Annotated in this window: 127 protein-coding genes, 2 pseudogenes and 3 riboswitches (2 of these 132 running past the window's edge); of the genes and pseudogenes, 38 read left to right on the forward strand and 91 right to left on the reverse strand. The window is 36.4% G+C overall.

Translation table 11 applies throughout. The features are described from left to right. Together ribD and ABNX05_RS09890 are read right to left on the reverse strand one after the other, a co-directional pair. Positions 1–41, reverse strand: partial view of a bifunctional diaminohydroxyphosphoribosylaminopyrimidine deaminase/5-amino-6-(5-phosphoribosylamino)uracil reductase RibD gene (ribD, locus tag ABNX05_RS09885; protein WP_349659572.1) — the 5' end (the start) only. It extends 1,069 nt beyond the left edge of the window; the window shows 41 of its 1,110 coding nt (coding positions 1–41); its start codon is at positions 39–41; its stop codon lies off the left edge, out of view. 14 nt (positions 42–55) lie between these two features. Then, positions 56–787 carry a GTP cyclohydrolase II gene (locus ABNX05_RS09890; protein WP_349659573.1) on the reverse strand — a complete coding sequence of 244 codons (732 nt, stop codon included), beginning with the start codon at positions 785–787 and terminating at the stop codon, positions 56–58. A gap of 272 nt (positions 788–1,059) precedes the next feature. Here ABNX05_RS09890 and ABNX05_RS09895 point away from each other — a divergent pair, with 272 nt between their 5' ends. The 4 genes from ABNX05_RS09895 to ABNX05_RS09910 all read left to right on the forward strand — a co-directional run bounded on the left by ABNX05_RS09895 (position 1,060) and on the right by ABNX05_RS09910 (position 4,987). Continuing rightward, a complete protein-coding gene (locus tag ABNX05_RS09895; RefSeq protein WP_349659574.1) occupies positions 1,060–1,695 on the forward strand; it encodes a GntR family transcriptional regulator in 636 nt (211 codons plus the stop codon). Between the two features lie 283 nt (positions 1,696–1,978). Next, the gene (locus tag ABNX05_RS09900) at positions 1,979–3,178 is read left to right on the forward strand and encodes a quaternary amine ABC transporter ATP-binding protein (RefSeq protein WP_349659575.1); all 1,200 of its coding nucleotides are present in this window, start codon (positions 1,979–1,981) and stop codon (positions 3,176–3,178) included. Continuing rightward, complete coding sequence (locus ABNX05_RS09905) at positions 3,171–4,025, forward strand: ABC transporter permease (RefSeq protein ID WP_349659576.1); 855 nt, start codon at positions 3,171–3,173, stop codon at positions 4,023–4,025. Before ABNX05_RS09900 ends, ABNX05_RS09905 begins: the two co-directional genes overlap by 8 nt. 86 nt (positions 4,026–4,111) lie before the next feature. Then, a complete protein-coding gene (locus ABNX05_RS09910; RefSeq protein WP_349659577.1) occupies positions 4,112–4,987 on the forward strand; it encodes a glycine betaine ABC transporter substrate-binding protein in 876 nt (291 codons plus the stop codon). Positions 4,988–5,298: 311 nt separating this feature from the next. Here the strand turns inward: ABNX05_RS09910 and ABNX05_RS09915 are convergent, their stop codons facing one another. Next, positions 5,299–5,613: a DMT family transporter gene (locus ABNX05_RS09915; protein WP_197144467.1), complete on the reverse strand. Its 315-nt coding sequence runs from the start codon at positions 5,611–5,613 to the stop codon at positions 5,299–5,301. Continuing rightward, positions 5,613–5,954: a DMT family transporter gene (locus ABNX05_RS09920; RefSeq protein WP_349659578.1), complete on the reverse strand. Its 342-nt coding sequence runs from the start codon at positions 5,952–5,954 to the stop codon at positions 5,613–5,615. The genes ABNX05_RS09915 and ABNX05_RS09920 overlap by 1 nt, the downstream gene beginning before the upstream one ends. 167 nt (positions 5,955–6,121) lie before the next feature. Next, positions 6,122–6,219, reverse strand: a riboswitch (guanidine-I (ykkC/yxkD leader). Between the two features lie 140 nt (positions 6,220–6,359). On the opposite strand from ABNX05_RS09920, the gene ABNX05_RS09925 reads away from it, so the two are divergent. Further along, positions 6,360–6,833 (forward strand): YbaK/EbsC family protein, encoded by a 474-nt coding sequence (locus ABNX05_RS09925; RefSeq protein ID WP_349659579.1) that lies wholly within the window; start codon positions 6,360–6,362, stop codon positions 6,831–6,833. Between the two features lie 54 nt (positions 6,834–6,887). Here ABNX05_RS09925 and ABNX05_RS09930 read toward each other — a convergent pair whose 3' ends face one another. The 3 genes from ABNX05_RS09930 to ABNX05_RS09940 form a co-directional block, all read right to left on the reverse strand. After that, complete coding sequence (locus tag ABNX05_RS09930) at positions 6,888–8,147, reverse strand: glutathionylspermidine synthase family protein (protein ID WP_349659580.1); 1,260 nt, start codon at positions 8,145–8,147, stop codon at positions 6,888–6,890. A 14-nt stretch (positions 8,148–8,161) separates the two neighbouring features. Then, positions 8,162–8,851, reverse strand: coding sequence for a hypothetical protein (locus tag ABNX05_RS09935; RefSeq protein ID WP_349659581.1), 690 nt, complete (start codon positions 8,849–8,851; stop codon positions 8,162–8,164). A gap of 146 nt (positions 8,852–8,997) precedes the next feature. Then, positions 8,998–10,044, reverse strand: coding sequence for a DUF418 domain-containing protein (locus tag ABNX05_RS09940; RefSeq protein WP_349659582.1), 1,047 nt, complete (start codon positions 10,042–10,044; stop codon positions 8,998–9,000). A gap of 221 nt (positions 10,045–10,265) precedes the next feature. Between ABNX05_RS09940 and ABNX05_RS09945 the strand changes: the two genes are divergently transcribed. Next, positions 10,266–10,529, forward strand: coding sequence for a Parvovirus coat protein VP1-like protein (locus tag ABNX05_RS09945; RefSeq protein ID WP_349659718.1), 264 nt, complete (start codon positions 10,266–10,268; stop codon positions 10,527–10,529). 26 nt (positions 10,530–10,555) lie between these two features. Here ABNX05_RS09945 and ABNX05_RS09950 read toward each other — a convergent pair whose 3' ends face one another. Beyond that, a complete protein-coding gene (locus tag ABNX05_RS09950) occupies positions 10,556–11,347 on the reverse strand; it encodes a GNAT family N-acetyltransferase (RefSeq protein WP_349659583.1) in 792 nt (263 codons plus the stop codon). 207 nt (positions 11,348–11,554) lie between these two features. After that, complete coding sequence (locus ABNX05_RS09955) at positions 11,555–11,695, reverse strand: hypothetical protein (protein WP_349659584.1); 141 nt, start codon at positions 11,693–11,695, stop codon at positions 11,555–11,557. 67 nt (positions 11,696–11,762) lie between these two features. Between ABNX05_RS09955 and ABNX05_RS09960 the strand changes: the two genes are divergently transcribed. Beyond that, complete coding sequence (locus tag ABNX05_RS09960) at positions 11,763–12,287, forward strand: GNAT family N-acetyltransferase (RefSeq protein WP_349659585.1); 525 nt, start codon at positions 11,763–11,765, stop codon at positions 12,285–12,287. 63 nt (positions 12,288–12,350) lie between these two features. On the opposite strand, the gene ABNX05_RS09965 is transcribed toward ABNX05_RS09960, so the two are convergent. Then, positions 12,351–13,214 (reverse strand): AraC family transcriptional regulator, encoded by an 864-nt coding sequence (locus ABNX05_RS09965; RefSeq protein WP_349659586.1) that lies wholly within the window; start codon positions 13,212–13,214, stop codon positions 12,351–12,353. Positions 13,215–13,514: 300 nt separating this feature from the next. Here ABNX05_RS09965 and ABNX05_RS09970 point away from each other — a divergent pair, with 300 nt between their 5' ends. Then, positions 13,515–13,910, forward strand: coding sequence for an NUDIX hydrolase (locus tag ABNX05_RS09970; RefSeq protein ID WP_432760137.1), 396 nt, complete (start codon positions 13,515–13,517; stop codon positions 13,908–13,910). A gap of 116 nt (positions 13,911–14,026) precedes the next feature. Here ABNX05_RS09970 and ABNX05_RS09975 read toward each other — a convergent pair whose 3' ends face one another. After that, positions 14,027–14,236 (reverse strand): hypothetical protein, encoded by a 210-nt coding sequence (locus ABNX05_RS09975; protein WP_349659588.1) that lies wholly within the window; start codon positions 14,234–14,236, stop codon positions 14,027–14,029. 24 nt (positions 14,237–14,260) lie between these two features. Next, complete coding sequence (locus ABNX05_RS09980) at positions 14,261–14,437, reverse strand: sporulation protein Cse60 (protein WP_349659589.1); 177 nt, start codon at positions 14,435–14,437, stop codon at positions 14,261–14,263. Positions 14,438–14,837: 400 nt separating this feature from the next. Between ABNX05_RS09980 and ABNX05_RS26375 the strand changes: the two are divergent. The 3 genes and pseudogenes from ABNX05_RS26375 to ABNX05_RS09990 form a co-directional block, all read left to right on the forward strand. Further along, positions 14,838–15,038: pseudogene (locus ABNX05_RS26375) on the forward strand (MBL fold metallo-hydrolase); the annotation flags it as partial. A 128-nt stretch (positions 15,039–15,166) separates the two neighbouring features. After that, on the forward strand, positions 15,167–15,451 hold the full coding sequence (locus ABNX05_RS09985; RefSeq protein WP_349659590.1) for a hypothetical protein: 285 nt from the start codon (positions 15,167–15,169) through the stop codon (positions 15,449–15,451). A 141-nt stretch (positions 15,452–15,592) separates the two neighbouring features. Then, the gene (locus ABNX05_RS09990) at positions 15,593–16,669 is read left to right on the forward strand and encodes a hypothetical protein (protein WP_349659591.1); all 1,077 of its coding nucleotides are present in this window, start codon (positions 15,593–15,595) and stop codon (positions 16,667–16,669) included. Between the two features lie 106 nt (positions 16,670–16,775). On the opposite strand, the gene glnA (ABNX05_RS09995) is transcribed toward ABNX05_RS09990, so the two are convergent. From glnA (ABNX05_RS09995) to ABNX05_RS10070, 16 genes are all read right to left on the reverse strand, one after another. Continuing rightward, positions 16,776–18,110 (reverse strand): type I glutamate--ammonia ligase, encoded by a 1,335-nt coding sequence (gene glnA / locus ABNX05_RS09995; protein ID WP_349659592.1) that lies wholly within the window; start codon positions 18,108–18,110, stop codon positions 16,776–16,778. Between the two features lie 300 nt (positions 18,111–18,410). Further along, a complete protein-coding gene (locus tag ABNX05_RS10000; RefSeq protein ID WP_349659593.1) occupies positions 18,411–19,757 on the reverse strand; it encodes a sodium-dependent transporter in 1,347 nt (448 codons plus the stop codon). A 173-nt stretch (positions 19,758–19,930) separates the two neighbouring features. Beyond that, a complete protein-coding gene (locus ABNX05_RS10005; RefSeq protein WP_349659594.1) occupies positions 19,931–20,518 on the reverse strand; it encodes an ECF transporter S component in 588 nt (195 codons plus the stop codon). A gap of 223 nt (positions 20,519–20,741) precedes the next feature. Next, positions 20,742–20,929: riboswitch (FMN riboswitch) on the reverse strand. A 294-nt stretch (positions 20,930–21,223) separates the two neighbouring features. Beyond that, complete coding sequence (locus ABNX05_RS10010) at positions 21,224–22,495, reverse strand: RNA polymerase subunit sigma (protein ID WP_349659595.1); 1,272 nt, start codon at positions 22,493–22,495, stop codon at positions 21,224–21,226. Beyond that, entirely contained in the window at positions 22,495–23,025 is a 531-nt protein-coding gene (gene sigX, locus ABNX05_RS10015; RefSeq protein WP_349659596.1) for an RNA polymerase sigma factor SigX, read from the reverse strand. Before sigX ends, ABNX05_RS10010 begins: the two co-directional genes overlap by 1 nt. Before the next feature lie 286 nt (positions 23,026–23,311). Then, the gene (locus ABNX05_RS10020; RefSeq protein WP_349659597.1) at positions 23,312–25,087 is read right to left on the reverse strand and encodes an ATP-binding protein; all 1,776 of its coding nucleotides are present in this window, start codon (positions 25,085–25,087) and stop codon (positions 23,312–23,314) included. After that, positions 25,080–25,796 carry a response regulator transcription factor gene (locus ABNX05_RS10025; protein WP_049668637.1) on the reverse strand — a complete coding sequence of 239 codons (717 nt, stop codon included), beginning with the start codon at positions 25,794–25,796 and terminating at the stop codon, positions 25,080–25,082. The genes ABNX05_RS10020 and ABNX05_RS10025 overlap by 8 nt, the downstream gene beginning before the upstream one ends. 153 nt (positions 25,797–25,949) lie before the next feature. Next, entirely contained in the window at positions 25,950–27,137 is a 1,188-nt protein-coding gene (gene ccsB, locus ABNX05_RS10030; protein WP_349659598.1) for a c-type cytochrome biogenesis protein CcsB, read from the reverse strand. Beyond that, entirely contained in the window at positions 27,134–28,807 is a 1,674-nt protein-coding gene (resB, locus tag ABNX05_RS10035; RefSeq protein WP_349659599.1) for a cytochrome c biogenesis protein ResB, read from the reverse strand. The genes ccsB and resB overlap by 4 nt, the downstream gene beginning before the upstream one ends. Positions 28,808–28,819: 12 nt before the next feature. Next, positions 28,820–29,353 carry a thiol-disulfide oxidoreductase ResA gene (gene resA, locus ABNX05_RS10040; RefSeq protein WP_197144490.1) on the reverse strand — a complete coding sequence of 178 codons (534 nt, stop codon included), beginning with the start codon at positions 29,351–29,353 and terminating at the stop codon, positions 28,820–28,822. Between the two features lie 352 nt (positions 29,354–29,705). Then, positions 29,706–30,437: a pseudouridine synthase gene (locus ABNX05_RS10045; RefSeq protein ID WP_349659600.1), complete on the reverse strand. Its 732-nt coding sequence runs from the start codon at positions 30,435–30,437 to the stop codon at positions 29,706–29,708. A gap of 577 nt (positions 30,438–31,014) precedes the next feature. After that, positions 31,015–31,293, reverse strand: a complete 279-nt coding sequence (locus ABNX05_RS10050) for a hypothetical protein (protein ID WP_349659601.1) — start codon at positions 31,291–31,293, stop codon at positions 31,015–31,017. A gap of 26 nt (positions 31,294–31,319) precedes the next feature. Then, positions 31,320–31,598: a hypothetical protein gene (locus ABNX05_RS10055; RefSeq protein ID WP_349659602.1), complete on the reverse strand. Its 279-nt coding sequence runs from the start codon at positions 31,596–31,598 to the stop codon at positions 31,320–31,322. A 191-nt stretch (positions 31,599–31,789) separates the two neighbouring features. Further along, a complete protein-coding gene (locus ABNX05_RS10060; RefSeq protein ID WP_349659603.1) occupies positions 31,790–32,857 on the reverse strand; it encodes a D-alanyl-D-alanine carboxypeptidase family protein in 1,068 nt (355 codons plus the stop codon). Positions 32,858–32,948: 91 nt separating this feature from the next. Beyond that, complete coding sequence (gene scpB, locus ABNX05_RS10065) at positions 32,949–33,542, reverse strand: SMC-Scp complex subunit ScpB (protein WP_349659719.1); 594 nt, start codon at positions 33,540–33,542, stop codon at positions 32,949–32,951. Then, the gene (locus tag ABNX05_RS10070) at positions 33,514–34,293 is read right to left on the reverse strand and encodes a segregation/condensation protein A (protein ID WP_349659604.1); all 780 of its coding nucleotides are present in this window, start codon (positions 34,291–34,293) and stop codon (positions 33,514–33,516) included. Before ABNX05_RS10070 ends, scpB begins: the two co-directional genes overlap by 29 nt. A gap of 55 nt (positions 34,294–34,348) precedes the next feature. Here ABNX05_RS10070 and ABNX05_RS10075 point away from each other — a divergent pair, with 55 nt between their 5' ends. Beyond that, positions 34,349–34,855 carry a DUF309 domain-containing protein gene (locus tag ABNX05_RS10075; protein WP_349659605.1) on the forward strand — a complete coding sequence of 169 codons (507 nt, stop codon included), beginning with the start codon at positions 34,349–34,351 and terminating at the stop codon, positions 34,853–34,855. Here the strand turns inward: ABNX05_RS10075 and ABNX05_RS10080 are convergent. The 6 genes from ABNX05_RS10080 to spoIIAA form a co-directional block, all read right to left on the reverse strand. Next, positions 34,849–35,223 (reverse strand): GNAT family N-acetyltransferase, encoded by a 375-nt coding sequence (locus tag ABNX05_RS10080; protein WP_349659606.1) that lies wholly within the window; start codon positions 35,221–35,223, stop codon positions 34,849–34,851. The two genes, ABNX05_RS10075 and ABNX05_RS10080, sit on opposite strands and share 7 nt — an antisense overlap. Before the next feature lie 199 nt (positions 35,224–35,422). Continuing rightward, complete coding sequence (gene lysA / locus ABNX05_RS10085) at positions 35,423–36,742, reverse strand: diaminopimelate decarboxylase (protein ID WP_349659607.1); 1,320 nt, start codon at positions 36,740–36,742, stop codon at positions 35,423–35,425. 236 nt (positions 36,743–36,978) lie between these two features. After that, the gene (locus ABNX05_RS10090) at positions 36,979–38,427 is read right to left on the reverse strand and encodes a spore germination protein (protein ID WP_349659608.1); all 1,449 of its coding nucleotides are present in this window, start codon (positions 38,425–38,427) and stop codon (positions 36,979–36,981) included. 15 nt (positions 38,428–38,442) lie between these two features. Continuing rightward, the gene (gene sigF / locus ABNX05_RS10095) at positions 38,443–39,186 is read right to left on the reverse strand and encodes an RNA polymerase sporulation sigma factor SigF (RefSeq protein ID WP_206700774.1); all 744 of its coding nucleotides are present in this window, start codon (positions 39,184–39,186) and stop codon (positions 38,443–38,445) included. Between the two features lie 58 nt (positions 39,187–39,244). Next, entirely contained in the window at positions 39,245–39,685 is a 441-nt protein-coding gene (spoIIAB, locus tag ABNX05_RS10100; RefSeq protein ID WP_349659609.1) for an anti-sigma F factor, read from the reverse strand. Beyond that, on the reverse strand, positions 39,678–40,031 hold the full coding sequence (gene spoIIAA, locus ABNX05_RS10105; protein ID WP_079560712.1) for an anti-sigma F factor antagonist: 354 nt from the start codon (positions 40,029–40,031) through the stop codon (positions 39,678–39,680). The genes spoIIAB and spoIIAA overlap by 8 nt, the downstream gene beginning before the upstream one ends. Before the next feature lie 268 nt (positions 40,032–40,299). Between spoIIAA and ABNX05_RS10110 the strand changes: the two genes are divergently transcribed. Further along, positions 40,300–40,707 carry a hypothetical protein gene (locus ABNX05_RS10110; protein WP_349659610.1) on the forward strand — a complete coding sequence of 136 codons (408 nt, stop codon included), beginning with the start codon at positions 40,300–40,302 and terminating at the stop codon, positions 40,705–40,707. Between the two features lie 25 nt (positions 40,708–40,732). Here the strand turns inward: ABNX05_RS10110 and ABNX05_RS10115 are convergent, their stop codons facing one another. The 5 genes from ABNX05_RS10115 to ABNX05_RS10135 form a co-directional block, all read right to left on the reverse strand. Continuing rightward, positions 40,733–41,983 (reverse strand): thymidine phosphorylase, encoded by a 1,251-nt coding sequence (locus ABNX05_RS10115; RefSeq protein ID WP_349659611.1) that lies wholly within the window; start codon positions 41,981–41,983, stop codon positions 40,733–40,735. Between the two features lie 14 nt (positions 41,984–41,997). Then, complete coding sequence (deoB, locus tag ABNX05_RS10120) at positions 41,998–43,179, reverse strand: phosphopentomutase (protein WP_349659612.1); 1,182 nt, start codon at positions 43,177–43,179, stop codon at positions 41,998–42,000. A 75-nt stretch (positions 43,180–43,254) separates the two neighbouring features. Beyond that, positions 43,255–44,157 carry a site-specific tyrosine recombinase XerD gene (xerD, locus tag ABNX05_RS10125; protein WP_349659720.1) on the reverse strand — a complete coding sequence of 301 codons (903 nt, stop codon included), beginning with the start codon at positions 44,155–44,157 and terminating at the stop codon, positions 43,255–43,257. 113 nt (positions 44,158–44,270) lie between these two features. After that, on the reverse strand, positions 44,271–45,854 hold the full coding sequence (locus tag ABNX05_RS10130) for a zinc ribbon domain-containing protein (RefSeq protein WP_349659613.1): 1,584 nt from the start codon (positions 45,852–45,854) through the stop codon (positions 44,271–44,273). Continuing rightward, positions 45,854–46,276, reverse strand: a complete 423-nt coding sequence (locus ABNX05_RS10135) for a zinc ribbon domain-containing protein (RefSeq protein ID WP_349659614.1) — start codon at positions 46,274–46,276, stop codon at positions 45,854–45,856. Before ABNX05_RS10135 ends, ABNX05_RS10130 begins: the two co-directional genes overlap by 1 nt. Positions 46,277–46,414: 138 nt before the next feature. Between ABNX05_RS10135 and ABNX05_RS10140 the strand changes: the two genes are divergently transcribed. Then, positions 46,415–47,878, forward strand: a complete 1,464-nt coding sequence (locus tag ABNX05_RS10140; protein ID WP_349659615.1) for a TcaA 3rd/4th domain-containing protein — start codon at positions 46,415–46,417, stop codon at positions 47,876–47,878. Positions 47,879–47,922: 44 nt separating this feature from the next. Here ABNX05_RS10140 and fur read toward each other — a convergent pair whose 3' ends face one another. The 3 genes from fur to ABNX05_RS10155 form a co-directional block, all read right to left on the reverse strand. After that, positions 47,923–48,387, reverse strand: coding sequence for a ferric iron uptake transcriptional regulator (fur, locus tag ABNX05_RS10145; protein ID WP_079560689.1), 465 nt, complete (start codon positions 48,385–48,387; stop codon positions 47,923–47,925). Between the two features lie 259 nt (positions 48,388–48,646). After that, positions 48,647–49,159 (reverse strand): hypothetical protein, encoded by a 513-nt coding sequence (locus tag ABNX05_RS10150; protein ID WP_079560687.1) that lies wholly within the window; start codon positions 49,157–49,159, stop codon positions 48,647–48,649. 73 nt (positions 49,160–49,232) lie between these two features. Continuing rightward, positions 49,233–49,769: an NUDIX domain-containing protein gene (locus tag ABNX05_RS10155; protein ID WP_349659616.1), complete on the reverse strand. Its 537-nt coding sequence runs from the start codon at positions 49,767–49,769 to the stop codon at positions 49,233–49,235. A gap of 76 nt (positions 49,770–49,845) precedes the next feature. On the opposite strand from ABNX05_RS10155, the gene ABNX05_RS10160 reads away from it, so the two are divergent. Together ABNX05_RS10160 and ABNX05_RS10165 are read left to right on the forward strand one after the other, a co-directional pair. Next, positions 49,846–50,745, forward strand: a complete 900-nt coding sequence (locus ABNX05_RS10160) for an aldo/keto reductase (RefSeq protein WP_349659617.1) — start codon at positions 49,846–49,848, stop codon at positions 50,743–50,745. After that, on the forward strand, positions 50,742–51,212 hold the full coding sequence (locus tag ABNX05_RS10165; RefSeq protein WP_349659618.1) for a VanZ family protein: 471 nt from the start codon (positions 50,742–50,744) through the stop codon (positions 51,210–51,212). Before ABNX05_RS10160 ends, ABNX05_RS10165 begins: the two co-directional genes overlap by 4 nt. 27 nt (positions 51,213–51,239) lie before the next feature. Here the strand turns inward: ABNX05_RS10165 and ABNX05_RS10170 are convergent, their stop codons facing one another. The 4 genes from ABNX05_RS10170 to ABNX05_RS10185 form a co-directional block, all read right to left on the reverse strand. After that, complete coding sequence (locus ABNX05_RS10170; protein WP_349659619.1) at positions 51,240–51,410, reverse strand: GNAT family N-acetyltransferase; 171 nt, start codon at positions 51,408–51,410, stop codon at positions 51,240–51,242. Between the two features lie 29 nt (positions 51,411–51,439). After that, positions 51,440–51,742: a GNAT family N-acetyltransferase gene (locus tag ABNX05_RS10175; RefSeq protein WP_349659620.1), complete on the reverse strand. Its 303-nt coding sequence runs from the start codon at positions 51,740–51,742 to the stop codon at positions 51,440–51,442. Between the two features lie 729 nt (positions 51,743–52,471). After that, positions 52,472–52,738, reverse strand: a complete 267-nt coding sequence (locus ABNX05_RS10180) for a YqkE family protein (RefSeq protein ID WP_349659621.1) — start codon at positions 52,736–52,738, stop codon at positions 52,472–52,474. Positions 52,739–52,761: 23 nt separating this feature from the next. Then, positions 52,762–53,946 carry an acetyl-CoA C-acetyltransferase gene (locus ABNX05_RS10185; protein ID WP_349659622.1) on the reverse strand — a complete coding sequence of 395 codons (1,185 nt, stop codon included), beginning with the start codon at positions 53,944–53,946 and terminating at the stop codon, positions 52,762–52,764. A gap of 256 nt (positions 53,947–54,202) precedes the next feature. Between ABNX05_RS10185 and ABNX05_RS10190 the strand changes: the two genes are divergently transcribed. Further along, the gene (locus tag ABNX05_RS10190; protein WP_349659623.1) at positions 54,203–55,174 is read left to right on the forward strand and encodes an alpha/beta hydrolase; all 972 of its coding nucleotides are present in this window, start codon (positions 54,203–54,205) and stop codon (positions 55,172–55,174) included. A 348-nt stretch (positions 55,175–55,522) separates the two neighbouring features. Here ABNX05_RS10190 and ABNX05_RS10195 read toward each other — a convergent pair whose 3' ends face one another. The 3 genes from ABNX05_RS10195 to sirA form a co-directional block, all read right to left on the reverse strand. Beyond that, positions 55,523–56,026, reverse strand: a complete 504-nt coding sequence (locus ABNX05_RS10195; protein ID WP_349659624.1) for an S-ribosylhomocysteine lyase — start codon at positions 56,024–56,026, stop codon at positions 55,523–55,525. Positions 56,027–56,188: 162 nt separating this feature from the next. Beyond that, the gene (locus ABNX05_RS10200) at positions 56,189–56,407 is read right to left on the reverse strand and encodes a YneF family protein (protein WP_049668607.1); all 219 of its coding nucleotides are present in this window, start codon (positions 56,405–56,407) and stop codon (positions 56,189–56,191) included. A gap of 102 nt (positions 56,408–56,509) precedes the next feature. After that, positions 56,510–56,935: a sporulation inhibitor of replication protein SirA gene (sirA, locus tag ABNX05_RS10205; RefSeq protein ID WP_053483154.1), complete on the reverse strand. Its 426-nt coding sequence runs from the start codon at positions 56,933–56,935 to the stop codon at positions 56,510–56,512. A gap of 273 nt (positions 56,936–57,208) precedes the next feature. Here sirA and ABNX05_RS10210 point away from each other — a divergent pair, with 273 nt between their 5' ends. The 5 genes from ABNX05_RS10210 (at position 57,209) to ABNX05_RS10230 (ending at position 60,653) form a co-directional block, all read left to right on the forward strand. Beyond that, the gene (locus ABNX05_RS10210) at positions 57,209–57,562 is read left to right on the forward strand and encodes a lmo0954 family membrane protein (RefSeq protein ID WP_349659625.1); all 354 of its coding nucleotides are present in this window, start codon (positions 57,209–57,211) and stop codon (positions 57,560–57,562) included. Positions 57,563–57,577: 15 nt separating this feature from the next. After that, the gene (locus ABNX05_RS10215; RefSeq protein ID WP_349659626.1) at positions 57,578–58,216 is read left to right on the forward strand and encodes a PspA/IM30 family protein; all 639 of its coding nucleotides are present in this window, start codon (positions 57,578–57,580) and stop codon (positions 58,214–58,216) included. 103 nt (positions 58,217–58,319) lie between these two features. Next, complete coding sequence (liaF, locus tag ABNX05_RS10220; RefSeq protein WP_349659627.1) at positions 58,320–59,012, forward strand: cell wall-active antibiotics response protein LiaF; 693 nt, start codon at positions 58,320–58,322, stop codon at positions 59,010–59,012. Further along, complete coding sequence (locus ABNX05_RS10225) at positions 59,009–60,046, forward strand: sensor histidine kinase (RefSeq protein ID WP_349659628.1); 1,038 nt, start codon at positions 59,009–59,011, stop codon at positions 60,044–60,046. The genes liaF and ABNX05_RS10225 overlap by 4 nt, the downstream gene beginning before the upstream one ends. Continuing rightward, complete coding sequence (locus tag ABNX05_RS10230) at positions 60,021–60,653, forward strand: response regulator transcription factor (RefSeq protein WP_349659629.1); 633 nt, start codon at positions 60,021–60,023, stop codon at positions 60,651–60,653. Before ABNX05_RS10225 ends, ABNX05_RS10230 begins: the two co-directional genes overlap by 26 nt. Positions 60,654–60,705: 52 nt before the next feature. On the opposite strand, the gene ABNX05_RS10235 is transcribed toward ABNX05_RS10230, so the two are convergent. The 8 genes from ABNX05_RS10235 to ABNX05_RS10270 all read right to left on the reverse strand — a co-directional run bounded on the left by ABNX05_RS10235 (position 60,706) and on the right by ABNX05_RS10270 (position 68,772). Further along, positions 60,706–61,365, reverse strand: coding sequence for an HAD family hydrolase (locus ABNX05_RS10235; protein WP_349659630.1), 660 nt, complete (start codon positions 61,363–61,365; stop codon positions 60,706–60,708). A gap of 20 nt (positions 61,366–61,385) precedes the next feature. Further along, positions 61,386–62,372: a serine hydrolase domain-containing protein gene (locus tag ABNX05_RS10240; RefSeq protein ID WP_349659631.1), complete on the reverse strand. Its 987-nt coding sequence runs from the start codon at positions 62,370–62,372 to the stop codon at positions 61,386–61,388. A 183-nt stretch (positions 62,373–62,555) separates the two neighbouring features. After that, the gene (gene tkt / locus ABNX05_RS10245) at positions 62,556–64,550 is read right to left on the reverse strand and encodes a transketolase (RefSeq protein ID WP_349659632.1); all 1,995 of its coding nucleotides are present in this window, start codon (positions 64,548–64,550) and stop codon (positions 62,556–62,558) included. Between the two features lie 226 nt (positions 64,551–64,776). Continuing rightward, on the reverse strand, positions 64,777–64,914 hold the full coding sequence (locus tag ABNX05_RS10250; protein WP_349659633.1) for a hypothetical protein: 138 nt from the start codon (positions 64,912–64,914) through the stop codon (positions 64,777–64,779). A gap of 53 nt (positions 64,915–64,967) precedes the next feature. Further along, the gene (locus tag ABNX05_RS10255; RefSeq protein WP_079560654.1) at positions 64,968–65,201 is read right to left on the reverse strand and encodes a DUF896 domain-containing protein; all 234 of its coding nucleotides are present in this window, start codon (positions 65,199–65,201) and stop codon (positions 64,968–64,970) included. A gap of 633 nt (positions 65,202–65,834) precedes the next feature. Beyond that, positions 65,835–66,977 carry an agmatine deiminase family protein gene (locus ABNX05_RS10260; protein ID WP_349659634.1) on the reverse strand — a complete coding sequence of 381 codons (1,143 nt, stop codon included), beginning with the start codon at positions 66,975–66,977 and terminating at the stop codon, positions 65,835–65,837. Between the two features lie 77 nt (positions 66,978–67,054). Next, the gene (locus tag ABNX05_RS10265) at positions 67,055–67,882 is read right to left on the reverse strand and encodes a MerR family transcriptional regulator (RefSeq protein WP_349659635.1); all 828 of its coding nucleotides are present in this window, start codon (positions 67,880–67,882) and stop codon (positions 67,055–67,057) included. A gap of 257 nt (positions 67,883–68,139) precedes the next feature. Then, positions 68,140–68,772 carry a CPBP family intramembrane glutamic endopeptidase gene (locus tag ABNX05_RS10270; RefSeq protein ID WP_349659636.1) on the reverse strand — a complete coding sequence of 211 codons (633 nt, stop codon included), beginning with the start codon at positions 68,770–68,772 and terminating at the stop codon, positions 68,140–68,142. A 244-nt stretch (positions 68,773–69,016) separates the two neighbouring features. Here ABNX05_RS10270 and ABNX05_RS10275 point away from each other — a divergent pair, with 244 nt between their 5' ends. From ABNX05_RS10275 to ABNX05_RS10290, 4 genes are all read left to right on the forward strand, one after another. Further along, positions 69,017–69,469: a LytTR family DNA-binding domain-containing protein gene (locus tag ABNX05_RS10275; RefSeq protein WP_349659637.1), complete on the forward strand. Its 453-nt coding sequence runs from the start codon at positions 69,017–69,019 to the stop codon at positions 69,467–69,469. Positions 69,470–69,474: 5 nt separating this feature from the next. Beyond that, entirely contained in the window at positions 69,475–69,912 is a 438-nt protein-coding gene (locus ABNX05_RS10280; protein ID WP_349659638.1) for a DUF3021 domain-containing protein, read from the forward strand. A gap of 53 nt (positions 69,913–69,965) precedes the next feature. After that, positions 69,966–70,478: a GNAT family N-acetyltransferase gene (locus tag ABNX05_RS10285; protein WP_349659639.1), complete on the forward strand. Its 513-nt coding sequence runs from the start codon at positions 69,966–69,968 to the stop codon at positions 70,476–70,478. 63 nt (positions 70,479–70,541) lie between these two features. Continuing rightward, on the forward strand, positions 70,542–71,081 hold the full coding sequence (locus ABNX05_RS10290) for a DJ-1/PfpI family protein (RefSeq protein WP_349659640.1): 540 nt from the start codon (positions 70,542–70,544) through the stop codon (positions 71,079–71,081). A 98-nt stretch (positions 71,082–71,179) separates the two neighbouring features. On the opposite strand, the gene ABNX05_RS10295 is transcribed toward ABNX05_RS10290, so the two are convergent. Genes ABNX05_RS10295 through yneA form a run of 3 tightly spaced genes read right to left on the reverse strand, consistent with a single transcriptional unit; the run spans position 71,180 to position 72,540 of the window. After that, complete coding sequence (locus ABNX05_RS10295; protein WP_349659641.1) at positions 71,180–71,506, reverse strand: hypothetical protein; 327 nt, start codon at positions 71,504–71,506, stop codon at positions 71,180–71,182. Positions 71,507–71,560: 54 nt separating this feature from the next. After that, on the reverse strand, positions 71,561–72,226 hold the full coding sequence (locus tag ABNX05_RS10300; protein ID WP_349659642.1) for a YneB family resolvase-like protein: 666 nt from the start codon (positions 72,224–72,226) through the stop codon (positions 71,561–71,563). Next, the gene (gene yneA / locus ABNX05_RS10305; RefSeq protein ID WP_349659643.1) at positions 72,223–72,540 is read right to left on the reverse strand and encodes a cell division suppressor protein YneA; all 318 of its coding nucleotides are present in this window, start codon (positions 72,538–72,540) and stop codon (positions 72,223–72,225) included. Before yneA ends, ABNX05_RS10300 begins: the two co-directional genes overlap by 4 nt. A gap of 163 nt (positions 72,541–72,703) precedes the next feature. Here yneA and lexA point away from each other — a divergent pair, with 163 nt between their 5' ends. Further along, positions 72,704–73,321, forward strand: coding sequence for a transcriptional repressor LexA (gene lexA, locus ABNX05_RS10310; protein WP_349659644.1), 618 nt, complete (start codon positions 72,704–72,706; stop codon positions 73,319–73,321). A gap of 421 nt (positions 73,322–73,742) precedes the next feature. On the opposite strand, the gene ABNX05_RS10315 is transcribed toward lexA, so the two are convergent. The 17 genes from ABNX05_RS10315 to queF form a co-directional block, all read right to left on the reverse strand. Next, positions 73,743–74,465, reverse strand: coding sequence for a gamma-glutamyl-gamma-aminobutyrate hydrolase family protein (locus ABNX05_RS10315; protein ID WP_349659645.1), 723 nt, complete (start codon positions 74,463–74,465; stop codon positions 73,743–73,745). 88 nt (positions 74,466–74,553) lie between these two features. Further along, the gene (locus ABNX05_RS10320) at positions 74,554–75,306 is read right to left on the reverse strand and encodes a prepilin peptidase (RefSeq protein ID WP_349659646.1); all 753 of its coding nucleotides are present in this window, start codon (positions 75,304–75,306) and stop codon (positions 74,554–74,556) included. Positions 75,307–75,365: 59 nt separating this feature from the next. Beyond that, complete coding sequence (locus ABNX05_RS10325) at positions 75,366–76,091, reverse strand: potassium transporter (protein ID WP_349659647.1); 726 nt, start codon at positions 76,089–76,091, stop codon at positions 75,366–75,368. Continuing rightward, a complete protein-coding gene (locus ABNX05_RS10330) occupies positions 76,088–76,681 on the reverse strand; it encodes a PilN domain-containing protein (RefSeq protein WP_349659648.1) in 594 nt (197 codons plus the stop codon). Before ABNX05_RS10330 ends, ABNX05_RS10325 begins: the two co-directional genes overlap by 4 nt. Beyond that, positions 76,681–77,652 carry a type IV pilus biogenesis protein PilM gene (pilM, locus tag ABNX05_RS10335; RefSeq protein ID WP_349659649.1) on the reverse strand — a complete coding sequence of 324 codons (972 nt, stop codon included), beginning with the start codon at positions 77,650–77,652 and terminating at the stop codon, positions 76,681–76,683. The genes ABNX05_RS10330 and pilM overlap by 1 nt, the downstream gene beginning before the upstream one ends. A gap of 101 nt (positions 77,653–77,753) precedes the next feature. Then, positions 77,754–78,206 (reverse strand): prepilin-type N-terminal cleavage/methylation domain-containing protein, encoded by a 453-nt coding sequence (locus tag ABNX05_RS10340; RefSeq protein ID WP_349659650.1) that lies wholly within the window; start codon positions 78,204–78,206, stop codon positions 77,754–77,756. Between the two features lie 114 nt (positions 78,207–78,320). Continuing rightward, positions 78,321–79,526, reverse strand: coding sequence for a type II secretion system F family protein (locus ABNX05_RS10345; protein ID WP_349659651.1), 1,206 nt, complete (start codon positions 79,524–79,526; stop codon positions 78,321–78,323). Next, complete coding sequence (locus tag ABNX05_RS10350; RefSeq protein WP_349659652.1) at positions 79,523–80,572, reverse strand: type IV pilus twitching motility protein PilT; 1,050 nt, start codon at positions 80,570–80,572, stop codon at positions 79,523–79,525. Before ABNX05_RS10350 ends, ABNX05_RS10345 begins: the two co-directional genes overlap by 4 nt. 14 nt (positions 80,573–80,586) lie before the next feature. Further along, positions 80,587–82,257, reverse strand: a complete 1,671-nt coding sequence (locus tag ABNX05_RS10355) for a GspE/PulE family protein (protein ID WP_349659653.1) — start codon at positions 82,255–82,257, stop codon at positions 80,587–80,589. 18 nt (positions 82,258–82,275) lie between these two features. Next, positions 82,276–83,652, reverse strand: coding sequence for a G5 domain-containing protein (locus tag ABNX05_RS10360; RefSeq protein ID WP_349659654.1), 1,377 nt, complete (start codon positions 83,650–83,652; stop codon positions 82,276–82,278). Positions 83,653–84,275: 623 nt separating this feature from the next. Then, positions 84,276–85,808 (reverse strand): pilus assembly PilX N-terminal domain-containing protein, encoded by a 1,533-nt coding sequence (locus ABNX05_RS10365; RefSeq protein WP_349659655.1) that lies wholly within the window; start codon positions 85,806–85,808, stop codon positions 84,276–84,278. Further along, positions 85,809–86,255: a type II secretion system protein gene (locus ABNX05_RS10370; RefSeq protein WP_349659656.1), complete on the reverse strand. Its 447-nt coding sequence runs from the start codon at positions 86,253–86,255 to the stop codon at positions 85,809–85,811. A 17-nt stretch (positions 86,256–86,272) separates the two neighbouring features. Further along, positions 86,273–86,722 (reverse strand): type IV pilus modification PilV family protein, encoded by a 450-nt coding sequence (locus ABNX05_RS10375; RefSeq protein ID WP_349659657.1) that lies wholly within the window; start codon positions 86,720–86,722, stop codon positions 86,273–86,275. 680 nt (positions 86,723–87,402) lie between these two features. Beyond that, a complete protein-coding gene (locus ABNX05_RS10380; RefSeq protein ID WP_349659658.1) occupies positions 87,403–89,508 on the reverse strand; it encodes a DUF2339 domain-containing protein in 2,106 nt (701 codons plus the stop codon). Positions 89,509–89,605: 97 nt separating this feature from the next. Beyond that, positions 89,606–89,857, reverse strand: coding sequence for a phage holin (locus ABNX05_RS10385; RefSeq protein WP_349659659.1), 252 nt, complete (start codon positions 89,855–89,857; stop codon positions 89,606–89,608). Between the two features lie 200 nt (positions 89,858–90,057). Continuing rightward, on the reverse strand, positions 90,058–90,693 hold the full coding sequence (locus ABNX05_RS10390) for a queuosine precursor transporter (protein WP_349659660.1): 636 nt from the start codon (positions 90,691–90,693) through the stop codon (positions 90,058–90,060). After that, positions 90,693–91,193 carry a preQ(1) synthase gene (gene queF / locus ABNX05_RS10395; protein WP_049668571.1) on the reverse strand — a complete coding sequence of 167 codons (501 nt, stop codon included), beginning with the start codon at positions 91,191–91,193 and terminating at the stop codon, positions 90,693–90,695. Before queF ends, ABNX05_RS10390 begins: the two co-directional genes overlap by 1 nt. Positions 91,194–91,469: 276 nt before the next feature. Between queF and ABNX05_RS10400 the strand changes: the two genes are divergently transcribed. Genes ABNX05_RS10400 through ABNX05_RS10410 form a run of 3 tightly spaced genes read left to right on the forward strand, consistent with a single transcriptional unit; the run spans position 91,470 to position 93,376 of the window. Then, positions 91,470–91,829 (forward strand): GntR family transcriptional regulator, encoded by a 360-nt coding sequence (locus ABNX05_RS10400; RefSeq protein ID WP_349659661.1) that lies wholly within the window; start codon positions 91,470–91,472, stop codon positions 91,827–91,829. A gap of 3 nt (positions 91,830–91,832) precedes the next feature. Next, on the forward strand, positions 91,833–92,699 hold the full coding sequence (locus ABNX05_RS10405; protein WP_349659662.1) for an ABC transporter ATP-binding protein: 867 nt from the start codon (positions 91,833–91,835) through the stop codon (positions 92,697–92,699). Beyond that, a complete protein-coding gene (locus ABNX05_RS10410; RefSeq protein WP_349659663.1) occupies positions 92,696–93,376 on the forward strand; it encodes a hypothetical protein in 681 nt (226 codons plus the stop codon). The genes ABNX05_RS10405 and ABNX05_RS10410 overlap by 4 nt, the downstream gene beginning before the upstream one ends. 79 nt (positions 93,377–93,455) lie before the next feature. On the opposite strand, the gene ABNX05_RS10415 is transcribed toward ABNX05_RS10410, so the two are convergent. Further along, positions 93,456–93,974: a hypothetical protein gene (locus tag ABNX05_RS10415; protein WP_349659664.1), complete on the reverse strand. Its 519-nt coding sequence runs from the start codon at positions 93,972–93,974 to the stop codon at positions 93,456–93,458. A gap of 218 nt (positions 93,975–94,192) precedes the next feature. Then, positions 94,193–95,548, reverse strand: coding sequence for a YjiH family protein (locus tag ABNX05_RS10420; protein WP_349659721.1), 1,356 nt, complete (start codon positions 95,546–95,548; stop codon positions 94,193–94,195). Between the two features lie 586 nt (positions 95,549–96,134). Between ABNX05_RS10420 and ABNX05_RS10425 the strand changes: the two genes are divergently transcribed. Beyond that, positions 96,135–96,602, forward strand: coding sequence for a CotD family spore coat protein (locus tag ABNX05_RS10425; RefSeq protein WP_349659665.1), 468 nt, complete (start codon positions 96,135–96,137; stop codon positions 96,600–96,602). 385 nt (positions 96,603–96,987) lie between these two features. On the opposite strand, the gene ABNX05_RS10430 is transcribed toward ABNX05_RS10425, so the two are convergent. Further along, on the reverse strand, positions 96,988–98,109 hold the full coding sequence (locus ABNX05_RS10430; RefSeq protein ID WP_349659666.1) for an S-layer homology domain-containing protein: 1,122 nt from the start codon (positions 98,107–98,109) through the stop codon (positions 96,988–96,990). A 280-nt stretch (positions 98,110–98,389) separates the two neighbouring features. Here ABNX05_RS10430 and ABNX05_RS10435 point away from each other — a divergent pair, with 280 nt between their 5' ends. Beyond that, positions 98,390–98,527: a hypothetical protein gene (locus ABNX05_RS10435; RefSeq protein ID WP_349659667.1), complete on the forward strand. Its 138-nt coding sequence runs from the start codon at positions 98,390–98,392 to the stop codon at positions 98,525–98,527. Between the two features lie 167 nt (positions 98,528–98,694). On the opposite strand, the gene ABNX05_RS10440 is transcribed toward ABNX05_RS10435, so the two are convergent. From ABNX05_RS10440 to ABNX05_RS10455, 4 genes are all read right to left on the reverse strand, one after another. Then, positions 98,695–98,982, reverse strand: a complete 288-nt coding sequence (locus ABNX05_RS10440) for a hypothetical protein (protein WP_349659668.1) — start codon at positions 98,980–98,982, stop codon at positions 98,695–98,697. Positions 98,983–99,228: 246 nt separating this feature from the next. Next, entirely contained in the window at positions 99,229–100,563 is a 1,335-nt protein-coding gene (gene glnA, locus ABNX05_RS10445; RefSeq protein WP_349659669.1) for a type I glutamate--ammonia ligase, read from the reverse strand. An 83-nt stretch (positions 100,564–100,646) separates the two neighbouring features. After that, a complete protein-coding gene (locus tag ABNX05_RS10450; RefSeq protein WP_079560583.1) occupies positions 100,647–101,021 on the reverse strand; it encodes a MerR family transcriptional regulator in 375 nt (124 codons plus the stop codon). 312 nt (positions 101,022–101,333) lie between these two features. After that, positions 101,334–102,584 (reverse strand): methionine gamma-lyase family protein, encoded by a 1,251-nt coding sequence (locus ABNX05_RS10455; RefSeq protein WP_349659670.1) that lies wholly within the window; start codon positions 102,582–102,584, stop codon positions 101,334–101,336. Positions 102,585–103,136: 552 nt separating this feature from the next. On the opposite strand from ABNX05_RS10455, the gene ABNX05_RS10460 reads away from it, so the two are divergent. Beyond that, positions 103,137–103,742 (forward strand): trimeric intracellular cation channel family protein, encoded by a 606-nt coding sequence (locus ABNX05_RS10460; protein ID WP_349659671.1) that lies wholly within the window; start codon positions 103,137–103,139, stop codon positions 103,740–103,742. Between the two features lie 119 nt (positions 103,743–103,861). Here the strand turns inward: ABNX05_RS10460 and cobT are convergent, their stop codons facing one another. The 3 genes from cobT to ABNX05_RS10475 form a co-directional block, all read right to left on the reverse strand. Next, the gene (gene cobT / locus ABNX05_RS10465; protein ID WP_349659672.1) at positions 103,862–104,917 is read right to left on the reverse strand and encodes a nicotinate-nucleotide--dimethylbenzimidazole phosphoribosyltransferase; all 1,056 of its coding nucleotides are present in this window, start codon (positions 104,915–104,917) and stop codon (positions 103,862–103,864) included. Positions 104,918–105,031: 114 nt separating this feature from the next. Then, positions 105,032–105,209: riboswitch (cobalamin riboswitch) on the reverse strand. Positions 105,210–105,356: 147 nt separating this feature from the next. Further along, positions 105,357–106,100, reverse strand: a complete 744-nt coding sequence (locus ABNX05_RS10470) for a FixH family protein (RefSeq protein ID WP_349659673.1) — start codon at positions 106,098–106,100, stop codon at positions 105,357–105,359. A 31-nt stretch (positions 106,101–106,131) separates the two neighbouring features. After that, a complete protein-coding gene (locus ABNX05_RS10475; RefSeq protein WP_349659674.1) occupies positions 106,132–106,935 on the reverse strand; it encodes a hypothetical protein in 804 nt (267 codons plus the stop codon). A gap of 234 nt (positions 106,936–107,169) precedes the next feature. Between ABNX05_RS10475 and ABNX05_RS10480 the strand changes: the two genes are divergently transcribed. Both ABNX05_RS10480 and ABNX05_RS10485 read left to right on the forward strand, forming a co-directional pair. After that, a complete protein-coding gene (locus tag ABNX05_RS10480) occupies positions 107,170–107,448 on the forward strand; it encodes a hypothetical protein (RefSeq protein ID WP_349659675.1) in 279 nt (92 codons plus the stop codon). Positions 107,449–108,142: 694 nt separating this feature from the next. Continuing rightward, complete coding sequence (locus tag ABNX05_RS10485; protein ID WP_349659676.1) at positions 108,143–108,745, forward strand: response regulator transcription factor; 603 nt, start codon at positions 108,143–108,145, stop codon at positions 108,743–108,745. An 874-nt stretch (positions 108,746–109,619) separates the two neighbouring features. Here the strand turns inward: ABNX05_RS10485 and ABNX05_RS10490 are convergent. Continuing rightward, positions 109,620–110,384, reverse strand: a complete 765-nt coding sequence (locus ABNX05_RS10490) for a YheC/YheD family protein (protein ID WP_349659677.1) — start codon at positions 110,382–110,384, stop codon at positions 109,620–109,622. A 507-nt stretch (positions 110,385–110,891) separates the two neighbouring features. Continuing rightward, the gene (locus tag ABNX05_RS10495) at positions 110,892–111,590 is read right to left on the reverse strand and encodes a polysaccharide deacetylase family protein (RefSeq protein ID WP_349659678.1); all 699 of its coding nucleotides are present in this window, start codon (positions 111,588–111,590) and stop codon (positions 110,892–110,894) included. 489 nt (positions 111,591–112,079) lie between these two features. Here ABNX05_RS10495 and ABNX05_RS10500 point away from each other — a divergent pair, with 489 nt between their 5' ends. Further along, a complete protein-coding gene (locus tag ABNX05_RS10500; protein WP_349659679.1) occupies positions 112,080–112,247 on the forward strand; it encodes a hypothetical protein in 168 nt (55 codons plus the stop codon). A gap of 51 nt (positions 112,248–112,298) precedes the next feature. Next, positions 112,299–112,511 (forward strand): annotated as a pseudogene (locus tag ABNX05_RS10505) (adenosine deaminase); the annotation flags it as partial. A 116-nt stretch (positions 112,512–112,627) separates the two neighbouring features. Here ABNX05_RS10505 and ABNX05_RS10510 read toward each other — a convergent pair. Then, the gene (locus tag ABNX05_RS10510; protein ID WP_349659680.1) at positions 112,628–113,500 is read right to left on the reverse strand and encodes a DMT family transporter; all 873 of its coding nucleotides are present in this window, start codon (positions 113,498–113,500) and stop codon (positions 112,628–112,630) included. Positions 113,501–113,813: 313 nt separating this feature from the next. Between ABNX05_RS10510 and ABNX05_RS10515 the strand changes: the two genes are divergently transcribed. Next, entirely contained in the window at positions 113,814–114,209 is a 396-nt protein-coding gene (locus ABNX05_RS10515; protein WP_349659681.1) for a hypothetical protein, read from the forward strand. A gap of 57 nt (positions 114,210–114,266) precedes the next feature. On the opposite strand, the gene ABNX05_RS10520 is transcribed toward ABNX05_RS10515, so the two are convergent. Next, positions 114,267–114,486, reverse strand: partial view of a rhodanese-like domain-containing protein gene (locus tag ABNX05_RS10520; RefSeq protein ID WP_349659682.1) — the 3' portion only. Its footprint extends 83 nt past the window's final position; 220 of the gene's 303 nt are visible here — the last part of the coding sequence; the start codon falls outside the window, past its right edge; it ends in the stop codon at positions 114,267–114,269.

The following is a 114,486-nucleotide window of genomic DNA, read 5'->3' on the forward strand; positions in this document are numbered from 1 at the left end:
AAATCAAGTGCTAGCTGCATATATTTTTCATCTGTTGTCATCGTCATTCCTCCATTCACTTCTCTTCGCGCAAATGTCCAGATTTCTCTACTTTCGTGTCTAAATAAAAACGATTTGTTTCCGTTAATCCTCCCCATAATGGGACATGTCCTTCTGCTGCTAAACCATGCGCCTGTAACGCGGCAAGCTTCTTCGGATTATTGGTAATCAGTGTAACTGGCTTTGAGCGGAGTGCAGCTAACACAGTAATGGCTTCTTCATAAGAACGAGTATCGTCCGGGAAGCCAAGAGCATGGTTTGCTTCAACTGTATCTAACCCCTCTTCTTGTAATAAATAAGCGAGCGATTTCGAGAATAGCCCGATACCACGACCTTCATGATCTGCTAAATAGAAAATAGCACCGCAGCCATGTTCCACGATCATTTTCATCGATTCGTGTAATTGATAGCCACAATCACAGCGCTGGCTTCCAAAAATATCACCTGTATGACAAATGCTATGCATACGAATTAAAGCATTCTCTGCATGTGCAAAATCTCCATAAACAAGCACTGATGACTGCTGTAAAAAAGCTAAATTTGCAGATGCTAATCCATCAATGATTTCTTCTTTCGATTGATTCTCTCCTACTTTTAACCAGTTATACCACTGAAATGTCGTAGAAAATCCACCCTGTTTTACCGGTAATTTTACTGGACCAACTAGGCAAATACTTTCAGATTCAGATTGTTTCACGATCGTCATTTTGTCTTTCACTATGTCCAAAACTTTAGTAGTAATTGTCATATTTTCTCCAACCTTCTATTGTTAAACAGCTAGTTCATTTACTAACTGAGCACTTGTATTTTCACAACGCTTACATTACGTAACTTAGTTTACAATAATAACTAACAACTGTCAAACTACAGCTCCTATTCTATTTACAAAAATTAAGTAGAAACAAAAACTGCTACATTACGTTGTAATCATATACTAATAGCTTATGGAGGTGCTATTTTTTCTGTGCAGGCTAGTCTATAATAAGCTGTGGTAACTGTAATGACGAAAGGAAGTTAAGAATGCAATTTGAAAAAAATGTTCAGGTGAAGCAGCCAAAATACCAACAAATAGCTGTCGACCTAGCCTCAAAAATCGTGGAAAGAAAATATAGAATTGGCGATAAAATTTACGCAAGATCGTCTCTAGCTAGCCAATATAATGTCTCTTCGGAAACTGCTAGAAGAGCGATTGCCGTTTTGCAAGACTTGGAAATTGTGGAGGCGACTAAAGGTAGTGGGGTTATTATCATCTCCTATGAAAAGGCTGCATCTTTTGTCCGACAATTCCAGGATGTTCAATCTGTCCATGAACTACAACATGAGCTTATGACTAGCATTCAGAAGCAACACCAAGAATTAATAAATCTACAGGATAAGACTAAACAACTTATTAGTCGAACTGAACATTTCCGATCCGTCAATCCATTTATCCCATATCAATTAGAGATGACAGCTGAAAGCCCTTGTATCCACCAAACCGTTCAGGAATTGAATTTTTGGCAAAATACATCTAGCACGATTGTCGGAATTCGTCGTAAAAATGAACTATTACTATCACCTGGTCCATATGTGTCATTGGAAGAAGGAGATATCGTTTACTTTATAGGTAATGATGAAAGTTTCGCTCGAGTTCAGAGCTTTTTATACCCAAATTAAAATCCGCTTAAACGCTGATATAACAGCGTTTAAGCGGATTTTTTCTATTTTGTCGATTTGACAAAAGTAACAACTCTTTGTTAGGGTTAGGTTGTTACTTGTTTATATTTGGGTATCATTATCCTCAAATAGTATTTATCTTCATTCAGTGGGTGTCCAAACGCCTACTGTACTAGAAGAACTAAGCCTTAAGAATGTCACGTACGGTGGCAAATTATCTGTGCGTAAGTGAAGCAAGCCATTTACGCCAAGGCGAAATTGATCTACGAAAGGAATGGTTCTATTGGAAAAAATAAAAGTGGAGCATGTTTCTAAAGTTTTCGGGAAACATATTCCCCAAGCATTAGAACTCGTCAAGCAACAAAAAAGCAAGACTGATATCTTAAAAGAAACAGGGGCAACTGTTGGTGTATACGATGCAAGTTTTACAGTAAATGAAGGTGAAATCTTCGTTATTATGGGACTATCAGGGAGTGGGAAGTCAACGCTTATCCGACTTTTAAATCGACTTATCGAGCCTACAAGCGGAAATATTTATATCGACGGAGAAAATATTTCTAAAATGGGCAAAGAGAGTTTACGAAATGTAAGAAGAAATAAAATGAGTATGGTCTTTCAAAACTTCGGTTTATTCCCCCATCGTACACTTCTTCAAAACACTGAATATGGCCTTGAAATTAGAGGCGTCTCAAAAGAAGAACGACAAGCGAAAGCAGAGCAGGCTCTCGAAAATGCAGGCTTACTTGCTTATAAAGACCAATATCCGAATCAATTATCAGGTGGTATGCAACAGCGTGTTGGATTAGCACGTGCCCTCGCAAACGACCCTGAAATATTACTAATGGATGAGGCCTTTTCTGCACTCGATCCATTAATTCGTAAAGAAATGCAAGATGAGCTACTCGATTTACAAAGCACAGTGAAAAAAACAATTATATTTATCACGCACGATTTGAATGAAGCATTACGTATTGGTGATCGTATCGCTATTATGAAAGATGGCTCAATCATTCAAATTGGTACTGGAGAAGAAATTTTAACAAATCCCGCAAATGATTATGTTAAAACCTTCGTAGAAGACGTCGATCGCTCTAAAGTATTAACAGCTGAAAATGCAATGGTTCGACCTGTATATGTCAATGTAGATGTAGATGGACCGACCGTAGCACTTAAACGAATGCGCGAAGAAACGGTTAGTTTACTAATGGCTGTTGACAAAAATCGACATTTGAAAGGCTTTATTACCGCTGACGACGCACGGGCTGCAGCTAAAAGACAAGAACAAACGGTACATTCAATTGTTCAATCCGAAATATTGAATGTTCCACCAGATATGCTTTTACAGGATATTTTAGGCATGATTCATAATTCACCTACTCCTATTGCAGTTGTAAAAGATGAGCGCTTACTCGGTGTTCTCATCCGGGGCGTTGTCATCGAAGCACTTTCGACTAGCGATGAGGAGGTAGATGCAGATGAATAATTTTTTAGACAATATCCCAGCTATACCCGTAGGAACGTGGGTAGAATCAGTTATGGACTGGTTGACGAGTAATTTTTCACTGTTTTTTAACTTGATTCAAAAAAATGGAAAACTACTCATGAATCAGGTCACTGATTTATTAGTTAGCATTCCCCCGATTATTCTTATTTTACTTGTAGTCATTTTTGCCTTTTTCGTTACCGGCAAAAAATTCGGGCTCGCAACGTTTTCATTAATTGGTTTGTTATTTATCTATAATCAAGGTTTATGGACACAACTTATGGAAACGACTACGCTCGTGCTCTTCTCAAGTATCATCTCAATCATTTTAGGTATTCCACTTGGCATTTTAATGTCCAAGTCAACAGTAGCTGAAAATGTGATTAAGCCGATACTCGATTTCATGCAAACAATGCCTGGCTTCGTGTACTTGATTCCTGCCGTTGCCTTCTTTGGTATCGGAATAGTACCTGGCGTATTTGCATCCGTTATTTTTGCCTTACCACCTACTGTACGTATGACGAACCTAGGAATTCGCCAAGTACCAAAAGAATTGGTAGAAGCTGCAGATTCATATGGTAGTACCTCAAGACAAAAACTATTTAAAGTTGAAATACCTCTTGCCAAATCAACTATAATGGCAGGGATTAACCAAACTGTTATGCTATCTCTTTCAATGGTTGTAACTGCTTCAATGATTGGTGCACCTGGTCTAGGACGCGAAGTATTAACCGCACTTCAACGTACACAGGTCGGAAATGGCTTCGTTGCAGGTCTAGGTCTTGTTATTTTTGCCATTGTTATAGACCGCTTAACGCAAAGCTTTAATAAGAAGAAAACCGTATAGAAAAACAAGGAATTTATTAGTAAAGTCTTAGTTTTTTCATTTTCATAGCTAAGATTTACGTTATTAATATATGAAAGGAAGATTCGATGAAACTGAAAACTTTAACTAAATTAGGAATGGCTTTAGGGCTTGGCTTTTTGCTAGCTGCATGTAGTGGTGATGATTCAAGTAAGAGCGATGGTAACTCAAAGGACGTCAATCTAGCCTACGTTGAATGGGATACAGAAATTGCTTCCACTAATGTAGTTGGGCAGGTACTAGAGGATTTAGGTTACAATGTAACATTAACACCACTCGATAATGCAATTATGTGGGAGGCTGTTTCAAAAGGTGACGCAGATGGTATGGTAGCTGCTTGGTTACCAAATACTCATGGAGAACAGTACAAAAAATATAAGAATGATCTTGATGAGCTAGGCGAAAACCTTGCTGGTGCAAAAATAGGTCTAGTAGTGCCAAGCTATATGGACGTTAATTCGATTGAAGATTTAAAAAATCAAGCAGATCACACAATTACGGGTATCGAGCCTGGTGCAGGAATTACTGCTGCTACAGAAAAAGCTTTAGATGAATATGATAACTTAGCAGATTGGAATCTAATAACATCTTCATCTGGTGCTATGACAACTTCTCTTGCTAAAGCAATTAAAAATAAAGAAGACATCATCGTGACTGGCTGGTCTCCTCACTGGAAATTCGCTAAATATGACCTTAAATATTTAGAAGATCCAAAAGAAATTTTTGGTGGAGAAGAAACAATTAATACTTTCGCTCGTAAAGGGTTAAAAGAAGATAACCCCGATGTATATTCTGTACTAGATAACTTCCATTGGACTTCAGAAGACTTAGAGAGCGTTATGCTTGAAGTTATGGATGGCAAAGACCCAAAACAAGCTGCTAAAGATTGGGTTGAAGCTAATCCAGACAAAGTTGCTGAATGGACGAAGGATGTAAAAAAATAATTTTTAAAAACGGACGGACAACTGACGAAAGGTTGTCTGTCTTTTTTTAAAAGTTTATCTCATCTTATTTGAAGAACATTAAGGCTACTCTATAGAAATCTTTCCCCGTAAAGAACAGAATACGAATAATTAACACCTATAAAATAAATTTCAAAGCCCACCTAATTATCCTTATTTTAACAAATAATACATAATATTTAAATACTTATTATTTCTTTTTAAATCATTAGCCAATTTTCGTGTTTAAGTACGGATAAAAAAGCCACCCCACAACAATTAAACCGATGCAGGGTGACTATTTAATCCATTAACTAAGATAATAATTTCAAAGAAATCGCTGCCCCTAAAACAAGCGTAATGCAAACAATACGTCTCCAATCCTTAGATTCATTGAAAAATAACATCCCGAGTATTGCACCACCCGCCGCTCCAATTCCTGTCCAAATGGCATATGCTGTTCCCATTGGCAATGTTTCCATCGCATAGGCAAGACCAGCAAAGCTCAAGGTAAAAACTAAAATTAATATCACTAAATTTTTAATACTTTTAGTATCATTATATTTACTAATCATATAAACACCCAGCATCTCACATAGCCCCGCAACTACTAATGCAATCCACGCCATTATTCATTCACCTCTTTCTCTTTAGGCTCCCCGGTCACAAGCTTTAAACCGACGACCCCTGCAAGTAAAACGACGATACATAAAATTTTGGCTAATTTCCATGGTTCTCCGAACAGTAAGCTATCTGCACACACAGTGCCCGCTGTCCCCAAGCCTACGAATACTGCATAAACTGTACCGACCGGTAAGCTTTCACCAGCCTTAATTAGTAAATAAAAGCTAATAAAAATTGCAATAGCAGTACCAATCCATTCAAATACGCTTCCTGCATGCTTCAAACCTATAACCCAGCCAACTTCAAAAAAAGCAGCAATTACGACACTTAACCATTGTTTGTTCATTGCGAATTCCTCCATTTTATTGTTAAACACGGATGTTGAGCAATTTTCTGACCTAACTGATTACTTCTTCAGGATACCCAATCACTTCACGCTCTCTCCCCCTGAACTAAACTCCATTCCCTCAGTAGCCAAATAAAAAAAGCCTAAGAAACACTGTTGTAAACAGTATCTCCCAGGCTTTTATCCTTCCGTGTCACAAAATCAATTTTGTGGTTTTCTCTCGGACCAGACTAGCATTTGCTACGGAACCCTAGAAAACTTTCATATTTGATTGTGCTATTAGTATAGCAAATTATTCAGTCATTTTCTACTGATACATAACAAAGGTTAATCAGTAAGGTAAACAACGATGTATTCAGAAAATTATGTTAAAATAAAAGGTATTATTGTAAGGAGGTTTTACATATGGCAATTGAAAAAGTACGTAAGCATTTAGCGCAATGGAATGCGGAACACAAAATACAGGAGCTAAACGAAAGCTCGGCGACTGTTGAACTGGCAGCACAGGCACTCGGATGCGAGCCAGAACGCATTGCGAAATCCTTATCGTTTCTCGTAAACGATGGAGCGATATTAATTGTTGCTGCAGGCGATGCCAAAGTCGACAATGCAAAATATAAAGCTGTCTTTGGTACAAAGGCAAAGATGCTTGGGAAAGATGAAGTACTCGAAAAGATCGGACATGATGTAGGTGGTGTGTGTCCTTTTGGCGTGAATGAGGGCGTTGCTATTTATTTAGATGAATCACTCAAACGCTTCACAACAGTATTCCCTGCATGTGGTAGCAGTAACTCTGCCATTGAACTTACTATTTCTGAATTAGAAGCCTATACTCCATATCAAGAATGGGTGGATGTTTGCAAAGGCTGGAATGAGTAAAGATAAAGATATAATTATCGGCGAAACTTTCTATAGAGTTTCGCCGATTTTGATTTAGCTTTCTTCCCTATATCCAACGGCTAACCAGTGAGAATCCCATTCTGTAATTTGATTGCCTACTCTACAAGATAAGCCACACGCACGATTATCAGCGATAAATGAGCCGATTAACCATTTCTTTGTTTGTAATCCTTCTTTAAGCTTAATCGTTATAGAAGGCATTTCTACATATTGCTGATAAATAAACAAATTATCATCATAATGGGTATGCGCAGAGGCATTCGTTTTCGTACCATCTCCTGCATAAATTTCTACAGTATTCCCTTCCCGTGAATAGACAGGTTTCTTTACAAACGGCAAATTTTCCTGAACAAATGGCTCTCTTGAAAGATATGTTGGTAGCATATATTTCTGAATGACCGCTCGCTCTTCTGCATTAAAAAGAAGCGGATCATTTTTTCTTTCCCAAATCAGCCATAATAAAATTTTCGATTGCAGTACATATGCTGCTGGTGCGTTGATAATAGCAAGCTGACCATCTTTTACAAGTTCCAATAAATGTAGACCAATACGCTCACCGTCGGAAGACACATCATCTATTAAAAACTCTACTGGGTGTGCTGGGCGATATAAAATATCAATTTTCTCCATCGTAGGCGTATAAAGTCCTCGAGCTATATTAGCCGTATTACTAGAGAAAATGATTAGCTCTTCTATAGGTACATATTCTACATCAAAAGGTATACATTTCTTTAAAAACTGTACTTGGCAGTATTCCTCATAATCTTCCGCTGCCGTTTTCCCTGTGATGACGATTTTAGGTTTTTTCAAATCGTTTACATAATGCATAGCTGCAAAGAGTGCACTAGACAAGGTTTTCTGTAATGCCGAAACATCATTCGGACTATCAAATCCTAAATGCTGACAAAGCGCTTTATTGATCTCAAATGTTTCTTGGACAAGAAATGGCGTTTCACCATTTAATTCAAGACACTTTATTTGTCCGTCCTCTGTACAAATAAAATCGAAGCGTGCCAGTACCGATTGTTGCTGTAAATAATCTAATTGGATATATGGCAGCATTTCAGAACGAATGCCCAGTGCTAAAAGTTGTTCATCCGATAAATGTTTAAATTGTTTACCAACCTTCAAAAATATTTTCCAGAGTATAGTAGATGCGTAGTTAATTTCATCGATTTTCTCTTTAGGTAAATCCAGTACATCATATAAGGCATACTCTAGGTTCTCAAAGTCAGGAAAAAAATCAGGAAATTGAGAATAAAATGTTTGGCGTTGTTGAAAATAATTGTCCATATTGATTTCTCCTTTTAAGAAGATGAAGAGCCACCTCGAGAGGCACCACCTGAACCAAAGCCTGATTTCCCAGTACTGGATGATGAGTGATTTGAATAAGAACTATTCGAAGATGAATCTGAACTATTTGAGAATGAACGCTTGCTACTCGAATAAGAGTTGGACTCGTTTGTATTTGAATTAGAGCTATTTGTTGTTGAGTTATTTGAACTGTTAGATGTTGTGCCAGACGAATTTTGAGAGCCGTTCGTCGTAATTCCATTTGTATTTTTGCTTTCGCTAGTATTACTTTGAGTCGTACGTGGCACTGCTGAACCGCCACCTCTATCCTCTCTATCTGTACCATTTTTTAGATTGCGACTTTTATAAATGGCACTTCCAATCAATGCTCCGGTAGTTGCATACATAAGTCCATTAAAGAAATGATGTGCATAATGTGGCGAATTTTCATCTAAACATTCGAAGGAACCATCATCACTTTCTTTCCATTCATCACATGCACTTGCCATGTCACTGTCATATACACTTTGTAAATCATCACTAGCTGTTGCTGTGTTGTTTTCTTCCGTTACATTATTTGTACCAGCTGAAGATGCAGAGGATTCCTCGACAGTTTGACTTTCTGTATTCCCACACGCGGCTAATTGCATAGCCATAAATGACGCAGTTGTGACTGCTATATATTTTTTCATTTGTTTTGCCATATTATATTTCTCCTTTATATAGATACTTAATTTACGGATGTTTACTTCTTTAGGTTTCATTTTTTACAAATTCATACATATTATTGCACTAAAAACTCCCTGATGGATTGAAATCATTCATCATCAGGGAGTTTCGCGCAAAATATTTATTTATTCGGTACTGCTTTTCTTCCGTATGTCATAAAACGCCAAAGCTTTTCAAATGGTCCCATTTTAAAGAATTTGAACCAGATGACACTAAAGATAATTTGAATGACAAAAGTGATGGTTGCAATGATTACAGCATCAGAAGGCGAAACAACTTCAAGCCCCATTGAAGACATAATAGCTAGGCCAATAAAGCTTTGAGCTAAATAGTTTGTAAATGCCATTTGCCCAACTCGTCCAATTGGCTTAAGTAGCTTTGCAATTTTCTTATTCTCAAACAAAACAAATAGACAAGTTAAATAAAAATAGGTTGTCGGAATTACACCTAAACCAATAATTAATTGTAGATTTTGATTTTCTCCTTTAGAGGCAAACCAAATCCAAAGCGAGATACCTATAAAAAATGGGAAGGTAACAAATTGAATCCACTTTATTTGTTTTAAGTATTCACTTACATGACTAATCCAATCAGCTTTTGCTACTAAAAAACCAGTTAAAAACATGATAAAAATAGTAATAGCATCATTTCCTAATAAACCAAAAACAGTTGAAAGAGCTTCTTGATTTGGCAACAATATTTGTCCAAGAATGCACAGGATATGAACAGTAATAATGGCAAATAGCCATTTACTAATTGTTGAAATCTTTGCATGATAAAAAGGTATAAGTAATAAACCTATTACTGCATAAATAGCTAGAATTGATCCCCAGAAAATAAACATATGGACAATGCCAATTAATAATAAAGCTAATAAACGTCTTGCAAAACGCCATCTTGGCTTATCCCCACGCGCTTCTGCACGTGAAGCAAAAATATAAAAACCTACACCAAAGAGGAATGAAAAAATCGAAAAGAATTTCTTCTGAATAAAAATATCGATAAGTGTATTAATAATGCCATTAACTCCACTATAGTCGGGCATCGGTCCTCCCTCCACTATTACCTGGTAGGCCGCTACATTTATAAACAAAATGCCAAATAACGCTAGTCCACGAATAATGTCTAAGGATACGATTCTTTCTTTTTGAGGTACGGATGGATTCATTCTTTAAAACTCCTTTTCTTTCAAACTTTACTGTATATGGCTATCATAGCTTTCCATCCTTACAGTAGTTTTTTCAAAAGCTTACAAGAACCTTACATTTATAGATTTGTCTCATCATTTATTCCCTTTTTTTATTTACATTAGTCTTTAATCTCCTTCTAACAGTAATAATTCCATATTTTATAGTAACAATTATTTCTTTAAAAAAAGGAGACTCGATGATGTTTAGACACCGTAAATTTGGTTTTTGCTACCCTGGTTATAATTACTGTGGACCAGGGTGTTCAGGCCCAGGTAGACCTACCAATGCTGTAGATTCATGCTGCAAATTACACGACGAATGTTATGCTCGATATGGTAGAACAAGATATTGCGATGAAATGTTCCAAAATTGCTTACGACCTCAAATGAATGCTAATAATAAAATGGCTAGAGATGCTAGATTGTTTTATAATATCTTCGAAATGCGTAACAGGTTCTTTTAAGCCATCAAGAAAGCTCACGATATTTTTTACATCGTGAGCTGATTTATTGTGCTTTTATAGAAAACTGTATATTTTACTGGGTTAGTAAAGCCTAACTTAACGCCTAAATGATATGACCCATAGTTATCAATATCACAATCCCAACAAGGTTGTAAATCATTTAAAAGGCAATCATCAAGAAATTTTTCTGCAATGAAGCTTGCTAATCCTTTTCCTCTATAATTGGTATCAGTTATTATATCAATCTCTGCAAATTGATGAGATTTAAAAATAGAAACTGCTTCGCTAATGATCTTATTTTCATGCTGAAGACAAAAGCCAACGCCTTTTTCTAGAAAATTATCGGTAGAATCCCAGTATTCCTCATAATATTGATTGTCAAATTCTAAACAACGATCAATTTGAGGTTGCTTGATTTTAATGCATTCATAGTCAAGCGAATCTCGTTTTTCTCTATTGTTAAAAGCATTTATATCAAAGCTAAAATTGTATCTTTCTAATTTATAGACATTATCATTTAGTCGTTGCTCGATTTTTGCGCTCCATTCATCAGAATAACTAAATAATGTGAAACGTTTACTTTCCTCAATCGATTCTTGTAGTAACGCCGCGAGTTTACTTATAACTTTCTTGCTGGATGGATCCCCATAAACATAGTATATTCCTGATTTGGTTTGAAACAATAGTGAATGAATGCTTTCATTGTCGGCATAGACAGCACCTTCTATTATTTGATCTAGAATACTGTAGACAAATGTTGGCGCCCTTTCTATTGTTTCTTTGATAATCGAATAATTCTCGACCGTCACTTTAATCATTATCTTTCCCCCTATTCATTTGTATCTCTTCATGCGGTATAACATTTTAACAATTACTACAATTATTGTATAATAGATACATGAAATTTGAAGGGACTGAATTATGCGCAGATAGCAATATTTTTCATCCAAACTTAAATCAATTATGCCTCAGCATAATTGCGTCCGGAATCGGCTTTGTGGTTAGGCCTGCACGATGCAGGTCAGTTAGCCGTTATCGCATGGAAGCGGTGTTCTTAGGCTAACATCCCCTAAGAACTCCTTTCCGATTCCGTGACATCCGCCGGAGGCTTTAACTTCTTTCAGCAGGTGTTTGAACACCCGCTGAAAAGTAGCTTTAATCTGCATTCATCTCTCCACCTATTGAGGTGGGAGACTTCGGCTTAAAGAAGTTAAACAATTGGAGGTAAAAGTATTGATTGAACAAATTAACACCAAAAGATTATATTTAAGAAAAATGAAGAAGGCTGATGCACATAGTCTATTTAATATTTGGTCAGATCCCGATGTGACGAAGTTTATGAATATCGCCAATTTCACCCATGAAGAACAAGCCAAGGAAATGATTGAGCTTTTTGATCAATTGGCTGAGGACCATAGGGCTATTCGTTTTTCAATTATTGAGAAGGAATCCAATGAGATTATCGGCTCTTGTGGATTCAATTCATTTGACCTAGAAGGAGCTACTGCAGAAATAGGCTATGATCTTGCTAAAGCACATTGGGGAAATGGCTATGCGCCCGAATGTATTTCCGCTTTGATAGATTACGCGTTCTCTACTTTAAGCATCACTAAAATTGTAGCAAAAATAGAGCCTGGTAATAGTAATTCTATAAAAGTAGTAGAGAAATTGAATTTTACGTTTGAAGGAACATTTCAAGAATATGAAGAATCAAAAGAATCTTTTTATGACATAAACATTTACTCTTTCAGTAAATAATAAGTGTAAAAAATGATAAGCCAAGAATGTTATCTACGAACATTCTTGGCTATTTCATTTCTATTACTTAATCGGAATCCAAATTTCAGAATAAAGGTCAGGACTAAATGGATCTTCGTCCGAGTAAACTTCCAGCTCAGCTGTCCCCTTAGGCTCGTACGGATTAGATGGGAACCATTCAGAGTAAATTTGTTTCCAAGTTTTTTGCATAGCATCCGGCATAGGGCCATGTACTTCAAACACAACCCATTTTGATGCTGGAACTTCCATTGCATTTAGTTCTTCTGGAACATTCCCCTTATGATCCGTTGCAATCCAATAATCAATAAAACCATTTTTTTGTTCGCTGGCATTTGGTGCACAGACGCCAAGCACCCCTTTAATTTCTCCATTATTTAATGAAAATAATTGATGATCCATTCCCTTGCTGTTAATCTCATCCCAAAATTTAGGGATTTCTCTCGTATTCTCACCATTTTGACAATTATACGTTCTTTTTACTCCGACCACTTGAAACTTTTCTTTTTCTACGATTTTATACTTCATTGGTTCTGCTCCCTTCAGGCTCACCTGGATAACCAGGCGGTTGTATGATTGTAGTTGTCCTTGCTTCTTTCTTGCTTCACTCGGCGTTACGTGATGCTGCTTGCGAAATGCCTTTGTGAAAGCTTCAGGAGAGTCGTAGCCATATTTGTAGGCGAGATCGATTACTTTCTGCTCTGTATTTATCAACTCCTGTGCCGCTAATGTTAACCTTCTCCGTCTAATATAATCTGCAATAGACATATCCGTTAAAATCGAGAAAGTCCGTTGAAAATGAAAGATCGAAGAATTTACCTCTCGTGCGATTTGTTCCATTGTGATGTCATCTAATAAATGCTCCTCGATGTAATTAATTGCTTTTTGAATCGACTCAATCCAACTCATGTGCCCTCACTCCTTGCTTATAGCATAAAACATCAAAATTAGTTATTCCTGTCTTTTTATGCTAACTTTGGACTGGTTAAAATGAAAGCTTTTTTTATTGGCTTATCTCCCACCATAGCGTGGGGTTGATTTCCGTTCCGGCTGGGTGCTTTCCTGGGGGCGTTCGAGGAGTCGCCCAGCCGGAACTGCAATCAACTTTTTCACATGACATACACTTTAAATAAATGTCAGCTTCAGCACCCAATAAATAACTATAATACGTTAAAATTATTATTAAACAGCGTAAATAGATTGGAGGTTTTGATATTGGTTAAATGGCAAGGAGCTGCTGGAATTTGTTTAAACGAAGACAATCAATTATTAATGGTTTTGCAAGGTACGAAAGAAGAAGCAAAGACATGGGCAGTACCATCAGGAGGAAAAGAAGCTAATGAAAATTTTGAGAGATGTTGTATTCGTGAAGTGTATGAAGAAACAGGATATGTAGTAGACATCGTCAGAGAAGTGTTACATAAAAATAATGATGCAGTAGAAGTTCGTTATTTTGAGACAACTATTACCGGTGGACAAATGATGATACATGACCCCGATGAATTAATTTATGAGATTGCTTGGAAATCAAAAGAAGAAATACTCAATTTAACATTATCTTTCCCAGAAGATAGGCAATTTCTTTTATCATTATTTCAAAAATGAAATTGTCATGATCCATAGACAATAAATTTTAGGCTACTTGGCATTTTCTCAATCGCGAATATTTACCTTTTTTCCGCGGGTAGTTCCCTGTCACCCGCGGGTAAACTTTTAAAATATTATTTCATTTTTACCTTTTCAACGGCCGCTTCGTATATCAATTCGTTCTCGATTTTAATATATTGATTTCTTGCTGCCTTACAATAGCCTTCTTTTTCTAGAAAATCCTTTAACTCTGATTTCTTCGCAAATATTTTTTCAATGACATTCTGTTTCACTTCAAATTCATCTGTTTTTTTAGCAATAGATACCCAGTATATTTTTGACATGTTATAGCCCCCTCTTTGAATCCATTATTTATATATTATTAAAGCTGAATGTATAACATTATGCTCCCCTATATATAACGTATTATATTTTATATCAACTATTAAATAATCGTTTAAATCTAATAAAGCGTTATTAATGTCTTGTTCAAATTGAACAATATCATTGTTTTGGATCGTTACTACTTGAGTTGCTTGTGTCATACATTTTCCCCCTTTTCTTTTAATCATAGATTAAAAGGAAGTATTTGTCACAACAAAATGTTTTCGTAGTAAGAGTAAATAAAGCTAACCCCCTCAGTTAATAAAGAAAGGTAATAACCATTTATATGGTAAAATAAAGCAGATAATCTTAAAATATTCTCCATTTATCAAAATTAAAGAGTTACAACAATATACTAAATTAATATGTCTAGCATTCATGATTGATTAATTTTCATTAGAAATTAGTTTTTTTGAAAGTTACTGCTATCCTCGAAAATTCGAAGTTAGATAAAAATTTAACAGCAAAACATGGCTTATCATTGTTTATAGAAACCGAACAAATGAACATAATTTTTGATTTAGGCCCGGATCACTTGTATATAAAAATGCACAAGCATTAGGTATCGATTTAAACAGAGCAAATGCAGTAATTATTTCACATGGGCATTCTGATCATATTGGAGGATTAAGTTATTTGGATGAAGTAAATAGGCATGCTCCCATTTATTTGTCTGCGAATGCCTTAGAATCACATTGGATAAAAATTGGACCTTATTATCATAATGTAGGAGCAAAAGGTACAATAAAAAATTTCGTTTAAAGTTTATTTACGATGATATAGAACTTACAAAGGGCATTCATATTATTCATTTAGAACCCACGAATGAATATACGAAAAACCTTTATAAAGGGGATAAGAAGGAATTAGATGATTTTAATCATGAAATCGTGTTAGTGATTGAAAACAAAAATGAGTTAGTACTATTTAGCGGTTGTAGTCATCATGGAATTGTAAATATAACTAAAACTATAACTGAAAAATTTCCAAATAAGACTATCAACACAATAATTGTGGGATTTCATTTAATTGGTCTACCCATAGTTAACACTTTAGGAAAGCCAAGAGAAGAAGTTATCTCCATTGGTAATACATTAAATGAAAAGAGATTGACCGTATGTATTCTTGCCATTGTAATGGCGCAAAAGGATTTAACATTCTCAAAACCGTTTTAAAAAAAAATTACAATCTTTTAAAACAGGACAAGTTATTGAGATTTTGTAGATGTTGTAAAATAGCTACTCAAAATTCAACCCTTTCATAGACAGAAAGATCAATCTAAATGTTATTACCTTAGTCTAAATGGAGAGATTCAATTGAAAATAATAGAGAGAACAATCATACTATCGTGTGCAGCAATATTTCTATTTATTGTTTTTAAAGCCGTATATAATGGTGTGCAGTCAAATAGAGCTTTGATTAAACCCCCTAGTTCAAATTATTATCAAATTATCGATAAAGATTTAAATAAAACGGTAGACGTACCTTTTACTAATATTAACTCTTACAGGGGTAATGCTGACTATATTTATATGAGTGTAGATCAAGAGAGTCCTTCTCTTGATAATAAAATTGTTGAATATAACCGAAAGACTCAAAAATACAAAACTATATTTAATAGCAAATTCAACATGCCCTCAGTTCAAGGGGTAGAATTAAATGATATTTGGTTATTGTGGGTAGATGCCGATGAAAGTGGATGGCAGCTAAATCCATATTTTATGAACTTAAAGACGCAAAAAATCAATCCATTGACGAAAGAAAATGAAAAGAATGTTTTTAATGATTTTCCTATACTAATTGGGGACTACGCAGCTTGGATTAAAATGGACAGAAAAAGTGAAAAAGCGGAAGTTATGCTTAAGAATCTCAAAACAGACAAAACAACCAGTATATTTACTTTAAATAGCTTTACATTCAGGAATATGACTTTGTCTGCAAAGGATGGAAAATTATTATTCACTAATGAAAAAGATCATTTCGGATATATCTATTTGTATGATGTGAGAAGTAAAGAAATAAAAGAATTTAAGAGCTCATATGAATTTATTGGTTGGGCAAGGCTTCTGAATGATCAACAATGGGTTTATCTAACTTTTGACGACCCAGCTGAACCTTCAACTGGTGATGGTAAGCTAATTTTTTATGACGCTGCGACTAATCATTCGCAAGAAGTTGTTTCGGATATTGATTCGGTAAGCGAACTTAACACTGATTTTAATAATGAAGTATTTTTATCTTTCAATGAAAATGGATATTATAAAAAATTTAAGATAAAGGATCATCTATTAATTGAGGATGGTTTGTTAGAACTACATTATTTTTTAGATTTTCAGCTGAAAATGATTTTTATATCTATGACCAAGAACTCCCTAATGAAAAATATAAATTAATTATTCAAAGTGAACTCCCTAATTAAAAGTGGCTATCCCAATCAATGAAAATTGGGATAGCCTTCTTCTTTGACATTCAAAATGTTGAAGTCTCAACACTCCCCGTCTAATACATTCTTAAATATTCTTCCCGCTCCCAGTTATGGACACGTGTGCGGTATTTATTCCATTCTATTTCTTTAGCAGCAGTGAATTTTTCAAAGATATGGCCTCCAAGTGCTTCGCGTACGATATGATCCATTTCTAGTTCAAGGAGTGCATATTCCAATGAAGCTGGGAGACTATCGATACCATTCAATTCACGTTCAGCTCGTGACATTTTATAAATATTTCGATCTACAGCATCTGGCGGTGTGAGATTTTTGCGAATTCCATCGAGCCCAGCTGCTAAAATAACAGCCATTGCTAAATAGGGGTTTGCTGCTGGATCAACAGAACGAAGCTCGATACGTGTTGATAATCCTCGTGCAGCTGGAATTCGAATAAGTGGTGAACGATTTTGTGCAGACCATGCCACATAGCAAGGAGCCTCATAACCTGGCACTAATCGTTTATAGGAATTAACAAGTGGGTTTGTGACAGCTGTAAAACCATGTACATGTTTTAGTATTCCTGCCATAAAGCTACGTGCTGTTTCGCTTAATTGCAATTCTGCATGTTCATCATAAAACGCATTTTTATCCCCTTCAAATAAGGATAAGTTGAAGTGCATCCCAGAACCGTTAACACCAAATAGCGGCTTTGGCATAAAGGTTGCGTGCAGTCCATGCTGTGCAGCAATCGTTTTTACAACAAGCTTAAACGTTTGAATATTATCACATGCTTCAATAGCACTTGCATATTTAAAGTCGATTTCATGTTGACCAGGTGCAACCTCATGATGAGATGCCTCAATTTCAAAGCCCATTTCTTCTAGCTCTAATACGATATCACGTCGACAGTTCTCCCCTAAGTCAGTTGGGGCTAAATCGAAGTATCCACCACTATCATTTAACTCAAGCGTTGGATGCCCCTTTTCATCTAGCTTAAATAAGAAAAACTCCGGTTCTGGTCCTAAATTAAATGAGCTAAAGCCTAACTCCTCCATCTCCTTTAAAACCTTCTTCAGATTGGAACGTGGGTCGCCTTCAAACGGTGTACCATTCGGTCTAACAATATCACAAATGACACGGGCCACTTTGCCTTTCTCGGCAGTCCACGGAAAAATGACGAATGTATCACGGTCAGGACACAAGTACATATCTGATTCTTCAATACGTACAAATCCTTCAATTGATGAGCCATCAAACATAATTTTATTGTCCAACGCTTTGTCTAATTGACTAACTGGTACTTCAACGTTTTTGATCGTTCCTAATATATCAGTAAATTGTAGGCGAATAAATTTTACATTTTCTTCCTTAACACGACGTTTAATATCTTCTTTTGAATAATGTTTCATTCTCCACCACTCCAATGTTATTTTAATTCACACAATTCTTTTGCAACTGCTTTTAAAATACATCACAAAGATGAAAAATACAATATCTATGTAAGGTTTTATTACATACATTTTCTCGAATATACTTATCGTTTTTTTAGATATATAGAGTTATCCCCTCTTACTACACCCGCTGACAGCAACACATCTTTTTTCTGTGCGAAAGCGTAGTGCTAACGTAGCGACAGCAAGCAAGCGTTTTATTGTTGCACCATCAAAAAAGTAGGTTGCATCCCTTAAACGGAACACAACCTACTACCATTAGTATTGCAATAGCATGTTTACAAACACAACAATAATCACAAGAGGTACTACTACTAGCATCAATAGACGATAAGTCGAATAGAACCCTTGTCCCAATTTGCTTCCTATTAATAATTCCTTCTTCACAAATTCTTTATCAACTACATATGCAATAAAGATAGCAATCAATAAGTTACCTATCGGAAGCATTAAATTAGAAACTAAAAAGTCAGTTGCATCAAAAATTGTTTTTCCAAAGATTGATACATCCGCTAATGTACTTGATGAAAGCGCTGCAGGAATCGCCGCAATAAAGACAACTACACCTAGTAACATTGTCAACGCAGAACGAGACATACGCCCTTTCTCTATAAATGCCGCTACGATAATTTCATATAAACTGAAGGAAGAAGTTAGCGTTGCGAATAAAAATAATAATAAAAACATCGCTAAAAATAGTTCACCAAATGGCATTTGACTAAATGCTGTTGGCAGAACCATAAATAATAAGCCTGGACCAGACGCTGGTTCTAAATCAAAAGCAAATACAACAGGGAAAATGGCTAATCCTGCAAAAAACGATACAAGCACCGTGAGAAGAACAACAGAGCCCGCAGAATTCGGTAAGCTTACATCCTTCTTTAAATATGAGCTGTACGTCACAAGACAAGAAAACCCTACTGCTAAACCAAAGAAGGACTGCCCTAATGCTTCTAATATAGCCTTTCCAGTCATATTGGAAAAGTCAGGCCACAAGAAGAATTTAACTCCCTCCATTGCCCCATCTAATGTTAAAGCCCGCACAACAAGCACAATAAACATAATAAATAATAAAGGCATCATCCACTTATTAGCCTTCTCTATACCATTTTGCACACCAAGTGAAATGACTAGTACATTTACTAGCGTAAACAATCCTAAACCTAATAGCGTAATCCAAGGTGTCCCTACAACTTCCCCAAATAGTTTACTAGGATCATTAGCAGGATCAATAACAGCCCCACTCACGCCTAGGCCACTATATATAAAAATCCAACCTCCCACAACACTGTAAAAAGTTAATAATAAAAAACAACCGAGTACACCCATACGACCAACCCAAGCCCAGCCAGTTTTCGTCGGTGTAATTTTTTTATATGCAGTCACAGCCTCAGACTGTGTACCACGACCTAAAATATACTCTGATAATAACATCGGTAAACCAATCAACAATGTAAATAGAACAAAAATAAGGAAAAATGCTCCCCCACCACTTTGTCCAGTAACATACGGCAACTTCCATATTGCCCCTAGCCCGATTGCAGCTCCCGCTGATGCTAAAATAAAGCCTAGTTTACTAGACCACTGACTCTTTTTTTCACTCATCTCTTCAAACTCCTCTAACATTCTAAACTCTTCCTTATTTTACATGAAAATAGTAATCTAGACTAGATTATTTCTATTTGTTACTTTTGCACAATAATATCCAGCATATCCATCATTCTATCTATCCAATATAAAAAACCTCGAGCACTTAACAGCTCGAGGTCTCATCCATATTATTTTGTTATATACATAGAGCGCTGTTGATGGATCCATTTGCGCATTGTTGTGAATAGTAATGCCATGATGAACGTTATTAAAATACCCTTAATAATGTTAAATGGCAAAATACCAGCTACGATCATTTTATATAGTGAATCACCTACGACAGGCTCCATACCTAAAAAGTAAGTGTACATAGGTAAAAATACTGCATAGTTAAGAATGCTCATTCCTACTGCCATTATGATTGTACCTGCAGCTAAACCTCCGACAAGACCTTTAACTGTTTTGACGCGATTAAAGACAAAGCTAACTGGTAAAATAAATAAAACACCTGTTACAAAGTTCGCGATATGACCTACTGGTACTCCTGTTGGCGTACCAGAGAAAATCCAGTCCAACACATTTTTAAAGAATTCTACTAAAATACCAGCTACAGGTCCCATTGTGATCGCTGCAAGCAATGCCGGCATATCACTGAAGTCTACTTCCAAAAACGCTGGAAATGGCGGAATAGGGAAATTAAAAAGCATTAACAAAAACGAAATACTGCTCAGCATGCCAATCGTAATAAACGACTGAAGTTTAACATTTTTCTTCATAGTAAACTCTCTCCTCTTTGCTGATTCAATCTCGCAAGAAGAAAGGTTACGACCTCATCAATTCTTATTATGAAAAAACCCTTATGCAAAATAAGCATAAGGGAGAATAGGCATAATTAAAGAAACGCCATTAATTAACTATTGTTGAGCATACGCTGCGTAAAGCCACAACGAAAAAACGCTCGTACATAGCTAAATTCATAACAATGAATGACGATCGCACCTCCATCTTCTCCCATCCAGACTTTAACTGTCGGCCTTGGAATTACACCAAGTCAGCCATGCAAAAAATATTTGCACAGGTCGCGGGCTGAAGAGTTTTTAGTAAATTATTCGAGCTAATGAAAGACATTAGCGATTTACACCTCTATTACCGCCGGTCGGGATTTCCACCCTGCCCCGAAGATGAATCAATATTTTTTTATTTCATAGCCTTACTATAATGAATTACAAAGGAAAAGTAAATAGCTTTGCTTAAAAAAATCCGATTAAACTTGTATGTTTTACAAATACCCGCAATAGTCCCATCTTTAAAAGTTAAGGGTTTACTATCATCCCCGTTGATTGTTATTCTTCACCAATCGGGCTTTTACCATCCTTTGATCTCCCCCTAAACTAACAAGAGCATTCACGCCCGTATAGCGGCGAGAATGCTCCAAAAAATTCACTTATAAAGTTGCGTTCATTTATTTGTTGTTTCACCATTTATGGCATATATCGTTTATTGGCTCCTACAGGCTTTGGTAAGAAATTTTTCAAATCAAATCCTTCCCAACTCTCCTGTACAACATTGTCTAGGCGTACTTGTTGATCAAAGCTTGCAGCAGTTAGCATCATTGCTTCAATTAATTGGGTTGCACGAATCACGTCCATTGTCGTTAAATCAAGCGGCTCGTCAAATGTAACAATAACGCCTTCTGCTACCTCTTTTACAGTGTATGTTATATTTTCCGGTATAACTGGAACGTATGCATTATCATTTTTAGCTCGCATATCAACAAGAGCTTCTGTTACAGTGGAAAAAGTTTTACGAGAATCGGGTGATAAATATTCAACTCCATTTTCATCTTTATATAAATAATAATTAAAATGATTTGAGCTCGTTAATGCCATAGAATTACTGGCCTCTTCTTCATTGGAAAGCTCGGATTCTGTATCATTAAGTTTTCCAAATTCGATTTCTTTATACTCTGAGTCTGAGAATGTATCCTGTATAGTCCCTACATATTCTCCAGAATCTTTAGCAGCAACATCATAATCATTTTGCTCCGGCAATACATGAACAAGTTGATCGCCCTTCTCCTTCAATTCTCCTTTATATGGATGATAATTAGTAAAACCATTTGCTTCCTCATCAATTTTTGGCGCATACTTTTCATACATTTGTAATGTTGTAGGTTTTTTCTTCCCAAAATCAGTAGCCACTCGTTCATTTGGAATAATATACGTCATCGGTACGCTTTCCTTATCACGATTTGCCAAACCAATATGGAATGCTACTGCATCTGTTAAATCATCTTCATATACAGATGATCTCAGAGACATGATCCGTGAATGTTCTGCTACTATGTTAGACTCCATAATATTATCATGCATAGAGCTTTTTGCTGCACGATCTTCCTGCATTGTTGAATATTGAGAAGTTTCAGGAGCATTGGCCTGATCCATTTTTGTATCATGATTATTCATGAACATAGAGCCTGTAAGTACTGTTAAAGCGAAGACAGCTGCAACACTCATAAAGATTGGCCATTTACGACCTTCTTTCTTTATAGTCTGTTCCGCACTGTGTTCCTCTTGTGATGTTATTTCATCATCAATTGGTTGTTGTATAGCTTGAAGATGGACAGAATCCTGCAAGCGAGCATCTGCCAATAATCGATTTACTATTTCTTCTTTCGAACGGCGGTCAGAAAGCTTAGGGGCATTATTCAATATATGTTCCAGTTGGTCATCATCGAATGGATTATGTGTCATTACCTTTTCGCCTCCCGTTCTCTAACCTGTTGTAGCTGTTGCTTTAAAAATTTTATGGCGCGATGTTGCGTGGTTTTTACCTTCGCTTCTGTCCAATCTAATATTTGTGCTGTTTCTGCAATCGATAACTCTTGAAAGTAGCGCATAATAATGACCATTTTTTGGTCACCTGTACAATGTTCAAGCGCTGATTGAACTTGCATAAATTCATCATTTACCTGCAGCACGTCTTCGGGTAATGGTGTGGTTGAATGCAGCTGTTCCGTTTCCCAATCAAAAAAATCAAGTGAATGTTTTTGGCGTACAGCCTGCTTTCTAAAATGATCAATAGCGACATTTTTAGCAATCGCAAAAAGCCATGTCTTTTCACTGCTATTGCCTGCAAACTTATCATATGAGCGCAATACGCGAACATAAACCTCATGTGCTAAATCCTCAGCAAGTGTACGGTTTTTTACTAAATAAATAAGAAACTGGAACACGTCTTGATGATATGCATCGTATAATCGATGGAACACGGAGTCATTCAAAGCACTCCACCCCCGTTCTATTTATATTTGTCGTTTAAACGTTCACAGAAGTTACATCCAATTAACACCAATTCATCAATTATACCTAGGTATAATTGGGTCAAAAATCGGCTTTAGGCCAACGTGATCTATCACTCAGTCGTGTGTTGCTGTCGCTTCGCTTTCGCACAGAAAACATCACAAGACGAGGCGTTCTTAGACTGAGTTCTCTATGGATGTTTTGACACCCGTTGAAAAGCTACTTAAATCCTCTTTCATTTGCTGAAAACAGATAATAGCGACGCTTTTAATCGAATGGTAAATAAAATGTGAAGGTAGTCCCCTCTTTTAGCACACTATCCACCATAATATTGCCTGAATGTGCCTTAACTATATTTCTAGCAATAGCTAAACCTAGGCCAGTTCCGCCTTTAGAACGCGTACGTGCTTTATCCGCTTTATAGAAACGTTCAAAAACATATGGCAGGTCCTCTTGTGGAATACCATGTCCTGTATCCTGGACAGATATTTTGGCAAAGGTCGGCTCTTGCTCAACCTTCACGGTTACTGATCCTTCATCTGTATGGCGAAGAGCATTATCGACTAAATTCGTTAATACTTGTTCAATCCGATCCTCATCTATACTAATCGTAACATCGTCATTAAACTCACTGTCAAATATTAGTCGAACATGTTTCTCTTTAGCAACTTGTGCAAATTTTTGTGTAATACGTTCAAATGTTGAATTAATCGGAAGCTCATCTTTGTAAAGCGTCATATGCCCCGATTCCATACGAGCAAGGTCTAATAAATCTGTCACGAGGCGTCCCATACGCTTCGATTCATCATAAATAATTTTTGTAATCTCATTTCGTTCTTCTTGATCTTGAATAAAATCATCATCCATTAATGCCTCTGAATAACCTTGGAGCATCGAAATCGGCGTCCGTAGCTCATGAGACACATTGGCAATAAAGTCTGAACGCAGTTTTTCTAAGCGATGCTGCTCAGTCATATCACGAATAACTGCAACCGCTCCACGTATCGATTCCTCACTATAAAGAGGGCTAATCGTAAACGTATAGTAATTTCCGTCCATCTCAATTTCTTCTTCAAGCTTATCTTCAAACATCAGTACATGATCAAGCATATGATAAAGTTCTGGCGGAATTGGCTTTGCACTTTGTGAGCCTTTATTGACGAACCATTTTTGCATTAAACGGTCCGCTGGTGGATTACTTAATAATATTGTACGATCACGATTAAACGTAATAACTGCATCTGTCATCGATGTTAAAATATTTGATAGCTGTTCATTTTCTTGATTAATCACTTCTAGATTGTGTTTCAATTGACGTCCCATTTGATTGAAGGCAACTGCAAGCTGGCCTATTTCATCATTTTGGGTAGTTGGCATTTTCGCTTCAAAATTCCCTTTAGAAATTTCAAACGCCAACTCACGCATTTTACGTAATGGTGACGTAATACGTGACGAAAGGAAAAACGCAAAAAATGTCGTCAGAACAAAAGCTATGAAAGCAGATAAAAAGACAATTTTCGTCGTCTCTTTCGATGTTTTATGCAATGCATCTGGACTTTGATAAATAAAGACAGCCCCGTGAACTGTATTTTCTACATTTAGCGGGAAACCTAGTACAACATAAGATTCCATTTTTTCTTCATCTGTGGAAGACGGCATCATCATTTCCTTAATAATCGGTTTATCTGATTGAAAAACTTCATGAAACGATTTATTAGCTAAAATCATATCCTGAATTTCTATTTTATTGACACCTTCCTGCATAGCGAAAGAGACTCTATCATGATTAATAGCAATAAGTGCATTTGTACTTTCAGGTAAAATATCTTTTAATAATTCAGAAGTCGATTCTGCTGTTTCATTATCATCCACTATACTTGCAATCGTTGCAGCAGTTTGACGCAAAGAGCTTTCCGCTTGTTGCATATGGTAATTTTGAAGAAACTCAAGCATTAAAACCGTGAAAACAAATAATACAAATGAAACGAGAAGCAATATGGTTACCCATAGCTTCCCGACAACACTATTCCATATTCTATTCATTGACAACCTCAAATTTGTAGCCAACGCCCCATACAGTAACAATCATCTTTGCAGCGTTTTCTGAAACACGGTTGAGCTTTTCTCGTAAACGTTTTACATGTGTGTCAACTGTACGTAAGTCACCAAAGAAATCATAATGCCAAACTTCTTTTAGTAATTGTTCACGGTCAAATACTTTGTCTGGTGATTTTGCTAAGAAATAAAGTAATTCATACTCTTTAGGTGTCAAATTCACTTCAATACCTTCTGCTGTTACGCGGTGTGCATCATGATCAATCATTAAATGTTGAAACACAACTAAATCTTTTGAAGAAGAAGCATTTGTCGAAGGTGAGAATGCTTGTGAACGGCGTAATATAGCCTTCACACGTAACACAACTTCACGAGGACTAAACGGTTTTACAATATAATCATCTGCTCCAAGCTCAAAGCCTTGTACACGATTCGCTTCCTCGCCTTTTGCAGTTAATAAAATAATTGGTGTTGCTGCTCGTTCACGGATTTCCGCACAAACTTCAAGCCCGTCTTTTTCAGGCATCATAATATCAAGTAAAATACAGTGATATTCTTTTTCTAAAGATTTTTCGATCGCTTGTTCACCATTTTCTGCTTCGTCAACAAGGTATCCTTCTCGCTCTAAATACATTTTTAATAAGCGTCGAATACGGTCCTCGTCATCTACTACTAATACTGAAATATTTTCTGACACTTTCACGATCCCTCTCTTCTAATCTTTCTCTACCTTCTATTGTACATCGTACGACACATATTGAAAAGAAAAGAAAGCCTTCTTGCCACAGCAAGAAGGCTCTTCTTTCTAATACTAGCGACGTTAAAAATTTATTTGCTCAAGTTAATCAATTTAAGCTGAAGCGTATGAGTGTAAACCTGCAAGAATCAAGTTAACAGCAATTAAGTTAAATAAGATTATTCCAAAACCAATTAATGCTAACCATGCAGATTTTTCACCTTCCCAGCCCTTTGATAAACGTAAGTGTAGGAATGCTGCATAGAATAACCATGTAATAAGTGCCCACACTTCCTTCGGATCCCATCCCCAGAAACGACTCCACGCAAGTTGTGCCCAAATCATTGCAAAGATTAGAGCTCCTAACGTAAATACTGGGAAGCCAATTATAACTGAACGATAACCAATTTCATCAACTAATTGTAAATTTACTCGTTTGACAAAAGGTTGGAAAATCGCACTAATTCGACGTCTTGCAATTAATCGAATTAATAAGTATAAAATAGACCCTACCAATAATGACCAAACAACTGTAGTTAATTTCTTCGCATTAATGAGCGCAGGCATTTCTACTAACGGAGACATGCCATGTTCTTCCACTGCCTTATATTCATTCATACCAAATAGTGGCGGCATGTTGTAGTCAATTTGACGTTCATTTCCTTCTTTATCTAAATAAGAATAAGTTGAATCGTAATCCATCATATTAAAAACTGATGAAGCAACTACGAAACCAACGACTACCACAAGGAAGAACATTACCGCTTCTAACCAGAAACGTTGTTTAGAAGGCTTCTTTAAATCAACTACTTTTAATAAATAAATTAGTCCTGCTACCGCACTAATCGCTAAAATTGATTGACCTAAAGCAGCTGTAATAACATGAATTGTTAACCAGTAACTTTGCAAAGACGGTACTAAAGGACTAACTTCACTCGGGAACATCGATGCATAGGCAATTATTAATAACGCCACAGGCAATGCTACTAATCCTAGAGCTGTCACTCGATAAATAAAATAAATTAATACGAATGCCCCAACAATGAACATTCCAAACGCAGTCGTAAATTCAAACATATTACTGACAGGTGCATGTCCTGAATAAACCCAACGAGTAATAAAATAACCAAGCTGCGAAAGTAAACCAATAATTGTTACAACAATTGCCACCTTGCCCCATTTATCGGTATTTTTCCCCGATGCATTCGATTGCTTTATCGAACCACCAAACAATAAAGTTGCAACTAGGTAGGCTATGAATGCTACAAATAATAGGTTTCCACTTATGTCAATCAAACTCATAAGGTGTTGTCACCTTCCTTTTCTTTAGTGCCTGGCTTTGCGGATTTGTTGTCATCTTCAGGCTTATCCAACTGATCTTTATATGTTGGTAGACCAGCAAACGTAGTGACTGTATCTAAATCCTTTTTCATACTAAACATATTTTTATTCACATGAGCAGCCATCAACACTCGACCATCCGGATCCACCTGTAACCATAAACGTCGATGATTCCAATATGAGCCAATTACTACACCAATCATGAAAATAACACCACCAACAAATAAAATTGGTATCGTACTATCTTTACGAATTGTAAAGTTTGATGAATTACGCATCTCTGCTCCTGCGAATTTCATTCTATATTTGTTTTCACCAAGTGGTTCAAGTGGTGGCTTTCTGATTTCTACAAAGCTTACTTCACCTTTTGGTGTTTCTGGTGTTGTCATTCTAAATAAAAATGCCGGATTATTTGGTATTGATGTTTTTGTCTGTGGCTCTCCATTTTCAAAACCATCAAAATCTGGCGTATAAACAAGAATTTGTACTGAGGAACCATTTCCTAAATCATATTCTTTTTTAGGATTCGTTAAATCAATTTCAATTTGACCTTGTGATTCTTCAGAAGCTTTATTCACTAAATTAAAATTCATCTGTCTCAATTCATTAAGACGATAATTCATTTGATACAACGCAAAACCGTTTTCTTTTAACGGATGATTAACACGAATTGAGTAATCTCTCAATTTTTCAAGATTATCTGAATCTCCTGGAAGAGCTCCCTCAGGTTGTTTGTATAATGTTATATCCGTTTGATAGTTCTTCGCCATAACATTTACACCTTGGCTCGCTTCCCCGCCCTGTTGCTTTTCGCCATGGGTTTCCAAAATAAATTTATTATTTTTAATAAAATACCCATCCATACCTGGTATAGCTCGTGTTTCACCTTCACGGATCCAAATCGTCTCATCCACATAAAAACCAGGTACTAAGCGCAACATAACACCTGTTAAAAAAATAATGAGACCGACATGATTTATGTATGGGCCATATCGAGCGAAGCGGCCGCGCTCTGCTAGCAGTGCACTTCCATCACGACGAACACGATATTTTAATTCGGACATTTTTTGTTCAACTTTATCAAGCGTTTCATCAGCGTTTGGCACTTGCCCTTCCGCAATGATCCGTTGGCGTTTCATGAAACTTTCATGACGTTTAACGCGTTGATTTTTTAAAGACTTATGCAAAGGTAACCCTCGGTCTAAACTCGCAACAATAATCGATATCGCAAGCATACCTACTAAAATTTGGAACCACCAAGTGTTGTATAAATGAGAAAGTCCTAAATTATTATAGAGTTTGCCTAATACACCATACACTTTTTCATAATACTCTGCTTTGCTAGGCTCCGGGGCATTAACATATATCGCTTGCGGTAGAATTGTTCCGATTGACGCTGCTACCAACGTTATTATAATGAGGGCGATCCCCACTTTTACACTCGAGAAGAAATTCCAAATTTTATCAACAAATGTTGTATTATACGTTTTTGAACGAATTGCCGTTCCATCGTAACGCATATCAACAACTTTTGTCTGTTTACCTTCCTCAGTTAAAGGACGACCACATTTCTCACAAAGCTTCGTGCCATATGGGTTACTATGACCACAAGCACAAATGATGTTTTCCATAGTCATTACTCCTTATTTTGGCTTCACTAATTCCATGTACGAAGCAATTTTTGCCTCCGTCATTTCACCAGTAACGATTTTGGCTACTTTACCATCTGGATCAATAAGGAGAGTTGCAGGTAAATTACCTACATTGTAGGCAGTCATAACGCTTTTCGTTTTGTCGATAACTACCGGGAACGTTAACTCATATCTATCGACAAAATTCTGAACTTCAAAATCTGTTTGGGCAATATTGACCGCTAATGTTTGTACACCCTGATCTTTAAAAGCTTTATACTGACGATCCATTGCAGGCATTTCCTTTTCACAAGGCTTACACCAAGTTCCCCAGAAGTTCAAAAATACGCCCTGCCCCTTATAATCAGACAGTTTATGTTTCTCACCGTTTAAATCTACTAACGTGAAGTCTGGTGCTTTAGAGCCTACTGCTAATAACTCTACTTTATCTTTTGTCGCTGTACCGTATACCGTATAACCAATCGCTAACACTAAGACTGCCAAAATAATGGTACGAATGACGAGACGTTTTTTCTTTTTCTCCAAGTTAATAAACCCCCTATCAATTTCGGCTTAGAATAATCCCTATTGACGCAAAGCTTTTCCTACAAACATTCATATGTATAGTTCTTAACGTCTAATTTATACCATTTATTATGTTTGTCAATTTTTATATTTGTCATTCACTTGTGCGTCATACACCACCTGATAATTTGTGGAACCGATTTCATCAGGATGAAAACTAAATTAGGTGTACTATTCTCACCTATTATAGCAAAAGGAAACACAAACGCTTAGCTAATAATTATGAATGATTTATGAACGATTTCACTAATAAGAAAGTGAAAACATTACTATTACACATAGAAGTATTTCACTTTCTCTTAGAAAATGCTAATTATCCGATTTGTCCTGTCTCTGCTAGCACTCGTAATTGCTTCACTTCATGCTTTGTTAATTCACGATATTCTCCTGGAGCTAGTCCGAATAAATCTAAAAAGGCAAAGCGTTCACGTTTAAGTTTAACAACAGGTGTACCTATTGCCTCAAACATGCGACGCACTTGACGATTTCGTCCTTCGTGAATAGTAATTTCACAAATTGCCTTACCTGCTGTTTCATCAAATGAAGTCATACTCACTTTTGCTGGAGCTGTTTTACCATCTTCTAGCTTAATTCCACGTTGAAGCTTTTTTAAGCCCTCAATCGTCGGAACACCTTTAACACGAGCAATATATGTTTTGTCAATTTTAAACTTTGGATGTGTCAGCATATAAGAAAATTCACCATCATTTGTTAATAACAACAGGCCAGATGTATCATAATCGAGACGACCAACTGGGAAAATTCGTTGTGGGATATGCTTAAACAAATCTGTGACAGTTTTGCGTCCTTTGTCGTCTGTTACAGCTGATATCGTTCCACGTGGTTTATATAACAAGTAATAAACCTTATCCTCTTTCTCAAGCTTCACGCCTTCTACTTCTATCGTATCTGAGTTTGACACCTTTGTACCTAACTCACGCACTACGACTCCGTTCACTTTTACTTTACCTTCTACAATTAATTGTTCTGCCTTACGTCTAGATGCCACACCAGCATACGCAATAACCTTCTGTAATCTTTCCATTCTTTCACCTCTAATTTTCATTCACCTTGGTTTTAGACACCAAAATATAAACCTCATTCGTATAATATGAATAAGGTTATTTTTCCCGCTAATCTGTGAAAATTATGTCATACTTTTATGCATTATTAAAGAAAAACTAATTATGCGAAAGTAATTAGATTATTTGAAATAATTTTCATCAACTAGTTTCTGGATAATTTGCACTTAAATTTTAAGGGTCCTCAGTATAGCGTGGGTTGATTTTCGTACCGACCGGGTGCTTTCCTAGATGTGATCGGATTCGAATTGTCTCCAGGGGAGCAACACGATGTCAGTCATTTTAGTAATGCCACAGGACGTGGCGTTCTAACACTGAGTTCCCTTATTTCTATAAGTGTCAGGACCCCATTGAAAGAGAACCACGTTCAAAGGTGGGAGTATTCTGCAGAATGAAAAATGTCCATAAATCACAGAACTGTCATCCCTAACTTTTGGCGTATTCTAATTTTAACCAACCCTTCCCATTTAAATTTGCTATCGGCTTTGAAATCTTTATAAAACATAAAAGCTGCCCAATTTGGGCAGCTTTTCATAATTTCTAGGATTCACTATATTTATTTTCGATTCTAAGCCCGTAGGTACTTAATTCTTTATTAATAAATTGCTTCGCGCTTGATAGCTTTCCTGATAAAGATAATTCAATTGTTGAACCATCTTGTAATGTGAAAATCAGTTTTTCCGGAACACTCACACCATTCTTTTCTACAATAGTCTGTTCAACCTTCACAATATCTTCCCAGCTTATATAATCTTCTTGCAAACTAAAAAAATGATTCATATGAAGTCCTTTTGTATCAATGTATTGATAGTTATTCATACATAAAAATATTAACGCGCCAGCAATTATAAACGATGTTCCCACGAGTCCACGTTGAATAATCTTCCTTTTTTTGTTTTAGGGTTCACTAAAAAATTGACTAATAACGTGACCGCTAGCATGATCATTACTACCATCAATATAATATAGGCTGTAAAAAAAGGATCGAAAAAATAGGATTCCTTAGGTCGAAAGAGCAATTCTTGAACAGGATATAAGAAAATAATAGGAGCGATAAAGCTTGACAAGAATAAAATTATTATGCCCCCTATTTGATACTGTCTACTGTTTGATTTAGTAATCATAAATCCTTCTCCTTCTTCAATGGTATTTAAAAATTCGGAATTTTAAATCAAAACCACCTAGGTTTTATTTTACCTTATTATTTCTCATTTGTTAAATAAATCAAAATTATTTCAAACGCTACCGTAATATAACGGAGGGTACTGGCATTGACACACAAATGTTAGCTCATAAAAAAATCAGCGTATCGCTTTTAACGATCCGCTGATTCAACTTTTACTGGCACTGCATAAATACGCTCTTCACCGATAAAGATGGATAGTACACCTTCCATACGTTTTCTAGAAACATGTAATACTTGCCTTACACTTTCTTTTTCTTCTTTATTTAATTGCAAACGAATCGGTTGCTCTAAGCGAATAGATAGGTTTTTATTAACTTTATATTTACCTTTTTTCACTACTGTTTCAAGGCTGTAATCTCCCCAAACCTTGTTGGCAAAACTCCGATGCAGATTCCAATCATCGGATTCATTCAATGTGACAACAATACACGTTTGCCCGTCCTTTTGGAAGGCGGTTGCAAGTGTCCGCCCAGCTACCTTTGTAAAGCCTGTTTTCCCGGCAAATGCTGAACCTTTTGCTGTTTTTAAGGCACTGACAGGTTGTGTCTCATCGTCTATTTCGATAGCAACCCCAGACCCTTCTCGTATTAAACGGTGCTTATTTTCCCATAACATCCCGTTTTCCGTATTGGCACGATATAGCACTGTGGAGGCAATCTTCTTGAAAGTTTTATTTTGAAGAGCTATTCTCAACATTTCAGCAGTATCCCTCGCTGACGATAAATGCTCATCATGATGCAAGCCAGACGGGTTCATAAATACTGTATTTGTGAGACCCGCAACAACAGCCCGTTCATTCATTAACTTTACAAACCCTTCTACCGATCCTCCTACATGCTCTGCTAAAGCTGTTGCAGCGTCATTTCCTGATCGTAGCATCAAACCATATAACAGCGTTTCTACCGTTACTTTTTCCCCAGCCTGCAAGTAAATAGACGAGCCCTCAGACGTTGCAGCCTTTGGTGAAATAACCACTTCATCTTGAAGATTGCTATTTTCAATAACAACAAGTGCTGTCCACATTTTTGTTAAGCTTGCAATGGGTAACCGGGCATCACTATTAGATCCATATAAAACACGTCCCGTATCACCATCTAAGACAGCATATCCGCTACCACCTCGAGCCAAACTGGTTTGTGGAAGCATTAACATTACCACGACTATCATGAACAATATTAAACGTACTAACCGATGCAACGAGCCACTCCTTATTAAAAGTAATAGGAAAATATAGATTATATTTATGTTTTAAGCTAAGCTTTATACCTTTAACTCATTCCGAACTGATTTACTTTACACCGCTAAATGTTTCTTGGAATTTAGTCATAAATAAATCTGTTTCTTGCTCTGCTTCAACTAGCTCATCTTCAGGTAAAGACGGCATTTCTTCTATACTATTTAAACCAAAGTAGTTTAAGAATTCTTTCGTTGTACCATATAAGATTGCACGTCCTGTCCCTTCTGAGCGACCCACTTCCTTAATTAACCCCCTAGAAGCGAGAGTCTGTATTGGTCTTTCACATTTCACACCACGCAAATCTTCAATTGTTACGCGTGTAATTGGCTGTTTGTATGCCACGATCGCCAATACTTCAAGTGAAGCTTGAGATAATGATTGAGCAGTTGGATTTTCTACTAATCTTTGTATCGTATCTGCTAGTTCAGGTTTTGTGATAAGCTGATAAACGCCAGCTATTTCTTTTACCGTTATACCTCTAGATCCATCGTCTTCATATGCCGTTTTCAATGCCTCCATTGTCTCTACGACTAACTCTTCCGGTTCTACTAAAAGTTGTGATAATTGTTTAATGGTTAAGCCATCGTCACCAACAACAAATAATAAGGACTCTATTTTACTCTGTAGCATCTTTGTTTTCGTCATCATCCCATTCCTCCTTCTGTAATGTAACTGTTAATTCTTCAAAGTTACCATCTTGCTCTACGATGACTACCTGACGTTTCATCAATTCAAGAATAGATAAAAACGTCAGAATAAGCGTTGGCTTATCTTCATAGGGAAATAGCTCAAAAAATGATGCACGTCCACCTGTAAATCGTAATGAATCGACAACCGAACGCATTTGATCTTTCACAGAGCGTTCCTGTCTTGCTACAGTTGTCTTTAGTGGTTTTTTTAATTTTTTTCGACGCATTAGTTTTTGAAAGGCTCCAAGCATGTCATAGATGTTGACGTTCAAATCAAATAACGCCATTTGCTCATCTGAGGCTAATCCAGATAAATCTGCTGGTGGCCGTGTAAACACCTGTGCCCGATCTGTTTCAAGCTCTTGCAGGCTACTTGCTGCTTCTTTATATTTCTTATACTCTATTAAACGTAGCACCAGTTCTTCACGAGGGTCTGGACCGTCAACTTCTAATTCAGCTTCGTCAAGCTCACCTTCATGGATTGGCAAAAGCATACGACTTTTAATAGCCAATAATGTTGCTGCCATCACTAAATATTCACTAGCCTCATTTAACTCCAGTACTTGCATAGCATGTATATGGTCGATATATTGTTGAGTAATTTCAGCCATTGGAATATCATAAATATCAATTTCCAATCTGTTAATTAAATGTAATAATAAATCAAGAGGCCCTGAAAAGGCTTCTAATTTCACTTCATAAGACATTGTTTTACCACCCTGAGATTATATGTTCTTTTAGTATAGTAGAAAGGAGTCTAAAATGCATCCACAGCACCATACTTTATTTATCGACTACTGTTCTTTTTTCAATGGTAATCACGATTTTTTTGAATGCCATGAAGTCCTTGAGGAATACTGGAAAGATATTGCTCCAGGTGATAAAAAGCATCCACTCGTTGGTTACGTACAGCTTGCAACCGGTTTATATCATTGGCGACGTAACAATTATATTGGCGCTGCGCGAATATTAGAAAAATCACTCAAAAATTTCCAATATAATAAGGGACATTTATTTTTTGATGAAATCGACTACGAAATACTACTAACTCAACTAGCAGATGCACTTTCTGCTACCCAGAAGGGCAAGTCCTTTCAAGCATTTCAGCTTCCTCTTTCACCTACATTGGAGGAATTAGTATTTGCTCGCATGAAGCTTTTACCATCAACTAGCTCTAACTATCTTCTTCATAAACATATGCTTCGAGATCGCTCACATATTCTTGCAGAGCGTCAAGAAAGCAAACAAAGAAAAAGCAGACGTCAATGATCGTCTGCTTCTCCATCGATACAATTTATACATTTGTGAACAATATTACGTGTTTCCTCTGTTGCAAGCACACTTTCATAGTGACCAAGTTCTGCCACTTCCTGTAGCATTTCCTTCGCAACACCTTCACCTCTATATGAAGGGACAACGGAAACATGTTGAATCGTAGCTATATTATCACTATTTGTTACAAGTCCAACAATGCCAACATACTCGTCGTTCTTTTTCCATAAATATAAAACCCAATTATTATCATTTTCATAGGAGTGGATTGTCTCTTTGAGCTTTTTTATGTCTTTTTCGTTAGGCATAAACGAGAGTAGCCCCATTGCTATTTTCTCGAAAGCTTTCTTATATCGAATTAACATATTTGTCTATTCCCTCATTTTCTAGCTGTACATAATCTTTGACTATCCTACACGATTTGTACTTTTACCGCAAGTCCATTTCTGTCTTACGAACCAGGTCCGAGAATACCTTTAGACGCCAACACCCAATAGACAACGCCCCACAACAAAATAAAAGTTGAAATGGACGCTAGTAATACCCATTTGTTTTTTCTCATATTTACTCACCCTTTTTTAACGTTAGCGGGAGATCGTTCTGTACAATATCTTCATAACTTTCGCGTCGAATTGCTAATTGATGTTTGCCATCTTCTACAAATACAACTGCTGGTCGTGGCACACGATTGTAGTTACTCGCCATAGAATATCCATACGCACCAGTACAGAAGATTGCTAGCACATCACCAGAAGCAGCTTCTTGAAGCTTAGCATCAATAATTAATTTATCACCTGATTCACAAAGTTTACCAGCCACTGTATATGTTTCACTTTTCGATTCATCTGCTTTACTCGCAATGATCGCTTCGTACTTCGCATCATATAAAGCAGGACGGATATTATCACTCATACCACCATCGACAGCAATATATTTACGAACATTAGGTACTGTTTTTTGTGAACCAATTGTATAAAGAGATGTTCCTGCATCCCCTACAAGTGATCGCCCTGGTTCAATCCAAATTTCAGGCATCGTTAGACCAAGTACAGTAGCTTTAGTCTTTACAACTGTAATCATATCCTCTACATATACTTGTGGCTCAAGCGGTGCATCTTCCTCAGTATAACGAATTCCGAAGCCCCCACCTAAGTTTAACACAGTACACGTAAAATCGTGAGACTTGTTCCAATCCGAAATTTTATCAATTAGTTTTTCTCCTGCTAAGCCAAAGCCCGCTGTGTCAAAAATTTGAGAGCCAATATGGCAGTGTAATCCTAGAAGCTCTAGATATTCATGTTTAAAAGTTTGTTGGAAAGCTTCATCTGCTTGACCATTATTTAAGTCGAAGCCAAATTTTGAATCCGCTTGACCTGTCGTAATGAAATCATGTGTATGTGCCTCCACACCTGGTGTGACACGTAGTAAAATACGCATTTTTTGCTGACGGCGCTCTGAGATTGCTTGTAAAAGTTGAATTTCATAGAAGTTATCCACGACAATACAACCAATTTTTGAGTCAAATGCTAATTCTAGTTCAGCAATGCTTTTATTATTACCGTGGAAATGAATGCGCTCCGGAGGGAATCCAGCTTTTAAAGCTGTAAATAATTCTCCACCAGAGACAACATCTAAAGATAAATTTTCTTCTGCCGCTAATTGGTACACAGCTACACATGCAAATGCTTTTGAAGCATAAGCTACTTCTGCTTTTACACCTAGTTTTTTAAACGTATCTATAAAGCCGCGAGCACGCTTACGAATAAGTGCTGTATCATACACAAATAAAGGTGTACCATACTCTTTTGCAAGCTCTAATGTATCTACCTGTCCAATCGTTAAATGACCATCTTCAGAAATCGCTTGTGTTCCATATAAATGCATGTGCATCTCTCCCTTTTCACATCGTTCCATCATGTGATACATTGCACCTCATTTTAGAAAGATTTCGGGCAATTTAGCCTACAATCCTTATTTAGAGGGATATTGCTTCATTCAACAAGTTGCCACATGTGTTTTACCACGTGGTGAAGCTTTTGATGAATGAAGACAATTTTCGCAAAAATCACAAAATACTATATGTGAACTTTATCACATGAAAAAAACGAGTGCAACGGCTTCTATGATCTTTTTCGCTGTTGGGAGTCGACAACATATGGCCTCAATGCATCAGCTGTCATCGGGAAACGAACAAGTACGCGAAGCATCGCATTTGGGAAGAACGGAATAAGTGGCCATAAATATGGCGCTTGCATCGGACGTAATGAACATAAATACGTAAATATTATGAAGATCCCGATAAATAACCCATTAACTCCCCAAATTCCAGTCATTATTAACAACACTAGTCTAAAGAGTTTAATGGAAATACCTAGCTCATAAGATGGAATAATAAATGTCAGAATAGCTGAAACGGCTGTATATAACACTACCTCTGGCGTAAATACCCCAACATCAATAGCGATTTGACCAATAATTACACCTGCAACCAACCCCATCGCAGTGGATAATGGTGATGGGGTATGAATGGCGGCCATCCTCAAAAACTCTATCCCAATATCACCAATAAGTACTTGTAGCAAAAGCGGGATATGTGATTTTTCCTTAGCACCTAAAAAGGATAGCCCATCTGGTAAAAATACCCCGTGCGTTGCACATAAATACCATAATGGCAATAATAATAAACCCATAATCGCTCCGAAATAGCGCATAAAACGGACAAAGGTTCCAACTGTTGGCGCTTGTCTATACTCCTCAGCATGCTGCAACAAATGAAAAGCAGTTGCAGGTACAAGAATGACAGAAGGAGACGTATCGACAATAATGGCTATATGGCCTTCAAGTAAATGTGCTGCGGTAATATCTGGTCGTTCCGTATAACGTACAAAAGGAACTGGATGGAACTTCTGTTTAAACAGCCATTCTTCTAATGATTTATCAGTCATAGTCAAACCATCATGATGAATTTGTGCAATGCGCCGTCGCAATTTATCGAGCGCTTCATCATTCGCAATACCTTTTATAAACGCTAGAGCGACATCGGTTTGACCAATTTCGGATATTTTATGTAGCTCGAAACGTAAATTACTATTGCGAATTCGTCGACGAATCAAAGCAGTATTTTGAGAAATACCTTCAACAAAACCGTCCCTAGATCCTCGAATTACCTTTTCATTGTCAGGCTCCTCTGGGGAACGTCCTGGATAACTTCGTATCTCTGCAACAAAACCGTAACCACTTTTAGTTATAAAGACTACTTGTCCACTTAATATCGCTAATAAAATGGCTTCACGCTTTGTTTCCTCTGAACGACCTTGGTAATTGAAATAGGCTTCAAAATACTCCTTTTCATCCTCAATATCAACGTCCTCATCAGGCAACATATTAGTGAGTAATTGCGTTAACACAACTCCATCCACAAGTCCGGTTACATATGCACAAAGAACCGGCAAATCTTTGACAAACAGATGCTTTATACTAATGTCAAATGATTCGCCGTCTCCAAACTGTTCTTTAAGAAAATCTTCGGCTTCTTCTAAGCTGTTAAATAGTTTATCTTTATCTGTCATGCTGTCACCATTTTCTTAAATGTCTTTTTTTACTTCTTCCTCTTCAACTGTGGCACTTGTGGCCATCCAAGTTTTCAATTGAGCAAGAATTTTTTTCTCTAATCGTGATACCTGAACTTGTGATATGCCTAGCCTGTTGGCAATTTCAGTTTGGGTACAATCTGAGAAATATCGTAAATAAATAATGGATTGCTCTCTAGGCTCAAGCCTTGTGAGCACCTCTTTTAGTGGAATATAGTCAAATGGCTGCTCAGATTTTTCGTCCTTCATCTGATCCATTAATGTAATAGAATCCCCTTCACTCTCATACAATTGTTCATGCAAGGAAGCTGGATCTCTCAATGCATCTGAAGCTGTTACAATTTCCTCAGTTGTAACACCAAGAACTTGCGCTAATTCATGAATGGTTGGTGGATGCTCATTATTTTTAATGAATTCATCAGTTGCATGACGAATTTTAAAATTAAGCTCACGAATAGAACGGCTAACCTTCACCATTCCATCATCCCTTAGAAAGCGCTGAATTTCTCCGATGATCATTGGTACAGCATATGTCGAAAATTTAACATCATACGTTAGATCAAATTTATCCACAGACTTCATAAGCCCGATGCAGCCAATTTGAAACAAATCCTCGAGCTCCACGCCCCTGCTTGTAAAGCGTTGGACAATAGACCACACAAGCCTCGTATTCCCTTCAATCATTCGTTTACGAGCCTCATGATCGCCCTGTTGTGCACGCGCAATTAAATCTCGCATTTCTCCCTGTGACAATAGCTTATCGGACGACTGTTCTAGCGGCTTCACAATCGCAGCCTCACATTACCGGTGTGCGAACCGAGTAAAATTTCTTCGTAAATGTGACAGTTGTACCTTCTTGCCACTTGGACATGACTGTCAACTGATCTGAAAAACTATCCATAATAGTAAAGCCCATACCCGAACGTTCCATCTCACTTTTCGTCGTAAACAACGGCTCCATTGCCCGACTTACATCCTCTATACCTAACCCTTTATCCATAACAGACACCGTTACAATATCATCCTCACGCTTTGCATGAACTGTAACAACACCCTTACCATCCTCTTCATAACCGTGAATAATGGCATTAGAAACGGCCTCTGAAACAACCGTTTTAAATTCGGATAGCTCATCAATAGTTGGATCTAATTGTGCGATAAAGCCGGTCACAGCTACACGCGCCAAGGCTTCATTTTCACTAATTGCTAAAAAAGTTAATGTCATTTCGTTATCCATTTACAATCCCCCTAACTCGATCAATCGCTTCTTCTTCTGTTGCTTCCATCATCCACGGCCCTAAACCTGAAAATTGAAATACTTTTCGCATTGTCGGCGATGGATTCAATAATATTGTCCGCCCAGCGACTGCCTCTAACTCACGCATCCGACCAAGCACTAAACCTACACCTGAACTATCCATAAAAGAAAGCCCCTCTAAATTCCAAATAATAGTCGTTACAGTACCTTGAAAAATTGCTGTAGAAATTTTAGCTCGAATTTGCTCTACTGCATGATGATCGAGCTCCCCAAATAAACGTATAACCACTGTCTCTCTTGTTACCATTTCTAACTGAAAATGCATGAACATCGCCTCCTCCTCGTGCAATTCCACATTTAATGTGGTGATTCCTTGCGGCTGACAGAACTAGTGCAAAGTCTTCCGAAATAGTGGCAAATCGACATACTTATAGCTTTTTAGGTTAATTGCAGTATGGGATAAATCAACATTTTTTAAACATAGCTGACACTTTTCACAAGAATTATTATTATGTTAGAGGTGTGAGGTGTGAATAGAGATTTAGTGGTAGGCGGGGGCGGAGAGGAGCAGGTCGGGGGAGCGGAGGTTTTGTATGTCGAAGCGTGGTGACCGGGGGTGGCCGCCGGGGCGGGCGGGGTGGCGGGTCTGTCTGTCGGAGAGGGTTGGGTGGTTCTTCGGTGGCTTTGGCGGTTCTATCCACGACTTTGACCGTTCTATCCACGCTTTGGCGGTTCTATCCACGCTTTGGCGGTTCTATCCACGTTTTGGCGGTTCTATCCACGACTTCGGCTTTTCTTCCGTCGCTTCAGCTTTTCTTTCCGTCGCTTCAGCTTTTCTTTCCGTCGCTTCGGCCCTACTTTCCGTCGCTTCAGCTTTTCTTTCCGTCGCTTCGGCCCTACTTTCCGTCGCTTCAGCCCTTCTTCCCGCCGCTCTAACTCTACGTTCCGCCGCTCAACCCTTCGCTTTTCAGAACAAAAAAGCGAGAATCCCCTTTTATTAAAGAGAATTCTCGCTTTCATATTTATTTATGCAATTGTATAAGCTTTCTGTACTTTTTCGATTGTTTCCTCATCAATTTGACCATTTGAATATAAATAAGCAATCGTTTCGCCAGTACGAACTTTGTCACCTTTTTTGGCAACCAATTGAATACCGGCATCATAATCAAGCTCTGATTCCTTCGTTAATCGACCTGCACCAAGACCAACGCTAGCTTCTCCGATTAATAGTGCGTTAATCGTCCCTACAGTACCTTCAGCAGATGCGTTAACAGCTACTTTATTTGCTGTGTCTTTTTGTAGGATATCTGCTAAATCGCCGCCCTGTGCTACGATAAATTCCTCGAATTTTGCAGCGGCTGAACCATCTTCTAATACGCGTTTAACAGCCGCTGTTGCTTCGGCCTCATTCACTCCAGCTGCAACTTGGTACATCAGCGAAGAGATAATAATACATTCATCTAGAAGATCTTCGTGCGTTTCGTCCATACGTCCATTTAATAAAGCAACTGCTTCTACTACTTCAAGCTTATTGCCAATCATTTTACCTAGTGGATTATCCATATCACTAATATGCGCGACTACTTTACGTCCTAGCTTTTCACCGATTGCAGTCATCGTATCAGCTAAAACTTGTGCTTCTTCTTCTGTTTTCATAAATGCACCTGAGCCACATTTAACATCTAGTACAATGCCGTCTGCACCACTTGCTATTTTCTTACTCATGATAGACGCGGCAATAAGTGGCGTTGAATCGACAGTTCCTGTCACATCTCGCAACGCATACAATTTTTTGTCAGCTGGTACAAGGTTGCCTGTTTGACCAGCAACTGCAATTTTATGTTTATTGACATTATCGATAAACTCTTGTGATGAAAGCTCTGTTTTAAAGCCACGAATCGATTCTAATTTATCGATTGTCCCACCTGTAATGCCTAGACCCTTACCACTGAATTTTGCCACAGGAATATCAAGTGCAGCAATGATTGGAGTAACAATTAGTGTTACTTTATCGCCTACACCGCCAGTTGAATGCTTATCAATTTTAAAACCTTCAATAGATGATAAATCAATAACATCTCCAGATTCTATCATTGCTTTTGTTAAATAAAATGTTTCATCATATGTCATGCCCAATAAACGGATTGCCATTAATAGGGAACTTGCTTGATAATCAGGAATTGCACCAGTAGTGTAACCCTCTACAAAATACTGTATTTCAGCCTGTGATAGCTCTTTGCCTTGCTTTTTCTTTTCAAACAGCTGTGCCATATTCATATCTATTATCCCCCTTACTTCAGATCATTTAAGAAGCTTTTACCAAACTTTGGTGCTTCTACTTTGAAGTTTTCTGCAACTGTCGCTGCGATATCTGCAAAAGTTTCACGAAGTGCTAGCTCACTACCACCATTAAAGCGTGGTGAATAAACAATTAACGGTACATATTCACGTGTATGGTCTGTCCCTGGGAATGTTGGGTCATTTCCGTGGTCCGCTGTAATGATTAGTAGATCATCTCCTGTCATTACCTCAGTAATCTCTGGTAAACGCGCATCAAATTCTTGTAATGCGTTACCATAGCCTATAGGGTCACGACGATGCCCAAAATTCGCATCAAAGTCTACTAAGTTCAAGAAGCTTATACCATGGAAATCACGACGTACTACCTCTGCAAATTTATCCATTCCATCTGTATTATTTTTCGTACGGACTGCATCAGTAACGCCTTCACCGTTGAAAATATCAGAAATTTTCCCAATTGCGATAACGTCTAAACCTGCATCCTGTAAGACATTCATCGTTGTACGACCAAATGGTTTTAACGCATAGTCATGACGATTAGATGTACGCGCGAAGTTTCCAGGTGTACCGATAAATGGACGAGCAATTACACGACCAACTAAATATTCTGGTTGTAATGTTAGCTCACGAGCAATTTCACAAATTTTATATAATTCCTCTAATGGAATAATTTCCTCATGTGCAGCAATTTGCAAAACAGGGTCAGCAGATGTATAGACAATAATCGCTCCTGTCTCCATATGTTCCTTGCCAAAGTCCTCGATTACTTGTGTTCCGCTTGCAGGTTGATTGCAAAGAACTTTGCGGCCAGTACGTTTTTCAAGCTCTGCAATAAGCTCAGCTGGGAACCCTTCCGGATATACCTTAAACGGTTTATCGATATTTAACCCCATGATTTCCCAGTGCCCTGTCATCGTATCTTTACCAACAGATGCTTCTTGCATTTTTCCGTAGAACGCTTTTGGTTTGTCAGTAGCTTTTATACCTTGTAATGGTTCAATATTTGCTAAGCCGAAAGACTCCATATGTGGCATTGTAAGCCCATTCATTTTTTCAGCGATATGTCCAAGAGTATGTGAACCTACATCTCCAAAATTCGCTGCGTCTGGAGCTTCACCAATCCCAACTGAGTCCAATACAACTACATGGATTTTCTTAAATGGTTTATTCATAATTTTGCCTCCTACTCTCATGTCTCTATTTTACCAAAAAAGCTCGAAAAATAAAGGTCAGACCTCCTACTAATTTTAAGCACGTGGATGAAATTGCTTATAAACCTCTGATAGTCGGGATTTACTAATATGTGTATAAATTTGCGTTGTGGAAATATCCGCATGTCCAAGCATCTCCTGTACTGCACGTAAATCCGCACCGTTCTCCACTAAATGCGTTGCGAAGGAATGGCGTAATGTATGTGGTGTTAGTTCATGTTGGATGCCTGCTTTTAAAGCATGCTCCTTCATTAATTTCCAACAACCTTGCCTTGTTAAACGTTTTCCTCTTTGATTAATAAAAAAAGCATCCGTTTTTAGGTACTTTCCTTGTAATTGACTCCGTGCGCCATCTAAATAAGTACTTAATGCTGAAAGCGCGCTTTTTCCAAGGGGAATGATTCGCTCCTTGCCTCCCTTACCAAAAACACGCACAAAGCCCATCGTTAGGTGAATATCAGTTAAATCCAATGCAATTAGTTCACTAATGCGCATCCCTGACCCATATAATAGTTCTAGCATTGCCACATCCCGAATGCCCTGTGGCTTGCTGCGATTTGGTGACGCTAATATAGCTTCAATCTCTTCAATCGAGAGGACATTTGGTAGCTTTTGCTCAATGATTGGCATTTCTAAATGAACTGTTGGATCTGTTTCAGCTCGCTTTTCTCGAAGTAAAAATTGGTGAAAACTACGAATGGAGGAGATATGGCGGGCAACAGTACGACTTGTCTTTCCTTGCATTCGCAACTGCTCTAAATGACGCAAAATGGTCGTCCTTTCCACTTTACGAAAGTCGGACATCCCTTCCGTTTCCCGCAAAAAATTCACGTAATTTTCTAAGTCTCGGCGATAGGATGCTAATGTATTATCAGATAATTGTCGCTCTACTTGGATAAAATGGATATAATCCTCTATTGCATATTGAAATTCATTCATCATAGCGCCCCCTTAACATTCTACTATCTTCCATATTAACATGTTCAATAAACCAAATGCTTGCTCCACAAAAAAAACCTCCCTTCACGCATCGTGTAAGAGAGGTAGTTCATTTATTTTTTTAATTGATACTGTCGCAAATAACCACCTGCGGCAAAACTTGCAGAAGAGACGATCAAAACAAGTAAAGCTGTCAAAATGATTTCAAATGAAAATGAAAACTGGATGTAACCATCGGAAGCTGCTGTTAAATCGAGCTGGATATTCACAAAATAAATAATCATTAACTGTAACGCTGTAAACAAACCTGCAAAAATCAAACATTCTTTCCAATTCATACGATGGACAATATATAATATATAGCCAGCTGCACTTATCAATACGATCGTGATTAGTACTAAAATAAATGATGGCAATAACGAATATTTTTCCCCTTCAAATAAACTATTATATAAATAAGACTGATATACTTCAGATTTTTCATTATCAAAAAGGCTGTAAGTAATGTTCTCTGAAAAACCATCTAGTGATGCATTCATGTGAAGCTTTGAAAAGAACGTACATATCCAATTCCAAGTCCCCATATAAATACTGCTAAAAATTGAAACAGTTTCTGATTCTAAAACCTTTTTATCCAAACTAAAATAAATGTTCGAGAAATTAACAAGCAACCCAATTAATGTAATGGCTACTGAAAACATAGCATACTGCACATATTTTACTTGATAGCTTAATTTTTCAATAATAGATTTATTAAAGTAAGTTAAAATTGCTGCAAACCCAAATATTACAATTGATAAAATAGTCGCCGAGAGAATCATATCCAAAACAGAATAATTCATTGACGCGTCAATCATAAATAGCCCTTTAGTTTCTACTTGACCAAGCTTTGTACTGAACTTTGATATGAAAGAAATAACTAACATCACAATAACATAGACAATTGTTGAATAAAGAATGCCTTGATACAAAGGCCAATTATTTTTCCGTGCAAGAATACCGTAAATTACACCACCTATTACTAAAGCAATGAAAGGAATGAACATTAGCCCAAATAACACATTGTCCATAGATATATGCAAAGAATTATTAGTAAAACCTGCGTCTAAAACAACATTCCATTCTGCTTTAACATTATGAACTACTGTCACTAAGCTTGGAAGTGAAAGTATTTTAGGTATATTTAGTCTGACACCAAACTCTTTATATATATTATCCTCTAACTCTGAAGGGTCACTCATAATTGCTTTAACGATCGCTGATTCTTCATGATCTAAATCAGCCGTTACTACATCTAGTAAGCTATTTTTTGCAATGAAAGTAAACATAAATATTAACAAAATGGACACAACAATAGGAACAAAAAATAATGGATTATTTTTAAAGAAATTCACTTTTTCCTTTGAAGCATTCTTTAATTCTTGACCTTTTATATTCCCCATGTTTGGTACATTCACATTTTTTAACGTTTCGCTTATTACTTTATTGAATGTCGTTTTTTGCTCAACTCTTTTAATAGTTATCTCACCACATTGACTACAAAACGAGCCTGATTCTTCGTTTTTTGTGCCACAAGATAAGCAAAAATCATTCGTTGCATATGTATGTTTAAATGGCTCTTTCTCAATAACTCCATTTGTCTTAGGGCAATATGTAAAATAATTAGGATGTTGCTCGTGACAATGCCTACAAGTCATTATAGTGCCCCCTGTTTCATACCACAGCATGGACAAAATAAAGCGGATTCATGTATTTCTTCAGAACAGCTTTGGCATGATTTATACACAGTATTTGGATCAATATAAGTAGGATTCAATGTACCACAATTCCCGCAGAATTTTGCATTCCCGCCAAGTTGTTGCATGCATTTTGAACATTGTTGTGATGCCGCGTTTATATTTGTTATCTGCTTACCATATCGGTAGATTAAGCGATCCTGCGACGCAATTCCTAAAGAAATCTCTGACAATTCATCATGATTGAGTTTTTGATTTAATAATTGTAAATGAACCAATTCTCCTAATTTAACAATCAGTTCCATTCGCTTATCTTTCGCCAATTTCAAGCCATTTTTTAAATCCTTTAACTCCATTGTACTTATATCTTTCATATCAATCATATATACACTTCCTTCACTATTTCTGTTGTTGCCATCCCTAATAGTATCCATTTTTTATTATTTTTTCAATAAGTTATTCTTTATTCTTCCATTTTACATGGTATATTTATATTATATTTACAAAAAAGGAGTTTTATAATGCGCGAATGTCAGAGTTGTGGAAAACAAGTAATATCGAACGAGAAATTTTGTTTAGAATGCGGTACTAAACTCTCACCTACTCGTTCTGAGGAATCAGAAATTATAGCAAACGTCCCAAAACAACAAACCTATTTCTCAGAAACATCCCACAAAAAAGAACCTATGAGCACAACAAAAAAGGTTATCATTAGTAGTATTTTTGCTATACTAGCATTGCTAATCGGTGGGCATTTTATTATTAAAAGCCAGATAGACCCTAAAAAACAGCTAGCTGATCTGAACAATTATTTTTCTGATGAAAATTATGAAAAATTCGCCCAATCATTCCGATTTCCTGAAGATACAATCATTGATAATAAAGCATTTTATAATTATATGAAGGATCAAAATTGGACAAAAAATATTAATCCTGTGTTAGAGGAAAATTTGAATGAATATATGGAAAAAGGATATACCGAACCTGTAACAAATAAGGATGATTCGAAACTAATTACGATAAAAGAAAACAATTTCTTAATATTCTACAAAAAATATACATTTGATATTCAACCAATTGAATTAAGTGTACATACTATTAGTCCTGTTAAACTTGACACAAAATTTAAATTAGGAGAATTGGTTTCTACTGATTTATCTGATGAAACAGAAAAAATCGGTAAGTTCGCCCCTGGAATTTACAATTATAATTTAGCGTTAAAAGATGAATATTTTCAAAATGAAATTAAAGATCAGCTAATAATTTCTAATAATGAAGATAACAAAAAGATGCTTTCAATAGATCTTGCAGATTATCAGGTACATCTTACATCTGATATTGAAGATGCAATTGTATTTATCAACGGAAAAAGTACGGGAAAAAAAGCACAAGATGTTAAGCTTTTCACTGCAAAACTAGATGATTCTGTTAAAGTACATGCTGTTAAAAAAGGTCAAGATGGTCAAGAAGAGAAATCCGAAATAATAACATTAAATAATCCGCAACATCATCTTCAATTTGGCTCTATACAGACTAAACAAAGAGCTGAAGCAGAAAAAAAAGCAAACCAACAAGCATTGCAAACTTTCCTTTCTGAATATGAAGACGTGGCTCGCTCCCTCTTCTATGATTTTCGTAATAACTACAAGTACGCTTTAGATAATGCTGATTTTAGTTATGTTCAGGATTATTTTTTAGAGGGTACACAAATACGAAGAGATTACAGTAAATTCGTAACGGATCATATCACATTTGATTACTATTCCTATGATTTCAAGTCTAATATGATTGACAAGGTATATGCTACGGATCCATCCACAATCATTCTTGATTCGACGGAAATTTTTGATTTTTACCTAACAGAAGATGGTACTTGGTCATACCAGCGCGAAAAACGTTACACAATGAAACTATCAAATAATAGATTACTGATTACAGACATCCAAGACCGTTCAAAAGTTATTAAAACTAAAATTTCAGATTAAAAAAACGTCCCAAAAAGTCATAAAACTTTTTGGGACGTCTTTTTTTACTTTTCTTCTGATACTTCGTCGTTTTTATCATGACAGCGCCAGCAAATGCCGTGGAAAGTTAATCGGTGGTCCTTTATAATAAAATTCCAACGTCTTTCAACAACGGCTTCCACGTCTTCAAGTAAATCTTCCTGAATTTCATCAACCGCACCACATTCGATACAAACAAGATGATGGTGGAAATGCGCAGCTCCCTCTTGGCGTAAATCATAGCGCGAAACGCCATCGCCAAAGTTGATTTTGTCGACAATTTTGAGCTCAGTTAGTAATTCTAACGTTCTATAGACAGTCGCTAGACCAATTTCTGGTGCTTTTTCTTTTACTAAAAGGTAAACATCTTCTGCACTTAGGTGGTCTTCCTCGTGCTCAAGCAGTACAGCAACTGTTGCTTCTCGCTGCGGCGTCAGCTTATAACTAGCACTATGCAACTGTTTTTTTATACGATCTATTCGGCTCTCCATGTGACGCCCCCCTAAACTCTTCCCATTATACCAAAGTAATAAATCCTATTACAAGGTAGTGAGTAGATTTCGAATTTGCTTTTGTATGTTTTTACCTGACGAGCAATTATGCCTCGGCATAATTGCGTCCGGAGGCTTTGGGCCAACGTGATGTTGGTCACTCAGTCGTCGCACAGGTCGTGGCGTTCTTAGACTGAGTTCCTCTAGCAGGTTTTAGGACACCCGCTGAAAGAAGTTAAATTCCCGTGAATTGTATCTATTATTTAATTACATAAGAAATAACAATAAACTCAGCCACTATTATGATGAAAAATGCGAAAAAATTCAACAAAATTGTCCGACCATGTATCATTTTTCCGATTTTTCTTTTTGACCAAGCTGGTACAAGTAAATTACATAGGACTAGCAACAATATACAATAGATGAGCTGAAATGGAAACCACCAAATCGTATAAACCCAGAAAGCTTCAAGTTTTTGTAATAAAAAAACCGAGCTAAAGCCAAAAAAGGTTGCACGTATCGCCACTGTAACACGTACTAAAACCTTCAGGAGACTATGTGTTGCAAGCAATAGTATAAGAGCGATTGAAACAGCAACAGGTAACACTAAACGAAATAGAGAATGCCTGTCCCCATTTATTAAACGAGGCTCTATAAATGAAATAAAAGGCTCCGCATTCGGCCCACCAATAATATGAAATAATATAACGCCACAAACGAAACTCACCGCAATAATAGATGCGTGATAAAATATAGACACCGTACGAGACATAAACATGCTCCTTTTCTATCAAGGTTTGTACAGCTTATGCTCGTCCGCTTCTATTATGCAAAAGATTATTATCTTATTGTGCTGCAAGCCAAAGTACTGCAAACGCTGTTTTAGCGTCGTATATACGCTCATCTGCAACCATTTGTCCCGCCTCTTCCAACGAAACTTCTACTAATTCGACAAATTCATCCTCATCTAGATCTGCTTTGTTTTCAATTTTGTATAAATCTTTTGCTACAAATAGATGGATGATCTCATTTGCGAAGCCCGGAGATGTTGCAAACGCTTGTAAATACGTTAAGCTTTGTGCACCGTAACCTGTTTCTTCCTCCAGTTCACGTCGCGCCGTCACAATCGGCTCCTCACCAGGTTCAAGCTTACCAGCTGGAATTTCAACAATTGAACGTTCTAAAGCTTTGCGATATTGCTCCACTAATACTAACTTTCCTTCATCGGTAATAGCAATAACTGCCACTGCACCAGGATGCTTTATAATTTCTCTTTTTGCAACATTACCATTCGGTAAAGTGACATCGTCAACTTGTAGTTTCACAATTTTCCCGTCATAAATGGGTGTAGTCTTTGTCGTTTTTTCTTCAAACTTTTTCATTGACTATAACCTCGCTTGTTCTTCAGATATGTTCATTGTACCATTACAAGTAGAGAAATCGAAGGAGGGCATTGGTATGAAAAAAAGACAGCTTGGCTCAAGTGACTTGTTTATTTCAGAGATTAGTTTAGGGGGCATGTCTCTTTCGACAGATAAGATAAAGGCTTCTAAAATCGTCGATATGGCATTAGATGCAGGCATTAATTACATCGATACAGCCGATTTATATGATTTTGGGGCAAATGAAGAAATGATCGGCGCTATTTTAGGAAAGCGCCGTCAAGATGTTATAGTCGCGTCGAAAGTGGGTAATCGATGGACAGAAGGTGTAGAAGGTTGGCATTGGGATGCATCTCCGTCTTATATAAAGGAGGCTTTACATGCTAGCTTAAAACGTATAGGTACTGATTATATTGATGTTTACCAATTACACGGCGGTACAATAGAGGACGATTGGGATGGAATTATCGACACTTTTGAAAATTTGAAAAAGGATGGATTAATTCGAGAATATGGTATTTCCTCTATTCGCCCAAATGTACTAAAGCGTTTTTTACCAGCAAGCTCTGCAAAAAGTGTCATGATGCAATATAGTGCTTTAGATCGTCGTCCAGAGGAATGGCTCGACTTTATCGCAAATGAAGGGGCTTCCGTTGTAACGCGTGGGACTGTTGCAAAGGGTTTACTAACGAATAGTTGGAAAGAACGTTTACAGCGTGTCAATGGCTTTAACACTTACACAGCGGACGAATTAACAGCAACATTAACAGGTTTAGCTTCACATTATGACGATTTACATGCACTAGCAATCGCCTTTAATCTAAAGGAATCTACTATCGCCTCAACAGTAATCGGTGCAAGCTCACAAGAACAGCTGGCGCAAACACTAGTTGCCTATGAAAAAATTGATTCGATAATAGATTTTAAAGCTATCAAAGAGCTAACGAAAGCCGAACAATATATGGATCACCGATGAAAAAATGGCTTATCTTAATCGTATTTTTAGTAGTACTTGCGATTTCCTCCAGTATGACCTATGAGCAACAGTCTATTATTCCTGAGTTGGAGCATATATTAGTAAATAAGCCGTTTGAAAAGCAATTATCTGTTTTAAAAATACCATATTGGGATACAGTTGTTTCCGTTGAAGAGCGTGGTTACTTTAAGTTTGTAGAATTTTTAATTCGGAAATTCACGCATTTTGCTGGATTCGGCTGCATCGCACTTGGCATTTACTTTGTATGGGGAAAACGTCGGTTCGCCGCAGGAGTCGCTATTGCCGGGACAGCTATTATTGCAATTCTTGATGAGCTACGTCAAAGCTTCACTCCCGGACGCACGATGAGCGGACAGGATGTTATTTTGGATACTGCTGGAGCAATTGTATTTGTTGGGATTGTAGTGCTGGTGAGGAAGATTTTTAAAAGACAAAGGGCGCGTTAAAAGCACCCTTTGTCTTTTAGTATGATGTTATACGAATTTCCAGAAATATAATTCTTCAGATTCTGAATATAACGTTGCACCTGCTTTTTGTAATACTCTATGGGAGGCAATATTATTTTTATCAGTGTCAGCAATCACATACTTAACATTAGATTGACTAAGTAACCAATCTTTCATCAGCCTAACAGTTTCCGTCATGTATCCCTTTCCCTGATACTGTGGAAATGTTAATATCCGATTACGACTTCACCTTGCTCATTCGGTAGACCTTTTAACATAATGCCACCAACGATACAGTTTTTTTCTTTCGATACGATTACCCAATTCGTGTACCAAATATAATTTTCTTGATCTTCTAATACTTTTGATAGTCTAAACATCAAAGCTTGCCTTAGTTCTTCATCAAGAAAAACTTCATTACTACTCACTGACAGTTCTATTTCCAATGTCTTTTCTTCATTAATTAGTAATTCTAAACACTTTGCGTTTAATGGGATTAGTCTTAATCTTTTCGTGCTTATTTCAATCATTTTTTCTCTCCTATCTTAGATTTATCTAAAACTATTAAGAGATATATGTATTGGCAGCGTCTCCCGTTTTTTATTTTTTAAATAAATTTTGATCTAATCACCATAGAGTGGGCTTGATTTCCGTTCCGGCTGGGCGCTTTTATTCAGCCTCCACTACAATCAACATATTACACGGCAATTTGCTTATAAAACGAAATATCCAACTTTTAGTCAGTAAAGCAATAATAGAGAAATTATAATTTATCTATTAAGAAGTAATAAATTCTCCTAATCGAGATCGTACAATAAAATTGAAAACGATTCCGATTTTGCTTAAATCGCATTCATTTCACTACCTACACTTTTAGTCAAAAGGCATTGGTAGCTGACTTTCACTTTCACTACGAAACACATGTTGAAGTAAACCTTACGAAAGTGTTTGATTGTCGAAGTTGTTACAACAGCATATAAGTAAGAAGAGGGAGCAATTTAAAATGAAACAAGTCCAATTAAACTCTCCTGAATTTAATCGTGTACTTAAAAATTTACAGAGCATCACATCCGGGATTTATCGAAACAAAATCGCTCTTTATCGAAACTATTTGAGCTTTTATCGAAACAAAATCTCATTTTATCGAAACTTTTTGGGCTTTTATCGAAAAACAAGCTCTTTCTAGCAAAGAAATCAGTAATGTTCCGATAAAACATAAAAACAGTGAATCCGCATGCATTTGGATTCACTGTTTCTCTTTAGAATTTCGAGCCTTTATCGCCGTATTCGTTTAGTAGTTCTTCAAACGATTTGTTTTTTTCGCGTTGCTTGCGCTCAAAGGCTAGCTTTGCTTGACGTTCTTCTTCAGCAGCTTGTTCTTTCACTGTTAAATCTTGCTTTGTAGCTTTTAATTTGGCTAGCACATCACCGCCTAGCTGATCGGCTAATGTCACTGCCTCCTGCTTTGGTAGACTAGCTGTTATGCTACTATCTACGCGTTGCTGTTGTTTTCGTTTTTTTCCCATTGCATTTCACCTTCTTATTCACTTCAAGGGCGCTTGACAATTGTTGCCACACCTTGCCCACCACCGATACATAGCGTTGCGAGACCTGTTTTTGCATCACGCTTTTCCATCTCATGTAACAGCGTTACTAAAATACGTGCTCCACTTGCACCAATTGGATGACCAAGGGCAATTGCTCCCCCGTTCACATTTAGTTTATCATGATTAAAGCCTAGTTCGCGATCTACAGCAATCGATTGAGCTGCAAAAGCTTCATTCGCTTCAATTAAATCTATAGTATCTAATGTTACATCAGCCTTTGCTAATGCTTTCTTTACTGCCGTTACTGGGCCTGTTCCCATAATGGCTGGGTCAACACCTGCGCTTGCATTTGCTGTAATTAATGCCATTGGTCGAATGCCTAGCGCTTCCGCTTTTTCTTTCGACATGACAACGACCGCCGCTGCGCCATCATTAATGCCCGATGCATTTGCAGCTGTCACAGAACCATCCTTTTTAAAGGCAGGACGTAGTTTAGATAGAGACTCAGCTGTAACACCTTGACGCGGGAATTCATCCTTATCAAAAACAATAGGATCTCCCTTGCGCTGAGGAATTTCAACCGCTATGATTTCATCGTTAAACTTTCCTGCTGTAATTGCCGCTTCTGCACGCTGTTGTGAACGTGCTGCAAAGGCGTCTTGTTCCTCACGAGAAATCTCATAGATATCACATAAATTTTCAGCTGTAACGCCCATATGATAGTCATTAAAGGCACACCATAAACCGTCATGAATCATCGTATCTACTACTTTTTGATCCCCCATGCGGAAGCCTTCTCGTGCATTTTTTAATACATACGGTGCTTGGCTCATATTTTCAAAGCCACCTGCAACGACAATATCCGCATCCCCAGCTAAAATGGCTTGCGTCGCTAAGTGAACAGCTTTTAGTCCTGAGCCACATACTTTATTAATTGTTAATGCTGATACTTCATGTGGTAAACCTGCTGCAATTGCTGCTTGACGAGCTGGATTTTGTCCAAGTCCAGCTGACAAGACATTCCCCATAATGACCTCGTCAACTTGTTCACCTGCTACACCAGCACGTGCTAATGCTTCTTTAATAACTATGCTCCCTAATTTTGTCGCTGGTACGTCCTTTAATGTTCCTTGAAATGAACCAATAGCTGTACGTACTGCACTTACTATTACTACCTCATTTGTCATAAACATTCTCCCCTTTTCCCCGTTCAAAAATGAACACTGCATGCATATGCTACTAGCAGATATATCTATTTTAACAAATATTTTGACGATTTTCGATAATAGAAATAATCGCAGTTTTGCCAAAGATATTGTAAAATGTTGACGTGTTTTAAACAATCTCAGTTGGGAACATTACAATTAAACAATGTGCATGCATACGAAAGATGTCGTTTGTATGCCTAGACAACAAAAGAAACAGGACGTGGAGGTGTTAATAATGAAAAAGAAAATGCTTTTATTTTCAGGTATAACGACGACGCTTGCCGCAGCAGCAACAGGTCTGTTTGGCTTCGCGCTCTCCAATAAATTAATGTTCATTAAGCAAAAGGATCCTGAATTTGTTCGTGAACGTGAAACGACTGCAAAACGTTTTGACGAAGCTTGGTACAATAAAAATTTAAAATGTGAATTAAATATTGATTCTCCAAATGGCTATACGATTCGCGGTATTATGTTTCAGCCTTTGGAAACAAACAATACCATCATTATTTGCCATGGCGTAACGGAAAATAAAATTAACTCTGTCAAGTACGCTCGACTTTTTGAACGTCTTGGATACAATTCCGTTATTTTTGACCATCGTAGGCATGGGGAAACAGGTGGGAAAACGACTAGCTACGGCTATTATGAAAAAAATGATCTTGACGCAGTTGTCAAAACTGTCCAGGCAATGATTGGTGAAGATGCTCTTCTTGGTATTCATGGTGAATCGATGGGTGCCGCAACAATGCTCCTATATGCAGGAACTGTAGAGGACGGTGCGGATTTCTATATTTCTGATTGTGCGTTCTCTGATTTTTCAATGTTGTTAAAACAAATTGCGAAAACAGAATTTAAATACGGTTCGATTATTCCTATTCGTTTTGCCGATTTCTTCGTCCGCTTACGAGACGGTTATTCCTTTAAAAGTGTGACTCCTTCTGAGGCTGTGTCAAATATTAATAAGCCTGTACTCTTTATCCATAGTATCCCTGACACATTTATTCCAGCTTCCATGTCATTGGATTTATACAATAAAAAAACTGGACCTAAGAAGCTACAGCTGTTTGATAATGGTGCTCATGCTCAATCCTTTAATGAAAATATGGCTGAATATGAGGATTTAATCCATGATTTTTTAGAAAACTTCATCTACCAAAAAATTAATCGTGATTCTTCTTCGTCCAATGTCATTCCATTTCATTTTTAGTTGTATCAATAGGTTTCATTTTAAAGTATAGTTCTTCTGCAAAAAGTAGGGTTGATTTCCGTTCCGTGGGCGCTTTGTTGTTGCCACTTCGCTTTCGCACAGACAGAGCTTCCTGGGAGCGTCCGATGAGCCGCTTTGCTGCGCTCCAATCAACCAATTCACATAGCATGTCTCTTTAATTTATAGCGATAGTACAAACATCAACACTGTATCCGTGTGAAAGCAAAGCAGCACGATTCTCACAAACATCATGAAAAACTATGCAATAATGCACTCCACCTCCAATTGTTAAATGGTCTAACAATTAGGGTGCAGTGCATTCATTTCACGCAAGGTTTTTTAATTTTTTTATTCTGCAAAAACGATATGCCATTCATCGCGTTTTGCTAAAAATTCTTTAGCTAACGCTTGTGCACCCTCTAGACTATGGCTAGCTGCCCAGCCGCATTGCACTTCATTGCACGCTGGAACTGCAGTGGCTTTTGTTACATCTGTAAATGTTTTTTCTAAAATATTCAATAAGTCTTCGTAATCATTGTGATTGATTAGTGATACATAAAAGCCCGTTTGGCATCCCATTGGACTGAAATCAACAATATGATCAGAGTAATTGCGGATAATGTCAGCCGATAAATGCTCTAAGGAATGTAATGCAGGCATTTGCATATGCTCTTTATTAGGCTGTTTAAAACGAATATCATATTTGTACACTTCATCGCCTTTTTTTCCTGATTTAACACCTGCTAAACGTACATATGGCGCTTTTACTTTCGTATGGTCTAAATCAAAGCTTTCAACATTTGTTTTTTCTTTCTGCAATGCACACAACTCCTTTAAATAGAATATTTCCATTATAACGAGTTTTCCGATAGAATTATATGCTTTTTACAAATTATTTATATTATTCGTAAAAATCGATTTAATTCGAATATTCGGCTTGTGGTAGATACCACTAAAAAAACTTAAAAAAGCAACTGGCCCAGGCTTGGACTAGTTGCTTTTTAAAAATTCCAATTATTTTTGGAATTTATTCATTTGTGACATCATTTGGCGTACTTGCTTTTCAGACGGCGTACGACCCATCTGCGCCATCATCATACGAATCATTTGCTCGTTAATCGGTGGGTTTTCTTTTAAATATTTCATCATAGCTTGACGAGCTAAAAAGAACCCAAGTGCTGCGCCCGCTGCTAATGCGATAATTACAATAATAATCCAGCCCCATGTAGGCATACAACCAACCTCCTCCACTACAATATATACCGAGAAAAAAACTCTCCACGCTCCATTATACACCAAATATTAGCGTGTTACTATATATTGTAGTGAATTTTCCTAATGCATTGTATACTTCATTGGCTTTAGCCACCCACACTCATTATCTTGTTTATTAAATGCAATAAAGCGTTCGCTCATCTTTGCAAGCATTTGGAATAGATCCAAATCAAGCATCCGTGAACCCTCACAATAGACACAAATTTTGCGTTCCACTAAATAAATAGCCATTTTTCCTTTTATAGGATGTTCTAAAAATAATGCATTTCGAGCTCTCTCTAAATGTGCATACTTGGAATCTAGTTGCGCCTCTAGCATCGTAGCTATCTCATCGAAGCGAACGGTTTCACATATATATGCGAGTTCTTTTAAGGATTTCTCGTTAGCGTCTTCACAGCCTTGCATCATTTCTAACAACTTACGCTCTCTGCCGAAAATAAACGTTAAATGCTCTTCTTTTATTTTATATATGGAATAGGTTCTCACTAGAAATCCTCCTTCGCTCATTTCTTTTTCATAAGTATAGCTCATCCAAACTCTTTAATTTGTCAAAAGAAGGAGGCATTCATCTTCTATTTTTGTCGAAAACTTTCTACTTTCAGTTCTATTAATTACATTATGGCTAATTGCATTTTCGTTTTTTTATAGTACTTAGAATACTCTCAGCCTCAAGACCTAGAGTAAAATCAATTTCCAGTCCGTTTTAGCAAAGCGCGCTAATAGGTAATATAAAGGTATCAACGAAAGGAGCTAGAACATATGAGAAAATTTTTTCTACTAATAGGAGGCTTTATCGCAGGATGTGTTGCACTCGCTTTAACTGGACCGCTTGCAGGGCTACTATTTTCAGGATTATTTGTAGCACTCGGTATGCACTTCTACACTGCGAGTAAATCGTCATTCGGCAAAATCTTATGGGTTACAGTAGGTCTGATAGGTGTTCTATCAGCAATATCTAATATCCCAGCAATGATTGGTTTAGCAGCAATCGCTGTCATCTACGTTATCTATAAAAAATGGAACAACGAAGATGTAAAAATCCCAACAATTGAAGCTAAAGAAGAAGATCCGTTTACTAACTTTGAAAAAGAATGGTCTAACTTAACAAAATAAAAGGAGCGAATTAACATGAACTTATTTCAACGTTTTAAATATACAATAGAGGCAGACTTGCATCATTTATTTGATAAGAAAGAACAAAAAAATCCAATTGCGATGTTAAACCAATACATTCGCGAAGCTGAAAAACAAACAGAGCAAACTGGAAAATTATTAGAACGTCAAGGTCAATTAAAGGAAAAACTAGAGCAGGAATTTAAGCAAAATGCAGATTTACTAGCTAAACGTGAAGCTCAACTTAAATTAGCGACTACTAGCGGTGAGCAAGATTTAATCGATTTTGCTACGGATGAAGTAGCTGCTTACACAGCACGTAACAATATATTACAAACTAGTATTGAAGCAAGCACACGTGAATACTTCGAACTTGAACGCAAATTTGAAACGATGAAACACAAAATTAAAGATATGAAAGTACGTCAATTGCAGCTTATGGGCAAAGAAAATGTCACACGCGCTCACCATCAAATGGACGGGATGATTGCTAAAAACAATAAAACCAATTTTGAAGATTTAGAATCATACATCGATAAGCTTGCTTACCAAATCGACAAAGATCATGAAATAACATCTTTCGAAACTCGTCTTGCACAGCTTGAAAAAAATGTCGCAGAAGATAACGCACCACTGCTAATTGAAAATAAATAACATGTTATAATAAAAAGAAATGCGCCGTATTTAGAGGCGCATTCTTTCACGTTTTGAAATAGAGGGACCCATTCCCTCTCTTATACTCTTAGTAGAAAGAAGGGTGACCCTCTTGCAAAATTTCACAACTAATAAGCTCACTTTTTGGGTACTATGCTTCTTTTTACTCGTTTTTGTCGAGCTCACAATTTTTAATAACGGTGGCGCCTTTTGTCTATTGATTGGAGTAGGACTTCTTTATTTAAGTTTCTCGAAAAAAAATCGTTTCTTTAAATGGACGGGAATTTTCTTTATTTCGATTGCACTCTTTACGATGTGGAGTTTACGCTTATTTATCGTCATTATTCTTTTATATATGCTCTATCAATACTTGCAAAGAGAAAACACGGTCAAAGTTGTTGGTGCGGAGCTTTTCGAAAAGCTTCCTGCTACAAAAAGTGAATTATTCGGAACATTAGCGGCACCAGTAGAAGCTTATAAATGGCAAGATGTCCAAATACAACGACTTGCAGGCGACATTACGATTGATACAACACAAACAATTTTACCTACCGGCACAAGTATTATTACGATTCGACAAGGGATTGGTAAGGTACAAATTTATATCCCATATGAAATTCCATTCCGCTTACACTATACAACATTGTTTGGTGAATTAAAGTGCCTACATGTTGGTCCACAACGTATACTCAATGAAAGTGTAAGTTTCTCAGATGGAAACCCTGAGGATGCAAAGCGTACCCTTGTTATACATGTTGCAACATGGCTTGGGGACTTGGAGGTGCTACGCAAATGATTGCCTTTATCTCAAGAATATTTACCCTACTTTTTATATTGATGAGTGCTGCATTTGGCCTCCTTGTCGTTGTTTGGGGCGAGCCAAACGAGAAGACATGGGAGCCCTTATGGCAACAGAATTATAATAATATTCCACTCGGTGGTTTTATTGTCGTTATTCTTTTTGCGCTTAGTTTAATGATTGCAAGCTGGATTAGTATGACTGCTCGTGCTAGAGAGGCTCAGGCAACCCGTATCGTGAAACAGTTAGTAGAACCGGATTTTGTCTTACCTAAAAAGCAACCTTTACCAAAACCCTTGAAGAAAGCTTTAGTTCAAACAAGTGAATTAATTGATACGCAACGAAAAAGCTTACAACGCTTATCGAATGAACGTGCAGAAGCTAATGATAAAATTATTCAAGAACGTATTGTTGCTGAACGTCAACGTCTTGCTCGCGAGCTCCATGATTCAGTATCACAGCAATTATTTGCAGCTTCGATGTTACTTTCAGCCTTAACCGAAACCGATGAAAATGCTACGAGCTTAAAGCAGGTCGAAAAAATTGTGCAACAGGCACAGCTTGAAATGCGTGCATTATTATTACACTTACGCCCAGTTGCTCTGCATAATAAAACGCTGGCACAAGGTCTTGAGGAACTAATTATTGAGCTACAGCAAAAGGTATTTTTTCATATTGAATATGAACTTGAAGAAATGTCGTTATCCAAAGCGGAAGAGGATCATTTATTCCGTATTGCACAGGAAGCATTATCGAATACGCTACGTCATGCCAAAGCGAGCGAAGTTGAGTTATTGCTCGTTGCCCGCGATGATTTAGCAATTTTGCGTATTCAGGACAATGGCCTCGGCTTTGATGTCGAAGCCGATAAATCTACTTCTTATGGTCTACAAAACATTGCTGAACGTGCGGTAGAGATAGGCTGTATGTACAAAATTGTTTCAGTGCCTGGGGAAGGTACAATTGTAGAGGTGAAAATCCCTTTACAAAAGGAGGTTGAAGTGAATGATTCAAGTGTTAATAGTGGATGACCATGAGATGGTGCGTATCGGTGTATCTGCCTATTTGTCAGCACAACCAGATATCACCGTTGTAGGTGAAGCTGAAAATGGCAAAGAGGCAGTGGAACGCGCTCTCGCCTTGCGTCCAGATATTATTTTAATGGACAATGTAATGCCCGTCATGACAGGAGCTGAGGCGACAGCTGAAATTTTAGCAGCATGGCCAGAAGCAAAAATTATGATGGTGACAAGTTTTTTAGATGATGACAAAGTCTATCCTGCATTAGAGGCTGGTGCAGTCAGTTATATTTTAAAAACGTCAAATGCAAAGCAAATCGCCGATGCCATTCGTAAAACAATGGGTGGCGAAACTGTTTTAGAGCCAGAAGTAACATCAAAAATGATGCATCGTATGCGCCATGGCTCTAGTACCCCACTGTATGAGCAGCTTACCGATCGTGAAATGGAAGTATTATTGCTTATGGCTCAAGGCAAAGCAAATCAGGAAATCGCCGATGAACTATTCATTGCATTAAAAACTGTAAAAACACATGTCAGCAATATTTTAGCGAAACTGGATGTTCAAGATCGCACGCAAGCGGTTGTCTACGCTTTTCAAAACGGTCTAGCGAAGTGAGATTTTCCAAAAAATACGAAACTGCATTTCTACCAATGCAGTTTCGTATTTTTTACCCTAATCTATTAAAAATTTCTTGAAGCTCGTTTACACTGTTAACTATGTATGTTGCTTGTACATCCGTTAATTCGTCAAGTGAGCCATAGCCATAAGTAACACCGATCGAATCCATTTGATTTTCATGTGCCCCTACAATATCGTATTTACGATCACCAATCATAATAAATTGATCGATATTGACTTCATCAAAATGTTCGCGTACGAATGCGATAACTTCTCCTTTAGCTGAACGTGTACCATCTAAATTACTACCTGCTACGAGGTCAAAAAAATCTTCTAGATTGAAATATTGTAAAATTTTTTCTGCAAATACAGTTGGCTTAGATGTAGCGATCGCTAACTGATATCCCTCTTTCCGTAAATATTCTAATAATAAGGATATATTTTGATACAATTTATTCTCATACATGCCGATTTGAATAAATCGTTCACGGTAATAGGCAATCGCTTGCTGAATTTGAACATCATCCAATCCATATATTTCTCGAAATGATACTTGTAAAGGCGGCCCAATAAACGTTTCAAGTTTATTTAAGTTTTCTTCAACTATACCAATTTTTTGTAAAGCGTATTGGACAGATTTCGTTATCCCTACTTTAGGATCAGATAGTGTGCCGTCTAAATCAAATAAAACAATGCTATACTTTTTCATACCTAGCTCTCCTTTTATTTTTATAGAATTGATTGATACACTGTTGAACCAAAATCATGAATATCCTTAATATAATCAAAACCTTTAGGTGAACCAAAGCTATTAAATCCACGAACTGCCGTAATATTTTTATTTGGAATTACCAATATTGCAACACTTGTGTAACCAAGTAGTTGAAAGCTTCCTTGTGGCAATACTGGGCTTAACTCTGTATTCCCCTCTCTTTGTTGAGGCTGAACAAACCAGAAAAAACCATTAGTTGGTAGATTCTTTGGTTTAGAAATAGGAGATTGAATTGTCGTCATTAGCTGTATGATTTCTTCAGGTATCATTTGTTTTCCATTCATTCTCCCTTTATCAAGAAGCACTTGTCCCCACTTAGCTAGCTCTCTTAAAGAGCTATACATATTCATTTTGCTGCCATCACAAACATCGCTTTTATACCAAAATGGACTATCATTATGTATTACTTCTACATGTTGTTCCCATTTTTCACTAAACCAATTTGTCTCAGTAAAAGACAATGTCTGAAATATTTGCTCATTTACAATTTCTGCAATAGTTTTTCCAGTGACCTTAAAAATAACTTTGGCAAGTAATTCTACATTGATATCTCGATATGCCCAGTTATATCCTGCTTTAAATTCTTTCATTACTTTTTCATTTTGTAGACGCAAACCGTGAGTATGTGTTAGAAGGTGTCTAATCGACACATCTGCAAAGACTTTTTCATCTTTTAAATAATCACTTAATTTATCATCTATTGAGGCAATATAGTTATGATAAATCGCATATGCTACAGCAAATCCTACATAAGTTTTGCGAACTGAAGCAAGATGAAAAAGAGTATGTGGACCTACCCTCATCGCGTCTTTTTGTCGCCCTTGTACACCAAAATATTCTTCTAGTACAGTTTGACCCTGTTTATAAATAATGACTCCGCCACCTGTACAATCTAATTCTGAAAAAGTTCCCTTTACTTGTGTAACTATATTTTGTAGCTTCATTTAAAAACACCCCTTTTGCGAACATCACTAAAATATTCTAAAAACTCATACTATCATTGTATATCAAATGGGAAATAACACCACAAAAGTTTATGTCCCTTAATCGAATCCTTTTAACGCGAAAAAATACCGCAACACTCAGTGGAGATTTAACCCTTACTGAGTATTGCGGTATTTAATAAATTATAGAGCTTTAACCTTCGCTACAACATTTTCTACTGTGAATCCGTATTTTTCCATTACTAATTCACCTGGTGCAGAAGCGCCGAACTTGTCAATTGCAAGAACGTCCCCTTCAAAACCAGTGTATTTATGCCAGCCGAATGATGCGCCCATTTCGATTGCTAAACGTTTTGTTACAGCTTTTGGAAGAACAGATTCTTTATAAGCTGCGTCTTGCTTTTCGAAGCGATCCATCGATGGCATTGAAACAACTGCCACATCCACGCCTTCAGCTTTTAGTGCTTTTTGTGCTTCAACTGCAAGTGAAACCTCAGAGCCTGTTGCAATTAAAATGGCATCCGCCACTTCTTTTGTAGCAGGAGATACTGTATAAGCACCTTTTGTAACACCTTCACGCACTGTATCAATAGATGCGTCAAGAACAGGTAAGTTTTGACGAGATAATACTAAAACAGTTGGTGTTTTTTCAGATGCTACTGCTAGCTCCCATGCAACTGCTGATTCATTTGCATCAGCTGGACGAACAACAGATAAATTAGGCATTGCACGTAAAGATGCAAGGTGTTCGATTGGTTCGTGTGTTGGACCATCTTCCCCTACAGCAATTGAGTCATGTGTAAATACATAAGTAACAGGAAGACCCATTAATGCAGAAAGACGTACAGCTGGACGAACATAATCAGAGAATACGAAGAATGTACCACCGAATACGTTTAGACCACCATGAAGTGCCATACCGTTCATAGCAGCACCCATTGCAAATTCACGTACACCGAACCAAATATTACGGCCAGCATAATCATCTGCAGAGAAATCTCCAGCGTCTTTCATCGTAGTTTTGTTTGACCCAGCAAGGTCAGCTGAACCACCGAAGAATGATGGTGTTTTCTTCGCAATTGCATTGATTGCATCTCCTGAAGAAGAACGAGTTGCTACTGATTTACCTGCTTCATAAACTGGTAATTCTGAAGCGAAATCTTCCGGTAATTGACCATCCATTGCGTTTTCAAATTGCGTCGCTAATTCTGGGAACTCTTGCTTATATGCTTCAAACTTAGCATTCCAAGCTTCTTCAGGTTGTGCTCCTTGAACTTCAGCAGCTGCTGCAAATGTATCATAGGCTTCAGCAGGAATTTGGAATGGCTCGTGCGCCCATTCATAAGCAGCTTTTGTTAAAACGACCTCATCTTGACCAAGTGGTGCACCGTGAGAAGCAGCTTTACCTGATTTGTTTGGTGAACCAAAACCGATAACAGTTTTCACTTCGATAATTGTTGGCTTGCCAGTTGATTTTTTAGCTTCTTCGATAGCTGCGTTAATTGCTTCAACATCTGTACCATCAGCAACTTTTAAATAGTTCCAGCCATAAGACTCAAAACGCTTTTGAACATTTTCTGAGAATGATTTTTCTAAATCACCATCTAAAGAAATATCGTTTGAATCGTATAAAACGATTAACTTTTCAAGTTTTAAGTGACCTGCTAAAGAGATAGCTTCAGCTGCTACACCTTCCATTAAATCGCCATCGCCACAAAGTGCAAATGTATAGTGATCAACGATGTCATGTCCAGGTTTATTGTAAGTAGCTGCTAAATGGCGTTCAGCCATTGCCATACCAACTGTCATAGCAATACCTTGACCTAGAGGACCTGTTGTTGCCTCTACTCCTACAGTATGACCATATTCAGGATGTCCTGGAGTTAATGAATCCCATTGACGGAAGTTTTGAATTTCTTCCATTGGTAAACCGTAGCCCCCAAGGTGAAGTAGGCTGTATAGAAGCATAGAGCCATGACCTGCAGAAAGTACAAAACGATCGCGGTTATACCATTTTGGATTAGCCGGATTATGGCGAAGTTGTTTTGTCCAAAGCGTATAAGCCATTGGCGCTGCCCCCATCGGTAAACCTGGGTGACCTGAGTTTGCTTTTTCAATTGCATCGATTGACAAAGTTCGGATAGCATTAATCGCTAGTTGATCCGCATGTTGAGTCATTATTTTGTGACATCCTTTCTCGTCCTATATATTGTTCTTATACAGTTTAGTCAACATTGCTTCAGAAAACAATATTTTTGTTATACTATTTATGTTTTATTACATACTTTATCTTTATTCAGTAGAAATATTTATTTTAAATTTAATATTTTCACAGCAGTGAAACCGTATGAGACTAACTGAATAAAGATAATGCCTCCGGCGGATGTTCGGATTTTGAAAGGAATTAATATAAAGTTGTTAGCATAAAACCTTCGCGTCCTGCGAAAACGGCTAACTGACATGCATCGGTAAAAACGCCACGTCCTGTGGCATTACCGAAATGACCGACATCGTGTCGGCCCTCGTGCAGGCCTAAGCACAATTCAAAATCCAGACGCAATTACGCCGAGGCGTAATTGATTTAAATGTGACACATTAATTTAGAAATTTATTTTTTTTCGCTTGTTTAACTTTTTCTGGTGTTACATCATTTCCTTCAGCATCTACCACTTTTACGTTTTCAATTGTATCACGCATCGTTGCTCTAAATGTATCTAGGTATTCCTTACGAAGCGCTGTTCGCTCTTTAGCTTCTGCCTCTGTTAATGTACCATTTTTAGACTTAGCAGAAAGTTCATTGATTCGGTTAATTTTTTCTTTTGATAACATAATTACACACCTTTCAATACATATCTTAATGAATATGGTATGCAAAGTATAGCATGTATTCCCTGAAAATGCAGTAATACCAACCTTTCAAGTATCACTTTATTCTTTAAAGTAGTGCAATCTAAGTTTGCACTGTTAACTGATAATTTTCCGGGTGCTTTAAACATTCTACTATTTGAATACGTTTATCAATGGTTATTTTTCTCCCTTTAGTCATAGCTTTGTTCATTCCTTTACCTAATTCTTTTAATTCACTATGACTAGAATACTTATGAATTCATTTTCGAAAAACACGTATATCAGAAATGGAGTAGTTTCGAACACACTCTTATAAAGAATATTTTTCTATAGATAAGCTTTAACTGTAGTCTTTCAGTTACATCTTCGATTTTTCTCCTTCCATTTAAAGACGATCTCAGCAACTTTATAAAATAGTTGGTGATATTTTATATTTCTTTACATATCACAACTCAGATGCTTATGCTTACTTCGGATCATAAAAAAATACTCCCCTTAGATAACAGATTTTTATTTTTTATCTGTCTACCTAATAGGGAGCATATCAACATCCAGTTCGCTAAATAATGGTATGCATTGTTTTCAATTTTGTTGAGATTAGGTGTATAAACTCTTTCACTTTAAATTGACTGGTTGTTGTTGTGTAACGCAATGAATCATACCACCATCTTTATAAAGCTCCCTTACATCAATACCGATTACCTTACGATCAGGGTATAGTTTTTGGATTATATCGTTTGCTATTTTGTCATTAGGGTCATTATAATTTGGAACTAACACAACTGTATTCCCAATATAATAATTTACATATGACCCTTTATACTTCAAATTCTTTCCGTTATCTAAAACTACATTATTTTTACTGATTGGTAAATACACATACTGATATGGCTTATCGGAAGAATTCTTTGCATGCATTAATGTTTTAATATCCTTATTGGAGAGACCCCATTCTTCTAAATCATCCTTTTTCATTGTAATGATTTTAGATTTATCATGGAATTTTGCAAAACCATCTATATGAAAATCTGTAATATCTAGGTTTGGCACACCATCTAACCAAATAAAGTTAGTAGCGCCAAGATTTTCTCTCACATACTCCTCAATTTCTGATTCAGATAGTTTAGGGTTTCGATTTTTATTAATAACAGCACTACGTGTTGATAAAAAAGTACCATTACTATCCAGTTCAAATGCTCCGCCTTCGAGTACCACACTATTTAGATTTATTCGTTCCATACCTAACTGCTTACTAAGAACACTTGGTATTAAAGCATCTTTTTTATATGGTGTTTTCTTACCCCACCCATTAAATCTCCAATCCATGAGTTTCATATTGTTATCTTTATCATATACAAAAATTGGTGCTGTATCTCTTGCCCATACATCGTCAGTAGGAACAATATAAAAATCGATTTTATCCATATTTATACCTTCATCATACAGAAGGTCATAAATATAATTCTTTTCATATTCATCATAAGCGATAATATGGACATTTTCTCCTTCGCTAAGGGCAGCCGTCATCTCAATCCAAATTGGTTCAATCTTTTCTACATAACCTTTACCATATGTAAAGGAATGTGGCCATTGTAACCACGTACCTTCATGTTCGCTGCTTTCATCTGGCATTGTATACTTACCTACGTATTGTTTTTTCACGTATTCGCTTCCCTCTACTTTACTCGGATTACACCCTCCCATAATGAACCCAGCCGTTAATACAGCCCCTGCGCAAAATACAATAAATTTTTTCATAACCAAGATCTCCTTAAGTTTTTATAGTTTTCTCTTGGAAATAGAATAAGGTTTGACATAGTGTGAAGGTCAAGCAATTATTGCATCGGCCTTTTGCAGACGGGAAAGCTAATTTGCGTCACATACTCCTCTTCATGACAGTCACATTCTGAACCTTTCAAGTAGGTTTCATATGGTGGACCATCCATGCTGTAGCCATTGCTTTCTGCCCACTCTTCAAGCGCCATGTGTGCGTATCCGATATAGTCATAACTTCCGAAATGCAAAGTAGTAGCAACAATATTTTGGGGAAGTTTTTTTATTTGCCATTCTCCTGATATTTTTTCGTCATTTCTACGAATGATTGGAATTATTAATTCAATATCACATTGTTCAGGGGTAAACTCTTCATCAAAAAAAATGGTTGAGGGAACACTAAGTAACTGAATATTACTATCTTTCGCCTTTTCGTAAAGGGAATCAATATACCTGTCCATGTCATCAATATTAATTTGCAATCTTTGACTTACGACACTGATCTCGCTTCTTATTCCAAGCGATATATCATATGATTTTCTTATTCCTTGTAATAAATTCACTTTCTTTTCAATCAATTCTTGCATCTCCGTAATAATCTGTCTATTTCGACTCATTTCGTTTGATATTTCATCTATTTTCGTTTGTATCATGCCGATAAACATTGTACTGTCTGATGATTGGAGGATCGTTCTAATTTCGGTTAGAGAAAATCTATATTCTTTTAGTTTCTTGATTCGTAATGCCGTTTCTAATTGGCTCTGGTCATAATATCTGTAACCGTTTGTTGAATCTACAAGTACTGGTTTCAAAAGTTCTTCCTTATCATAGTGTCGTAACATGCGAGCACTCATTTTGCAAAGCTGTGAAAATCTGCTGATTGTGTACATACTTCTCCCTTACGTATTGTAATTATATTTTTCAGGTGAAATCGGTAGTAAAATGTCTGAAGTTTATGATATCAATAGCTTCTCGCAAAAAGCAAGAATGTGAAGTAAGAGCGTATTCCTTAAGGCATTGAAAAGTACTGGTATATCTAAACTTCAATACAGGTATTTCGGCATCCATATGCAAGCGGCAATAACCAGACTCGCTGTCATTTGTCATTTCTACACATTCATTAAAATTAATTTTTACATATTTATAATCAATTTGTTCTTTTTCCGTTATCATCCCATTTTCCAGAAACTGCAGATAACATTAGCCATGGTTCAATAAACATATTAATTAAAATATGAGCTACGATTGGTGCAAAGGTACTTCGTGAAGCTACAATATAAAGCGCTGCGAGAAGACTTCCTAATATTGTGGTACTTATAATAGCAGGTAATGCAAACTTCCAATCCCTTTTCAAAAGTAGCCACACACCGTGAGCAATACCAAAGAGTATCCCTGAAAATAGTATTTGTGTCACGTCTGAAAATCCAATTGTTAATAAGTATTCCATAAGTAAATGTCTAAAAACAACTTCTTCTACTATCCCTGTTACAATTGCAGCCCATATTCCAATTACTTTAAGCCAAGAAATTGTAAATAAATGTGCTTTTACGAAAGGTAATGCACTAATTGTATAAGCAATGTATCCCGATATGATAAAAAGCGAAAAAATCCAAATAAAAACATTTGAAAATACTTCTACCCTAAAGCCAATTCCATTTTCTATAAAACCTTCTGGATTATTAAAATACCAAAAAATGATACTAGTTGTAAGCATCGTTGAAATACTTACTAAGATCCAACTAGTTTTATTTCTTTCACTTGAAGTAGTCAATTCATTCATAATATCCCTAGCCTCCTAATCATGAACTAGCCGAATACTCATTTCTTCGAAAAATTCATGTTCTAATTTTGTTTAGACCTCTATTTCGTTTGATGTACATCTTATCTGAATTCAATATAACGAACGAAATATTTGCCAACAATACGTTCGGAGTAACATGTTGTTATGATTGTCTAAGATGCCTTTTTCAAAGCATGACCTGCATTCCCCTAAATGATGGATATGCTATAATTTTTTTCAAGAGGTGATCAAGCTGAAAATAGAGGTAAAAATAGATTCCGAGTATGAAGAGCCGCATGTAACAATTTGTACAGCAAAACTTACGCCTACGATACAAGCTGCTATTTCTTTATTGCAACAAGAGCAAGAAGAACAAATTTTAACAGGGATAGCAAATAATAAAACATATATCATTGATCCAAATTCAATAATTGTTATTCGAACGGAAGGAAGAGAATTAGCTTTATATGATGAAGCTGATAATCGTCTCATTTTAAATAAACCTTTATATGAATTAGAGCGACAATTAGGGAATAATTTCATTCGGATTTCTAAATCTGCAATTATAAATCTAGCAAAAGTTAAAAATATCGAAGCTTCATTTAATGGAACATTGGAGATTGAGCTAGTTCTAGGAATCAAAGAAATTATTTCTCGTAATTATCGAAAGCAATTTAAAAAGCGTTTGGGGGTTTAAGTTATATGCATTTTTTTAAAAATGTAGCATTTGGTGTAAGTATGGGGTGTACAGTTTTTGTTTTGATTAATCTTTTTGGTTCTTGGATTTTTGGAGAGATTTTTTTAGAAGCTATTACGGCTGATTTTACACATCAGGCTCTAGGTTCAATTATTGTGGGACTAGCTTGTGTATTACCATCCCTTATTTACCAAGTAGAACGTTTAACGTTTTTACTACAAACAGCTATCCATTTTGCAATTTCTATAGGTACTTTTATTGTTGTTGCGCTATCTTTAAAATGGCTTCCAACATCATCTCTAGCAATAACTTTGTTAATGCTATTTTTTAGTGTTTTGCTCTTTACTCTTATTTGGCTGTTATTTTATTTATATAACCAATCTGAAGTGAAAAAAATGAATAAAAAGATTGATGAGCTAATAAATAAAAATAATATCCTATAATTTTTTATTAAGAGAAAACTAATGTGAAATTTCAATACAAGGGGGAAAATGAAATGTTTATCAAAACGAACAGACTATTAATAAGAGAGTTCGAAGTTCAAGATTGGCAAGCTGTCTATGAATATACTTCAAATCCAACTGTGATGAAGTATATTCCAGAGGGCGTTTTTAATGAGGAGCAAGCAAAAAAGTTTGTTTCAGAAAATAGCGGTGAAAAAGCAAAACACTTCCCTATTATTTTACTAAGTGAAAATTTTGTTATTGGCCATATTGTTTTCCATCAATACTTTGGTGATCATACGTATGAAATTGGCTGGGTATTGAATCCGAGCTATTACAACAATGGATACGCCTCAGAAGCTGCAAAAGTTGTACTGGACTATGGATTTAAAGAAATGAAACTGCATAGAATTATTGCAACTTGCCAGCCGGAAAATATCCCATCCTATAAAGTGATGGAGAAAATTGGCATGAGACGCGAAGGTTATTTTAAAAAATGTATTCCACATGGAGATGAGTGGTGGGATGAATACTATTATGCTGTCTTAGATGAGGAATGGATATAAGATATTTTCACTTCGGCTATTTCAAGATCTACATCGTCGTATTAAAATAGATGGGAGAATTATATGAAAAAGACAGCTGTATTATTGTATCCCCAATTTAGTGAATATGAATTGAGTGTAGCATTATCTATATTAATGCAAGGAGATAAACCCATTGTAACTGTTGGGTTAAACACTGAAAAAATTAAAGGGGAATCTGGGTTATCTTGTATAGCCGATACACAAATAAGTGAAGTTAATCTTGACGAAATCGATAGCTTATTGCTACCAGGCTGTATGGATATAGCTTTACTAATAAATGAGCAAAAATTAATTGATTTTATTGGTAATGCGCATGCCAAAGGAGCAACAATTGCAAGTATCTCTAGTTCTCCATCTCTTTTAGCGAAAGCCGGAGTATTAAAAAACAGAAAGTATACTGTTGGATTGCCGCTAGAAGTTATAAGAAAATTAGACTTCTTCGATCTTAATCATTTCTCTGAAGACCTAGTTGTCCAAGATGGAAACATCATAACTGCAAGAGGTAGAGGATTTATACAATTTGGGATTACTGTGGGGAAAGCCCTACATCTCTCGTTTGATGAAGATTGGTACAAAGAATAAAAAAAGCTCTAAATGATATGAAAGATTACTACAATAAAAGATGGCAAGTTTCTAGAGAATATTGAGCAAGAGAGGTAGAAATGGCTACTTCTCTTATTTTATTTCCAAAATGTCCAATCTGTTGGACATTCTTTCGCTGTTCTATCAGTCATTTTGGCGTTTCTATCCACGTTTTTCGCTGTTCTATCAGTCACTTTGCCGTTTCTATCCACGTTTTTCGCTGTTCTATCCGTCACTTTGCCGTTTCTATCCACGTTTTTCGCTGTTCTATCCGTCACTTTGACGTTTCTATCCACGTTTTTCACTGCTCTATCCGTCACTTTGACGTTTCTATCCACATTTTTCGCTGTTCTATCCGTCACTTTGACGTTTCTATCCACGTTTTTCACTGCTCTATCCGTCACTACTCGTTCCTTCACCTTCATATAAAGCCTTTAAAAAGAAAAAAATCAGTAGGAAAACTCCCACTGATTAAAACGTTACTTTATTTCGTTACCCTCTAAATGTTCCCGATATCTCCTATGGACAGTGGCTTTGCTTACGTCAAAGCCTAGCCCCCTAAGAGTCATAGCTATTTCCTCAAATGTGAAGCCTCGATTGCGGAGTTTAACGATCTCTTCTATAGGGACATCTTTACGTTCCTGGCCGTTTGGGTTTCCTCGGTTAGATAAATTATTTTCAGGGCGGTAGCCATTTTCAACTGCCCGACGCATGCCACGACGTATTTTAGCATTATGGATTCTACGCTGGTACTCCTCTACAATTGCTAAAATTTCTAGGAGCATCGTATCCATTTCATTTAATTGTACAGGTCCCTCGTCTCGCATAGAGAAAACATTAGTTTCAGTTTTCTGCAATAAATGCAAAACGGCCATTCGAGCATTTCCACGTCCTAAACGTGTTTCATCCTGCACAAATAATGCTGTTACTTCTTTTTCTTTTATGAAATCGAGCATTTCTAGTAATCCTTCTCGTTCCACATCATAGCCACTATGCTTATCCTTAAAAACAAGTTTCACTTCGTAGCCCTGTTCTCTAGCATAGCGTACTAACTCCTCCTCCTGTCGCTCTAATGAGGAGCTTTGTGTCTCTTTTTCTGTACTCACACGGCAATAGACAACAGCCGATTGTTGTTTTGTTATCATTTTACATTTCTCGCAATTTCAATTGAATTTATAGAATTGGGTTGGTCGTCACCCACTACTGGAATCACTAGAGAATTACCTGCAATAATTCGTACGTTCGATAATTCATTTTCTGCCTTAACAAGCTTAATCCATTCATCCGATTTCATTTTACCACGGTATTGTTCGGCTAACGACCATAAACTATCACCATGTTCGACTTCAATTTCTGCGTATGTGACATCCCCTGGATCTGTTATAAAAAGATATGCTGTAAATAGTAGACAAGCTCCTAATAAAGTTGTAATATGTGGATTTTTTTTAAACCAGTTCATGTGTATAACCCCTTTTCAAGAATGTTTGTTCGGAATATATGTTCTTATAATAATGCGAACAAACGTTTTTGTCAAACACTTTTCGAACCTATGTTTGCTTAAGTGTTCGCATTCTGCTATACTACTAATAAGTAGAATGACTAGAAAAAAGAGGTGAGCAATCATGAAAAAAGTTTCGAAAAGACAAGAGGCCATATTAGATTTCATTAAAGAAGAGGTACGCACAAAGGGGTATCCACCATCTGTACGTGAGATTGGTGAAGCAGTTGGACTTGCTTCAAGCTCTACAGTTCATGGACATTTAGCTCGTTTGGAGCAAAAAGGCTTAATCCGACGCGACCCAACTAAACCACGTGCCATTGAAATTCTAGAGCCAGAGGATTCTATTCAAAAGCAACATGTTATACATGTCCCACTTGTTGGGAAAGTTACTGCAGGTTCTCCGATAACTGCTGTTGAAAATATCGATGAATATTTCCCGCTACCGGATATTTATGGTACAAGTGAAGATCAGTTATTTATGCTAGAAATTATGGGTGAATCAATGATCGAAGCTGGCATTTTAGACGGAGATTTAGTTATTGTTAAACAAAAATCTACAGCTGATAATGGTGATATTGTAGTTGCAATGACTGAAGAGAATGAAGCAACTGTAAAGCGTTTCTTTAAGGAAAAAAGTCATTTCCGTTTACAGCCTGAAAACGCAACAATGGAGCCAATTATCGTAGACCAAGTTTCTATTTTGGGCCATGTTGTAGGTCTTTATCGTCGTGTTCATTAAAAGTATCTCAATAGCAGCGTACAAAAAGAGGATTCTATGTTCACAAATGGGCATATACCTCTTTTTCTTATTTTTGAGTGCCTTTTTATACACTAAAAAAGAACCCACTGTATAATGGATTCTTCCCTCTAGCAATGTCTTTAGTTAATTTAAAAAAGCTCATCCCCATAACGTGGGGGTGATTTTCGTTCCGGCCGGGCGCTTTGTTGCTGCCTCTTCGCTTTCGCACAGTTAAAACATTTGTTGCTGCCGCTTCGCTTTCGCACAGTTAAAACATTTGCCGCTGCCGCTTCGCTTTCGCGCAGAGCTTCCTAAGGGCGTCCGATGAGCCGCTTTTATGGCATACATCTATTTTTCATGTTTATTACCAAGGTTATCTTGCCATTTATACAAAATTCTATTCCGTAATGCTTATAAAGTTTTATGCCTCTACCTTGAATTTCAAACTCGCCTTTACAAATGCATAGAATAATTTTTTTGATGCTTCATCACCTACAATGGCTAGCTCTTCAGGATGCCATTGTACTGCTAGACAAAATGGTAAATCTTCGTGTACGACGGCTTCAACGATACCATCACTTGATTTGGCTGCCACTTTCAATTTTTCTGCTGCTGCGTTTATTGCCTGATGATGAAATGAATTTACCGCTATTTTTTCTTCCTCGATAATTGTTGTTAATAATGTATCCGGTGTTAGATGAACATGATGTGTAGCAACGCCCCGTGCCGCTTGTTGCGTATGCTTTATTAATTTTTTACTATGATATTCACTATCAATGTCCTGATAGAGTGTGCCTCCAAATGCAACATTCAGCATTTGAATCCCTCGACAAATCCCGAAAATCGGCATTTTCCGAATAGAGGCGGCTTCAATCAATGAAAGTTCTACTGAATCCCTTTCCGGATGAATCTTCCCTAACTTTGGTGTAGGTTCTGCACCAAAAAGAAATGGATGTACATCATATCCGCCCGATAGTAATAATCCGTCCGTCAACGATAAAATTTGTGCTACATCCTCTTCAACTCCAATCGGAATTATAAGAGGTACACCCCCAGCTTCAATTATACTTTTGCTATAAGCAGCATTTAATCTTGAGGACAAATCATCCTCCGCAAAGGCTGTTATTCCGATAATTGGTTTCATCTTATCCCCTCCATGATCTATATCTAGCATTAACTACCTATAAAAGCTTGAAGACTATTAATCATCGAAGGACTCCTCCACTGATTAATTACCAAAACCCAAGATACCAATTCATCAACGCATCCCCATAGAAATAGATAATAATAGCAGCTAAAGCAATAGAAGGTCCGAATGGTATAGGTGTTTCTCTTCCCTGTCCGCGTACTTTTAACACTACTATTCCAACAATCATGCCAATGACAGCAGCTATAAATAGTGTAAGAATTGCATGTATTGTACCGAGTACGAGACCAAGTAAAAAGAATAATTTAATATCGCCTCCACCCATTCCACCTCTTGATAGGACAGCTATACAATATAATATGCCAAAACCTACCAAAGCACCAACTACACTGTCCCACCACGGAGACAAAGGAGATATGACGCGTCCAAAAACGAGCAATGGTAAAAAGAATAATAGCACTTTATCGGGTATAAGCATATAAGCAAAATCCGACACGACAATAATGACTAATAATGAAATAAATAATAGTGCTACAAAAAATTCTGCACTAAAGCCTAATTTCCAATAAGCAAATGTAAATAACATGCCTGTTATAAGTTCCATCAATGGATAAATCCAAGAAATTTTTTGCCCACAGCTTCGGCATTTTCCCCCAAGAAATACATAGGACAAAACAGGTACCAAATCAAGCGCCGTCAACTGTCTCTTACAAGAAGTGCAATGAGAGGGTGGACGCACAATGGACTCCTTCAAAGGCACGCGTAAACCAACTACATTAAAAAATGAGCCTAAAAAGAGCCCAAATATGAAAACTGTAATTGTATAAGCAATCTCCATTTTTATTTCCTCCTATACTAATAGACGCCCATACATTGGAAGTATGCGCGCCAATCAATCTATTGTTGTCCTTCATAATAGAACGTCGTTACTTGTATGGTAGATTTTAAGGCTGTATCTGCATCCTCCTGGAACTTTGCTTCCTCTCCAGTTGCTGTGAAATCGATAGCATCAATTTTCATCACACGATTAATTTTTTCAATCTCTTTTATAAATTCAACCATTGCATTTTTATCCAGTGCGACAACATCAATATTAAATGTTACTAATTTTAATTCCTTTGGTATGGAATCTTTATTGAGAGTAGCAGTTGGTATTTTATCTTTCACTTCAGGTGTTTCATCATTCTTAGCAACAGCTTGTTCCTCAGCTTCATTTGCAGATTGCTTTGGTTCAACCTGTTCCTCAGAATTTGCCGAGTTGGGATCTGTCATAGTAGAATCCATTACAAGTGAATCATAATTATTAAAATCCACAGCTTCTACCCGTGTTCCCGTCACCGCTTCAGTCTCTTCAATATTTCGAATTACCTCTTCAATAGCTCTAGTTTGAGGTACTTTTTTACGCAATGTTAAATTACTTCCACTAGATGATTTGCCATTCTCTTCAATTACAGCAATCTGCTTCTGAATAGTAGACATTTCTTGTTGAAGTGCGTTAATTGAACTTTCCTTCGCATCTACTTCTTCTAATTTAGGTGTTACTATATAGTAATATAGTGCAAATAAAATAGCTGCAACGAAGGCTGTTAAGATAAGAATCGTTGAATTTTTACTACTAGTCATGATTCTCTACCTCCAGCGAGAAATTTAAAATCAATTCCTAATGTAATCGTTGCCGAATAACGTGGCACTTCCTTAAACTTGTTCTTAGTATTTTCTTCCTCTTGATTTCCAATAGCAACATCAAAATTAGAAATAGTATCAACCTGTATATCATTGAAATAGCGGCTTACTGTTAGCTTCTCTAAATAAGATGATATGGCTGACATTGTTTCAAAATCAGCCGTAACCTCAACATTTTTTTCACCAAATACATAATCCCGTAAATACGTTTGCTCGGGTAACAATACTTGGGTTTCATCCATTAAGGGGGTCACTGGATACGAGACTTTTTCCACAAATTGTACAGATTGTTCCAATGAGCCTTCGTTCACATTTCGCTTTACATCTAGCTCAGTTTGAAGTTGTTCGTGTTGGGATGAAAGCTCCATTTCCTGCGCACTTAATTTTGTAAGATCACTTTTTGCTTGGAAAAACAAGAAAATCATATATCCTACTATCATACCAATTAGAATTATAAATACTATATAGAATAAAGCTGGTGTTGAATGCTTTTTTTCTAAATCTGGTAAGAGGTTTATTTCTGGTACCATCAGTTAACCTCCTTTAATGCAAGTCCAATCAGGCTTGCAAATTTCTCTGAAAATTGAGGGAATGATTTTTGAATGACTGAATCATTTAACATAATAATCGGTGTCATAAAATTATTTTCTAAAAACTCTTCAATGGTAGGGAGTAGTGGATTATCTCCTAAAATGATAATCTCATCAACACTTTTCTCACCTTTATGTAAGGAAAACTTAAAGAAATTCATGATACGATCTATTTCAAGCATTTGATCGGTAAGAATGATACGATAATCATCTTCGGCATCTAAACGATAAGCAAAACTAAACTCCTCTTTTTCTTCAAACTTCCACTCCGATAAATCTGTATCAAATGATTGGTACCGTAAAAATTCAAGTTGACCATTCGAAAAAATACTAATCGACAATTCATTGATGGACCAATCCGCTATTAAATAAGTTCGATTATCTTTTATTAACTGCAAATGATCTAACAGACGAATATTACACAATGCACGAATATCTGCTACTTGAGGTTCTAATGAAGCATCGAGTAAAAGACCAATCATTTTCGTCACTTCTTCTGAAGGTGCTGCAAATAGCATCGCCTGTCCATCACTAGGTTTTGGATCATACACATCAATAAGTGGATCTTGGAATGGAAGATGAATGGACTGACCAAGCTCCATCTCCACATACCCTTTTAATTCATGCCACTCTATATCATCAGGATGCTCAAAGCTCTTTAACAAAACGGAAGTATCCGGTACAAAAATACGCGCATTTTGCTTTTTGCCTGCCCATTTTGCCACATCATTTTTCATGACATCAAACAATTCCATTTCATCATGAATAACAGAACCCTCAACCATTCCCTGTACTAATGGCAATTCATAGCCCTTCCATTGCGACGGGTCAGCACCTTTTGCTACAATCGCACGTAATATATAATCCTTTATCTCAATCGACACATGCGATTTTTTCTTTTTTGTAAACACGGGGAAAGATGCCTCCTTTTTGATTTTTATAACAAAAATCAAATATATTAATCTTTCATTTGAACATCCAATTTGCGAATTGGATGTTCTTTGAAAGATCATTACTTATTCATAACTTTATTTAAAGCTTCTTCAGATATATTAGTATCTCCCGCTTTATAAAAACCATCGACAGTAAATTTTGTCGTATTTCTAATTTTCCCTAATTCACTATAATGTATAATATATTTTTTGTCTGCTTTAGTATATGTTACTTTATCATTAGGATCTAATTCACCTTCGAAAACGTCTTTAAGTACTTCTTCCTTACAAGTAACAGTATCTTGAGTCGTATCACCACAAGCTCCATCAGCAATAGCAATTTTTGCACCCGCTAGGACACCTGCAGCATCTGAAAGAATTGCTTTGTCTTTAGAATTGTTAATAATATTCCCAATAGCAGGAATGGCAATCGCCGCAATAATTGCTAGAATTACAATTACCGCTAAAAGCTCAATTAACGTTAACCCTTTTTGATTTTTTAATAGTTTTTTGTTCATGATTTTTTTGAACATCGGTGTTCCTCCTTATAAATTGTTATAATTAGTCCAAAAATATGTACACCTACAACAACAACAACTACTACTACTACAGACTTTTCTATACCACCCCCTTAAAAGATAGAACGCTTACATATTTTCGTATAATGCGAACATTGGTAGGAAAATTGCCGCGACAATCACTCCTACAACCGCTGCTAAAACGAGTATCATTAATGGTTCTATGAGCGATTTTAATGTATCAACGGAACGATCTACTTCTTCCTCGTAAAAATCCGCGATCTTTTCGAGCATATAATCAAGCGAACCTGTTTTCTCTCCGATAGATGTCATTTGGGTTACTAAAGGAGGGAAAAGCCAACTTTTTTCTAGTGGTTCAGATAATGTACCGCCTTTTTCTAGGTTATCTCTTGCCTCCAGTACAACCTTACCTACAACTGGATTCCCTACAACTTTTTCAACAATTGTCAGTGCATGTAGAATAGGCACTGAACTACTGAACAAAGATGATAAGGTTCTAGTCATGCGAGCAATTACATTTTTTTGCATTAAAATACCAAATACAGGTATTCGAAGTAATGCGTAGTTCACATTGTAATGAAATTGCTTATTATTTTTATAGAAAAATCGAAATAGAACAATCGACAATATGAGAATCCCAACTACAACATACCAGTAAGCTATTAACCAATCTGAAATACTGACAACAACAACCGTTAATATTGGCATTTCTATGTCCATTTCTTCAAAAGTAGCCATAAACGTCGGAACGATAACTATCATTAAAAACATACCTACCGCGATTGTTAGCACAGATAAAATAGCTGGATATGTTAATGCTGATTGTACTTTCTTTTTAATTTTGAATTGCTTTTCAAGTGTCCCTGCTAAACGCTCTAACGTCTCATCGATATTCCCCGTTGCCTCACCTGAGCGCATCATATTAATAAACATTACTGGAAAAACCTTAGGATGCTTGGCGGCTGCATCTGAAAATGCTGTACCCCCTCGTATATCTTCTTCCACTTGTTGTAAAGCTCTTTTCAATGCTTTACTTTTAGTTTGCGTACTTAAAATATGTGTTGCCTCTACAATTGAAACGCCAGCACGGATTAGTGTTGCGTATTGGCGACAGTAAATAACGAAATCCTGGTGCTTTACTTTACCGCCAAAGTTTAAGTCTTTGTGTAAAATGCTTTTAGACGCTTCCAGCTCACGGGCATTAATGCCTTGTGCTCGTAATTTTTCAAGTGCTACCTTTTTGTTAGTCGCGTCAATGATTCCTTTTTTGTGTGCACCAGTTTTTGTGCGTCCACTATATCGAAAAACGGTCAATTATAATCCCCCGCATTCATATATGGCCTTGCATCCTCTAAGGAAATTTTCCCCATAGCGATTAGCTGCTGCATAGAAGATTCCAAAGTATGCATACCTAACGCTTTACTCGTCTGCATAACAGTAGGAATTTGGTGAACTTTTTCATTTCGAATTAAATTTGAAATAGATGGTGCTTGTACTAATATTTCAGTTGCAGCAATTCGCCCCTTGGCATCTTTACGTACAAATAAACGCTGTGAAATAATGCCCACTAAAACATTGGCTAATTGTACACGAATTTGTCCCTGCTGATGTGGTGGAAAAACATCTATAATACGATCAATCGTAGTTGGAGCACTACTTGTATGTAATGTCGCCATCACTAAATGGCCCGTTTCTGCAGCTGTAATGGCTGTAGAAATCGTTTCGTAATCACGCATCTCTCCTACTAAAATAATGTCGGGGTCCTGACGAAGAGCAGCACGCAAACCATTGGCAAAGCTCTGAGTATCAACTCCTACTTCACGTTGATTGATAATGGATTTTTTATGTATATGTAAATATTCAATTGGGTCCTCAAGCGTTATAATATGCTTTGATTTTCTTTCATTAAGATGATCAATCATTGCAGCGAGCGTTGTAGATTTACCAGAACCTGTTGGACCTGTTACTAAAATAAGACCCTGTGGCTTTTCTGCTAATTGATACAGTATCTGTGGCATATTTAACGATTCAATGGAAGGAATTTTTGCTTCAATCAAACGGGCAGCTATCGTCACTTCATTGCGTTGATGATAGGCATTTACACGAAAACGACATTTTCCTTGCAATGAATAGTTAAAATCGGTTTCCCCTTTATCATGAAATTCTTGTAATTTATGCTCAGGTAAAATAGTTTTAACCATTGTCTGTAACTCTTCAGAAGTTAGTAGTTCACTCCCATACCGTTCTAGTTGTCCATGGATACGATAAACTGGCGGGATTCCCTTTGTTAAGTGAAGGTCAGACGCTTTTTCTTCAAATGCGCGTGTTAATAGCTCATCAATATTTCTACATGTTGTCATGAACGATTCACATCCTAATCTGCATTTGCTACACGCAATACTTCTGAAGTGGTTGTTTGTCCTTCTACTACTTTTAACAACCCATCTACTAGTAATGTGTAATAGCCTTCTTGTTTCATATAATCACGCATAGCACTATCACTACTTCGACTTAAAATCATTTCTTTAATATTGCGATCGATTGGTAAAATTTCATGAATAGCCATTCGTCCGCGATACCCGGTTTGATTGCACGAAGGACAGCCTCTTCCGCGTCTACCATGTGTAACACCATCAATGCCGTTCTTATGCAATATTTCTAATTCATGCTTGGTAAAAATATAATCTTCTCCACAATCCCGACAAATTCGTCGTACTAAGCGCTGTGCCATAATTCCTACTAGTGAGGAGGATAATAAAAACGGTTCTATTCCCATATCCTTTAGTCGAGAAATTGACTCAACAGCACTATTTGTATGTAAAGTACTTAAAACTAAATGCCCTGTTAAGGAGGCACGCACTGCTATTTGCGCAGTTTCAAAATCCCTTATTTCACCTATCATTACAATATCTGGGTCTTGACGCAAAATGGAACGCAATCCAGTGGCAAATGTTAAACCGACTTCTTCTTTCACTTGAATTTGGTTTATACCGTCGAGCTGATACTCAACTGGATCTTCCACTGTAATGATGTTGACATCTTCTTCATTCAAGTTACTTAAGGCCGCATATAATGTAGATGATTTCCCTGATCCTGTAGGCCCCGTAATGAGCAGAATACCATTAGGATTGTCAATCATGTTTCGGAAAAGGGCTTCGTTTTGCTCTGTAAAGCCAAGCTTGTCAATAGAATTGGCTACACTACTTAAGTCCAAAATACGCATGACGACTTTTTCCCCATAAACAGTCGGAAGCGTCGAAAGTCGAATATCTACTGGCTTGAAATTAACATTCGTTTTAATTCGTCCATCTTGAGGAATTCGATTTTCCGTAATATTTAAGTTCCCCATAATTTTGATACGTGCTAATATTATGTTTTGCATATGTTTCGGTAATGAACGCTCGGTTCTCAATACACCATCCACTCGATAACGAACCCTTAAATCCGTCTCCTGTGGGTCAAAGTGGATATCACTCGCTCGTTGGGCAACTCCGTTTGCAATGATCTGATTAACTAGTCGGACAATCGGAGAATCCTCTCGTTCAATTTCCTCCTGTGTTTCAGCAACTGTCGCGCCAATGTCGAGCAATGCCGCTTCCATAGACTCTTGTAAATCATAGTATTTCGTTAGCGTACGATATAAATCATCCTTAGCTGCAATACTTGTTTCGATTTGGCAGCCCGTCGCCATACGTACTTCTTCAATTGCGAAATAATCCATCGGATCAGCCATCGCGATGAAAAGTTTATTTTTTTCACGACGAATTGGAATTATATTTGTTCGTTTAGCGAGTTCAGCCGGAACAAGTTGAAGTAAGTCCGGGCTTATTGAATATTGATTTAAATGAATATGTGGGATCCCTAGCTGAAACTCAAGTACTTCAATTAGCTGCTGCTCTGTTAAAATATTTTCCTTTATAAGAAAATCGCCTAATTTCTCTTCTTTTGTTTTGTTCGTGAGCGCAAATTCTAATTGCACGTTTGTAATAACACCAGCTTCAACAAGTAAATCACCTAAGCGCTTTCGCCCAGTTTTTACGACCATTCACATATGCTCCTCTCTTTATGGGCTTGTTTGTACAAAATTCCCACCTTTATCATAGTACCCATATACAATCTCAGGATCATTCGGATTTTTTGAAGTATTCGTATCTGTAGATGTATCTTTATTGGTTTTCACAGCTTTATTGCTGGATGTTTCATTTTCAGATTGTATATCTGGTAATCCATCTCCATCTAAATCCATGTTTAAATCAGGATCACTTGAGTCGGAAGTTCCCACTTTCTCACTACTATTTTCTGGAACAGCAGGTTGTCTTGAAGATTTCACGATGATTTTATTAACGGGTGGATAATAGTCACGGCTGACTAGTTCCTCCGTAGAGTTACCATTTTCTAAAATCGAACGATAAACTTCGACCCGTACACCTTCTTGACCTTTTTGGATAACCTTTTCGCTGCCTACTGGTAAGTCTTTAGAATAGCGAATAATGACCCGTGGTTGTATGATCTTATCTTTACTAACTCGAACAGTGATTTCTTTTTCTTTCTTTTGAGCTAATAATTCCACTTTTAAAGAATCACCTTCTACTGTGAGTTTTAACTTGTTCGATTGATCAGAACGGTTTACAAATTGCAAATCTTTATCTAACGCACGATTTACCCTCGCATCCAACCCTTGCTGTAAATAATTTGGCCTCTCTTCTTGAGAATGTCTCTCTGAAATCTCATATTCAGTTTGAAGAGCAGCATGATAAAGCATAGAGGCTACGAAATTAATTGCTTCACTATTTGCTTCGTCATATTTTTCTTCTATCGTTGTTAAATAAGAAAATGGCACTTCCGGTAAAATAATAGAATCATTTAGCATATTCGTTAGTTTATCAACACCTATTGCATTTGCAGGTATTTTCTCAATCGATAGAGCCAAACGGTCTGCTTCTATTAACTGAGTATCTGATACTGTTGCATTGATTTTATGACTTTTCAAATAAGAAATTTGAGTGATAATCGCATTTAAGGTCGCATCAACCTCCCATACACCAGTAGACTCAAGCTGCTTTTTCACTTGATCATCTACTTCCACATGTAAGGGTATATGTACCGCTTGTTCTTGCTTCCAGAAAGCAAACCAAGACTTGTCTGTTAAACTATGATATTCAGCTATAGAACTATCTACATCAAATACAAATAATTTTGGATCCAGTGAAATCGTAATATTGGCCCCTTCTACGCTAACAGGAGCGTCTCGCCAAATATTAATAGCCTCTTGTAAAGCATTTTCAATATCACCACCCTCTAAATCCTTAACCGATATTCCTCCGATTGTAGATTCAACACCTTTAGCCAGTGCACTATCTACGATCATATTAGGTACCCAGACTGTTAATAAGATGATTAGAACAGCTACCATTGCGCCTAACTTCAAATATAATTTCATAGCCTCACCACCTTTACAAATATAGTAAGAAAAATAATGTCTATTTACTCATATGAAACAATTACTTTTTATTCATATTTTTACAATACAACACAAACTATATTTAAAAATGAGTCTTTCATCCTAAAAATAGTTAAAATTTAGTGAACTTACCTTTTATAAGTATGAAATTGTAATTACTGTTGAAATGTTGTTAATGTGTTTTATGGACTATAAAATAAGGGCATATATCTCCATGAAACTTCCGATGTATACAGATCGAATCAACCACCCTAGATAGAAAAGACTATTAATTTCAGGTTCAATTGAAAGGTTGCATTTTTAATTCAAATAGCACCCTCTTTTTTATTCTCACCAAGTTTTTAACCAATATTAAAATAAGGGTTATTTAGAAAATCTGAATTCATTCCAGACATTCTAAATAACCCTTTTCTATTACTTTCTCACATGCAATAGGAACCCCATTCCACCAATCGTCATAGACTAGACTGCATTATAAGCTTCTCTAAAGCTAACTATATAGTTGTAAAAATAATGTCATTACTAAGAAGACAAACTTAATATTCTATTGTATAAAAGTCAGAATATCGGATTCTAAACAACCTCTTCATGCTCCGTGATCTTTATTCTACTTCAAGCATACTATTAGAAATTGTTAAATTATTATTTTCTTCAAATACTAAACCACCATTTGATATTGTATCTTCAATCGTTTTTGGTTTGTAAGTAACAGTTGACCCTCCACTCGTATTTACTGTATAAGCCATTATTCCTCCTATAACTTCTCCTGATCCTCTCATTGTGATTTTTGCGTCTGGGGCATAAATATATAAGTCGTGATTATAAGACCCTCCTTCAACAGTGATATTTGATCCACCTGCATATAGATTTCCTTGTACGCTACCAGAACCATTTATTTTTATATCAGCTGATTTGGCATATATAGAAGCTTTTGTTTTTGTATCACCAGTAAAATCCATTAACGAAGTGCCTGTATAATATACACTTAATTGCCCTATGTCCCCTGTATTATTCATACTCGAATCTCCCTTTAAATTAAAGGTATCCATAATATACAAAGTTAATCTACCACTTCCCGTAATATTTAAATGCCCTTGAGAGAAGTCAAAGTTATCTATATATAAATTTTTGTCTGAATCACCTACATCTATAGTTAACGTTCTGTCCGAAGAAACCGTAAGCGTTTTCAAGTACATACTTTGAGTAAGTGGGAGCGTACCACTAAAGTTTTGATACCCATTTATGTGTCCATTTCCCCCACCATCAATCTTAATTGAATGATTTTCTAACGGGAGTTGAATTTGCTTTCCATCGATAGAAACTTGAATTGAATTTGTATATGGTCTTGTGCTTAAACTAGTAAATTCATTATCCGGGAAAGGTGGTAATACATCCTTCGGAAATGCAACATTCCCTATAATCTCATTAGTAACATTCATCCAGCTCGGCTTTGAAAACTTATCTGGAGTTGTTCCAATCTTACCAGTAATTTTAGCACTCTCTTGTGTAATATTAATTTTTCCACTGTCAGAAACAACATCCCCATTAAGTTTACCTCCTCCAAGTTCGATGTTTTTTATAGCGTGGATAGCAGCGGAATTTGAAAAACCAGAACCCGTTCCGCTTCCTAAATCGATTGTAATTGTCTGTGCTACTGTTCTCGTTTTCTTGCCAACATTACCAACGGACGTTATTTTATATTGTAATTGTTCAGCACTTTCTTGAATAACTGTTACATTTGCAAAAGTTTTTTCATTAAATTGTTCATCAAAAGTTACTGTATCAGCATATGTTGATTGATTCTTTTCAAAAATTTTTTCTAAGCTACTTTCAAATGCTTCTATAAAATCTGACTTAAATTTTTCCGGCTTTCTTTTATCAGGAGGTAGCTTATTGAATTTTTTTCTATTTTCATCGTATGTAATTTTAACTAATTGTTCTACTTTACTTTTTGTACTGTTTAAGCCACCTTCCGCAATGTAAAAAACAGATTGGTCATCTCGCTCATTAGCAGACATCTTTAATGAATTAGCAGTAAGTGTTAAAAGCGTAATTCCAAGAACTGAGATAAAAGCGATTGTCAAAGTTACTAAAAGTAATGAATAGCCATTTTCTTGTTTTAGATTCTTAAACATTTAGCTGCCTCCCCTAAAATAGATTGTTGATGAAAAAGGCTTACTATTTGGCGTTGTAATATCAATAATTACATAACTCCGTTTATCTTCAATGTTAAAATCAAGCACATTCGCTGCAATCATTTCATCATTTCTCGTAATCGTCTGATCCTTTTGGTGGTATACATAAGTATATTTTTTATTATTTTGATTATTTATTAGTGTATATTCTGTATACTCATCTAAAGCCTTTTTATGAATTTCCGTAGATTTACGCGTATCTTTAGTAACAACTTTCAAAATATAAGTTGTGTCAGATAATTGAATAGTCGATTTCATTTGTTTATCGCTTGTAGTTTTACTGTTCGTTAAGATAGACATAAGAACAATAGATACAATCGTAGCTATTACAGTAACAGCCAAAACTTCTAGTAAGGTTACGCCTCTCTCATTTTGGAATTTAGACATATGAACCACCTCTTTTCTTACAAGCTAAAGATATTTTGCATTTTCGCTTTTAATGTCGCCCCTCTTGAATCATAAACTTCGATAGTAATCCTAACGGTATTATCATGCGGTATATCTTCAGCATTCACTATTATGATTTCCTTATTTTTAGCATTAGAGGGTGTCACTTTATATCTCGTGATATTACCTGTTGAATTCACTTCATCCTTTTCAGCTAAGTACGGAAAATTAGAGTCCCAAGTTTCGGTCGTGGTAGATTTAAAGTAGTTATACATTTTCTCCATTTCCTTTTGCGCTAAATAGGTAGCATCAATAATTTGTTCAGAGCTTTTTCCGGTTTTATTCGATTGAATGAGTAAGCCGAAAAAGGATAATAAGATGATAGTTATTATAACTAAGGAAGCAACAACCTCAATTAAAGAGAATCCCCCTTGACTCTTAAATAATCTTCTATTTTGACGCTTCATTTTCTCCCTCCTTATGCTGATCATACTTTTTAGTAATGTAAGTTAATCAATTATGCCTCGGCATAATCACGTCTGGAATCGGCTTTGCGCTTTTTCCTGCAGATGTTTTTTGCGAAAGCGTAGTGCTAACATAGCGACAACGGCTAACATCCCCTAAGCATTCCTCTCCGATTCCGTGACGTCCGCCGGAGGCTTTGGGCCAACGTGATGTTGGTCATTCAGTCGTGTGTTATTGTTGTTGTTGTTGTTGTTGTTGCTGTCGCTTCGCTTTCGCACAGTTAAAACCGTGTTGCTGTCGCTTTGGCACAGATAAATTGCCACAGGACGTGGCGAGTTCCTATGTTTAGCAGGCGTTTGGACACCCGCTGAAAGAAGTTACAAACACATTAGACTTAAACACTAAAACAATAGTACTTATAGTAATTAAACTTTCCTATTAATTGAATATTTTCTGTGCTAATTATACTATTTCATATATAAACGTCATTTACAACACTACTTTCTCGTATGAATTTGTATTTATTTTTAAATTTTTCAATTCCTAAAATATATAGATCAAGCTAAGGTTAAATGATCATATAAATCGATTAGATATAAAAAAACCGTTTACCATAAAATAAAGGTAAACGGTTTTAATGTTGTTTTAGTGTAACTCCATACTTTAGATATATATTATTTATTTATTTCTTCAACAACCTACCCGACAACAGCAAACCAATCCCACCTATCAAAATAAACAGGATAGCTCGTATTAATAAGTCCAGGGCGGATAAATCAAAGAATATAAGCTTAATAAACGCAATCACTAAAATAACAAAACCTGTTAGGCGTAATGTCTGTAAGTTACGCACGGTACTCAGCCACAGTGAAATACTGGCTGTCAGGAATAATGCGATCGTTGAAAAGGCAATGCTTAGTTTCCAATCAAGCAAACTATTATAGGAAAGTTGATGTATAAGACCCCAAACCGATATCATCGTAAGCACAACGCCTGCACTTACAACTTGGTCTAGAAGTTTCTCTGCTTGCTCTTGATAGATTTGATAAATGCGCCCCTTCATCAGTACATCAATCATAATTGCTACGATTACAGCAATATACACGATTCTTGTTACTATATTTAGCCACTCGACACCTTGCATATTGTACGGAATAATTTCAAGCATTACGGTGAAGAGAACGAAAAATCCACCAAGGACTGGCGTTAATGCACGCCCCTTGTATTTTGTTGGTACTAAAAGTGATCCCGCGAAAAGTAAAGCAAGGATTAAACACGTTAGATGCGGGATATTACCAACACTTGCAAAGTACAATTCATCCAGCTTTCCGATATAGGCTAAGAAATAACCAGCCGTAATAACTGCTAAAATATCAACCACATATATTTCCTTCATAAACTTTTCGAAAGATGTCAGTGTCTCTTTTGGACGTCTCGCATATACATAAATAATTAGGAGATATATTCCCGGCATTATTAAGCTAATATGATCTATGCTGAAGAATGGTGTCGGCTCATGAATAATAAAGTTTAAAGCGAGTGTAATTGTAAATGAAAATGAGCCGACAACCTTCATCATACTTGCTCGTAATCGTAAACTCATCATAACGCCTGCAAAGGTGATGAACGGGAAGAGCAATTGATCTACTCCCCCTGGTAAATTCATAACTAGTAGCGTATTACATAGTGTAATAAATGCGAGTGTTACGGCACTATCAAATGCCTCCTGCCATTTTTGCTTATAGCCATAACCCGCTACAGCTGCAAACAAGCTGACTACTACGAGTAATAGTGCTTCACTATATTCAATTGGTCTAATAATAAAGTTCAGGAGTAATAAACTAAAAGTTCCTAGACTGAACTGGAGTCCGACATGAATATTTTTCAGTTTAGACTCTGCGTCATATAATCGGCACCAACTCGTGTAATAAATAGTTAGAACAACAAGGAATCCTATTGCAAAAGCAACTCGGTTGTCATGGTTCATAAACGCTATAATGCTGACAGCTAGCAAAGAGAAAAAGGTTGCTAGATAGAATGCCAACTTCTGCTTGTGTTGAAGAATGACAAATTGCAACATCATAAATAGCATAACCACATAGATTAAGATGATAACAGGACTAAAATCCATATATTCTAGTAAATATGGTAGTAATAATGATGTAAACGCTACAAATATTGTTAGTACTTCATTTTTCTTTAAATAGCTAATAATAATACCGTAGCCGATATAAACAACGGCAATAACAAGTGCCATCGTTAAACCTATGATTTCATACAATATCGCACTTGCGGCTGTTGTTAATATCCCAACAATAAATGCACCACCGTATAAAGAAATTGTTATAGCCGGTGATCCTGTTTTTTTACGCTCTAACACATAAGCTATTACTGCTAAGGCAAATGATAATACGTAGGCAAGGATAATTTTAACCTCGTTCGCTAAATAGCCATAATCACTAACAAGCTTAAGTCCCCAAAGTACCCCCATCACTAAAATGACCATAAATAATTTTGGAAGTGCCCACATAATACGTTCTTCCAATGTTCGCTGTGGCTGCACCTTTTCTTCTGGATTTGTCATTATTTTCGGCTTTGGTTCCAAGTTTGAATTTGGCTTTAGGATTTGCGCTGGTTTTGGTGCAAATTGATCAACCATGGATTGCCTAGCACTCAAGGCATTTGATTTTTCAACAGGTTGCTGACGTTTTAAGCCTTCTAATTCCTGCCGTAAATCCATCATTTCCTGCTCGAGCTTGGCAACCCTCTGCTCCATTTCAAGCGACATTCAATCGTCCTCCCTACTTTATCTTTATCAATTTTTTATCATTATAACACATTTACCCAAAATGTAAAATTACACTTTTAATTTATTTCCACCCTTTTTATCTAGGTCTTCTATACATTAAAGCACGTTGACTATCACTGGTTCCCCGCGTTGTAGGATCTACGACAACTCCTAATAAGGCGAAAATTGATAATACGGTATTTAAGATGGTCATTGCCTGCTCACTCATTACACTCGTTAAATCATAGCCAAAAATAGCTGCTACTTGCTGTGCGAGTAATACAATCAACGAAAAAAGCGCTAGTAAAAATGGTTTATGCTGAAAACGGATCTTCCAGTTAATTCTCATAATTGCTCACCTCCCCTTCTCATCCACAGTATATGCTCGGCCGAAACGTACACATATGCAAAAATGGAGCTATAACCGTGGATAAAGGAGGTGTTATTAAATACTATTCGATTACGGGAGCACTATTAACCTTCGACAGAAAAATTATGTTCCTCTCTTCCATCGGGTAATTTAAAGAACGGAATGTTAAAAAAGCCATCTCAGTAATGAGATGGCTCGATGCCTTTATGTTTATCAAATTTCCGTGCAACGTAAACTAACCCATAAACAAGTGGTGTTGCAACAATGGAGGCCAAAAATTTAAATATATACTGTGTGATAAATAATGTCAGTAACACCTTAAATGGCATTATTCCAAAAAAGGCTATCGTAACAAATAATGCCGTATCGATGAGTTGGCTTAGCATCGTAGAAGCATTGTTTCGAAGCCAAAGCTTTCCGTCTCCATGCTTTTCTTTAAATTTACTAAATATCACTACATCCAAGTTAACACTGATCGAATAGGCTATAAGACTTGCAATAATGACACGCATACTGCCGCCGAGAATTGTCTCAAACTCCTGCTGATGAACAAAGGCTTGTGCAGGTGGTAGTTCAATGGCTATAGCGATAAAGAATACCGCAAACACTTGAGCAATAAGCCCTGTTCTAACCGTGCGACCACCCGCTTCCTTACCATAGACCTCGCAAATTACATCAATAAGGGGATACGTAAAAATAATTAAAATCGCTGCGGCTGGAAGCACCATCCATTCGCCTATACTAAACACTTTAACAGCTAAAACATTAGCTAAAATTAAAAAGCCAACAAACAATCCATTTAAATAGTAAAGCATCAGCGATTATCCACCTTTTCAGGATACATATCGTGGTTCATCAAACGATGCTCTGCCATTTTTTCATATTTTGTGCCTGGTCGGCCATAGTTACACCAAGGATCAATGGACAAGCCACCACGAGGCGTAAACTTACCCCATACTTCAATATAGCGAGGCTCAATCAGCTTAATTAAATCATTCATAATGATGTTGACACAATCCTCATGAAAGTCCCCATGATTACGGAAACTAAATAAATATAGCTTTAACGATTTACTCTCGACTAGCTTTTTATCTGGAATAAAAGAAATATACATTGTCGCAAAGTCAGGCTGCCCTGTCATCGGACATAGACTCGTGAATTCCGGGCAATTAAATTTTACAAAAAAATCGTTTTTCGTATGCAAATTATCGACTGCTTCAAGTATTTCCGGTGAGTATTCAAATAAATACTTTGTATTTTGGTTCCCAAGGAGTGTTAAATCCTGTAAACCTTGTTCTTCATTTCTTCCTGCCATAAAAAATGCCTCCTCAAATTGTGAGAAGTCCATTGCGTGAAACCAAATAAAAAAAAATCGCCATATCCGCATTTTCGGATATGGCGTAGATGACGTCATCCATAGTTTTTTATAGAGGGTATGCGCTATGAACCTCTTTCTTATTCGCTAGTTATATTAACTTAATGAACGTTCTCCGTCAACTAATTTTTTCACAACATGGAATTGACAAAAATACCCTAACGTTGTATGGTTAGTTACACAAGTAATTAACCATACAACATAAGGAGGTGGATTGTGATTCACTCTTTAAACAATGAAAAGCCCATTTTCCAACAAATACGCGAACGAATAGAGGACGGAATTTTAGATGGACTCCTACAACCCGAAGATCGCATTCCATCCACAAATGAATTCGCAAAGGAATATCAAATTAATCCTGCAACAGCTGGAAAGGGCGTGAACGAATTAGTGGACAAAGGCGTAATTTATAAAAAACGTGGCGTCGGCATGTTTGTGAGTACTAACGCTCGTGAAATATTAATTGCAGAGCGTAAGGAAATTTTTTTTACGCAACATATAGAGCCGTTAAAGAAAGAAGCAATAAGATTAGGTATCTCAGATAAAGAATTACAAAATATGTTACAGAGGGGTTAACGTATGAAAATCGAAGTGAAAAATGTTAGTAAATCATATAGACATAAGGAAGCTTTAAAAAATATCTCTTTTACAATTGAGGGACCAAAAATCATTGGATTTTTGGGTCATAATGGCGCTGGTAAAACAACATTCTTAAATTTATTATCCGGACTTATTTCAACAACTAAAGGAAACATATCCGTCAATGGAGAAAATGTTTTCAATGTACCTTTAACTTTACGTGACATTTGTTTTGTCGCAGAGAATGAAAACTTTCAAGAGGAAATGACAATTGCACAAACGTTAAAGGCAAATAGCTTCTTTTATCCAAAATGGGATGGAGAGCTCGCAATGGAGCTACTAGAAGTTTTTGCTCTAAATCCAAAAGATAAGGTTCGCAGTTTATCAAAAGGAATGATGTCTGCGTTAGGCATTATTACAGGCTTTGCGAGTAACGCAGGGATTACAATCTTTGATGAACCTTATATCGGACTCGATGTAGCTGCCCGAAATACTTTTTATGATTTATTGATTGAACAACAGACCGACAATCCAAGACTCTTTATATTGTCTACACATTTAATTGATGAAGCAAGTAAGCTATTTGAGGAAATACTTATTTTACACGAAGGACAATTAATGCTTCAGAAAACTGTGGAGGAATGGCATGAGAATATTGTTGCAGTAAAAGGTAATCCTTCTGATGTTGAGCAGGCAATTAGTGGTCTGAAAATTATTTATAAGCATACGTTTATGCAGGAGCTAACTGCAATTGTCTTCACTGATGGTCAATCCATTGAAGGACAGAATATTATGCTTGAACCTGTTTCATTACAGGATATGTTAGTGTATTTAAGTAAACAGCAGAAAGAGAGGGCTATTAAATGAATACTGTAAAGGGAAGCTTGTATGTATTATTTCAAAGCTACAAAAAACAAATTATAACTTTTTGGTGCATTTTATTTTCGATCGTCCTATTGTCGTTTTTCTTAGATACTTTTTTTGACCTATATATTTATAATTTTTACATTATGATTTCTATACCTGTTTATATCTTTTCCAGTATCATGGCTGCAAAGTTACTAAATAAAACCCTATCCTATTTTTTAAGGCTTGGTTTAAGTCGCTTACAATTTATGTTTAATGTGGGGCTCTTTTTCATCTGTTGGAGCTTAGTAGGCGCCTTCATAATTGGCTGTACACAAAAAATACTTACTAACGTTTCTAACATATTCATTATTCATCCTATTTTACTTTTTAATAATTCCCCATCATTTTTACAAACGATGGCATTGGATACTGTTCTACTGCTCTTCTTCCTAACTTCCGGCCTTTTATTGAATATCGTCTTTTATCGCTTAGGAACTCTTGGCGGTTACAGTTTTATAGGATTACTCGTATTAATTCCGATTGTTACAATCATTTTCAGATGGTATACTCCTCTGTTTGACCTACTATCAAATATATCTAGCTTCGCTCTATTAAGTGGTTTATTAGTTTTTAGTATATTACTCTACTCTATCTTAACAATGGCGATCAGAAATACTTCTGTCAATCCAGCATAATTATTGCTATTCGGCATACTTTCAAAAAGAAAATGATGCCAAGACCAAAAAATATAGGTCTTGGCATTTTCCAGCTGAATTAACCACGTTCATCCTCTAACGTTGTATAGTCAATGGAATTAGCAATGTCAACTAACACTTCAGGTGTCACCTTATTTGAAACCCTTTTATCAATCCACAGCATATATTGCCAATCTTCTCTTTCGAAAGCAAGTACATTAAAACCCGAGATTTCCATATAGATTGAAGTCGTTCCTTTTTTCAATACGAAAGTCTTTAGTACACTTTCCTTTTTAACTGGAAACTTATACTGAATAGGTCGAACCGTTATTTTATAATGATGTTCAGGTAGTTGATTATTAACAAGTGTAACTTCAAAAAAATCGTTCATGTCACCATCTAGATCATTAAACCGACCAAAATGATGTGTAAAACTAATTGGAGGTACTCGAAGTGGTAGCTTTAGTCCTTGATGAAAGTGCCGTTCAAAATCGTAGGCAGCTCCTTCAACCGTTTTATAGCCTATTTCAGGATAAACTTCTTCATAAGAACTAGGTGAGTCTTTTATATAGGCATCACTAGGTTGAGAAAATAACAAATAACAAGAACTTAAGCAGAGAGAAAAAATTCTGTCCATTTTATCACCTCAGTATCATCACTTTAAACGTAGTTTTTCCCAACTCAATGAATTTATGTGCAAGCTATATTTTGTTCACTGAATTCCTTTTTATAGATATTCTCCTTTTTCGCGCGTACTTTAATAAAGAAAAAAGCAATTATTCGCACTAGTAAAATGCGAACAATTGCCTTTTTAATCTAAAAGAGTAGATGCGCAACTAATGCTGCGATTGGTAGTGAAATAATCGTACGTATTAAGAAAATAACAACTAAATCTAAAAATTTCAGTGGAATTTTTGTACCTAAAATAAGGCCACCAACTTCAGACATATAAATAAGCTGTGTAACAGAAACGACAGCAATCACAAATCTTGTCGTTTCAGCTTCAATTCCCGCTCCTAAAATTGAAGGTAAAAACATGTCAGCAAAGCCAACAACCATCGTTTGCGCTGCCTCAGCTGCTTCTGGTAAACCAAGCACAGTTAAAATAGGTTCAAACGGTTTTCCTAAAAACGCAAAAATATTAGTGAATTCAGCAAGCATTAAAGCAACCGTACCAAATGCCATAACGACTGGCGCTACACCAATCCATAAATCCAAGACATTTCTAAACCCATCTTTCAAAAATTGACGTGGATCACGATTTGCATGAGCAACGGCTAATGCATTTTCTAAGCCATGAGACACAGAATTATAGCCTTCAGGTAATTCCTCACGTGATAAATCTACCGGTGTACCGTCGATATAAGTGTCTTCTTTATTAGCAAGCGGAAAAATTCGCGGCATAACGATCGCTAACACGAGACCGCAAAGTACAACCGTTAAGTAATATGGAATAAAATAGCGTGACAAATGCACTGTATCTAATACTACGATACAGAATGTGATGGATACTACAGAAAAGCTCGTTGCAATAATGGCTGACTCTTTTTTCGTATAGTTCCCCATTTCATATTGCTTGCTCGTCATAAGAACACCAATTGTTCCATCACCAACCCACGATGTAAGTGCATCAACTGATGAACGACCTGGGCTTTTAAAGAGCGGACGCATGATTTTTACCATCATCGTTCCGAAAAATTCAAGCAATCCGAAGTTTGTTAAAAACGGTAATAGTAGGCCTGCAAATAAGAAAATCGTAAATAAAAATGTTACTAAACCACCGTCAGGGTTCATTAATAATCCACCCGTATTTTCATTGTTAATCGCGGATGGTCCAAAATTAAACACGACCATTGAGGCAAATACTAAACCAATGACTCTTATAATTGTCCAAAACCAATTTACATAAAATAATGTATATAAAATACTAGATTCCTTTGTATTATTCTGAGGAACAAATTTGGCAATGAGTGAACCAATTGCCGAAATCGCAAAAATGATTATAGTAAAGTAACTAATAATAGGTGCAACAAAACCTGCTAATAAATTTGCTAAAATAGCAATCGGAACTTTCCATCCATCTTCCGTTAAGACTGGTGTCATAAATAATAAAACACCAATAAGAGACGGAATTATGAAGAAAAAGTATGAAGAAGTAGGATATTTTTTCATCATTTAAAGCCTCATTTCTTTAGGTTTTTTCGAAGTTTTATACATCAAGCTTGTTAGGTACTTTAAAACCGCCAAGAAATGTATATCTGTATAAAGTATTGCATCATCAATCTGGCATTTCCGAGTAGTTAATGAATGATCAAATAAAAAACATTCCTTTAAAAAGTAATAAAGGAATGCCCAAACACTACTTTTTTATAATTTAAATCCTCAATGAGTAAAGTTTTTTAAAATAATCACTATCATTCATTTTTATGAGCTAAAAAATACCGTAAACCTACGATACATCGGTTAATTCTACAACAAAATGCATTTTTATTCAATCTAAAATTTAATATTATTATTATTCTCTTCTAATATTATTTGCAATTCTTTTTGTATCATTACTTTTTAACAAAGCTCATTTTTACAGTGGCTGACGATGGCTGAAAGAAGTTGAAATTTGGTGAAACTCTCCATTAATCATACCTATTTTCAATGCCTAAGAGATTTAACCAGCCCTTAATAGGCATACAAATAGACCGTATCGTCATTTATCTCATATGTTAATTATGAACCACAACTTATCAAAACAGGAGGTTTTACCATGGAAAGACATATGCAACATATGCAGCATATGCATCACATGCAGCATATGCATCACCATCATCATGCAAAAGGTCCACATTGTTGTCCACCACTTACATGTCCAACTCAATATGAGCCGCCACATTGTTGTCCACCAGAGGAATATGTACGCACAAATTACATCCATACAGTTGTACCACATGTACAGCCAGCACATGTAACAACAGTTAATAAACATATAATTGATCATCAGTATCATTTCCCTTGCACAGAGTGCGTAGTGGATGAATGTTGTGAAACTCATACGCTTTGCGAAATGCCACCTGAGCCTTGCCATATGCCACATCATCACCATCACCACATGGGGCACCATCACCATCATATGGGTCATCACCATCATATGGGTCATCACCACCATATGGGGCATCATCATCATATGGGTCATCATCAGCAGCATATGCCGTGCCACCATCAGATGGGCTATTAAAATAGAGGCGATGAGGTTACTCTGTACATGATGGTTTCTTACATCATAACTTGTTTATAATGTTACGCTTATTATAAAAATGTACATTACTAAATTCCAATTTTAGTAGTGTACATTTTATTTTTTGCTGCTTAACATTCCTACTAGGACTTTAAAAAAGTCTCTACACCATTTTTAATAACGGCGAACCCATTCACTTACAACCCTATCTGTCACTCCGATTCTTCCACGATTTCAATCATAGATTCATCTCCATTTAAGTATCGATGGACTGCTTGAATCGTTGTTCGACATTTACTTTTGCCATAAAAAAACCCCCGTAAAAGTTAGATTGATGTCTAACTTTTACGGGGCAGTTCAGAGAATCCCTTACGCTTTTTTGTTCTTAGTTGATCTCAGTTTCTAATGTTTCTTTCCAATCTTGTCCATAGTCATCTTCATCAAGAACAACGTTATAAATTTTCCATTTTCCATCATCACTTTTCTTAAGATGAGCAATTCCTGATAAGTCAATTTTCATGTCAAAAGACATATCTGGCGCTGTCAAAGATACTTTATATACTAAGTTATCAATGCGGACTTGAGCAAAATGATTATTTACAGAAACAGCATTAATCGCATATTCACCAATCTGTTCCTTCTTGAATATAGCATCTGAGTCTTCAAACATACCTGCCATATCCAAACTATCAAGTGAATAAGCTAATTGGTAACCAATTGTCGTGTCACGATAAAGTGCTTTTAATGCTTTTAAGTCTTGTTGTTCAGTGAATTTCATCTCATCTTTAATGTTACGATCAACTGTTTGAATGATCGCAAGTTGATCTCCATCTTTTTCGGGCTCTAGTTGCAAGGCACGGTCAATCATCACGATAGCTTCAGCACGAGTTGCATCATTGTAAGGCTTGAAAACATTTCCGTACCCTTTGATAATTCCTACAGCTGCCGTTTTCAGAACTGCTTCATAGGCGAAATTTCCCTTTGGTACATCTGGGAATACTTTTCCTGTTGCTGAAAAATCAAGCTTTGACTCGAATGCACGGTAAATCATGACTGCCATTTCGTTACGAGTAATCTTGTCATTCGGTCGGAAAGTACCGTCTGGTTTACCATTGATAATGCCTTGGCTACTAGCAACCTTAACAAACTCGTAATACCAATTCGCCGGTTTTACATCAGGGAACGATTTAACTGATTCACCTGCACGTAAATTCATCGAATTTACTAAAATTTTAGTGAATTCAGCACGAGTAATCGAATTTTTTGGTTTTATAGAGACGGATGTGTATTCATATTCCTCTCCATCTTCTTCAAACGATTCTGTTTCCACATATCCGTCTATGATATCCGAATACAAGAAGCGTTCCAATTCATTGTATGCCCAATGATCGTAATCAACATCCTCCAAAAAATACATATCGATGGATTTTTCTGCTGCTTCTGCTGGCGAAACAGAAATTAGTCCAAACAATACAAGGGAAGATAAAAAAACATATATTGCTTTCATTGGTTTGTTCCTACTTTCTTCTATTAAAATTTTACCAATAGACATAGTTTACATGACTGCTACAAATATATATAGAGTGCAAAATATGGAAATATAGAATGTTTTTGAGAAAGACGATACAAATAAAATTAGTCGTATTCCTTATGAAAATCTAGTGGAGGTTTTATTCGCTACAGATTTGGTTACATTAGAGGATCATTACGAACCGAAAAAGAAAGTATTTCAGGGAAAAGGGCATTTCTAGAGGGCGACGGAGTTTGATTATGAGGAAGAGCATGAATTGCTGAATTCCTCTTTTAGTGAAATTGATTTTGAAATGGCCTATCAAATTGAAGTGGAACGAATAAAGAAAGAAGGGAAATTAGATAATTCGAAAGGTGAAAAAGGTTCGAAAGTTCTAATCACAAATAAAAGCTGAACTAATGCAGAAATTAGTTCAGCTTAAAAATAATTCGCTATAAAGTTGTACATTTCATAAAGAATACTGATGTAACAAGCGAATTACTTAACCTCTTGACTTTTAATTGACTTCCCTGACGCTAAAAATGGTTGTTGAATGCATTTTTCATCAGTCTATGTATCTATTTATTTCTTTTTTTGTAAAATAATTAAATCTATTAGTGACCAAATGAAGAATAGTAATGGTAAACCACTGATGATTAAAAATGGAAAAAGAGATGCCGACATAGCAACGATTAAAAACGCTACTGGAATTGTGGCTAAAAAAATCAAGAAATTAATCACACATGTAAATTTATAATACTTTAAAGAAGCTTCTACAGGTTCTTTTTTTCTGAAAAAGAAAAAAAAGATAATTTGATAAAGATAAAAAATTGATATACTTATTAATCCAAACGATGATACCGTCTCCATTTAATTCACCTCTTTTAAAATAATAATGCACGAAGTCAAGTGTGTATAGGGCGTATAAGAAAAACTTAAATTTTTATGATTAACTTAGCTTTTATGTATTGATTTGCGTTCTTTTTATTATTTTGAAGACCTTCTTTGAACATAAAAATTTAGCTGATTTAGGTCTGAAGATACTACATAAAATAATGTACGTTCAGGCTGGGCGCACAAAAAAACGTTGGAGCATCATAGCTCCAACGTTTTTAATTAGTACATTTTTAAATATTGATCGCGTTCCCATTGGTGTACTGTTGTACGGTACATGTCGAACTCGATTTCTTTCGCTTCTTTAAAGTTTGCATAAATATGCTCACCTAAAGCTGCTTGAGCTACTTCATCCTTAGCAAGTAATGCTAAAGCATCATCAAGCGCTGGTGGTAAGTTTGCGATACCATTCGCTTTACGCTCTTCATCAGACATCACGTAGATGTTTCGGTTAATAGCAGCTGGTGGTGTTAAGTTTCGACGGATCCCTTCAAGACCAGCTTCTAAAATAACAGCCATCGCTAAATACGGATTAGCAGATGGGTCCACAGAACGTACTTCTACACGAGTCGAAAGACCACGTGCTGATGGGATACGGATCAGTGGTGAACGGTTTTGAGCTGACCATGCTACATAACATGGCGCTTCGTAACCAGGTACAAGACGTTTATAAGAGTTAACTGTTGGATTTGTCACAGCTGTGAAGCCTTGAACGTGAGCAAGAACACCTGCCATGAATTGCATTGCTGTTTCAGAAAGACCTAGTTCAGTTGATTCATCGAAGAATGAATTCTCTTTACCTTTAAATAATGAAACATTAAAGTGCATACCAGAACCCGCTTCACCGAATAATGGCTTCGGCATGAATGTAGCATGTAGACCGTGTTTACGTGCAATTGTTTTAACAACTAATTTGAACGTTTGAATATTGTCACAAGCTGTGATTGCGTCTGCATATTTGAAGTCGATTTCGTGTTGTCCAGGAGCTACCTCATGGTGAGATGCTTCAATTTCGAAGCCCATTTCTTCTAGCTCTAGCACAATATCACGACGGCAGTTTTCGCCAAGATCGGTTGGTGCTAAGTCGAAGTAACCACCGTGGTCGTTCACTTCTAATGTCGGTTCACCTTTTGCATCTAATTTAAATAAGAAAAATTCTGGTTCAGGTCCTAAGTTGAAGCTTGAGAATCCCATATCTTCCATTTTCTTAAGGATACGTTTTAAGTTATTTCGTGGGTCACCAGCAAATGGCTCTCCTTTAGCAGTGTATACATCACAGATGAAACGTGCTACTTTCCCTTTTTCAGAAGTCCAAGGGAACACTACGAAAGAATCTAGATCAGGATATAAATACATATCTGATTCTTCGATACGTACGAAGCCTTCAATGGATGAGCCATCAAACATCATTTTGTTTTCTAGTGCTTTGTCTAATTGACTTACAGGAATCTCAACGTTTTTGATTGTGCCAAGAATATCTGTAAATTGTAGACGTATAAAGCTTACATTTTTTTCTTCGATTAGACGTTTAATGTCCTCTTTAGTGTATTTACCCACAGTTTTCCACACTCCTATAAATTGTCTAGCTTTTTATCATTACTCTACTCTATTAATAAAGACATGAATGATGTTGCCTTTTATTAATAGAATCGAGATAAATCCCCGCGACGGATGGATGATTTTTGCATGCGCTGCGCTTGACGCACTTCTTCACGCATGATGTTACGTAATTCTGAGTCACTTAAATCACGTTCATCTGTTGAAACAGGCTCATTCTTTTTAGCGAACAGCTTTTTAATTTTCGCCATGTTCATGCCCTGATCCAAATAATCTTTAATTTCCAGCAGTGTATCGACGTCATTTAATGAAAACATTCGACGGTTGCCTTCTGTTCGGTGCGGCTCAATTAAATGGTGTTCTTCATAATAACGAATCTGACGTGCCGATAGCTCTGTCAATTGCATTACGATATTCATTGATAATAACGGCATAGTTCGTCTAATTTCACGACTCATTTAAGTTCCCCTCCAATACTCGCTAATCATATAACGAAAAATTTATAGTGTCAACCACCCATGTAAGCTTTCCTGACATGGATTAAATTTATTTTTTTGAAATGATGAAAAATTGTAAAAAACTAAACTTAATATCCTAACGTGTGGTTGATTCCCGCTTCGCTTTCGCTACAGACAACATTTGTTATTGTTGCTATCGCTATGCTTTCGCATAGAGCAAAACTTAACTGCGGGCTTCGGGGCGCCAGTGTTTTTTTCATTCATTAGTAAAAAAACTATTCAAAATGGAATTTTTGAATAGTTTTTCGTTACTTATTTTTGGATTTTTTGAACAGCACTACAAATAGCAAATTTTACGTGCTCGTATGTTAACCCACCTTGAATAAAGGCGGTAAATGGCGGACGAATAGGACCGTCTGCTGTGAGCTCAATACTTGAACCTTGAATGAAAGTTCCAGCTGCCATGATAACATCATCTTCATAGCCAGGCATATACGCTGGCTCTGGTGCATAATGCGCATTAATTGGTGAGTTTGCTTGAATTTCACGGCAAAAAGCAATCATTTGTTCCGCCGTTTGGAAAGAAACCGATTGAATTAAATCCGTACGATTCGCATCATACCTTGGCGATGTATTCATGCCTATTTCCCCCAGCATAGCAGCTGTGAAAACGGCACCTTTTAATGCTTGAGATACAACATGTGGTGCAAGGAAAAATCCTTGATAGAAATCACCGAGCGTATTTAATGTTGCCCCTGCTTCAGCACCAATACCTGGCGATGTCATACGATAAGCACATTTTTCTACTAAATCTGCACGACCCGCAATATAACCACCAATTTTCGCTAAGCCGCCACCAGGATTTTTAATGAGCGAGCCTGCTATTAAGTCCGCCCCAACCTCTGTCGGTTCCTGTGCCTCAACAAATTCTCCGTAGCAATTATCAACAAAAATAACTGCGTTCGGTGCTAATTCACGGATCTTTGCACACATTTCTGCAATTTGCGAAATAGTAAAGGATGGGCGTGTTGCATAGCCCTTCGAACGTTGGATAGCAATCATTTTTGTGTTTGGTGTAATTGCAGCTGCAACACCTTCCCAATCGATCTCTTGATTATTCAATAAATCCACATGGCTATAACCGATTTTATAATCTTTTAACGAGCCAGTATCCTTGTCTCCACCATCGACTATTGATTGCAATGTATCATACGGCTGACCCGAAATATAAAGTAATTCATCACCAGGACGTAGTACTCCGAATAAGCTAAGTGTGATTGCATGTGTACCAGAAATAATTTGCGGGCGTACAATGGCAGCCTCCGCTCCAAAAACCTCTGCATAAACACGTTCTAGATTGTCACGCCCCTCATCATCATAGCCATAACCGTTAGATGGGTGCAGATGATAATCACTTACTTGATGCTTTCGGAATGCAGCAAGCACTTTTTGTTGATTGAAGAACGCCATATCTTCTACCTTTGCATGAAAAGGGCGTACCTTTTCTTCTATTTTAGCAGCTAACGCTAATGTTTCTTCTGATAAATTGGTTGTAAAAGTCATTATGTTCTTCTCCATTTCACATTTGTTCAAATCTTATCTTAACAATTTGTGAGCTTGCCTGCAAAAATTGCTTGCGTTTCTAATTGCATTGAGGCGCTAATTAGGCGCTAAGTTAAATTACAAACTATATCTATTTATTTCTGCTATAATTAGATATTTAATTAGGTATGTTGATTGACCATTTTTATACATCCGAATTAATTCAAAGAGGCTGATTTCCGCTGCGGGCGAGCGTCAAGTCGCTTCCTTCGCTGCGTTACGTGCAGGGTCTCGTCTGCCTCGCTTTTCCCGTGGGAGTCGAGTAACCCTACGCTACAATCAGTTAGAATGGGAGTATACTAGCAAACTAGAAACAAAAAATCCTTTATCGCTCAATAATCAACCTATTTTTTCCCAATCAATACTCCCGATATTTAATATCTGATAATTCTAAATCATAAGTCTATACTTTTCTTTGCAAAAACTTCTAGATACAAAAAGGTAACATTAAAGTTTTCTACTATGTAATCTACAACAACATGAAATGATTGTTTCACATAAGGGGTGAAAGGGTTGGCTTGGGAGGTTTTTAGTATCATTGGAACAATTGCCTTTGCTATTTCCGGGGCAATAATTGCAATGGAGGAAGAATACGATTTATTCGGTGTCTATATACTCGGTATCGTAACTGCTTTTGGTGGTGGAGCTATACGAAATCTACTCATAGGTTTACCTGTAACAACACTGTGGGGGCAAGATATGATGTTCCAAATTGCCATTGCAGCTATTACGTTATTTTTCATATTTCCGCACCGACTTATTCAGCATTGGCATCGTTGGGGTAATTTCACCGATGCTATTGGATTATCGGCATTCGCGATTCAAGGTGCTCTCTATGCTGTGAAGCTCGACATGCCTATTAGTGCGGTTATTATAGCTGCTGTCTTAACAGGGTCAGGTGGTGGAATTGTTCGAGATTTATTAGCTAGACGACAACCATTAGTCCTCCGTGATGAAATCTATGGGGTTTGGGCAGCACTAGCCGGGCTTATTATCGGACTTCAACTATTTTCAGGTGATATTTTTTTATATGTATTATTTGGTATGATCACCGTACTAAGAATATTTTCATATATGATGAAATGGCGTTTACCGTTACGGAGGTTGCATCGGGCATAGCTATACCGTTGCATATTAACAAGCCCAAATGTCAGATTTGGGCTTGTTTTGAATTTTTGTTATTTCACAAACGCCTTGCATCCACAGCAGCGACAATAAGTACCTAAAGATTAATAGATCTACTTTTTCAACAGTAGCATAGCTTCCTCTAATGTAGTCATGTTTTTCATCATAGAGCATGCTGCGTCCAAAATAGGAAAGGCTAAAGCTGCACCAGAGCCTTCACCCAATCGCATATTCATTTGTAGCATCGGTTCAATTCCGAGCATTTCAGCGGCAATTTTTGCACCTGGTTCTTCAGAGGCATGAGAAGGAATAATATAGTCTTTGACGTTTGGCTCAAGTTCGTATGCAATAAGAGCTGCAATAGTAGAAATAAAGCCATCAATAACAACTGGTTTTCGATGTGCGGCGGCAGCAAGTATTACTCCTGCCATAGCGCCTATTTCTAACCCTCCAACTTTTGCAAGAATATCAATAGCATCATGACGATTTGGTTTATTTAATGCAATAGCATTGTAAATAACCTCTACTTTATGTGCAATCCCTCCTGGTCCAACTCCTGCACCGAAGCCTGTCACTTCATTCGGGTGACACTCGTGAAGAACCGATAATATAGCAGCACTAGGTGTTGTATTACCGATACCCATTTCACCTGTCCCGAGTACATTTATCCCTTTTTTAATTTCTTCCGTAGCTACTTCAATTCCTACTTCAATGGATTGAATGGCTTCTTCTCTTGACATGGCAGGTCCTTTTGCCATATTGTCCGTACCGTATTTAATCTTTTTAATGATGACTCCGGCATCATGTGGCACATCTTCTTTTACGCCAACGTCTACCGTGACAATTTTAGCATCTGTGATTTTTGCGATAGCACAGACACCAGTTCCGCCTCTAGGAAAATTTAATGTTTGGAAGACCGTCACATTTTGTGGATTCGGTGTCACTCCTTCATCACAGACACCATGATCCGCGGCACAGACAATAATTGCTTTATTATCAATTGCAGGATATAGTTCACCTGTAATACCAGATAGTTGCACAGCTAGAGTTTCCAGCTTTCCCAGACTACTAGGTGGCTTGCAAAGTGCATCTATGCGTTCTCTTGCCTGCCCCATCATTTTGTGGTCGGCACTTTGAATGTTGTGGATCGTTTGTTGTAATAATTGCATGAAAATTTCCCCTTTCTTTTTTGCCCTCGTTACTCGAAGAATGATTTTGAGAAAAAAATAAAAAGCCTGTAGTTTATCCATAACAAATAAACTACAGACTTTTCCATCGTCTATATAATACGAAGCAGATAGGCAGGTCTCCTGGCTCAATTTCAACATTTCATAGAACCTTCCCAGAACGATGCTAGTGGCATTCTCTATGAAACTCCCTTTTTACAGTGGTGGGACCGCTAAAGCTTTTCACTTTATTCCCTATTCTCCCGCAGTGGGCACCTAACGCTTTTATGCAATTACTTTAAATCTACGGCAAAGTGTTTAATGTGTCAACATTTCAAATGGAAAATTCAGAACCTTTTGCGCAACACTAGTGTTAAAAACTAAAAATAAGAAATTTAGCTTTCTTCGTTACCCCTATCCATAACATCTCCACAAAAATATATTAATTTCGATGCCCATTTTTTAATGATTCTCTCTCTACTTCTTTTGCAGTTTCTGTACCAATTGGTAAAATAACAGTTTCCATTAAATGCTCATTTCCCTCTGCAAAGGCATGTATAGTAACATACCAAATCCCTGCTTCAAATTTACCTTTAAATTGATAAACTCCATTTTCGCTTTTTAAATCCTCCGTAAAATGAATATCCCTTTCCAGTAGATCAAATTGTAAACTTACTTTTGAATCTTGAATAATATTGTTTTGATTATCATGAAGTGTAATGTTTAGAATTCCTACTTGATTTGGCTGAATAAACTCGGGATTCGTTGTAATATTAAGGGTCACATCATCTATTTGTTCTTCATCGACTTTACCAAAAACTTCAGTAAAGGAATCAATTTTAGTATTTTCATCTAAAACATAATGATAATCTATATTCCAAATACCTTCCATTGGTAATTCAATTTTAGCAGTATAATAGTTTTGTTCTTTTGATAGGTTTATATCTTCAATATTATGATCCATATTTTGCATCTTTAAATCCATTATAATACTGAAGTTTTCTTCATTTCTTAGGTTTTCTGGAACTGATAATTTAGTTGTTAGTACCCCATTCTTATATATATGATTGGTTTCGATATTGTTAAGCTCTTCAGCAACACTTGATACTTGGTTTGTATCAGTATTACTACAGGCATTTAAAAACAAAAAAACTGTGAATAGAAATATATATATAAATTTCTTCATACTAATCTATCTCCCCAGAACAATAATAATTTCAGTGTCCTGATTTGCCATAGTAGTGATATCTGTTAGAATGGTATAAAGCCCATGAACAGTTTTTGTAGTTATAAGCTGATTGAAGACCACGGCAATTTGTATTACTTGTATAATCATTTTGACAGTCATAAGATAAGAAAGCATAGTCACAATCACTTCCTACAAAGTTTTTCCATGCCCTAGGATCCCAGTGATTATAGTATCTATGATTAGAAGCTGAACCATTGAATCGGTTACAGTGTACACGATCTCCTGGAGAGTGTTTTTGGCCCACCTCAGATCGGGTGCTTTTGTCTCTATTTTCTGTACTAATCATTTCACCATCCATTGACTTTACGAAGTCTTTGAAATCGATAGTCTTTACTAGATCTATAGTTCGGGATTTTTTCATATCATTTTTAACATTTGTTTTAATTTCTTGCCCATTAGCCTTAAATTGAATATCCAAATTAGCATCATCTTCATTTATTACGAATGTACCATCAGCAGTCAAATCAACCACTTGGTCATTAATAGTTAATGAGCCGTTTTGGGCAGGATAAAATTTCTCATAACCATTTTCAGTTTTTTTCCATCCCTCTTTTTCTACTTCCTTAAGAAATTCATCTCCCAATAGCTTTTTATCTTCTCCAGTAAGATCAATCTTCATAACTATTCCTGCTTTCCCCTGAACATTTCCGTCCTGAATAGCAGTTACTGGCTCTGCCGCATTAACTATACTAGCATTTAGTACTCCTGAAAAAATAAATAGTGTCGATAAAGCTGTTACAATACCATTTTTAAACCTTTTTCTAACCTTCATTCTTAATCCCCTCCTTAATTTTAATTGGTGTGATTTTACAAATTATTTCATTTTAATACAAATGGTCAACTACTTCTTTAAAACTCAAAAAAATTGAAAAAGGGAATCTGAAAAACAGGTAGGCCCTCGAAGGTTCGCCCTTGTCGTTAGAACCTTCATCGAAAAAAGTAGTATATATTGGGATGAATCCCTTCTCTGCCCTATATAATAATATTCCCGTTGGAAAATTTATGATTGACCATTTACATTCCTGATAAAAGCATTGCAAATACAAACATTAAAAATATCAAAAGCGATATTCCCAGTACTATGGGAGCTAGCCTCGATGTTTGTCCTTTAATTACAGAAATTATAGCAACAATTAAACCCATTGAAGCAATTAATAAGATAATAACTGATGCGAATGGCTCTGGTATTTTGGCTAGTAAGGTACTAAAAAAAAGAAGAAAAAAAAGTATCTGTAGTGAAAATGAAACTAATAATAATTTATTAATCATCTTTTGTCTCCTATAACTTGATTTTAAACCTTGCTAACTTCTTCATTCATTAACCAAAGAGGATAAAATTCTTTGTGGAACAAAATAAAAATAATGATTTCAAAATAAAACACTAATTTCTTCCTCTCATTTTGAAAAGTCTTTGAACAATTGTTGTACTCTCAAAGTATCTAAATAAGTGCTTTATATTTTACAAATCATCTTGTAGAAGTACAGAAATAACACCATATAACTTCTGTAGTCGAAGGATCATCAAATCAGCGCAAGCCTTTTTTTAATTCATACAACTCCTTTCTTATTTGGTTTTATATAGTAATCACACCAATTATATTGGGTTAATCAACGTTTTTTACTAGGTATTAATAGATTTGTGTAAATATTAATTTCTTGCTATTAATTAGGATTCACTTATAAAAACACATCTTGAATATTAAGATACATTTTTTTAATTTTTGTTTTTTTCAGAACACTTATATGTAATATAACAAATAGAACTTTTAAAACATCCGTATTTCCCGCAAATATTCTAACTTCATATATATTTCACATAATAATGCAGAATCACCTCAGTTATTGGAGATTAATAGTTTTGAAAAACATTTAATGGGTATATTATTCAAACTAAATCTTTAGTTTTTCTCTTATTATTTAATGACAATAGCGGACTTTTTTGGAGATGAAGATTGATATATAACCAAGGAGTGAATAGCGTGAATATTAAACTACTACTTGTAGATAATCGTCAATTAGTACTAGAGTGCTTAAAGCACAGATTAAACAAAGAACCCAATATTTGCGTGATAGGGACTCTTTCTAATCCTGAGTATTTACATCATGAAATAATCACTAACTCTCCGGATATTGTACTTATAAATTTGCAAATGGAGTTATCAAACAAAATTGATTTAACTAAACTATTAAAAAATATTCCACACTTACGAGTTATCATACTATCAAAGTGTAAATGTTCAGAATATATAAGATCTTCCTACAATGCAGGAGCTAGCGCTTTTATTTCAGAAGAAAAATCATTCCAAGAATTAATCTTTACTATTAGACAAGTATTTTTAGGTGACAAAAGGTTTCCTAAAGTTGAAAAAGATCAGATAGATAAAATGCTTACACCAAAAGAGTCTGAAGTATTAAAAAGAATAGCAGAGGATAAAACCAATATTGAAATTAGTGAGGAAATGATGATAAGCATAAGAACAGTTGAATATCATATCTCATCAATCATTAGGAAATTAAACGTAGAATCTCGAGTAGGTGCTGTCGTAACAGCTATTAAGCGAGGGTTGCTAAGTATTAAATAGCATACTTGTGCATACTTGTGTTTTTATTAATTTTTGATCTTATGAAAGGCTAATTCACACTACTAATAATTCACTAGTAATAACGTTAACACTAATATAAACGCAGTATAAAAGCACTCATCACTTACATAATAGTTTGGATTTTAAAAAATGGATATTAGGTGGTGTTTTGTTGAAGAAAGACATGATAAAAGTGATTTCTGTTTTTGGTATAGGTGCTATTTTAGTTTTATTGAATTGTTTTTTATAGTACTTCAGTAAGCAAAAATAAGAAGCCTTTTATTCGAAATGGATTCTTTTTATTTATCTTAAAATGTAGGCTAAAGAAGTGCTTTTAATTAAACTTTATTCCAAGCCTAAGTAGTTATAAATGGTTACTAAAAAACTACATACTGAAATCTTTCGGAGTACCAATGTCTTTAGGACGTTGCTTCAAAATGAAATGAAACTATTCCCTACAATCATTTAGAAGTTATAGTTCTACATATCTCTAACAAAGTATACTTAATATAAAAAAATGTCTGCTTAAGTTGTAAACAGACATTTTTTCCAGGGATTTTCCTTCGCCAGTAAGAGTGAATCAAAAGAATCTTTTAACACTTCGAATAACCAAATAAACTAATGTACGCGAATTCAGCTTCCTGAGGGCTGGGAATTTGAGCCCATGCTGAATCGTCTCCAAAGAAAATTGATTCATATCGCGCCTATCCAACCATAATCCATTTTTTCAGGAAATCCCTAATCGTTCACAAGTAACGGATGCAATTAAGTTTCTTCTTTCCCAAAATTATAGAAAGGTAAGTATTTTTTGGATGTATGTCTATTGAATAGAAATATGCTGATGACTAAAATGAAAAATAACTACATTTCAAACTTAGCCTTCATTTTGCTTTTTCCTAATCTCAACAATGTTCTTCCAGATTGCCCTATCAACTTTGGCAAAACTACGAATGCTAGGCGTTGTATTTACTTCAAATAATATAGGTTTTCCTTCAAGATTTATTCCAAAATCAATGCCATATTCTCTACAAGGACAGTGGGATGCTATTACTTCAGCTGCTAAAATTGAATCTTCTTTTAGAGAATCTATTGTTTGATCTTTCTTTGTATTATCCATCATCAAATAACCTGATAGTAATTCTTCAATCGATATTGCTTTAGAACCCCGATTTGAATTGACAATCCCATGATCCTCAGTTGCAACCCTTCCGTAAATTCCACCAATTACCCATTTTCCCTTTAGATTTTGAACATGAACACGAATGGATATTGAATCCCCATCAGGGGTGAGACTTTTGACCCCTTCCTGTATAATATAATTTCCGCTTAATCTACCGTGTTTCTCATATGGATGTAGAACTTGGTGGAAATCCTCAATTGCTGCTACACATTTACTTATTTCTTCACCTTGCATGGTAAATCCGTTAAAACAATAGTGTCCATCTTTTCTTTTGTAGATTTTATAAATTGCTCTTCCTTGTCCGGCACTATTATGTTTCACATAAATATACTCATATTTATTTAATAAATAGATTAGGTTTTCTAGACTGTAAAGTGTTGATTCTGGAATGCAGTTAGTTGTTAAAGGATTTTGTTTTAAAAGTAAGAATTGTTCCCATTTTCCAAGTCCATTTTTCAATAAACTCACCTCATTTAGTTAGATATTTTTATTTCTTTTTTATTAATAGTTTAGTCCTCTCCACTTATGGAGCTTACTGTATTGTATGCAAATAGATTTATCTCGCATGGGTAGGTGGGACTTGATAACGTGACTAATATCACCCATTTTTCTATTAGAGTCATAATAAATTTACTACACTAGAAAAGTAGCATTATGTTGTTTTCAATACATCCATTTTATTACTTTCAAAATCATTAGTTTCTAATATATTTGCCCCAATAATCTTTACTTTTAGTTATATAGATATGTCGAGTAGTATGGAGTTGGGGTATATTGAAAAAAAGATGAACTTTTTAAAAAAAATGGCTGTTTTCTCAAAGATTGTTGCTGTAAAACATCAAGACAAGTAGCCGGATGAAGAAGAGAAATTTCCTAGGAAAAGGATGCATCCATTTAAAGCAGAAAACGGCAGCAACAAAAAAAGAGTTAATCCCAACGAAGGTAGGAAATTAACTCTTTTTTATACTATAAATCTTGAAGTTCATTAACAGTGATAAATTTATAACCCTTATTTGAAAGTTCCTGTAGTATACCTTCAATTGTTTGGAGCGCTTTGCCCGTTTTATCATACATTGGATGCAGCAAGATAATCGAACCAGGTTCAATATTCTCAGTCACATATTTTACTTTGTCAGAAACCGTAGTGTAAAAAGTATCTGGTTCAAGGTTCCAAGTTATAGTTTTTCTTTTATGTTTATTTAGGTAATACGGCAACCCTATCAGCTTTTTCCCATTAGGTGGCCGAACATCAATTTCACCTTTGTAGCCTGTATTACGAATCAATTGATCTGTCTTTTCTATTTCATCTTTGTAATAAGAGGGTGTTTTGAAAATCATCCGATTATGCGAATAGGTATGATTCCCAATTTGATGTCCTTCTTCTGCGATTCTTCTTGCTTCCTCTGGAAATTTTTCTATTTCTGCACCTATCAGAAAAAAGGTAGCTTTAGCATTGTACTCTTCCAATAGCGGCAATATCTGATTTGTGTTATCCGCCGGACCATCATCAAAAGTTAAAGCAACTACTTTTTGATTCGTCTCTACTTGTTTGGTTAAGCCCCCAAATAACTGATACGTCCTAGAATTCATTAATTTATAAGTGCCTAGTAGTAGAAGGAAAACTAAGAGAATCCCTATCCCAATCAATACCAACTTCTTTTTCATAGCAATCCTCTTTCCATTCAGGAGTTTTAAATACCGTTTACCATTTTATCAAAAAGCGTTAGTCCTTCCAAATCAAAGGCAACAGCAACAGCCAAAAATATTCTGTATTCTTTTCTTCGTCAAAAATCCAATTTAGAAAGTTCTACCGAATACTGTTCTCCCTACCTACTTTTTTTAAGCAGTATTAAATAAAATCGTTTTGAAATTAAGGCTATTTTAGCATTCCTTATTAAACTATCCTACCCTGTTAGTGTAACAAGAAAGGTTAGTTGAAGAGCAACAATCTTTGCGAAAACAGCCTAAAAAAAAATATTCAAATAAACTTGAATTTTTAACAGAAGCCCATAACGGTCTTTCCGCAAAAGTTGTAGAGGAAGTCGGTTTTAAAGGGATTTGGAAGAGATTATTTAATCTGTTATAGATGGGGCGAGAGACGCTGAAAGCTGTTACGAAATAAAGAGAAATATAATCCTGGCTTGCGTGAGGACGATGTCTGTAGAAAGTGCATTCGAGGTGGTTGAAAAGAGGAAAAAGTTCCTTGGAAAAGGTGTAGTAGCAATTGACCTATATGCATCCGAAGAAGAAGGATTTTGTGAAAAATTCGTAGATCCAATCGCTTTAGCCAATATGGCTACAGCGTCACTATTCATGCGGTGAAACAGGAATTGGTAAAAACGTTCTAGAGGCTGTTGAACTGTTGGTGCTGAAAGATTAGGACACGGAGTATTTATTAAAGATTGTGCCGAGGCATATAAGAATGTGAAAGAAAGACAGGTAGTGCTTGAAATGTGTCCAACACGTAATGTCCAAACGAAAGCTGTTCATCATTATTCGGAATATCCGATTTATAAGTTTCATAAAGATGGAATAAAAGTGACATTTAATACGGATAACAGAACAGTATCAGATACGATAAACTGAATGCTTTCTTCAAAAATATTAAAACGTTCTTTAGGGGATAAAACTAAAACTAATACTATTCCCCTTTACTAAAAGCTCCCTAATACCCAAAAGGCTTTCGGGAGCTTTCTGTCCGTTTATTGCTGTGATATCAACTTTGTTTTATCTATTTCACTCAGGAATGTTGCGCCGAGTAAAAGGATAGCGCCTAGTACTTGTAATGTCGTCATTTTCTCTCCTATAATCATCGTCGAAATCAGTAATGATGTTAGCGGATCAATATAGCTTAAAATAGCTATACTTTGCCCTTTTAGATGACGCATTCCGAAAAAGAACAAATAGAAGCCGATCCCAGCATGGACAATACCCAATGCTATAAGTAAACTAATTGATTTCATATCAATTTGCATTATTTGGAACCCATTGGTCCCAAAAAGATAAAGCGCAAGGAATAACGCTGCTAAAGCAAGCTGAATAATCGTATTATCAGGTTCTTTTAATCCACGGATATACTTATTGGTGAATGTAACTATTGTATAGAAACAAGCTGCAATAAGCCCATAGACAATTCCGATATAATGTTCGCTCGTTTCGGTAGTTTGACTTTGGACGATAAAATACAGGCCTACTAGCGCAACACAAACATAAAAGATTTTCCGTGCATATATTTTCTCTTTCAAAACGATTGGTGATAAACAAATTACTAGTACTGGAGCAAAATAGTAACTTAGCGCTGCATTTGCGATGGTTGTTTCCTTGTACGCTTGGAAAAGAAAAATCCAATTGCCGCATAAAGCAAAGCTCGAAAGTATCAATGGCCATTTATTTTGCAAAATAGTTGTTTTCGTAAATTTTTCTTTTTTAGAAAGGAACACCAAAAGTAAAAAACAAGAGCCAATAAGACTCATCCAAAAGGCTATTTCACTTGAAGGCAATTTAATGTATTTTGCAAAAACACCGACAGCGCCAAAAATAATCATTGATACAATAAAAGATAGTTTTCCGCTCATTTCTAATTCCTTCTTTCTACATGTATATAGTCTCCGATATACAGTAGAATCTATTGAGAATTAGCAAGCTTTTATCGAATGCCTAAACAGTAGATTCTACTGTAAAGACATTGTTGGGGGTGCTATTGTTCGATACATACTTATCCCTCCTTAACGAAATTAATTGTAACATATTTCTGAATATTCAATCTAGATACTATTTTTTGATAAGTACTAAAACGATAAAAATTAATTGAAAACTAGCATGCTAGATAAGTATAGGAGTTAATACAATGTACGGGAGAACAAAATTAAAAAGATTGGAGAAGAGACGATGGATACAAAAGAGCTAAGAAACGCCATTGCTGAAACATGTGAAAATTATGATAGCCTATATGCTCAGCTAGTAAAACCGATAAACCAATTATTAATCAATGTAGACGCTTCAATAAGTGAAGATACAGCGAATAAAATCATTGAAAACCTCAAGTTATTTTACAATGGAAATAAAAACATTACTGAATGTCACTTCGATGAGAGCGAAACCTTCTTAAAGGAAGGTATTGAACTTCTTCAGAACGGCGATCTTGCGAATGGCGCATTACAAGTTTACGGTGCCGGTTTAAACTTTGCCTGTTACAACCTAAAAATCCGTGAGCCAAAAAATGAAAATCCATACAATCATTTCGAAAAAAATTTTAGCCTTATTATAGACTCACTAAAAAAATAAGCGCAAGAAAAAAAGAAAGAGCAAATATTAAAAGGCTCTTTCTTTTTTAGTATGTCATTATTTAAACTCTAACTCTCCATCATAAGCAAGCATGCCGCCTTCAAGGTTTGTTACGTCAAAGCCTTGAGCTTCTAGGTATGCACAAGCATTTGCTGAACGTCCGCCTGCCTTACAAACGATAATGTATGGCTTAGAAGCATCTAATTCTTCTAAGCGCTCAGGGATTGTCCCAAGAGCAATGTGTTGAGCACCTGGGATCATGCCTTGTGCTACCTCA

Origin of the sequence: Lysinibacillus zambalensis (genome assembly GCF_040183165.1) — a bacterium.
In the GTDB taxonomy this organism is placed as follows: Bacteria; Bacillota; Bacilli; order Bacillales_A; family Planococcaceae; genus Lysinibacillus; species Lysinibacillus zambalensis.

Coding starts and splice junctions, on each gene's coding strand:
- ABNX05_RS10080 (WP_349659606.1), bottom strand. CDS start 35,223: ATGTTAATTCGATATAAGAAAGCTTTCGAGAAAATAGCAATGGGGCTA.
- ABNX05_RS09965 (WP_349659586.1), bottom strand. CDS start 13,214: ATGAGTTGGATTGAGTCGATTCAAAAAGCAATTAATTACATCGAGGAG.
- ABNX05_RS10215 (WP_349659626.1), top strand. CDS start 57,578: ATGAACTTATTTCAACGTTTTAAATATACAATAGAGGCAGACTTGCAT.
- ABNX05_RS10115 (WP_349659611.1), bottom strand. CDS start 41,983: ATGAATATGGCACAGCTGTTTGAAAAGAAAAAGCAAGGCAAAGAGCTA.
- ABNX05_RS10255 (WP_079560654.1), bottom strand. CDS start 65,201: ATGTTATCAAAAGAAAAAATTAACCGAATCAATGAACTTTCTGCTAAG.
- ABNX05_RS10410 (WP_349659663.1), top strand. CDS start 92,696: ATGAATACTGTAAAGGGAAGCTTGTATGTATTATTTCAAAGCTACAAA.
- sigF (WP_206700774.1), bottom strand. CDS start 39,186: ATGCGAGATTTAATTGCGCGTGCACAACAGGGCGATCATGAGGCTCGT.
- ABNX05_RS10510 (WP_349659680.1), bottom strand. CDS start 113,500: ATGAGCGGAAAACTATCTTTTATTGTATCAATGATTATTTTTGGCGCT.
- spoIIAB (WP_349659609.1), bottom strand. CDS start 39,685: ATGGATAACGAAATGACATTAACTTTTTTAGCAATTAGTGAAAATGAA.
- ABNX05_RS09975 (WP_349659588.1), bottom strand. CDS start 14,236: ATGTCAAAAATATACTGGGTATCTATTGCTAAAAAAACAGATGAATTT.
- ABNX05_RS10185 (WP_349659622.1), bottom strand. CDS start 53,946: ATGACAAATGAGGTAGTAATAGTAAGTGCAGTACGTACAGCTATTGGT.
- ABNX05_RS10370 (WP_349659656.1), bottom strand. CDS start 86,255: ATGTCTAAATTCCAAAATGAGAGAGGCGTAACCTTACTAGAAGTTTTG.
- ABNX05_RS10365 (WP_349659655.1), bottom strand. CDS start 85,808: ATGTTTAAGAATCTAAAACAAGAAAATGGCTATTCATTACTTTTAGTA.
- ABNX05_RS10475 (WP_349659674.1), bottom strand. CDS start 106,935: ATGAAGGTTAGAAAAAGGTTTAAAAATGGTATTGTAACAGCTTTATCG.
- ABNX05_RS10425 (WP_349659665.1), top strand. CDS start 96,135: ATGGAAAGACATATGCAACATATGCAGCATATGCATCACATGCAGCAT.
- spoIIAA (WP_079560712.1), bottom strand. CDS start 40,031: ATGCATTTTCAGTTAGAAATGGTAACAAGAGAGACAGTGGTTATACGT.
- ABNX05_RS10090 (WP_349659608.1), bottom strand. CDS start 38,427: ATGACAGATAAAGATAAACTATTTAACAGCTTAGAAGAAGCCGAAGAT.
- queF (WP_049668571.1), bottom strand. CDS start 91,193: ATGGCAGGAAGAAATGAAGAACAAGGTTTACAGGATTTAACACTCCTT.
- ABNX05_RS10405 (WP_349659662.1), top strand. CDS start 91,833: ATGAAAATCGAAGTGAAAAATGTTAGTAAATCATATAGACATAAGGAA.
- ABNX05_RS10350 (WP_349659652.1), bottom strand. CDS start 80,572: ATGACAACATGTAGAAATATTGATGAGCTATTAACACGCGCATTTGAA.
- ABNX05_RS09915 (WP_197144467.1), bottom strand. CDS start 5,613: ATGGCGTGGATTGCATTAGTAGTTGCGGGGCTATGTGAGATGCTGGGT.
- ABNX05_RS10290 (WP_349659640.1), top strand. CDS start 70,542: ATGAAAAAGACAGCTGTATTATTGTATCCCCAATTTAGTGAATATGAA.
- ABNX05_RS10225 (WP_349659628.1), top strand. CDS start 59,009: ATGATTGCCTTTATCTCAAGAATATTTACCCTACTTTTTATATTGATG.
- ABNX05_RS09920 (WP_349659578.1), bottom strand. CDS start 5,954: ATGAACAAACAATGGTTAAGTGTCGTAATTGCTGCTTTTTTTGAAGTT.
- ABNX05_RS10020 (WP_349659597.1), bottom strand. CDS start 25,087: ATGAATAGAATATGGAATAGTGTTGTCGGGAAGCTATGGGTAACCATA.
- ABNX05_RS09945 (WP_349659718.1), top strand. CDS start 10,266: ATGTTTAGACACCGTAAATTTGGTTTTTGCTACCCTGGTTATAATTAC.
- ABNX05_RS10155 (WP_349659616.1), bottom strand. CDS start 49,769: ATGAAAAAGTTTGAAGAAAAAACGACAAAGACTACACCCATTTATGAC.
- ABNX05_RS09925 (WP_349659579.1), top strand. CDS start 6,360: ATGGCAATTGAAAAAGTACGTAAGCATTTAGCGCAATGGAATGCGGAA.
- ABNX05_RS09930 (WP_349659580.1), bottom strand. CDS start 8,147: ATGGACAATTATTTTCAACAACGCCAAACATTTTATTCTCAATTTCCT.
- yneA (WP_349659643.1), bottom strand. CDS start 72,540: ATGAACTGGTTTAAAAAAAATCCACATATTACAACTTTATTAGGAGCT.
- cobT (WP_349659672.1), bottom strand. CDS start 104,917: ATGCAATTATTACAACAAACGATCCACAACATTCAAAGTGCCGACCAC.
- ABNX05_RS10195 (WP_349659624.1), bottom strand. CDS start 56,026: ATGGAAATATTCTATTTAAAGGAGTTGTGTGCATTGCAGAAAGAAAAA.
- ABNX05_RS10075 (WP_349659605.1), top strand. CDS start 34,349: ATGCATCCACAGCACCATACTTTATTTATCGACTACTGTTCTTTTTTC.
- ABNX05_RS10210 (WP_349659625.1), top strand. CDS start 57,209: ATGAGAAAATTTTTTCTACTAATAGGAGGCTTTATCGCAGGATGTGTT.
- ABNX05_RS09935 (WP_349659581.1), bottom strand. CDS start 8,851: ATGGCAAAACAAATGAAAAAATATATAGCAGTCACAACTGCGTCATTT.
- ABNX05_RS10330 (WP_349659648.1), bottom strand. CDS start 76,681: ATGGTACCAGAAATAAACCTCTTACCAGATTTAGAAAAAAAGCATTCA.
- ABNX05_RS10340 (WP_349659650.1), bottom strand. CDS start 78,206: ATGTTCAAAAAAATCATGAACAAAAAACTATTAAAAAATCAAAAAGGG.
- scpB (WP_349659719.1), bottom strand. CDS start 33,542: ATGACGAAAACAAAGATGCTACAGAGTAAAATAGAGTCCTTATTATTT.
- ABNX05_RS10470 (WP_349659673.1), bottom strand. CDS start 106,100: ATGAAGAAATTTATATATATATTTCTATTCACAGTTTTTTTGTTTTTA.
- ABNX05_RS10360 (WP_349659654.1), bottom strand. CDS start 83,652: ATGAAATTATATTTGAAGTTAGGCGCAATGGTAGCTGTTCTAATCATC.
- ABNX05_RS09980 (WP_349659589.1), bottom strand. CDS start 14,437: ATGACACAAGCAACTCAAGTAGTAACGATCCAAAACAATGATATTGTT.
- ABNX05_RS10380 (WP_349659658.1), bottom strand. CDS start 89,508: ATGTCGCTTGAAATGGAGCAGAGGGTTGCCAAGCTCGAGCAGGAAATG.
- ABNX05_RS10045 (WP_349659600.1), bottom strand. CDS start 30,437: ATGGAAAGATTACAGAAGGTTATTGCGTATGCTGGTGTGGCATCTAGA.
- ABNX05_RS10200 (WP_049668607.1), bottom strand. CDS start 56,407: ATGCCTACATGGGGCTGGATTATTATTGTAATTATCGCATTAGCAGCG.
- ABNX05_RS10135 (WP_349659614.1), bottom strand. CDS start 46,276: ATGATTGATATGAAAGATATAAGTACAATGGAGTTAAAGGATTTAAAA.
- ABNX05_RS09940 (WP_349659582.1), bottom strand. CDS start 10,044: ATGAATCCATCCGTACCTCAAAAAGAAAGAATCGTATCCTTAGACATT.
- fur (WP_079560689.1), bottom strand. CDS start 48,387: ATGGAGAGCCGAATAGATCGTATAAAAAAACAGTTGCATAGTGCTAGT.
- ABNX05_RS10280 (WP_349659638.1), top strand. CDS start 69,475: ATGCATTTTTTTAAAAATGTAGCATTTGGTGTAAGTATGGGGTGTACA.
- ABNX05_RS10495 (WP_349659678.1), bottom strand. CDS start 111,590: ATGAAAAAGAAGTTGGTATTGATTGGGATAGGGATTCTCTTAGTTTTC.
- ABNX05_RS09890 (WP_349659573.1), bottom strand. CDS start 787: ATGACAATTACTACTAAAGTTTTGGACATAGTGAAAGACAAAATGACG.
- ABNX05_RS10240 (WP_349659631.1), bottom strand. CDS start 62,372: ATGAAGCTACAAAATATAGTTACACAAGTAAAGGGAACTTTTTCAGAA.
- ABNX05_RS10070 (WP_349659604.1), bottom strand. CDS start 34,293: ATGTCTTATGAAGTGAAATTAGAAGCCTTTTCAGGGCCTCTTGATTTA.
- ABNX05_RS10325 (WP_349659647.1), bottom strand. CDS start 76,091: ATGACTAGTAGTAAAAATTCAACGATTCTTATCTTAACAGCCTTCGTT.
- ABNX05_RS10315 (WP_349659645.1), bottom strand. CDS start 74,465: ATGAAACCAATTATCGGAATAACAGCCTTTGCGGAGGATGATTTGTCC.
- ABNX05_RS10515 (WP_349659681.1), top strand. CDS start 113,814: ATGGATACAAAAGAGCTAAGAAACGCCATTGCTGAAACATGTGAAAAT.
- ABNX05_RS10140 (WP_349659615.1), top strand. CDS start 46,415: ATGCGCGAATGTCAGAGTTGTGGAAAACAAGTAATATCGAACGAGAAA.
- ABNX05_RS10170 (WP_349659619.1), bottom strand. CDS start 51,410: ATGACGGAAACTGTTAGGCTGATGAAAGATTGGTTACTTAGTCAATCT.
- glnA (WP_349659592.1), bottom strand. CDS start 18,110: ATGAAACATTATTCAAAAGAAGATATTAAACGTCGTGTTAAGGAAGAA.
- ABNX05_RS10000 (WP_349659593.1), bottom strand. CDS start 19,757: ATGAGTGAAAAAAAGAGTCAGTGGTCTAGTAAACTAGGCTTTATTTTA.
- ABNX05_RS10295 (WP_349659641.1), bottom strand. CDS start 71,506: ATGAAGGTGAAGGAACGAGTAGTGACGGATAGAGCAGTGAAAAACGTG.
- ABNX05_RS10150 (WP_079560687.1), bottom strand. CDS start 49,159: ATGTCTCGTACGGTGTCTATATTTTATCACGCATCTATTATTGCGGTG.
- ABNX05_RS09910 (WP_349659577.1), top strand. CDS start 4,112: ATGAAACTGAAAACTTTAACTAAATTAGGAATGGCTTTAGGGCTTGGC.
- ABNX05_RS10165 (WP_349659618.1), top strand. CDS start 50,742: ATGAAAAAATGGCTTATCTTAATCGTATTTTTAGTAGTACTTGCGATT.
- ABNX05_RS10455 (WP_349659670.1), bottom strand. CDS start 102,584: ATGACTTTTACAACCAATTTATCAGAAGAAACATTAGCGTTAGCTGCT.
- ABNX05_RS10235 (WP_349659630.1), bottom strand. CDS start 61,365: ATGAAAAAGTATAGCATTGTTTTATTTGATTTAGACGGCACACTATCT.
- ABNX05_RS10375 (WP_349659657.1), bottom strand. CDS start 86,722: ATGAAGCGTCAAAATAGAAGATTATTTAAGAGTCAAGGGGGATTCTCT.
- ABNX05_RS10270 (WP_349659636.1), bottom strand. CDS start 68,772: ATGAATGAATTGACTACTTCAAGTGAAAGAAATAAAACTAGTTGGATC.
- ABNX05_RS09950 (WP_349659583.1), bottom strand. CDS start 11,347: ATGATTAAAGTGACGGTCGAGAATTATTCGATTATCAAAGAAACAATA.
- ABNX05_RS10285 (WP_349659639.1), top strand. CDS start 69,966: ATGTTTATCAAAACGAACAGACTATTAATAAGAGAGTTCGAAGTTCAA.
- deoB (WP_349659612.1), bottom strand. CDS start 43,179: ATGAATAAACCATTTAAGAAAATCCATGTAGTTGTATTGGACTCAGTT.
- ABNX05_RS10055 (WP_349659602.1), bottom strand. CDS start 31,598: ATGATTACTAAATCAAACAGTAGACAGTATCAAATAGGGGGCATAATA.
- tkt (WP_349659632.1), bottom strand. CDS start 64,550: ATGACTCAACATGCGGATCAACTAGCGATTAATGCTATCCGAACTTTG.
- resB (WP_349659599.1), bottom strand. CDS start 28,807: ATGGAAAACATCATTTGTGCTTGTGGTCATAGTAACCCATATGGCACG.
- ABNX05_RS10420 (WP_349659721.1), bottom strand. CDS start 95,548: ATGAAAAAATATCCTACTTCTTCATACTTTTTCTTCATAATTCCGTCT.
- ABNX05_RS10050 (WP_349659601.1), bottom strand. CDS start 31,293: ATGAATAACTATCAATACATTGATACAAAAGGACTTCATATGAATCAT.
- ABNX05_RS10265 (WP_349659635.1), bottom strand. CDS start 67,882: ATGTACACAATCAGCAGATTTTCACAGCTTTGCAAAATGAGTGCTCGC.
- ABNX05_RS10430 (WP_349659666.1), bottom strand. CDS start 98,109: ATGAAAGCAATATATGTTTTTTTATCTTCCCTTGTATTGTTTGGACTA.
- ABNX05_RS09895 (WP_349659574.1), top strand. CDS start 1,060: ATGCAATTTGAAAAAAATGTTCAGGTGAAGCAGCCAAAATACCAACAA.
- lexA (WP_349659644.1), top strand. CDS start 72,704: ATGAAAAAAGTTTCGAAAAGACAAGAGGCCATATTAGATTTCATTAAA.
- ABNX05_RS10385 (WP_349659659.1), bottom strand. CDS start 89,857: ATGAGAATTAACTGGAAGATCCGTTTTCAGCATAAACCATTTTTACTA.
- ABNX05_RS09905 (WP_349659576.1), top strand. CDS start 3,171: ATGAATAATTTTTTAGACAATATCCCAGCTATACCCGTAGGAACGTGG.
- ABNX05_RS10390 (WP_349659660.1), bottom strand. CDS start 90,693: ATGCTTTACTATTTAAATGGATTGTTTGTTGGCTTTTTAATTTTAGCT.
- ABNX05_RS10190 (WP_349659623.1), top strand. CDS start 54,203: ATGAAAAAGAAAATGCTTTTATTTTCAGGTATAACGACGACGCTTGCC.
- ABNX05_RS10005 (WP_349659594.1), bottom strand. CDS start 20,518: ATGAAGAAAAATGTTAAACTTCAGTCGTTTATTACGATTGGCATGCTG.
- ABNX05_RS10130 (WP_349659613.1), bottom strand. CDS start 45,854: ATGACTTGTAGGCATTGTCACGAGCAACATCCTAATTATTTTACATAT.
- xerD (WP_349659720.1), bottom strand. CDS start 44,157: ATGAATGAATTTCAATATGCAATAGAGGATTATATCCATTTTATCCAA.
- ABNX05_RS10440 (WP_349659668.1), bottom strand. CDS start 98,982: ATGGAGACGGTATCATCGTTTGGATTAATAAGTATATCAATTTTTTAT.
- ABNX05_RS10230 (WP_349659629.1), top strand. CDS start 60,021: ATGATTCAAGTGTTAATAGTGGATGACCATGAGATGGTGCGTATCGGT.
- ABNX05_RS10500 (WP_349659679.1), top strand. CDS start 112,080: ATGTCTGTAGAAAGTGCATTCGAGGTGGTTGAAAAGAGGAAAAAGTTC.
- ABNX05_RS09955 (WP_349659584.1), bottom strand. CDS start 11,695: ATGCAGATTAAAGCTACTTTTCAGCGGGTGTTCAAACACCTGCTGAAA.
- ABNX05_RS10160 (WP_349659617.1), top strand. CDS start 49,846: ATGAAAAAAAGACAGCTTGGCTCAAGTGACTTGTTTATTTCAGAGATT.
- ABNX05_RS10355 (WP_349659653.1), bottom strand. CDS start 82,257: ATGGTCGTAAAAACTGGGCGAAAGCGCTTAGGTGATTTACTTGTTGAA.
- ABNX05_RS10110 (WP_349659610.1), top strand. CDS start 40,300: ATGTCGAAGCGTGGTGACCGGGGGTGGCCGCCGGGGCGGGCGGGGTGG.
- ABNX05_RS10175 (WP_349659620.1), bottom strand. CDS start 51,742: ATGATTGAAATAAGCACGAAAAGATTAAGACTAATCCCATTAAACGCA.
- ABNX05_RS10450 (WP_079560583.1), bottom strand. CDS start 101,021: ATGAGTCGTGAAATTAGACGAACTATGCCGTTATTATCAATGAATATC.
- ccsB (WP_349659598.1), bottom strand. CDS start 27,137: ATGAGTTTGATTGACATAAGTGGAAACCTATTATTTGTAGCATTCATA.
- ABNX05_RS10260 (WP_349659634.1), bottom strand. CDS start 66,977: ATGAAAAAATTTATTGTATTTTGCGCAGGGGCTGTATTAACGGCTGGG.
- ABNX05_RS10180 (WP_349659621.1), bottom strand. CDS start 52,738: ATGGGAAAAAAACGAAAACAACAGCAACGCGTAGATAGTAGCATAACA.
- ABNX05_RS10320 (WP_349659646.1), bottom strand. CDS start 75,306: ATGGAGATTGCTTATACAATTACAGTTTTCATATTTGGGCTCTTTTTA.
- ABNX05_RS10300 (WP_349659642.1), bottom strand. CDS start 72,226: ATGATAACAAAACAACAATCGGCTGTTGTCTATTGCCGTGTGAGTACA.
- lysA (WP_349659607.1), bottom strand. CDS start 36,742: ATGCATTTATATGGAACACAAGCGATTTCTGAAGATGGTCATTTAACG.
- ABNX05_RS10010 (WP_349659595.1), bottom strand. CDS start 22,495: ATGACACATAATCCATTCGATGATGACCAACTGGAACATATATTGAAT.